This is a genomic window from Afipia massiliensis (genome assembly GCF_014203115.1).
GTDB lineage: Bacteria > Pseudomonadota > Alphaproteobacteria > Rhizobiales > Xanthobacteraceae > Afipia > Afipia massiliensis.
This window is the reverse complement of the sequence record NZ_JACHIJ010000011.1, coordinates 1-82849: the sequence shown is the minus strand read 5'-3', so window position 1 is coordinate 82849 and position 82849 is coordinate 1. Positions and strand designations below refer to the sequence as shown.

90 protein-coding genes and 6 pseudogenes are annotated in these 82849 nt (G+C 55.6%); 36 read left to right on the top strand and 60 right to left on the bottom strand.

Annotation, left to right across the window (positions count from 1 at the left end; genetic code table 11):
• Positions 1 to 180: 180 nt before the first annotated feature.
• Positions 181 to 792, bottom strand: a complete 612-nt coding sequence (locus HNQ36_RS25175) for a 2-hydroxychromene-2-carboxylate isomerase (RefSeq protein ID WP_184090517.1) — start codon at positions 790 to 792, stop codon at positions 181 to 183.
• 217 nt (positions 793 to 1009) lie between these two features.
• Positions 1010 to 2698, bottom strand: coding sequence for a methyl-accepting chemotaxis protein (locus tag HNQ36_RS25170; protein ID WP_184090514.1), 1689 nt, complete (start codon positions 2696 to 2698; stop codon positions 1010 to 1012).
• 526 nt (positions 2699 to 3224) lie between these two features.
• On the opposite strand from HNQ36_RS25170, the gene HNQ36_RS25165 reads away from it, so the two are divergent.
• A complete protein-coding gene (locus tag HNQ36_RS25165) occupies positions 3225 to 3851 on the top strand; it encodes a GNAT family N-acetyltransferase (protein ID WP_246395539.1) in 627 nt (208 codons plus the stop codon).
• 127 nt (positions 3852 to 3978) lie between these two features.
• Here HNQ36_RS25165 and HNQ36_RS25160 read toward each other — a convergent pair whose 3' ends face one another.
• The 9 genes from HNQ36_RS25160 to gcvA form a co-directional block, all read right to left on the bottom strand.
• Entirely contained in the window at positions 3979 to 4791 is an 813-nt protein-coding gene (locus HNQ36_RS25160; RefSeq protein WP_184090511.1) for an amidohydrolase family protein, read from the bottom strand.
• 141 nt (positions 4792 to 4932) lie between these two features.
• Positions 4933 to 5265, bottom strand: a complete 333-nt coding sequence (locus tag HNQ36_RS25155; protein ID WP_184090508.1) for a pyridoxamine 5'-phosphate oxidase family protein — start codon at positions 5263 to 5265, stop codon at positions 4933 to 4935.
• A 767-nt stretch (positions 5266 to 6032) separates the two neighbouring features.
• Positions 6033 to 6347 (bottom strand): antibiotic biosynthesis monooxygenase family protein, encoded by a 315-nt coding sequence (locus HNQ36_RS25150; RefSeq protein WP_184090505.1) that lies wholly within the window; start codon positions 6345 to 6347, stop codon positions 6033 to 6035.
• 110 nt (positions 6348 to 6457) lie between these two features.
• Positions 6458 to 7375 carry a LysR family transcriptional regulator gene (locus HNQ36_RS25145; protein ID WP_184090502.1) on the bottom strand — a complete coding sequence of 306 codons (918 nt, stop codon included), beginning with the start codon at positions 7373 to 7375 and terminating at the stop codon, positions 6458 to 6460.
• 295 nt (positions 7376 to 7670) lie between these two features.
• On the bottom strand, positions 7671 to 8060 hold the full coding sequence (locus tag HNQ36_RS25140; RefSeq protein WP_184090499.1) for a tautomerase family protein: 390 nt from the start codon (positions 8058 to 8060) through the stop codon (positions 7671 to 7673).
• A 1180-nt stretch (positions 8061 to 9240) separates the two neighbouring features.
• Entirely contained in the window at positions 9241 to 9657 is a 417-nt protein-coding gene (locus tag HNQ36_RS25135; RefSeq protein WP_184090496.1) for a nuclear transport factor 2 family protein, read from the bottom strand.
• Between the two features lie 103 nt (positions 9658 to 9760).
• Positions 9761 to 10105 carry an antibiotic biosynthesis monooxygenase family protein gene (locus tag HNQ36_RS25130; protein WP_184090493.1) on the bottom strand — a complete coding sequence of 115 codons (345 nt, stop codon included), beginning with the start codon at positions 10103 to 10105 and terminating at the stop codon, positions 9761 to 9763.
• A 67-nt stretch (positions 10106 to 10172) separates the two neighbouring features.
• Complete coding sequence (locus HNQ36_RS25125; protein WP_184090490.1) at positions 10173 to 10940, bottom strand: isocitrate lyase/PEP mutase family protein; 768 nt, start codon at positions 10938 to 10940, stop codon at positions 10173 to 10175.
• A 130-nt stretch (positions 10941 to 11070) separates the two neighbouring features.
• Positions 11071 to 12108, bottom strand: coding sequence for a transcriptional regulator GcvA (gcvA, locus tag HNQ36_RS25120; protein ID WP_210312209.1), 1038 nt, complete (start codon positions 12106 to 12108; stop codon positions 11071 to 11073).
• Positions 12109 to 12125: 17 nt separating this feature from the next.
• Between gcvA and HNQ36_RS25115 the strand changes: the two genes are divergently transcribed.
• Both HNQ36_RS25115 and HNQ36_RS25110 read left to right on the top strand, forming a co-directional pair.
• Complete coding sequence (locus HNQ36_RS25115) at positions 12126 to 12920, top strand: crotonase/enoyl-CoA hydratase family protein (protein ID WP_184090485.1); 795 nt, start codon at positions 12126 to 12128, stop codon at positions 12918 to 12920.
• A 57-nt stretch (positions 12921 to 12977) separates the two neighbouring features.
• Positions 12978 to 13389 (top strand): annotated as a pseudogene (locus tag HNQ36_RS25110) (DUF1330 domain-containing protein).
• A gap of 240 nt (positions 13390 to 13629) precedes the next feature.
• On the opposite strand, the gene HNQ36_RS25105 reads toward HNQ36_RS25110, so the two are convergent.
• Entirely contained in the window at positions 13630 to 14451 is an 822-nt protein-coding gene (locus tag HNQ36_RS25105) for a dienelactone hydrolase family protein (RefSeq protein WP_184090482.1), read from the bottom strand.
• A gap of 89 nt (positions 14452 to 14540) precedes the next feature.
• Between HNQ36_RS25105 and HNQ36_RS25100 the strand changes: the two genes are divergently transcribed.
• Positions 14541 to 15032: a winged helix-turn-helix transcriptional regulator gene (locus HNQ36_RS25100; RefSeq protein ID WP_184090479.1), complete on the top strand. Its 492-nt coding sequence runs from the start codon at positions 14541 to 14543 to the stop codon at positions 15030 to 15032.
• A 104-nt stretch (positions 15033 to 15136) separates the two neighbouring features.
• Here the strand turns inward: HNQ36_RS25100 and HNQ36_RS26730 are convergent, their stop codons facing one another.
• The 9 genes from HNQ36_RS26730 to HNQ36_RS25055 all read right to left on the bottom strand — a co-directional run bounded on the left by HNQ36_RS26730 (position 15137) and on the right by HNQ36_RS25055 (position 24461).
• The gene (locus HNQ36_RS26730) at positions 15137 to 15490 is read right to left on the bottom strand and encodes a GNAT family N-acetyltransferase (RefSeq protein WP_430641414.1); all 354 of its coding nucleotides are present in this window, start codon (positions 15488 to 15490) and stop codon (positions 15137 to 15139) included.
• 69 nt (positions 15491 to 15559) lie between these two features.
• Positions 15560 to 16351 carry a serine acetyltransferase domain-containing protein gene (locus tag HNQ36_RS25090; RefSeq protein ID WP_184090473.1) on the bottom strand — a complete coding sequence of 264 codons (792 nt, stop codon included), beginning with the start codon at positions 16349 to 16351 and terminating at the stop codon, positions 15560 to 15562.
• A gap of 651 nt (positions 16352 to 17002) precedes the next feature.
• Positions 17003 to 17764, bottom strand: coding sequence for an N-acyl homoserine lactonase family protein (locus HNQ36_RS25085; RefSeq protein WP_184090470.1), 762 nt, complete (start codon positions 17762 to 17764; stop codon positions 17003 to 17005).
• A 6-nt stretch (positions 17765 to 17770) separates the two neighbouring features.
• Entirely contained in the window at positions 17771 to 18544 is a 774-nt protein-coding gene (locus HNQ36_RS25080) for an enoyl-CoA hydratase-related protein (protein WP_184090467.1), read from the bottom strand.
• Between the two features lie 47 nt (positions 18545 to 18591).
• The gene (locus tag HNQ36_RS25075) at positions 18592 to 19746 is read right to left on the bottom strand and encodes a CaiB/BaiF CoA transferase family protein (RefSeq protein WP_210312208.1); all 1155 of its coding nucleotides are present in this window, start codon (positions 19744 to 19746) and stop codon (positions 18592 to 18594) included.
• A 31-nt stretch (positions 19747 to 19777) separates the two neighbouring features.
• Positions 19778 to 21277: a class I adenylate-forming enzyme family protein gene (locus HNQ36_RS25070; RefSeq protein ID WP_184090463.1), complete on the bottom strand. Its 1500-nt coding sequence runs from the start codon at positions 21275 to 21277 to the stop codon at positions 19778 to 19780.
• Positions 21278 to 21299: 22 nt separating this feature from the next.
• Positions 21300 to 22064 carry a glucose 1-dehydrogenase gene (locus tag HNQ36_RS25065; protein WP_184090461.1) on the bottom strand — a complete coding sequence of 255 codons (765 nt, stop codon included), beginning with the start codon at positions 22062 to 22064 and terminating at the stop codon, positions 21300 to 21302.
• A gap of 11 nt (positions 22065 to 22075) precedes the next feature.
• Positions 22076 to 23296: an ABC transporter substrate-binding protein gene (locus tag HNQ36_RS25060; RefSeq protein WP_184090458.1), complete on the bottom strand. Its 1221-nt coding sequence runs from the start codon at positions 23294 to 23296 to the stop codon at positions 22076 to 22078.
• Positions 23297 to 23321: 25 nt separating this feature from the next.
• Entirely contained in the window at positions 23322 to 24461 is a 1140-nt protein-coding gene (locus HNQ36_RS25055) for an acyl-CoA dehydrogenase family protein (RefSeq protein WP_184090455.1), read from the bottom strand.
• A 142-nt stretch (positions 24462 to 24603) separates the two neighbouring features.
• Between HNQ36_RS25055 and HNQ36_RS25050 the strand changes: the two genes are divergently transcribed.
• Genes HNQ36_RS25050 through HNQ36_RS25040 form a run of 3 tightly spaced genes read left to right on the top strand, consistent with a single transcriptional unit; the run spans position 24604 to position 27617 of the window.
• Entirely contained in the window at positions 24604 to 25623 is a 1020-nt protein-coding gene (locus HNQ36_RS25050) for a zinc-dependent alcohol dehydrogenase family protein (protein WP_184090452.1), read from the top strand.
• A complete protein-coding gene (locus HNQ36_RS25045) occupies positions 25620 to 26420 on the top strand; it encodes an enoyl-CoA hydratase/isomerase family protein (RefSeq protein ID WP_184090449.1) in 801 nt (266 codons plus the stop codon). Before HNQ36_RS25050 ends, HNQ36_RS25045 begins: the two co-directional genes overlap by 4 nt.
• 21 nt (positions 26421 to 26441) lie before the next feature.
• Positions 26442 to 27617 carry an epoxide hydrolase family protein gene (locus HNQ36_RS25040; RefSeq protein ID WP_184090446.1) on the top strand — a complete coding sequence of 392 codons (1176 nt, stop codon included), beginning with the start codon at positions 26442 to 26444 and terminating at the stop codon, positions 27615 to 27617.
• Between the two features lie 9 nt (positions 27618 to 27626).
• Here HNQ36_RS25040 and HNQ36_RS25035 read toward each other — a convergent pair whose 3' ends face one another.
• From HNQ36_RS25035 to HNQ36_RS25010, 7 genes and pseudogenes are all read right to left on the bottom strand, one after another.
• Positions 27627 to 28256 carry a TetR/AcrR family transcriptional regulator gene (locus tag HNQ36_RS25035; protein WP_184090443.1) on the bottom strand — a complete coding sequence of 210 codons (630 nt, stop codon included), beginning with the start codon at positions 28254 to 28256 and terminating at the stop codon, positions 27627 to 27629.
• A 320-nt stretch (positions 28257 to 28576) separates the two neighbouring features.
• Positions 28577 to 28873: an HU family DNA-binding protein gene (locus HNQ36_RS25030; RefSeq protein ID WP_184090440.1), complete on the bottom strand. Its 297-nt coding sequence runs from the start codon at positions 28871 to 28873 to the stop codon at positions 28577 to 28579.
• A 175-nt stretch (positions 28874 to 29048) separates the two neighbouring features.
• Positions 29049 to 29307 (bottom strand): annotated as a pseudogene (locus HNQ36_RS26340) (IclR family transcriptional regulator); the annotation flags it as partial.
• 69 nt (positions 29308 to 29376) lie between these two features.
• Positions 29377 to 30591: a YbfB/YjiJ family MFS transporter gene (locus HNQ36_RS25025; protein WP_184090438.1), complete on the bottom strand. Its 1215-nt coding sequence runs from the start codon at positions 30589 to 30591 to the stop codon at positions 29377 to 29379.
• 423 nt (positions 30592 to 31014) lie between these two features.
• Entirely contained in the window at positions 31015 to 31434 is a 420-nt protein-coding gene (locus HNQ36_RS25020; RefSeq protein ID WP_210312207.1) for a MarR family winged helix-turn-helix transcriptional regulator, read from the bottom strand.
• Positions 31435 to 31484: 50 nt separating this feature from the next.
• Positions 31485 to 32066, bottom strand: coding sequence for a RidA family protein (locus HNQ36_RS25015; RefSeq protein ID WP_246395538.1), 582 nt, complete (start codon positions 32064 to 32066; stop codon positions 31485 to 31487).
• A 19-nt stretch (positions 32067 to 32085) separates the two neighbouring features.
• Positions 32086 to 32502 (bottom strand): tautomerase family protein, encoded by a 417-nt coding sequence (locus tag HNQ36_RS25010; protein ID WP_184090432.1) that lies wholly within the window; start codon positions 32500 to 32502, stop codon positions 32086 to 32088.
• A gap of 835 nt (positions 32503 to 33337) precedes the next feature.
• On the opposite strand from HNQ36_RS25010, the gene HNQ36_RS25005 reads away from it, so the two are divergent.
• Entirely contained in the window at positions 33338 to 33535 is a 198-nt protein-coding gene (locus HNQ36_RS25005) for a hypothetical protein (protein WP_184090429.1), read from the top strand.
• A 248-nt stretch (positions 33536 to 33783) separates the two neighbouring features.
• Here the strand turns inward: HNQ36_RS25005 and HNQ36_RS25000 are convergent, their stop codons facing one another.
• The 7 genes and pseudogenes from HNQ36_RS25000 to HNQ36_RS24975 form a co-directional block, all read right to left on the bottom strand.
• A complete protein-coding gene (locus tag HNQ36_RS25000; protein WP_184090425.1) occupies positions 33784 to 34074 on the bottom strand; it encodes a DUF1330 domain-containing protein in 291 nt (96 codons plus the stop codon).
• Complete coding sequence (locus HNQ36_RS24995; protein ID WP_184090422.1) at positions 34071 to 34805, bottom strand: Crp/Fnr family transcriptional regulator; 735 nt, start codon at positions 34803 to 34805, stop codon at positions 34071 to 34073. Before HNQ36_RS24995 ends, HNQ36_RS25000 begins: the two co-directional genes overlap by 4 nt.
• Positions 34789 to 35802: a heterodisulfide reductase-related iron-sulfur binding cluster gene (locus HNQ36_RS24990; protein ID WP_246395537.1), complete on the bottom strand. Its 1014-nt coding sequence runs from the start codon at positions 35800 to 35802 to the stop codon at positions 34789 to 34791. The genes HNQ36_RS24995 and HNQ36_RS24990 overlap by 17 nt, the downstream gene beginning before the upstream one ends.
• Positions 35803 to 35889: 87 nt before the next feature.
• Positions 35890 to 36147, bottom strand: a pseudogene (locus HNQ36_RS26725) (4Fe-4S binding protein); the annotation flags it as partial.
• A gap of 2 nt (positions 36148 to 36149) precedes the next feature.
• On the bottom strand, positions 36150 to 36539 hold the full coding sequence (locus HNQ36_RS24985; RefSeq protein WP_184090416.1) for a RidA family protein: 390 nt from the start codon (positions 36537 to 36539) through the stop codon (positions 36150 to 36152).
• A 484-nt stretch (positions 36540 to 37023) separates the two neighbouring features.
• Positions 37024 to 37317: a DUF1330 domain-containing protein gene (locus HNQ36_RS24980; RefSeq protein WP_184090414.1), complete on the bottom strand. Its 294-nt coding sequence runs from the start codon at positions 37315 to 37317 to the stop codon at positions 37024 to 37026.
• 165 nt (positions 37318 to 37482) lie between these two features.
• A complete protein-coding gene (locus HNQ36_RS24975; protein ID WP_347340010.1) occupies positions 37483 to 37932 on the bottom strand; it encodes a PaaI family thioesterase in 450 nt (149 codons plus the stop codon).
• Between the two features lie 659 nt (positions 37933 to 38591).
• Here HNQ36_RS24975 and HNQ36_RS24970 point away from each other — a divergent pair.
• Entirely contained in the window at positions 38592 to 38888 is a 297-nt protein-coding gene (locus HNQ36_RS24970; RefSeq protein ID WP_184090411.1) for an HU family DNA-binding protein, read from the top strand.
• Positions 38889 to 39027: 139 nt separating this feature from the next.
• Here HNQ36_RS24970 and HNQ36_RS24965 read toward each other — a convergent pair whose 3' ends face one another.
• Positions 39028 to 39504, bottom strand: coding sequence for a DUF3237 domain-containing protein (locus tag HNQ36_RS24965; protein ID WP_184090408.1), 477 nt, complete (start codon positions 39502 to 39504; stop codon positions 39028 to 39030).
• 77 nt (positions 39505 to 39581) lie between these two features.
• Here HNQ36_RS24965 and HNQ36_RS26720 point away from each other — a divergent pair, with 77 nt between their 5' ends.
• Positions 39582 to 39974, top strand: a complete 393-nt coding sequence (locus HNQ36_RS26720; RefSeq protein ID WP_184090405.1) for a MerR family transcriptional regulator — start codon at positions 39582 to 39584, stop codon at positions 39972 to 39974.
• A 269-nt stretch (positions 39975 to 40243) separates the two neighbouring features.
• Here the strand turns inward: HNQ36_RS26720 and HNQ36_RS26715 are convergent, their stop codons facing one another.
• Positions 40244 to 40633: an NUDIX domain-containing protein gene (locus HNQ36_RS26715; RefSeq protein WP_430641413.1), complete on the bottom strand. Its 390-nt coding sequence runs from the start codon at positions 40631 to 40633 to the stop codon at positions 40244 to 40246.
• Positions 40634 to 40893: 260 nt separating this feature from the next.
• Here HNQ36_RS26715 and HNQ36_RS24950 point away from each other — a divergent pair, with 260 nt between their 5' ends.
• Positions 40894 to 41079 carry a transposase gene (locus HNQ36_RS24950; RefSeq protein ID WP_184090534.1) on the top strand — a complete coding sequence of 62 codons (186 nt, stop codon included), beginning with the start codon at positions 40894 to 40896 and terminating at the stop codon, positions 41077 to 41079.
• Positions 41080 to 41129: 50 nt separating this feature from the next.
• Here the strand turns inward: HNQ36_RS24950 and HNQ36_RS24945 are convergent, their stop codons facing one another.
• Entirely contained in the window at positions 41130 to 41489 is a 360-nt protein-coding gene (locus tag HNQ36_RS24945; RefSeq protein ID WP_184090399.1) for a PRC-barrel domain-containing protein, read from the bottom strand.
• A gap of 216 nt (positions 41490 to 41705) precedes the next feature.
• Between HNQ36_RS24945 and HNQ36_RS24940 the strand changes: the two genes are divergently transcribed.
• Complete coding sequence (locus HNQ36_RS24940) at positions 41706 to 42557, top strand: hypothetical protein (protein WP_184090396.1); 852 nt, start codon at positions 41706 to 41708, stop codon at positions 42555 to 42557.
• A 123-nt stretch (positions 42558 to 42680) separates the two neighbouring features.
• Positions 42681 to 42923, top strand: coding sequence for a hypothetical protein (locus tag HNQ36_RS24935; protein WP_184090393.1), 243 nt, complete (start codon positions 42681 to 42683; stop codon positions 42921 to 42923).
• Here the strand turns inward: HNQ36_RS24935 and HNQ36_RS24930 are convergent.
• Positions 42915 to 43118 carry a cold-shock protein gene (locus HNQ36_RS24930; RefSeq protein ID WP_184090390.1) on the bottom strand — a complete coding sequence of 68 codons (204 nt, stop codon included), beginning with the start codon at positions 43116 to 43118 and terminating at the stop codon, positions 42915 to 42917. The two genes, HNQ36_RS24935 and HNQ36_RS24930, sit on opposite strands and share 9 nt — an antisense overlap.
• Positions 43119 to 43387: 269 nt before the next feature.
• Here HNQ36_RS24930 and HNQ36_RS24925 point away from each other — a divergent pair, with 269 nt between their 5' ends.
• Both HNQ36_RS24925 and mdoH read left to right on the top strand, forming a co-directional pair.
• The gene (locus HNQ36_RS24925) at positions 43388 to 44899 is read left to right on the top strand and encodes a glucan biosynthesis protein G (RefSeq protein WP_430641412.1); all 1512 of its coding nucleotides are present in this window, start codon (positions 43388 to 43390) and stop codon (positions 44897 to 44899) included.
• Entirely contained in the window at positions 44887 to 47025 is a 2139-nt protein-coding gene (gene mdoH / locus HNQ36_RS24920) for a glucans biosynthesis glucosyltransferase MdoH (protein WP_184090387.1), read from the top strand. Before HNQ36_RS24925 ends, mdoH begins: the two co-directional genes overlap by 13 nt.
• A 146-nt stretch (positions 47026 to 47171) precedes the next feature.
• Here the strand turns inward: mdoH and HNQ36_RS24915 are convergent, their stop codons facing one another.
• A complete protein-coding gene (locus HNQ36_RS24915) occupies positions 47172 to 47594 on the bottom strand; it encodes a PRC-barrel domain-containing protein (protein ID WP_184090384.1) in 423 nt (140 codons plus the stop codon).
• 435 nt (positions 47595 to 48029) lie between these two features.
• Here HNQ36_RS24915 and katE point away from each other — a divergent pair, with 435 nt between their 5' ends.
• Together katE and HNQ36_RS24905 are read left to right on the top strand one after the other, a co-directional pair.
• Positions 48030 to 50144 carry a catalase gene (gene katE, locus HNQ36_RS24910; protein ID WP_184090381.1) on the top strand — a complete coding sequence of 705 codons (2115 nt, stop codon included), beginning with the start codon at positions 48030 to 48032 and terminating at the stop codon, positions 50142 to 50144.
• A 297-nt stretch (positions 50145 to 50441) separates the two neighbouring features.
• Positions 50442 to 50582 carry a hypothetical protein gene (locus HNQ36_RS24905; protein WP_184090378.1) on the top strand — a complete coding sequence of 47 codons (141 nt, stop codon included), beginning with the start codon at positions 50442 to 50444 and terminating at the stop codon, positions 50580 to 50582.
• Between the two features lie 25 nt (positions 50583 to 50607).
• On the opposite strand, the gene HNQ36_RS24900 is transcribed toward HNQ36_RS24905, so the two are convergent.
• From HNQ36_RS24900 to HNQ36_RS24885, 4 genes are all read right to left on the bottom strand, one after another.
• Entirely contained in the window at positions 50608 to 50940 is a 333-nt protein-coding gene (locus HNQ36_RS24900) for a hypothetical protein (protein WP_184090375.1), read from the bottom strand.
• A 97-nt stretch (positions 50941 to 51037) separates the two neighbouring features.
• A complete protein-coding gene (locus HNQ36_RS24895) occupies positions 51038 to 51241 on the bottom strand; it encodes a DUF6894 family protein (protein WP_184090372.1) in 204 nt (67 codons plus the stop codon).
• Between the two features lie 643 nt (positions 51242 to 51884).
• Complete coding sequence (locus HNQ36_RS26710; protein WP_184090528.1) at positions 51885 to 52076, bottom strand: DUF3551 domain-containing protein; 192 nt, start codon at positions 52074 to 52076, stop codon at positions 51885 to 51887.
• A gap of 98 nt (positions 52077 to 52174) precedes the next feature.
• A complete protein-coding gene (locus HNQ36_RS24885) occupies positions 52175 to 52660 on the bottom strand; it encodes a YciE/YciF ferroxidase family protein (protein ID WP_184090525.1) in 486 nt (161 codons plus the stop codon).
• A gap of 571 nt (positions 52661 to 53231) precedes the next feature.
• Between HNQ36_RS24885 and HNQ36_RS24880 the strand changes: the two genes are divergently transcribed.
• The 7 genes from HNQ36_RS24880 to HNQ36_RS24855 all read left to right on the top strand — a co-directional run bounded on the left by HNQ36_RS24880 (position 53232) and on the right by HNQ36_RS24855 (position 56182).
• Positions 53232 to 53438, top strand: a complete 207-nt coding sequence (locus HNQ36_RS24880; protein WP_184090369.1) for a hypothetical protein — start codon at positions 53232 to 53234, stop codon at positions 53436 to 53438.
• A 233-nt stretch (positions 53439 to 53671) separates the two neighbouring features.
• Entirely contained in the window at positions 53672 to 53905 is a 234-nt protein-coding gene (locus HNQ36_RS24875) for a hypothetical protein (RefSeq protein ID WP_184090366.1), read from the top strand.
• 199 nt (positions 53906 to 54104) lie between these two features.
• The gene (locus HNQ36_RS24870; RefSeq protein ID WP_184090363.1) at positions 54105 to 54530 is read left to right on the top strand and encodes a hypothetical protein; all 426 of its coding nucleotides are present in this window, start codon (positions 54105 to 54107) and stop codon (positions 54528 to 54530) included.
• 255 nt (positions 54531 to 54785) lie between these two features.
• The gene (locus HNQ36_RS26000) at positions 54786 to 54989 is read left to right on the top strand and encodes a hypothetical protein (protein ID WP_210312206.1); all 204 of its coding nucleotides are present in this window, start codon (positions 54786 to 54788) and stop codon (positions 54987 to 54989) included.
• A gap of 118 nt (positions 54990 to 55107) precedes the next feature.
• Entirely contained in the window at positions 55108 to 55479 is a 372-nt protein-coding gene (locus HNQ36_RS24865) for a hypothetical protein (RefSeq protein ID WP_184090360.1), read from the top strand.
• A gap of 61 nt (positions 55480 to 55540) precedes the next feature.
• The gene (locus HNQ36_RS24860) at positions 55541 to 55837 is read left to right on the top strand and encodes a hypothetical protein (RefSeq protein WP_184090358.1); all 297 of its coding nucleotides are present in this window, start codon (positions 55541 to 55543) and stop codon (positions 55835 to 55837) included.
• 27 nt (positions 55838 to 55864) lie between these two features.
• Positions 55865 to 56182: a hypothetical protein gene (locus HNQ36_RS24855; protein WP_184090355.1), complete on the top strand. Its 318-nt coding sequence runs from the start codon at positions 55865 to 55867 to the stop codon at positions 56180 to 56182.
• Between the two features lie 668 nt (positions 56183 to 56850).
• Here HNQ36_RS24855 and speE read toward each other — a convergent pair.
• From speE to HNQ36_RS24830, 4 genes are all read right to left on the bottom strand, one after another.
• A complete protein-coding gene (gene speE / locus HNQ36_RS24850; RefSeq protein WP_184090352.1) occupies positions 56851 to 57702 on the bottom strand; it encodes a polyamine aminopropyltransferase in 852 nt (283 codons plus the stop codon).
• Positions 57699 to 58244: an adenosylmethionine decarboxylase gene (speD, locus tag HNQ36_RS24845; protein ID WP_184090349.1), complete on the bottom strand. Its 546-nt coding sequence runs from the start codon at positions 58242 to 58244 to the stop codon at positions 57699 to 57701. Before speD ends, speE begins: the two co-directional genes overlap by 4 nt.
• Positions 58245 to 58519: 275 nt before the next feature.
• Positions 58520 to 59215, bottom strand: coding sequence for an MgtC/SapB family protein (locus HNQ36_RS24835; RefSeq protein WP_184090343.1), 696 nt, complete (start codon positions 59213 to 59215; stop codon positions 58520 to 58522).
• Between the two features lie 184 nt (positions 59216 to 59399).
• On the bottom strand, positions 59400 to 59537 hold the full coding sequence (locus HNQ36_RS24830) for a hypothetical protein (protein WP_184090340.1): 138 nt from the start codon (positions 59535 to 59537) through the stop codon (positions 59400 to 59402).
• 902 nt (positions 59538 to 60439) lie between these two features.
• On the opposite strand from HNQ36_RS24830, the gene HNQ36_RS24825 reads away from it, so the two are divergent.
• Positions 60440 to 60925, top strand: a complete 486-nt coding sequence (locus HNQ36_RS24825; RefSeq protein WP_184090337.1) for a GreA/GreB family elongation factor — start codon at positions 60440 to 60442, stop codon at positions 60923 to 60925.
• Positions 60926 to 61085: 160 nt separating this feature from the next.
• Positions 61086 to 61622 carry a PTS sugar transporter subunit IIA gene (locus tag HNQ36_RS24820; protein ID WP_184090334.1) on the top strand — a complete coding sequence of 179 codons (537 nt, stop codon included), beginning with the start codon at positions 61086 to 61088 and terminating at the stop codon, positions 61620 to 61622.
• Between the two features lie 13 nt (positions 61623 to 61635).
• Here the strand turns inward: HNQ36_RS24820 and HNQ36_RS24815 are convergent.
• The 4 genes and pseudogenes from HNQ36_RS24815 to HNQ36_RS24800 all read right to left on the bottom strand — a co-directional run.
• Positions 61636 to 62043: pseudogene (locus HNQ36_RS24815) on the bottom strand (cbb3-type cytochrome c oxidase subunit I); the annotation flags it as partial.
• Positions 62044 to 62052: 9 nt separating this feature from the next.
• On the bottom strand, positions 62053 to 62376 hold the full coding sequence (locus HNQ36_RS24810; protein WP_184090332.1) for an XRE family transcriptional regulator: 324 nt from the start codon (positions 62374 to 62376) through the stop codon (positions 62053 to 62055).
• Positions 62377 to 62623: 247 nt separating this feature from the next.
• Positions 62624 to 63368 (bottom strand): annotated as a pseudogene (locus tag HNQ36_RS24805) (PQQ-dependent sugar dehydrogenase); the annotation flags it as partial.
• Between the two features lie 76 nt (positions 63369 to 63444).
• On the bottom strand, positions 63445 to 63897 hold the full coding sequence (locus tag HNQ36_RS24800) for an Hsp20 family protein (protein WP_184090329.1): 453 nt from the start codon (positions 63895 to 63897) through the stop codon (positions 63445 to 63447).
• 119 nt (positions 63898 to 64016) lie between these two features.
• On the opposite strand from HNQ36_RS24800, the gene HNQ36_RS24795 reads away from it, so the two are divergent.
• The gene (locus HNQ36_RS24795; RefSeq protein ID WP_184090326.1) at positions 64017 to 64193 is read left to right on the top strand and encodes a hypothetical protein; all 177 of its coding nucleotides are present in this window, start codon (positions 64017 to 64019) and stop codon (positions 64191 to 64193) included.
• Positions 64180 to 64506 carry a hypothetical protein gene (locus HNQ36_RS24790; protein ID WP_184090323.1) on the top strand — a complete coding sequence of 109 codons (327 nt, stop codon included), beginning with the start codon at positions 64180 to 64182 and terminating at the stop codon, positions 64504 to 64506. The genes HNQ36_RS24795 and HNQ36_RS24790 overlap by 14 nt, the downstream gene beginning before the upstream one ends.
• A gap of 1209 nt (positions 64507 to 65715) precedes the next feature.
• Here the strand turns inward: HNQ36_RS24790 and HNQ36_RS24785 are convergent.
• The 3 genes from HNQ36_RS24785 to HNQ36_RS24775 form a co-directional block, all read right to left on the bottom strand.
• Positions 65716 to 69120 carry a CHAT domain-containing tetratricopeptide repeat protein gene (locus HNQ36_RS24785; RefSeq protein ID WP_184090320.1) on the bottom strand — a complete coding sequence of 1135 codons (3405 nt, stop codon included), beginning with the start codon at positions 69118 to 69120 and terminating at the stop codon, positions 65716 to 65718.
• Positions 69121 to 69694: 574 nt separating this feature from the next.
• On the bottom strand, positions 69695 to 69931 hold the full coding sequence (locus HNQ36_RS24780) for a hypothetical protein (protein ID WP_184090317.1): 237 nt from the start codon (positions 69929 to 69931) through the stop codon (positions 69695 to 69697).
• 267 nt (positions 69932 to 70198) lie between these two features.
• A complete protein-coding gene (locus tag HNQ36_RS24775; RefSeq protein ID WP_184090549.1) occupies positions 70199 to 70378 on the bottom strand; it encodes a hypothetical protein in 180 nt (59 codons plus the stop codon).
• A gap of 1498 nt (positions 70379 to 71876) precedes the next feature.
• Here HNQ36_RS24775 and HNQ36_RS24765 point away from each other — a divergent pair.
• The 3 genes from HNQ36_RS24765 to HNQ36_RS24755 all read left to right on the top strand — a co-directional run bounded on the left by HNQ36_RS24765 (position 71877) and on the right by HNQ36_RS24755 (position 73076).
• Complete coding sequence (locus HNQ36_RS24765) at positions 71877 to 72326, top strand: Hsp20 family protein (protein ID WP_184090312.1); 450 nt, start codon at positions 71877 to 71879, stop codon at positions 72324 to 72326.
• Positions 72327 to 72423: 97 nt separating this feature from the next.
• The gene (locus tag HNQ36_RS24760; RefSeq protein ID WP_184090309.1) at positions 72424 to 72762 is read left to right on the top strand and encodes a hypothetical protein; all 339 of its coding nucleotides are present in this window, start codon (positions 72424 to 72426) and stop codon (positions 72760 to 72762) included.
• A gap of 56 nt (positions 72763 to 72818) precedes the next feature.
• Entirely contained in the window at positions 72819 to 73076 is a 258-nt protein-coding gene (locus HNQ36_RS24755; protein ID WP_246395536.1) for a hypothetical protein, read from the top strand.
• A gap of 858 nt (positions 73077 to 73934) precedes the next feature.
• Here the strand turns inward: HNQ36_RS24755 and HNQ36_RS24750 are convergent.
• Positions 73935 to 74138, bottom strand: a complete 204-nt coding sequence (locus HNQ36_RS24750; protein ID WP_184090306.1) for a cold shock domain-containing protein — start codon at positions 74136 to 74138, stop codon at positions 73935 to 73937.
• A gap of 1014 nt (positions 74139 to 75152) precedes the next feature.
• Here HNQ36_RS24750 and HNQ36_RS26525 point away from each other — a divergent pair.
• Positions 75153 to 75867 (top strand): annotated as a pseudogene (locus HNQ36_RS26525) (nitroreductase).
• Between the two features lie 433 nt (positions 75868 to 76300).
• On the opposite strand, the gene arsH reads toward HNQ36_RS26525, so the two are convergent.
• Positions 76301 to 77017 carry an arsenical resistance protein ArsH gene (gene arsH, locus HNQ36_RS24740; RefSeq protein WP_184090303.1) on the bottom strand — a complete coding sequence of 239 codons (717 nt, stop codon included), beginning with the start codon at positions 77015 to 77017 and terminating at the stop codon, positions 76301 to 76303.
• A 25-nt stretch (positions 77018 to 77042) separates the two neighbouring features.
• Positions 77043 to 78290, bottom strand: coding sequence for an MFS transporter (locus HNQ36_RS24735; RefSeq protein WP_184090300.1), 1248 nt, complete (start codon positions 78288 to 78290; stop codon positions 77043 to 77045).
• Positions 78291 to 78472: 182 nt separating this feature from the next.
• Between HNQ36_RS24735 and HNQ36_RS24730 the strand changes: the two genes are divergently transcribed.
• Entirely contained in the window at positions 78473 to 78817 is a 345-nt protein-coding gene (locus HNQ36_RS24730; RefSeq protein WP_184090298.1) for an ArsR/SmtB family transcription factor, read from the top strand.
• Between the two features lie 442 nt (positions 78818 to 79259).
• Here HNQ36_RS24730 and HNQ36_RS24725 read toward each other — a convergent pair whose 3' ends face one another.
• Positions 79260 to 79607, bottom strand: a complete 348-nt coding sequence (locus HNQ36_RS24725; RefSeq protein WP_184090295.1) for a hypothetical protein — start codon at positions 79605 to 79607, stop codon at positions 79260 to 79262.
• A gap of 385 nt (positions 79608 to 79992) precedes the next feature.
• Positions 79993 to 80436, bottom strand: a complete 444-nt coding sequence (locus HNQ36_RS24720; RefSeq protein WP_184090293.1) for a hypothetical protein — start codon at positions 80434 to 80436, stop codon at positions 79993 to 79995.
• A 286-nt stretch (positions 80437 to 80722) separates the two neighbouring features.
• Between HNQ36_RS24720 and HNQ36_RS24715 the strand changes: the two genes are divergently transcribed.
• The 3 genes from HNQ36_RS24715 (at position 80723) to HNQ36_RS24705 (ending at position 82771) form a co-directional block, all read left to right on the top strand.
• A complete protein-coding gene (locus HNQ36_RS24715) occupies positions 80723 to 81298 on the top strand; it encodes a tyrosine-type recombinase/integrase (RefSeq protein ID WP_184090290.1) in 576 nt (191 codons plus the stop codon).
• 35 nt (positions 81299 to 81333) lie between these two features.
• Positions 81334 to 82329, top strand: a complete 996-nt coding sequence (locus HNQ36_RS26320) for a hypothetical protein (RefSeq protein WP_246395533.1) — start codon at positions 81334 to 81336, stop codon at positions 82327 to 82329.
• 226 nt (positions 82330 to 82555) lie between these two features.
• Positions 82556 to 82771, top strand: coding sequence for a hypothetical protein (locus tag HNQ36_RS24705; protein ID WP_184090288.1), 216 nt, complete (start codon positions 82556 to 82558; stop codon positions 82769 to 82771).
• Positions 82772 to 82849: the final 78 nt, after the last annotated feature.

Genomic DNA, 82849 nt, shown 5'->3' with positions numbered 1-82849 from the left:
CTCTTCGGTAAACCTGCTCTTACGCATCGTCTGTCTCCTGGCTGGAGAACAGAAATCCTAACTCAAAATCGAGGGCGTTTCAGGGGTGCAGGTCAGTTAGCACTCGATCACGGCGCTCGACACGAATCGGCATAGTTGTCTCCCAAGCTGCGACGCACTCCGAATGCCCTACCTTTGACTTCACGAACTCGAGGCAAACTGAAACGCGTCATCGAGACGATCATTACCCCAGAACACTTCTTTTCCGATCAAAAACGTCGGCGCGCCAAAGATGCCGTTTTTGCGCGCCTGCTCGGTTTGTTCGCGTAACATACTCTTTGTGGACTCCGCTTTGGCTTGTTCTAGTATCTCGGAAGCCGATAGCCCGAGATCCGTCAAAACCGGAGCTAAGATTTCAGGTTCGTTGATGTCCTTATCCAGCGCGTAGTTGAGCTCCATAACTCTGCGACTGAATTCTCCGATCCAAGGCTTATCAACACCTAACAGCGCGACGCGTAATGGCAGCACACCAGAGCGGGGAAATGTGCTCGGCTGCAACCATTTAAGTCCATATTTTTTGCATTGACGCGGCACATCTTGAAGCACGTAAGAGCGTTTTTCCAGTTGCTCTACGAAAGGGTTTACCTTGAAGCCGACAGATTGAAAGATCGCCCCGAGCAAAAACGGCTTCCATATCACCTTAACATCTCGACGCGCCGCCTCGCCTTCGATCCGCATGACGCTCAGATAGCTATATACGCTGCCATACTCGAACCAAAATTCGATTGCGTTCTTTGCGGACGGATCATTCATAAGGCACTCTCCACGAGAAATCGGCCGGTTGTCATTTCGCCACGCCTTTGACGCAACTAATGTCATACGACTATCGCTTCGTTGTTGTCCTTGGGCGCCGGCAATGGCGTGAAAGAAGCCATGTGCTGCGTCATGTGCCGATACTGAATCTGGATCAGCTCGCTGCTCAATGACCTCTTCTCGACAATGCAGTGAGGTATATTCCTTCGCTCAATGCTTAGGCAGAGCGCACGGAAATCAAGAATTGATCTACCTCCACGTTTAGCCGCGAGCTAAATTCGGATAGCGACCGAGCGGCAGATAAAACCTCTAATGAAGCAGCCCCGGTCTCGACCGCACCTCGCTTTACATCGATAATGTTTGACGACACTTGTACAGTCCCTTGCGCCGCCTCCTGTACACTTCGAGAGATGTCTTGCGTTGCCGCGCCCTGTTCCTCTACTGCAGACGCGACAAAGGATGAGATTTCCGCGATCTTAGCAATCGTTTGTCCAATTTCCTTAATCGCAACAACAGAACCGCCTGTCGCCTGCTGAATGCCGTCTACATGGCCGCTGATCTCTTCTGTGGCCCTGGCGGTCTGCTCGGCCAATTCCTTGACTTCGGCTGCGACGACTGCGAACCCTTGGCCCGCCTCGCCCGCGCGAGCGGCTTCAATTGTGGCATTTAGAGCGAGTAGCTTAGTCTGGGCTGCGATCGAACTAATCAAGTTGACCACCTCTCCGATTCTGGCCGCTGCGTCTGCCATTTTGCCAACTTGAACATCAGTCAATTGCGCCTGGTCCACTGCTGCATTGGCGATTCGCGCAGACTCTTGAACTTGACGGCTGATCTCGATAACTGACGACGCTATTTCCTCAGCAGCAGATGCTACAGATTGTACATTCACGGAGGCTTCTTCTGAAGCAGACGCCACCGTTGTCGTCAGTTCTTGTGACCGATCAGCCGTGATGGTCAACGTTCCCGCAGACATCTCCAGCTTAATCGCCGATGAAGATACGGTCCGGATAATCTCACCGACGGTGCCCTCGAAATCATCGGCGAGCTTGCACATATCCAATTTGCGTTGATTCGCGGAGCGGGCCTTTAGGCCCTCGCGCTCCTCTCGCAGCCGCTCTCCTTCGACCATTCTATCCCGGAAGATCTTAACCGCGCGCGTCATTTGCCCAATCTCATCAACGTGTTCGACCTCTGGTAATTCAATAGAAAAATTTCCATCCGCGAGACTCTGCATCTTTGCCGCGACGCCCTGGATTCTCGCACTCACAGTTCCCCCAACCAGCGCAATGAGCCCAATTGCAGGAAGTGCGAGCAGCGAAAAAAGGCCAACGACCTTCCAAATCATTGCGGTGAAATCAGATCGAATATCGTCAATGAAGACGCCCGTTCCGATCAAAATGTTCCAGGGCACAAAGCTCTTTGCATATGTGAGTTTAACGGCTGTCTGAGAACCGCCCGCATGTAATGGCCAGTCATACGCATAGCTACCTTCGCCCTGACGATCCTTAACGATCTGCCAAAGGGCTGGCACAATTGGAACGCCTCTTGAATCTCTGATGCCCGATACATCCTTACCCATCAGTCGAGGGTTCGGATGAGCAAAGCCAACGAGATCGTAGGTGTGAGCAAACAGATATTCCTCGCCAGCATACCTGATCGCAAGCATTGCTTCCTTGAAGCTTGATTGAGCTTCTTCACGCGTCAACCGGCCTGCAATGACTTCCTGCTCGAATTTCTCGGCGAGGCTATAACCGACTCCGACTACAGCTCGCAACGTACCCAGTCTATCCTGGTACATTCGTTGATAGCTGAGCCATAAGCTGGTAGCGGCGATGCAACTAACAGCTATCGCCGCAGCAATGACAAGACTCCACAACTTTGCTCGGATCGATAGCTTGTTCAGCAATTCGGCCCCCTTCCTGTAAGACTAGGGCACGCTTACAGCGACACACCCTGCCCCCAGTCAGCATCCAGATTCTTACGCAAACGGCACTTAACTGACTCACGGTAGCTCTCGCGGCAAAGCTCCGGCCAGACGGTCAACGTCCCGGAACCGGCCATCGACCGGCTAACGATTTAGATGCTCATGATGCAGAATGCCACAGCCGGGCAAATTGTGTACGGCACACTTGTCGATCAACTACTCGACTCGCGCTACTTTCATAATCAGATAATTTTGAAGTCATACTTCAGAAACGCGAAATCAAGCTCGCAACCTTGCATGCTCAAGTGCAAAGCCAGCTGCAACGTGACACAACGGTAGGAAGACATCTGAAATAACATCTTGGACGAGCCGCGAAGATTTGCGGAGACTTTCGTCGTTTCGGACTGAGCGAATTTGACCGTGCTGAAGCCAGACATCAAGAACTCGAAATTGTAATACTACCGCATCGTATCGTAATTTCAGATACCATCGGTTCTTTCAGAACGTTATGGCAAGCGAAGAACCCGCTCCTCCGTTTGATTGGTCAGTCGAAGCATATCAGGTGCACGAGTCAACGGTTGCACGCCGTTCAGGGTTGGCTAAAGGAACTACTATGGCGCTTTTAATACGCAAGGCAACGCTCTCCGACGCTGCAGCCATCTTACCGATATTCAATCAAGCTGTTCTCGAGACAACCGCCGTTTGGTCAGATCAACCTTCCGACTTGCTCGGGCGAGAAGAGTGGATCAACATAAGAATCGAAAAAAATCTGCCCGTTATCATTTGCGAATTAGATGGAAAAGTTGCGGGATACGCTGCCTTGTCAGATTTTCGCCCGCTGGACGGATACCGACATACAAAAGAAAATTCAGTATTTGTCGACAACACTCTGCATCGACGCGGAATTGGACGCGCTCTGATGGTGTCGCTACTACAGAGGGCGCAGCAATGCAACGTCCACGCTGTCGTTGCCGCTATCGATGCGGCAAACGGCGCATCGATTTCCCTCCACAGCTCCTTGGGATTCAAGCAAGTAGGAAGGCTTCCCCAAGTAGGAAGAAAGTACGATCGATGGCTGGATCTTATCTATATGCAAATGTCGCTAAAAGCTTCACCTTTCACGCAGGAGTCATGAACGCGGGAGGGTATGCATTAGATCCGCAGAAACCGGTATTGAGGTGACGAGATATTTCTGCCTTCGCTCAAGTCAGAATGCACGCAGTGTGCCCCTTTCGGATCGCTTTCTCCTGAAAACAGCGCCCCTACAGTCCAAACACCCGGCGCGCGTTCCCGGAAAGGAAGGCTTCCTGATCCCGTGGCGAAAGGCCCAGCGCGCCCAAACCGGCCAGACACTTTTCAAAGGAGATCATTGGCCAGTTGGTTCCGAACATTGCCCTTGCTCTTCCCGGCCCCTTCATCCAATCGACAAAGGCCGGTGGTAGGCGATGCAACGCATATGCCGATGTATCGACATAAAAATTCGGAAACTTGACCGCGAGACTCGTCAGTTCATCGAGCCACGGGAAACCAACGTGTCCACCAACAACAACAAGTTCGGGGAAATCTAGAAGCACGTCTTCGAGGTAGGGAATGGGGCGGCCAGTCTCGGATCTTTTCAGTGGCCCCGTGTGGCCAATCTGCGTGCAGAATGGAACGCCGACATCCACACACGCAGCGAAGACCGGATAGTAGTAACGATGATTTGGAGGCAGATTCCAAAGCCATGGCGCAACGCGAACACCCACGAATGTTTTTCCATCGACCCACCGTCGGATTTCACGAACACTCTCCATGGGATTATCAAGCGGCACCGTCGCCAGGCCTCGAAATCTATCTGGAGCCACGTCGATCTGCTCGGCGACTTCCTCGTTGCTGATAAGCGAGCCCTCGGGACCATGCCACGCAGACAACAAGGCGATATCGACGCCGGCTGCATCCATCGCTTGGATGGTTTGCTCAACATTAGTTGAAAGTAGCTCACCAGATCGGCCATTCCAACGCATCAGCGGCTCTAGCCAGGCACTCTGCGCCATGCGCTCTGTGGTAATTTGCGCCCAGACGTCAATCACTGTCATAAAGACATCCTTCGAAATCTATCGCGATTGTCGAGGGTGGAAGTACTTTCATATTTCGGACATCCAGGGCCCAACGCCATTAACTTGAGAATTGAATCCCGTGCCGCGAATGGAGATGGACTGACGATTACCTCGGATTTGCTAAGGCAAGCGCCAACTGCCTTCGTGACCTCGCTCAAGAATAACTGGCTGCAATCCAAACGGCTCCGGCGTACCACCGCGAATCCAAAGCTTCATTCTCTGGACGCTAACTTCAATGAAAATGGCATTTTCTCGCTCTGCCTTACTGGGAAAATAGTTATCGTAGGCGTCTCGCCACAAATGCTCGATTTCAGAGAAGTCTTCAATCAGAACCGCGCCACCAGTAAGAGCGACATAACCCTCTCCAGGCTCGTCCTGAAATGTGACATCCACTTCTTGGACGAGGCGTAGATCGGACGTCTTGCGCGAACGACGATCGGTGAGAAAAAGCACCTACCAGTCGCTGCCGTGCGAAACGGATACAGTACCCATTGGCCGCACCGCCATACCGCCGGCAGACCCGGTTATCAGCCAGCAATGCCTGCCGCGCTTCACGACCCTCGCCGCACCAACCAATAGGCGCGCTATTTCCAAATCACTATGCTTTTGTTCTGCATGCGTCATAGGTTCGATTCGTTAAGAATAGCAACGCGCTGCTCGACGGCCCCGGCGCTTTTACTTGTCGTTCTTCGCGGCAAACTCGGCGTGATAATCGGCAAGCCTCCTCAATGACGATATGAACACCGGCCTAACCTCGCCGGGATGCTCGCTTAGCCAGCTTCACGCGCATGAATTCCCGCGAACAGCCCAAAAAGGTATTCAATGTGAAAGCTAAAACAGTCGATATACGTATCTTGGCGGGGTGGAGTATGCGACGGATGGGAATTATCGACAAACAACTATCGGAAGCTTTCATGCAGCTTGCTCAATTTTCGATACTGTTAAAAGACGAAAACAATGAAAGTCAGAGATTTGGAATTCGAATGCATCCTAGGACCCATTTCTCACTTTCGTCGCGTGATTGACCCAGGAAACAAGCAGAATTGCTCGTGCTGATAATCACATCGCGAATGAACAGCATGCGAACCCATGTTAGCATGCGCGGCGTATTAAAGTCGCCGGACAGGACGCTCCTCCAGTTCGTTCCTTTCAGCCCTTCAATCCCGGTTAGTTGTGAGTTCGCGCGGATCCCGTGGTGATACTATTCAGCAGTACACGCATCATGATTTACCGGCCTTGCGCTCCCACGAGCGGGTATGAGTGACATTGCAGATTTGATACTTGAAACTGCTGTAGAACTTTGCGAAGCCGAGCTTTTTCGCCTCAACGTGTCCAGCGTGAACCTTCCATTCGTGAAGCGCTTTCTCAGATTCGAACTCGACGATCGTCACTCTCTCGCCATCCTCAGCGACAAATCCTTTGTGCGAAATGTGGCCTGGGATGCTCTGAACCAATTCACTCATCTCGTTGGCCTTCGGGCCATATTCATCCAGAATATCGGGAGCGAGGCGGGTGCGAAATACGGTGACGATCATGGAAGCATTTACCTCTGAAACGAAAAACGAATAACTGCTAACATCTGAGCAGCTACTTATCAGTAGTGCGCATCGTGAGTTATAAATCAAATGCATTATTTATATAATCATTATGCTTCAGGCGAGTTTTTACGCAGCTTTTCCTTCAGCCCTATCACAAGCTGATCAACTGCAGAATCGAAGCGGCTTGGCATCGCACTCCGGATCAGCATCACCATCGCAGGCATACTGAAGTCCACCACAGATAGGATTTGCCGTCCCTTGCGATGGGGGCTGTGCTCAAATAGACGACGAGGAACGAGTGACAGGCCCTCGCTCCTCGACAGCAGCGATAGTTGAAGGTCCTCGCCGAAAATTTCGGCAGCGATGCGAATAGGAAGTTGTTGGCGATCGAAGGCGCGTATCAGCGCGGCGCGACAGCCGCATCCGGCTGGATTCAGAAACCAGCTCTCTTCTGTTAAGTCGCGCAACCTCCATGGGCTACCATCCCGTTTTGTAGGGTGCCGCGAGGCGGAAACAACAACAACTTCTTCGGCTCCAAGAGCAATCTTTTGAAGCCCGTTCGGGATCGAGTGGTCGTCGGTTAGTAGGCCAACGGCACAATCAATCACCCCGCTCCTGACTTCCTCTATGAGACCGACACTCCAGTTCGAACTAATCTGGAGACGAACGCGCGGGTAGTGCTGCCGCAGCGTATCAAGAGGGCCTGTCAGAACTATCTCGCCTAGGCCGTGGGCAATCCCAATTTTGATTTCCCCCGCGGGATCGGCAGCGCTTGTCGTACAGGATTCAAGCTCTGCCACGGCAGCGAGCACGCGCCTGCAATGTTCAAGAACATGGTTGCCAAGCGTAGTCAGGACCGCCGGCTTCACTGCACGATTGAACAGGGCCCCTTCTCCGACCCTTGCCTCGAAACTTTGGATGCGGCGTGACATTGCCGGCTGGGTCAGGTTGAGGCGAGCAGCCGCGCGGCTCACAGAACCCATTTCCGCAACTGCAACAAATGCTTCTATATCTTGAAGATTCATGAGGCCTATGCATAAACCAGATGGAGACATGCATAAAGTGCTTTCCCCGACGTCGTTGCGCGCCGATGTTTGTCATATCGCTCGAGCGCTCCTCTTTTCGATCGAGACCGAAGCTGTCGGCGACGCGCTCTGCTGAAGACGTCTTTCTGCATTCGCGTCGAACAGGCATACTCCGCTTCATTCCAGCTGACTAACTACCGCCGTCAGCCGACGACTACTTAGCAATGCTCTCGCAATAAAGCTGACCGTCTCCAACCATCTTTTGAAGAATTTTCATAATTCGGTCGGCTCTTTTTTAAAGCCCTAGCACCGATTTCACGGATCCTGCGCTGCTGAATGACCAATCAATCGGCTTGTTTTCAATTAGGAAGATGATCAAGTTGTTCGGATCCACACCAATTTTACGAAGGTGATTACGGACATTACTGTAGAGCGCCTCTTTTTGATCGTTTGAGCGTCCAGCCAGCAACGCGATCTCAATCACAATCGTCGACTTGGGATCCCTATCACCGAGAAACGTTGGGTGGAATATTGTATCCCCGGCGGAGTATCGCGAGATCAAACAGAAGTGGTCATCAGGATTTACACCACAGGTCTCCACGAGGCTGGCATGTAGAACCTCGTTGATGGCGTGGCAGCTCTCAACGGGGAGAGAGTGCGGCACATGAATTTTATTGAACGGCACCAGAGCTTCCTCATTTTAGCGTTATTCATTGACCCCACTGTAGGTCCTGAGCGTGCCTGATTGTCCATATCGCGCAGGAAAGAGCAACATCCGTCAGTCAGCTAGTTGATTCTCTTTTTGTAGCTTTCTAACTGACTCCATTTCTCAGCCTTTTGAGGCGCCAGCATCCATTGAAACGTCTCTGGATACGAAATCGACGCTGTAGTTAGGAAATTTGAATCACAAGACGATGGAAGGGCGGCTCGCGGGATTGCTCGCAGATCAAGCCGCTACAGCCGGGTCAACGACCCCACGTTGTTCAAAATTGGCCGCGCTTGCATAGCTACCTTTTCTGACCAATTGCGGTTGGCACATCGCGTCATTCGCTGCTCCGCAGAACTCGTTCAAGTTCGGCGCAAAGCGGAAATCAACTTGGCTGCACTTGCAGTACCCGGTCTATGAGTACGCACCCTAGCTGGTGCGGTTCGCAGGATTGAACTCGCCGAGTGGCGAATCAACAAGCTAGTCAAATCGAACAACGAGACATAGGAAAACCGGATCGGGCGACTGATAAGCATTTCGTTCTTTCTTTATCAGTTAGCCGACAGATCCCATTTCTCGCCATTCCTTATCAGAATCGCTTTGCTCCCGCCCCGTTCGCGTTAGTAAGCTGTTCAGTTGCCTGTAATCGCGAGCCAAATGAATAGGCTCGATAACAACTGTAACCAGACACACTCCTCAGCTTTCATGAAATGCCTTGGCGATCTGATCGTGCAACGACTCCACGAGAAAGACAGAACGGCTCGGTCCGCTGTCTGTATGAACGCCTCAACGGGCATCCCTAATCTTCCGCCTGCAAGCGGCGCAACTTCAGGAAGTTGAATGCGACCACATAGTAACTTGCGCCGGCTTTTGGATCTTGAGAAGTATCGACTGCGATACGACTAAAATTCCCAACATTTCTGGCGTCGTTCGCTGCAGATCGGAGACTTAGAGGCTGGCCCAGGCTTCTAATCGATGTCGTTCGAGGAAATTCTTATTTCCACAGTCAAGGCATCGCTCTCAGGGACGATTACCATCAGCGGCAATGTCTACCGACAGCGCAACAGTTGATCTATTGCGCACGGTCGTACGCGCGTACAGGCCAGCCTCACGTTGGCTCGGCGGTGACAATGGAGGCAACCCCGTCTGCGCCGCGCTATCAGATTTCCCCTGTACTGGATTCGACATGAAAACCCTTCGATGTGATCAGCCACGTCCCACCGATTCGATGCCAAGTCAGATAATCTACGAACAACATCGTGTTAACTCTGACGCGCACCTTCGTGAAAGCCTGGGTCGTGGATGCGAAGTCAATCAAAAGGACCTCATCCGCGCGTGCTGCGTTCAGCGATTTCGGCGATTGACGCTTGTCGAGGATATCTCGGTATACTTGGGCAGGCCACGCAACCATCTGCCCCTCGCGATATCCGTGTAACTGGACGGTCGATCGAAAAACCTGATCAAAGCGCGACGTATCGCAATCGTACATCAGGTCGAAATATTTTTGAATAGCTTCAATTAGGCCAACGGCGCAAGCACTGTCGAGAGATGCAAATCCATCGAGCGTCGTGGTCATCAAAACTCCTTGATAGTTGAGAAATAGCTGGGGCGTCTATAGCGTATCATACAGCTGCGAATCCCATCAAAACCCCGATCGTTTCACTGCGCGCCCAGTTCTCTCAGACGTGCGCCGCACGGCTGTCCTCTGGCGCCTGTTCGCGCTCTGTCATCCCGTAGTCGCGCAGGACCACCGCAACGCGCAGCCGGTAATTGAGGAATACATCCTTGCGACTGTTCGACTGCACATTCCTATGAACGTTCCAATTCCGGAATGCGTCCACCGATGCTTCGTCGCGCCAGATCGACAATGCCAGTAGCTTTCCTGGATCTGAGAAGCTCTGAAATCTCTCAATCGAAATGAAGCCGTCTATTTTTTCTAGCTGCGGCCCCAGTCTGGCGCCCATATCGAGATAGGTCTGCATTTTTCCTGGTGCAGGCCAGGATTCGAAAATCACTGCGATCATAGCGTTTGCCCAATTCTGATTACAATGCGCTATATCCGAGTCTCGGCAATGAGGACGGAAAGCCGGATCAATGTCGTGGCGGAAGCCGCCCTTCATCCCGAAGCAGCTGGGCAGCGACATCGAAGCCTTTCCATGCGGCAGCCGCCAGCGACGCGCCAATGCTGACCCGGCGAACGCCGACTGCAGCAAGCTCTGCCACAGTGGGGCTCGGCCCCGTTATCATAACATTCACCGGCTTTGGGCTAACCGCCGCGACGATACTGGCGACCCCCGACAAATCGGTGATACCGGGAGCATACAGACAGTCAGCGCCGGCATCCGAATAAGCGACCAGACGGGCAATCGTCGCTGGAAGATCCGACTTTCCGATAAAATGACCTTCGGATCGTCCGACCAGAAGAACGTTCTCACCGGACTGATCGATCGCGCTCCGCGCCGCGCGGACACGCTTCACCGCTTCGGGGAAATCTAGAAGATCGGTCCCCTTTCGATCTTCGATTGATAGGCCCGCGACGCCAGTATCGATCGCTTTCAGGACGTTCGTGAATACACCGTCAGCACTATCGGCATAGCCCGTCTCGAAATCCGCGTTGACGGGCAGAGATGTCGCCAAAGATAAAGTCCGCAAATGGTCCAGAGCTTCGTTGAGCGTCAGTTGCTGATCCTGACGTCCCAGCGACCAGGCGAAACCTGCACCTGTCGACGCCAGCGCCTTGAAGCCTAGCTTTTCCAACCGGCGCGCGCTGCCAATGTCCCAAGGATTTGGAATAGCAAAACATCCACCCTGATGCAGTTCGCGGAAGGCTGCCCGCCTTTCAGCGTATAGAGTTATCATATCGGTCTCTTAACTTGTTAAGTCAGGCCGCTGGAAAGGATACCAGCCCGGTCGTGATGATCCGAAGTAAAGATGGATGACACAGGAAGTCCGGACAAATGAGTAATATTGTTTCGCACATGAAACAGACTCACGTTGGAAGCAAGCTTGGCGCAGGGGAGGCCGCCGCCTCCTCAAGAATCCAGGAACGAAATGCGACAATCCGGGGATCATCCGAGCGAGTCTCCGCACCGATCAACCAATAGGAGGTTTTGCTACACACTGATTCCCAAACTTCGACGAGAGTGCCCGCCTTTAGCTCCGAGTTGACTAGGGGCTTTCGTCCAATTGCAACGCCGAGACCTTGGCTGGCCGCTTCGAATGCCATCTGAATTGTGTCGAACCGCAAGCCATTGGCTGCATCCGGCACGGGGCGTCCACAACCTGCCGCCCAGGCGGCCCAATCTTCGCTTACCGTCGTAACGTGGATCAGCGGCGACTGCTGGATATCCTTCAGCTTCCGCACCCGTTCGTAAATACCCGGCGCGCACACAGGGACCATTTCCTCGCTAAGCAGCTTGTCGGCGATAAAGCCGTGCCAGTCGCCGCGCCCCATGCGAATGGCCAAATCCACACCGACGTCAGACAATTCAGTGCGCTCATGCGATGTATCGATCGCGACGCGTATATCGGGATGGCGCTCGCGAAACCTATGAAGCCGCGGCAACATCCATTTCGCGGCGAAGGTTGGCGCCATACTGATTGAGATCTGTCCCAATCCTTGATTGCTCGAGATACTCGCACTGCCGCTAGAAAGCAGTTCAAGCGCTTGACGGACAATTGGAATGTACGCGTTACCGGCTTCTGACAGCACAATCCCCTTAGTTGTCCGAAGAAAAAGCGGAGTTCCCAGCCAGTCCTCCAGTGAATGGATGCCGTGGCTCACGGCACTGGGTGTCAATAAAAGCTCTTCAGCTGCGTTTTTGAAACTCAGCAGGCGAGCCGACGCCTCAAATAAGCGAAGCGAATTTAATGGGGGCAACCTATGACGCATCACGTGTTCCTTCCTTAAGGCGCTTTTAGCACTCCCGAACTGCCGCGAGCGGTCAAGTTGAAAAATCTTCATCCGCTGGCGAAGATTATCGGTTTGTTCGATTGCGTCGACATCTGCGACGATCGGCCCATGCAATCTGCAAGGAGATCGCTATGACCGCAGAACAACCTGTCTTGATGAGTGTGAAAGACAACATCGCTACTCTCACCCTCAATCGCCCCGCTAAACTGAACGCGCTCAATTATGATTTGATCGATGCCTTCCAACAGCATCTGGATGCGATCGAGCGGGACGACACTATCCGAATCGTAATTCTGACAGGCGCCGGCAAGGCCTTCAGTGCGGGTGCAGACATCGCGGGATTTTCGTCCAGCGTGGAAGCCGGGATGACCATTGCCATGCGCGAATTCGTCGGACGCGGTCAAGCATTCACCAAACGGATCGAGAATTTTCCAAGGCCGATCATCGCGGCCGTGAATGGTCTGGCCTTCGGCGGCGGGTGCGAGGTGGTCGAGGCCTGTCCGCTGGCGATTTCCAGCGACCATGCCCGCTTCGCCAAGCCTGAAATCAATCTCGGCTTTCCTCCGCCATTCGGCGGAACGCAGCGGCTTCCGCGCCATATCGGACGCAAACGTGCCCTTCAGCTCATTTTGACCGGCGACTCGATTTCCGCGGAGGAAGCGGGGCGCATCGGACTCATCAACGAGGTCGTACCCGCATCGAAGCTTATGACGCGCGCAAACGAACTCGCCGCGAGAATCATCGAAAAGCCGTCGGCTGCTGTCACGGCTAGCCTCGCAAGCGTCACCCGAGGGATCAATCTTTCCATCGACGAAGGTCTCGCCGTTGAAGCTAATCAATTCGCCCAAATGGTCCCTACACATGACATTCGTGAGGGGATCAATGCGTTCCTGGAACGTCGGCCGGCGCAGTTCAACGGGCGATAACGATTTCGCGCCTCGCATACCTCCCTGCCGACAACATACAGATTCACGGATGAAACAATGACGAGACATGTCGATTTGACCAAGGAGCGCTTTATCGCACAGCGCGACAATGACCGCCAAGGCGCGGTGCATTTGCTCAACCTGATCCGCTTGCGCGAGTGCGCCGATTATCCTGATGGCCGCATTGCCACCGGTACCGAGGCCTACCGCACCTATGGAAACCTCAGCGGGCCTATCCTGGCTCGGCTCGGTGTCAGGATGATTTGAAAACATGCTGATCGTCCCGGATGAGGAGCGTTGGGATCTGAGTTTTGTCGCAGAGTACCCGAACCTGGCCGCTTTCAACGAGATCCTCCGCGATCCGGTCTATCGCGAAGCGGCCACGCATCGGAAAGCCGCTGCCGAGGATTCCCGGCTGATTCGCCTGGCCGCGCTGCCGCAGGGCACCAAGTTCGGGCAGTTTCTTTAGAACTAAATGTGATGACCGACGCGAGCCGCGCCACCTCATTCGCCAAAGATTGGTCGCGGCGTGGAACGCCCATGATCTCGATCGCATCCTGTCTTACTACGCAGCCGGCATCGTCCTGTTATCGCCGATCGCTCAAAAACGCCTCGGGATGGTCGCGTGGAGGCCGCAGAGACGTTTGAGTTTGGGCTGGACGGTAAAGCCGTCCGGTCTATCACATGTTACCTGTAGTTTGGTCACGCTCTATGAATTCACAAGTCGCTGCTTGAAGAATGAAAGAATCTCGTCGCGCGCGGTGATAGTCGGCTGCCCCACTTCATCGATCAGATGTGCCGTCACCACACTGTGCGGCGTCGTCACATGAGTTGCAAAGAACGGCGGCAAGTCCGTATTGGCCGCGCTGTCCGGAAGAACACGCGCAACAAACCTATCGCCGAGCGCTCTGGAGAAGGCTGCGAACCGCTGCGCCTTGCAGAACTTGTCGCCCGCGAAGCGATAGGCCATGACAGTGAGATCTTCGCGTTCGAGGCGCTCACGAACAGCAGCAAGTTCGCTAGGAGCCATTGCCATTCCGGCAGGATCGTTCAGAGGCAGCGATGGCTGTGACACGACCGGCGCAAGCATTGCGGGCTCGAGCATCATCGACAGCGCGAAATTTCCCGTAAAGCACATCCCGATCGCTCCGACGCCGGGACCGCCACACTCTTCATGCGCGAATTTCGCCAGCGCTCGAAGCCACACTGTGACCGGGCTCGACTCATTGGCAGCGAACGCACGGAACTCGGCGCTGACGCAAGCTCGCTGCATAACCGCAACGCCCTCCTCCGCACTAACTAGAGCGCCGTCTCGTCCAAACAGCGAGGGCATGTAGACCGTGAACCCCGCGTCGCGCACCCAGCGACTAAAGCGCGCCACATGCGGGCTAATACCTGGCATTTCGGTCATCACGATCACAGCCGGGCCATTTCCCGACACATACACTCTTTTCGTCAAACCAGTCAGCGTGATCTCGCGGCTGGCGAAATCATCAAGCGCATCGTCCTTGTTCACGGGGCGAGTCAGCATTACTCAGGTCCTTGGTTCATGGGTCCAATTATTGGACTTATGTCTCTACCAATCTAGATCTATTTTTGCAACTCAGATAACGTGCTGTCATGACAGAAACGCCGCTGATACGCCGCTCGCCCGTCCCGCCGTCCGATTGCAATCTGTGGAAGGCATTCGAGCTGATTGGCGACCGTTGGATTCTCGTGATTCTGAGATCAGCGCTGTACGGTCTGCGACGGTTCGACGACTTCCAGAATGAACTGGATATTCCACGGAGTATATTGAGCAACCGCCTCGCCCGGTTGGTCGATAGCGGGTTGATGGAACGGCGGGAATATCGGGAGGACAGACAGCGCTCACGGATCGAATATCCGCTGACCAAGATGGGACAGTCGCTTGGACTGTCATTTACTGCGTTGACCGAGTGGAGCGATCACTGGATTGGAAACGGCTCTGGACCTCTGGCTCTCCGATCAAAGACGACCGGACAGAAACTCGCCATTGCCCTGGTTGATGAAAATGGCAAATCTGTGAGGAGGGACGACGTTGAGACCGTCATCACCCTCCCCTCGCGCGCCTCTAGACGACCCCAAAAGTAATCGCTCGCGGCCCCACATGCGCCGATCGTTTGCAATAGGATGGCCACGCAGTTCGGATAAAGCAAGTGCGTTGCCCGCCCGTGACAGTGATGCCGCAGGCTCAGCTAAATCATGACGCTGAAGCGTGTCTTGGCCTGTTTGCACGCACCTGCGCGAACGCAGAACGTGATCGCACGCTCATTCCGCATCGGCGTTTGCCATTCGAGCCGATCAGCACCGAGGTTCTGAGCCATCGCCATGGCGTACTGCAAGAGGCTGGCGCCGATACCCTCGCTTCGGACCTGCGGTTGGACGTACAGACAGTCAAGATGTGCCCATATCTGTCCGCGCCAAGGAGAATAATCGGTAGTAAGCGATGCATATCCAAACAAAGCAGGTTTCGCCGGGAGCCCACGAAGATATGAACCCAGGGGATTTCTGCGCTCGCGATGTGCAACTGCTCTGCTTATTTTTCTCATCAGTGAGCAAAGAGTCGTTTCACAGACCGAGACGCGAGACATCTGATTTCTTGACCCATGCGTTTGGAGTCAAGGCAGAAACTGATCCATAGTCAACGCAGGACGCGCGTCTGATGCGCTACTAATCAGCCGCGCAGGTACGCCAACCGCAGTATACCCCGACGGCACCGACGCAAGAACCAGTGACCCAGCTCCAATCTTAGCAAAATCGCCGATATAAACGTTGCCTAACACTATCGCCCCTGCTGATAGCAGCACGCCACGGCCGATCCGCGGTGCGCCAGCGTGGCATTCTGGCAAGCTGCTGAGCGTGACTTCTTGCAGTATCGATACGTCTTCGTCGATGACCACGCCTTCACCGATGGTGACACCGGTGCCATGGTCGATAAATAGAGCACCTCCGATAGTCACAGACGGATGAATGCTGACATGCAACGCCTGAGTGATGCGGCCGTGGAACTCGCGAGCGAGTTCGGTTTGGCCGCCTTTCCAGAGCCGATGCGAGATCCGGTGAGCCTGCAGCGCGATGTAGCCCTTGAAATGGAGCAGCACGTGAAGAGGGCCTGGACATGCGGGATCACGGTCAAGTGGCGCCCTCAGATCGAGGGTCGCGATCTCGATCAAAGAGGGATCGTCGCGATAGGCCCGTTCGGCAATTCGGCGGGTTACTGTCTTCTCGTCGCGGTTGCTACTGATCGCCGTCGCGATCAATTGTGCCAGCGCGCTGGCAAGATTGCTCTGATTAACGACCGCTTCGTGCATCCACGGGGCCAAGGCCGGTTCAGCGGCAGCGACCACGACCGCCTCACGGCGGATCGTATTCCAGAGCGAAGCGCTTTCAGCCGGTAATGCCAGGCCCATGATGGTCTCCGCGGACTGGGCGAAATTCAGCTATGAGCCGCCGACAGTTTGAACCAGTGGGACAAAGCGGTACGATGCATGTTCGAACAGGAAGTGACGTGACACTGTCTTCCAATGAGCCCATGGTCGTAGCGTCCAGTGGTCGATTGTTACCATTCTAATAGAGTGTGCCATTCTTGTGCAAGAACGCATGACCCGGATTCCTCCAGCACGACAACAGGATCGTCGGTTGGGTAAACGGCAGAATCTTCGGCAGACTGGTCGCCGATCCCGGAAAAAGACGGGTTGGGTTAATTCCGAAATTCTTGAGGCCAAACAGATCACCGAGCGGACGTTTGACACTTTGCCATTTGCGAACGGAACGGCTCAGGATAGTTCAAAACCTTGACGCGCGGCGACGCTTCGAATGCCGAGATGAAAATGCGGCGTTCAGGCTTCTCGATCATTTCTCACGCGCAGCCTTTCTTGTTTCAAGTATTCCTACGCTGTCGCGTGTAGTTGCGGGCTTACGCCCTTAAATAATCATTGCAAATATCGGAAATCGAATAAAAACGTTTCATTTCCGTGTGAATTGAATTCAGCAAATGCAGCGTCTGCTCATCAAGCTTGAGTAACACTGCGCTCCCCCGCTCAACTATCAAACTGCAGCATTCAGCCGTACGCGTCCTTTCCCTTTCGCAAGGAATCCCACTGTGCGCTATCATGGCTGCAAATGATCGTCGCGCCTCCCGCCTCGATCCGCCGGATCTCGTCGAACGATCGCAGAAACTGCTCGGCATTCTTGGTGTTCTTAGGCACGATATCCTTGTCGAGATTGGCGCGAATGCTCAGAGCATCGGACGTCAGCAGAAACTCGCCGCTGCGATCGAGCTTCACCAAAGCGCCAATGGTGCCCGGTGTATGGCCGGGCAACGGAATAAGCGTTATCTTCCCGTCACCAAACAAGTCCGTCTGCTGCTCGATCACCTTCATCGGCATCGAATGATCCCAGTCAGCCGAAAAATAGCCGCTAGCCAATGCATCCGGCGCTTTGGCTGCTTCCAATTCCCGCGCGTGTACAACGATGGTCGATTTCTTGAAGAACTCATTGCAGCCGCAATGATCGGTGTGGAGATGCGAGCAAATGACGACATCGATATCGTCCGGATCAAGACCGACAGCCTTGAGACCGGTCAGGATATTTTCGCCCGGCGCCATAATCGGTGTCATGTATTTTGCGAGTCCGCCCCAGCGTCCCTCGGGATTTTCTGCAATCGTGGGATGGCAACCGGTATCGAACAGCACGTTGCCTTGGACATGCCGCATCAGCATGCATGACACCGGAAGCTCGATCGTCTCGCTACGATCGGCATCGGGGAAATAGACGCTCTTCTTCATGCGAAGACGACCGCCCGATAGCACGTGCATTTTCATTATATCTTACCTCCCGCGGAACATTGGCGGCCGCTTCTCGACAAATGCTTGGCGACCTTCTCTATAATCTTCACTGGCCGATGCGCGATCAATGAAGGCCTCCGCGGCCTTTACGTCCAACGCGCCCGGCCCCATCGATAGGTCGGTCAAAATACGTTTCGCACCCTCTACCGATAACGGCGCGAGCTCGGCAATGTCGACAGCAAAAGCCCTCGCGTCAGCCATCGGATCGCTCGACACCCGATCGACGAGTCCCATGCTTGCTGCATCAACCGCACCGAGAGGCTCCGCCGAATACAGAGCGCGTTTGGCGTTGGTCAAACCGACCAGACCCAGCAAGCGCTGCGTGCTACGTACCCCGTAAACAATTGAAAGTTTTGCCGCAGGGATACCGGTCGATGTGTCATTGTGCGCGTAGCGAAAATCACAGGCCATCGCCAGATGGCAACCGCCGCCAAGGCAGTATCCCTCAAGAACCGCAATCACCGGCTTTGGTGCATTTGCGATGGCATCTGACGACGCATCCACCGCGACCTCGTAAGCCTTGCTTTCCGCAACGTTGGATCGGACCTTTGCAAACTCCGACACGTCAGCACCAACGCTGAAGTTTCCGCCCGCGCCGGTCAGGATGATCGCGCGCACGTTGGAATCCTGTCCCAGTTGCGCAAAAATCTCTGCGATGCCTTGCCACATGGCCAGAGTCATGGCGTTGCGCACCCCCGGCCGGTTGAGTGTCACCACCGCGACTCTCTCCTGTATATCAACGTCGATGTCGGCCAATGTCTTCCTCCTGCGGGCGGAAAAGCTTTCTCTTTTGGCAAACGACGCTAGTTTGCCTGGAACACGACGCTGGAGCTGCACAATTTTTCGATCGCCTCGGAAGCTATTCCCCAGTCCGCCAAAACTTCGCGGCTGTGCTGTCCCAATGATGCAGGCGGCATCGAGGATGCTGAGGGGGTCACGCTAAAGCGCGGATTTGGCGCCGGCTGATTCACACCATTGAGATCAACATAAGTTTTTCGCGCCTTCAAATGCGGGTGGCTGCTTGCTTCGTCAATGGTTAGAACTGGTGCAAAGCAAGTATCTGTGCCTTCCAGTACGGCGCACCATTCATCGCGTGAGCGGGTCAGGAAGCAGGCCTTGAATCGGTCTCGCTGATACTCCCATCGCGAACGATCCGTATGAGGACGCATGTTCGCGTCATCCCCAAGATTCAGCTTCGTGAGAAGAAGCTCATAGAACTTCTCTTCCATGGCGCCGATCGAAACGAACCGCCCATCCGACGTTTCGTAGGCTGCATAATACGGTGCACCTCCGTCAACGATATTGTCGCCGCGCTGTGACGACCAGATGCCGCCGCGTTGAAAGCCGACAACCATCGTCAGCAACGCCGCGGCGCCATCCACCATCGCGGCGTCCACAACCTGCCCTTGCCCGGTCCGCTGCGCATGAAGCAGCGCACTGACGATTCCGAACGCGGCATATACGGCTCCGCCGCCGAAGTCGCCGACGAGATTCAGCGGCGGCACAGGGAGCCCGCCGCGCGATCCAATCGCGTGCAATACGCCCGATAGCGCGATGTAGTTGATGTCGTGGCCCGCCATTTGCGCATAAGGGCCATTCTGGCCCCAGCCGGTCAGCCGTCCAAACACCAGCTTTGGATTCCGCGAAAGGCAGACATCGGGCCCGAGACCCATGCGCTCGACAACGCCCGGCCGGAAACTTTCGATTACAGCGTCAGCCTGGTCGATCATGCGCAACACGGTGTCGCGCCCGGCTTCGCTCTTCAGGTCGACCGCAAGCGAACGCCGCCCTCGCAACAGCAAATCGAACTTCGCGTCAATCGGAACACCCAACCCGGATGCCGTCAGCCGGTCAACACGAACGACGTCAGCACCCATGTCGGCGAGCATCATCGCGCAGTGCGGTCCAGCGCCGATACCGGCGAGTTCAACGATTCTTAGTCCAGCAAGCGGGCCCATGATAATCCTGAGATTGGCGTTTGTTCAGCCGCTAGCGTCCGATCGACCACTCGCGCAGTTCGCGGCGGAGAACCTTTCCGGTGGGACCCTTCGGCAATTCATCGATAAACTCGATCTCGCTCGGAACCTTATAGTCGGCGAGCTTCGTCTTGCAGTGTTCGACCAGATCGGCCACCTCGGTGGCCGTTGTCCTTCTCACCACGTAGGCCTTGACCGTTTCGCCGAACACGTCATCTGGTTTTCCGATCACGGCGCATTCGGCTACACCTTCGTGGGTGTAGAGCGCTTCCTCGACATCGACCGGGTAGACATTGGCGCCACCACGAATGATGAGATCTTTCTTGCGGCCGACGATATAGAGAAAACCATCCTTGTCGGTCATTCCCAGATCGCCGCTTCGCACCCAACCGTCAATCAGGGCTTCGGCCGTCGCAGCCGGGTTCTTATAGTACCCGGACATGGTCAGCGGCCCGGTGAGCATGACCTCCCCGATTGTCCCGACGGAACATTCCTTCAGATCGTCATCGACAATTTTAAAGGCGCAGCCAGGCAAAGCCCGACCGCAGGAGTCCGGTTGCCCCGCCGTTTCCCGCTTGGGATCGAACGTCGTAACCGGTGTACACTCCGTCATTCCCCACAGATCGAAGATGTTGAAACCGAGGCTGGCCTTACCACGCTTCACCAGCGCGTCGGGTAGGCTTGCGCCGCCCGAAAAAGCCGCACGGACGGATGACAGATCGCACTCCTTCCCTGTATCAGCGTAATTTATCAGCATGACGTACATGGTCGGCACGCCCATCATGATCGTCACTCGATGCTTGCGAACCGCATCGGCAACGAGCTGCGGGTGAAAGCGATCCTGCAGGACAACACTTGCGCCGCCGGCGATGGATGCGAGAGCGTTGATAACCAGAGGGTAGATGAACGCCAGCGAGCCCATCACGATCGACCGATCAGACGATGTGATGGCAATATGCTTCGCCACCATCTGCGCCGCGAATATCTCGGCGCCGTGGCTAAGCAGGACGCCTTTCGGAACTCCGGTCGTCCCGGACGTATAGAAGATCAGGGCGGGGTCATCGTCCCTCACGGCAGCGACAAAAGCGTCGGGCGCCGCGCTGGAGACCACCGCGTGCCAGTCATTGGCGCCGCCGCCTCCCCGCACGATGGTCTCGAACCTCACCCTGGCTTCTGCGAAGTGACCGACGAGTTCCACATCCAGAATGGCAAGCTTGGGTTCACAATGGTTAGCGATGTTGCACATCTCCGGCGGGCGCAAGCCGGGATTGGTCGGCACGCAGACCGCACCCGAGCCAAGAACGGCAAGAACGCTGACAAGCCATTCCATACAATTGCCCATCGCCAGAACGACATAATCGCCTGTGCCGATGCCTCTCGAACGCAGCGCTCCCGTCAGCCGCTGAACCTGATCCGCCACCTCATCAAAGCTCACATCCTTGTCATCGACAACAAGAATGGGCTTGCTCGCGAATGAAGAACAGCTGTTCCAGAAAATCTGTGCGATGTTCATCGATATACTTCCTGCAGCACGCTCAACCGTGCATCGTCAAACCGCCGGACACACTGATGACCTGTCCGGTGATGAATGATGCGTCATCGCTGGCCAGAAACGCAACGATCCCTGGAATATCCTCAGGCTGCCCCAGCCGCTTCAGCGGAATGGCGCGCTTCATCGCATCGTGCACTTTCTGACCACCTGGTCCCTGGTTCATAAAGTCCTGCAACATTGCGGTATCCGTCGGGCCAGGACAAACCGCGTTGAGAAGAATATTGCGCCGTGCCAGTTCTCGCGCCAGCGTCTTGGTGAGTGCGATGACGCCGCCCTTGCAAGCGGAATAGACCGCCTGACCTGACGAACCGACACGGCCCGCATCGGACGCGATTGTCACTACTCGTCCTCCATCGCGCTGTGCCATTCCAGCGAGTACGGCGTGGAACATGTTGATCGGCCCGTTCAGGTTAATCGAAACCACCTTCTGACGCAGCACTTCATCAGTATCGAGGAAGTTGGAGAACTTGTCCCACCCGGCATTGTTGATCAGAATATCGATCGGCCCGATGGCTTTCTCCACACCGGCGACAGCACGGCACACCGCGTCGTAGTCGCTGATGTCCACGGCGACGTGGCAGACTTGATCGATCTTTCCAAATTCAGCAGCGAGCGATTCGAGACGTTTGGCGTCGATGTCGAGCATCGCAACGCTGCAGCCCTCTTCGACGAGACGCTTGCATATCTGACGTCCCATCCCGCCCGCTGCGCCGGTCACCAGCGCAACCTTTCCCTTCAAGCCCTTCATATTCAACTCGCTTACTTGGCCGAACTTGTGACGAGCGGACAATTGCCTTCGCTTTCGGGACGATAGGCATCCTTGCCGGCCAGTTTGCTGAGAACCTTATAATTATCAAACGGCCCCTTGGATTCCTGCGGAGTTTTCACCTGTACGAGATACATATCGTGCAGCACGCGCCCGTCTTTCCGGATCGTGATGTCCTTGTTGTAGAAGTCATTTACAGGGAGTTCGCGCATCTTCAGGGAAACGGCCTTCGCTTCGTCGGTTCCTGCTGCCCTTACCGCCTTCAGGTACTGCAGAACGCCGGAATACAGACCGACCTGAAGCATGTTGGGAGGACGCTTACCGCCCGTGCGCGCGAGAAAGCGTTTGGTCCACGCCCGCGTTTCATCGTTGAGGTCCCAATAGAACGAAGTCGTGAGAACAAGGCCCTGTGCGGTCTGAAGACCAAGCGCTTCGACGTCATTGATATAGATGAGCAAACCGCCGAGACGCTGCCCGCTGCGTTGAATCCCGAACTCCGCAGCCTGCTTGATGACCGTAATAGTGTCGCCGCCGGCGGTGGCAAGACCAATGATCTTCGCCTTCGACGCCTGCGCCTGAAGCAAGAAGGAGGAGTAATCGGTCGTTCCAAGCGGCGCACGCACCGCGCCGAGCACTTTTCCGCCACCCTGTTCGACGAACCTGGACGTGTCACGCTCGAGCGCATGACCGAATGCGTAATCGGCGGTTATGAAGAACCAGGTATCGCCACCCTGCTTGAGGGTCTCGATACCAGTGCTCTTGGCGAGCGCATAGGTGTCGTAGCTGAACTGGGTTGTCGTTGGCGAGCAAGACTTGCCTGTAAGATCCGACGTTGCCGCGCTGGCCGCGATCATTACGCGGCTTTTGTCGCGAGTGATTTCGTTGACCGCAAGCGCGACGCCGGACCCCGTAACGTCGACAATGGCATCGACCTGTTCGGTATCGATCCATTTGCGTGCGATACCACCCGCAATGTCGGTCTTGTTCTGGTGATTGGCAACCACGATTTCAATGCGCTTGCCAAGAACTGTTGGACCGAAATCCTCGATCGCCATCTTGGCTGCTTCCACCGCCTTCATTCCGGTGATGTCCTCGTAAACACCGGATTGATCGTTCATGACGCCGATTTTCACGACATCATCCGAGACTTGTGCCTGCGCTGAACCTGAGACAAGCAGCGTTAATCCGACGAGCCAGAATTGCGAGACTTTCATTGTTTCCTCCGTTGAACGCCGATACCTATTTATTCTTCTGCAGTTCACGCACGATAAGCATCTTCTGCACTTCACTCGTGCCATCGTAGATTTTGAAGACCCGCATATCGCGGTAGAATTTTTCCACGGGATAATCATTGAGAAATCCGTACCCGCCATGAATCTGCACGGCTGCCGAGGTCACGCTCTCCACCATCTCGGACGCGAACAGTTTGGCCATCGAAGCTTCCTTGATACAGTGAAGCCCGAGATCCTTGAGAGATGCCGCGTGCAGATACATCTGCCTGGCGACCTCGATTTTTGTTGCCATCTCGGCAAGCTGAAAGCCGACGGCTTGGTGGTCAACGATCTTCTTGCCAAACGTCTTGCGTTCTTGCGCGTATTGCAGTGCTGCGTCGAACGCTGCCTGCGCAACGCCGACGGATTGAGCCGCGACACCCACCCGCCCGCTATCCAGCGCCGATAACGCAATTTTCAATCCTTCACCGGGACGGCCGAGCATGTCGGCCTCCGGGATTTCGAAGTTCTCAAGCACAATCTGGCAGGTGTCGCACGTGCGGTGCCCGAGCTTCGTTTCCCGGCGCGCTACGATGTAACCATCGCGACGCGTCCGGGTCATGAAACACGAAATCCCCGCCTTTCCCGCAGAAGCATCAGTGACGGCAATCACCATTGCAATGTCTGCGGTTTCGCCCGCAGTGATGAAATTCTTCGTGCCGTTGAGGATGTAGTTGCCGCCCTTCCTCTCGGCGCGCGTCAATATGCTGGCGGCATCTGAACCCGCTTGCGGTTCACTCAGCAGGAACGCGCCCACGCACTCGCCGCTGGCGAGCGGACGCAGGAAACGCTCCTTCTGATCGTCATTGCCGAACGCCAACAAGCCCGCTGCGACGGGCGAATTGGTCGCCGCCATCATGTTGGCGACACCCGCATCGCCGTAGGCGATCGCCTCCATGGCGCTCACATACGAAACGAAATCCGCTCCGGCGCCGCCCCATTGTTCCGGAACGCAAACGCCCATCAGGCCGAGGTTGCCCATCTTAACTAGCGTTTCCAAAGGAACGGATTCATCGCGATCCCACTGCGCAGCAAACGGAGTGATCTCGTTGCGCGCAAAGTCGCGCGCCATGTCGCGGATGCCCGCCTGTTGTTCGTTCAAAAGCATTGTTTCCTCGTCGGAGGTCCCATCGAACAACCGGCGGCTTTTCAAGTCAATAGGAAAATGCAATAATGATTCACTATTCTACTTTGTAGCAACGCGACAATGGCGGTGTCGCGGCGCAGAAACCATTGCAGGACAGGCAAAAATGAAGGTTATGGAAATTCGTGACGCTTGGGGACTAGAGAACCTGCGAACCGGTGCTCGGCCAGATCCCATCCCCGGCGAGTTCGACGTAATCGTCGAAATGCAGGCCGCATCGATCAACTACCGCGATGTGGTGATGGTTCGCGGTGGGTACGGGCGGAAGGGTGGACAGCTTCCGATGATTCCCGTTTCCGATGGCGCAGGAAAAGTGGTTGCCACGGGAAAAAGCGTCACCCGGGTGAAGATTGGCGACATGGTTTGCCCGAATTTCGCGCAGAACTGGTTCGCTGGCCCGTTTCACGAGAACGTCTGGGCGGGAATGCTGGGCGGATATCATGAAGGCGTACTGCAACAGTTCATGCTGCTACCTGAACTGGGAGTGGTGAAGGCCGCTCCCCATTTGAGTGCCGCCGCCGCAGCGTCCCTACCATGCGCCGCCCTAACCGCCTGGAGCGCGATCGCAGATGGAGGCGTAAAGCCGGGCGATACTGTGCTCACCCAGGGTACCGGCGGTGTATCGCTGTTCGCGCTGCAGTTTGCAAAATTGTTTGGAGCGCGAGTGATCGTGACATCATCGAGCGATGACAAGCTCAAGCGCGCCTCGGCCATCGGCGCGGATGAAACTATCAACTACAGGACGTTTCCCGACTGGCAAAAACGGGCGCGCGAGATCGCCGGACCGACGGGCATCGACCATGTGGTTGAGCTCGCCGGGGACCTCGACCAGTCGGTAAAGGCCGTCAAAGCAGGTGGAACGCTCAGCGTTATTGGTGTCCTTGCGGGCCCCTCCCCGACGCTTGCGCTTGGTCAGGTCGTAACGCGGGCAATACGTCTGCTGGGTGTCACGGCCGGTTCGCTCCGCTCATTTGAAGACATGATGCGCGCGATTGAGGTTCATCGAATCGAACCAACGTTTTCTATAGCCGGGAAACAGATGGAAGAAGCCCCGCGCGTGATCGCCGCCATTGCCGAGGGCTCGCATTTCGGAAAAATCTGCATGGAATTCGGGAGATTGTCATGACCGGCCTTGACCCCGCGATTGCATGGGAGCGACGAGGCAAAACCGTGTGGATCCGCTTGAACAAGCCGAAATCGCTGAATGCTTTGACTATCCAAATGATCAACACGTTCGAGCAGATCCTAGCCGAATTGGAGCAGGATAGGATGCTCTGCGCCGTGGTCGTAGCAGGAACCGAGCGGGCATTCTCGGCCGGTGCCGATCTAAAGGAACTGCAATTGCGTTCGGATGGGGCCGGATACGAAAGCGGACCCAACTCCTTTGTCGATCGCCTCAACACGTTCCTTTGCCGGCTGGAAGAATTTCCCCTGCCCGTCATCGCTGCGGTTAGCGGTTGGGCGATGGCCGGCGGGCTTGAAATCGTGCTCGCTTGCGATCTGGTAATCGCAGGCGAGAGTGCACGTTTTGGCGACGCGCATGCAAACTACGGATTGCTGCCCGGCGGCGGGAGCTCCGTGCGATTGCCGCGCAAGGTCGGTCCGATGCGCGCCCGAGAAATGATGTTCACGGGCGATTCATACGCCGCTGCAGACATGAAGCTCGCTGGCCTTGTTACCGCTGTCGTCAACGACAGCGCAGTAGAGACGGAGGCCGGAAAGCTCGCCGACCGGCTTGCGCTTCGCAGCCCGGCGGGATTGCGTCGCATGAAGTCGCTTCTCTTGCAAACACCCGAACAGCCCAAGGCCGCTGGCCTCCGCATGGAGCAGTTGGAATGGGCGCTCCACGCTCTGTCCAACGACTTGCGCGAAGGCATCTCCGCCTTTCGCGAAAAGCGCACTCCTCAGTTCACCGGTACCTGATCCTACAGAAGCGAGCCTGTCATGAGCACACCAGCAACCAAAGCATCTTCCGCAATCAGACCGTTCTCAATCGCAGTACCTGACGCCGATCTCGAAGATCTCCGAACCCGCCTGAAGAGGACCCGTTACCCACGCACGTCGGCGGACGCCGGCTGGCGCTATGGTACCGATAAGCCGTTCGTGGAGCGGCTAGTGTCGCATTGGCTTGAAAAATACGATTGGCGAGCCACCGAACAGCGCCTCAATCAGTTTCCCCAATACATGGTCAACATCGACGGCTACGACATCCACTTCATTCATGTTCGCGGCAGCGGGACCAATCCGCTCCCACTGATCCTCACTCACGGCTGGCCCGGCTCGTTCGTTGAATTCGACAACGTCATCGAACAGCTTGCTCATCCGGAGAAATTCGGCGGTAACATCGACGATGCGTTCGACGTCATCGTTCCCAGTATTCCTGGCTACGGCTGGTCGTCACCACCCTCGCGTCCCATCACGACACGCGACATCGCGCCACTTTGGGACAAGCTGATGAGTAAGGTACTCGGATATCCGAACTACGTCGCGCAAGGCGGCGACTGGGGAAGCCTGATTGCATCATGGTTGGGCGTCGACTTTGCCCATCACCTGAAGGCGCTTCATATCAATATCATGGGACTGCGACCTTACACCGGGGATGGCAGCGCGCCTTTCATCACCGATGAGGTCGAATGGCTCGCAAAGGCGCGCGACCGCTTGCGGCGCGAGAGCGGCTATCAGGCCATTCAAGGCACGAAACCGCAAACCCTTGCGTTCGGCCTGGCCGATTCACCAGTTGGACTTGCCGCATGGATCATCGAAAAATTTCATGGATGGAGCGAGAGCCCGAATGACATTCCGCCGTTCACACTTGATCAGCTCATCACAAACGTCATGATCTATTGGGTCACTCAATCCATTCACACATCGACTTGGCTTTATACGGCAGCACGGCTCGAAGGCGGCATGGGACTGGGACGGAATGAGAAAGTCACTGTACCCACAGGGTTTATGGCATGCCCACATGACCTATTTCCACCACCGCCAGACGCATGGGTGAAACGGACTTATAATCTCGCTCACCGCTCTGACCTAGCGTCGGGAGGGCATTTTATCGCCTATGAACGGGGAGACGACCTCGTCGGAGACATGCAGAAGTTCTTTAGAAACTACCGATAGTAGAGACGGTTAATCGAAAAGCGCGCGTTGAATGAACTTGCTGTAAGTCGCAAGAACCTCCGGCGGAGGTTCTTGAACGACTCCGTTCGATTTTGCGTATTGCTGCGCGAGGTAGACACGCGATGCCATGACGATATAGGCGACTGTTTCCAGCTCATCACTTCTGAACGCCCGCAACTCGCCGCGCTTCTGGCTACGCTGGAAGCTGCGCACCAAACCGGAGGTCATCAGATCGAAGTAGACAGCGTGGGCCTTCGGCGCCATTACCTCTGATTCATTCAGCAGGCGATGGTACCACGGGTACTCATCGAGAAATTCGAAGTAGGCGCGAAGGCGTTGTTCTTCTCGCGCCGAGCCAACCACATCGCGATCAACCCTCTCCTGCACGAAGGACATCAATGTATGCCCCATGGCGGGCAGCAATTGATCGAAGAACTCCTGACGCGATTTAAAATGCCGGTAGAATGTTCCCAGCGCGACCTTCGCACGAGCCGTAATGCGTGCAATCGAAGCTCCTTCATAACCATAACGCCCGACCGTTCGCGCGCCTGCCTGAATTAGCTTATTGCGCGTTTCCTCGGAACGTTCCTCTCGCGTACGACGCGCCTGGACCTTTTTAGCCACGGTCTTCCGCTTCATGCTGACAGGCGCTTCCTCTGCAAAAACAAACAAGATTATCAGGCCATGCGTAAAGCGCTATAGTCCGCAATATGACAGCTATTTCAAGGGTTTTTAGCGGTATGATGCTGTAGAGGCACGGTCCAATCTGAATATCTTGCTAAAGCCTACCCATCCCGAGGCCGATTTAACCTGAATCCATAACGCGTCATTATGCGAGGAACCGGCGAAAAACGACTGATGAATTTTCGCCTTCTGCTTATCAATTAGCCAACTGACTCCATTTCTCATCTTTCTTATCAGTCAGCTAACTGACTCCATTTCGTAATTTCCTTATCAGGCTAGACCGCATCCTTCGCCACCTTCAGCGGCGACGCTTTAACCGACTTGCTAGCAGGCTTGGCCGCGAACTCCATTGGCTCCTTTGTGAAAGGATTTATGCCACTGCGGGCTTCCGTAGCAGGCTTGTTCACAACCGACATCTTGACAAATCCGGGGATAACGAACTCGCCAGATTCATTCAGTTCCTTGTAGCCCACTGTTGCCATTTGCTCGATCACGGACTTTACATCACCCTTAGAAATCTGGGTGGCCTCGGCAATAGCATCGATCAACTGGTTCTTTGTCATCTTGGCCATGAATGTTCCTCTGAATTGAGGGTGCCGTCTACTCGGATTGAATCAGGATGTCCAGAACGCGAGCAAACCGATGCATACGCCGCACAAACAAACTGGCCCTCGAAGTGTCAATCTAGCTGATAAGCTTTCTCTTCCTCCATTCGGTTGGCGACTGGATGTATTCTCGACCTAAAATTTATTTCTCGCCTTGGATTGTCGAAATGGTGCTTCCTAGCGCAATAGTTAGTTCAGATGCGACACCCGCACGATCCTGCCGATGACCGGCAACCGATCATCCGTGACGCGGGACGTCATCCTGGGTACCGAAATCGCCGCGTCATCGATCGCGCAGCCGAGTTGCCGGGTTGTCTGCAGAGACTTAAATAATTCGCCTGGCCGAACGAGGGACTTCTTGTGAGCCGCGGCATACCCTGACGATGAATGATCGCGTTCACACCTGCGGGTTCCCAACCGCGCGACCTGCCGGTGTCGCTCTATCTCGGAATTCTTGCCCGGACATCCTTTCATGTTGCGCCACGATCCCGCTGCAATGCGTCGAGCATCGCGGCGATGAACAGAAGCAGCACAGAAGCCCATAGTCCGCCCGAGAGATTCTGCATCACATCGTTGACCAAGCCGATAGCGACCGGCCCGAGCATCTGGCCGATCCCGAAGACGACGGTGAGAGTTCCGATGCTAGATGCCCATTCAGCTTGCGGAAGGTTGCGCCGCACGAAGGCAGTCGTCGCAGCCACCACCGCGAAAAATGCGCTGCCGAATAACGCTGCCGATGCGAGCAACATAGGCATCGTATTTGACATAAGCGGCAGCATGACGCCGAAGGCGGCGATGCCGGTCAGGACAGCACAGGCGTGCCCGTGCAGGAGCCGCTTGAGGATCGCGGTCCACAGCCACGGTGAGGCCATCGTCGCAAGTCCGATGACCGCCCAAAATAGAGCCTGGAAACTGACTCCGCCGCCGCTGCCCTGCACCCAAGCGATCATGAAGGTCATGTAGGCGATATAACCCGCCCCGAAGAACAGGTAGCCGCAAAGCAGCCAGCGCATGTTTCCGTAGCGCGGACTCGTTTGCGCAGATGGTGGAGCCGTCGCGCTTTCGGCCCGCGCCAGATGGAGGCCGAAAGCGAGAGGCAAGGAGAGAATGGCGAGCGCTGCCCATGCCATGCCCCACGATCCCGACCCGAAGCGTTCCAGGGTGAAGGGAACGGCGACGCCCGATAGCAGGATGCCAAGGCCGGGTCCGGCATAGAACAGGCCGAGCAGGAAGGCGGCACGCTCCGGGTTGCGCTGCGCAACACCAGCAGCAAGCACGCCGCCCGACACGAAGGCAAAGCCGCCGCCAAGTCCAGCCAGCACTCTGGCGGCATTAAGCGGAACGGTGTGCCGGAACAAGGCGCAGAGCACAAGCGACGCGACGCAAACCCACGCGCCGGCGACCATGACGCGATATCCGCCCACAGCCGCGATTGCCCGTGCGGCGACCAAGGCTCCAAGCAGATAGCCGGCGGCATTGGTTGTGTTCATCCAACCCGCATCCGCATAGGACCAGTGAAGATCGGCGCGCATGTCGGGAAGGACCAACGCATAGGCGAAACGTGCGATGCCGAGGCCGATTGCAGGCGCAAGCGCCAGCGCAGCAACGACCGCGACATCACGGTGGGAATACTCCGGCTCAGGATTGGTCGATCTGTCGACGCGGCCCCATGGGGGCTTTGGCAACAGGTTCCAGAAGGGGCGAAGGGCGCAAGCAAATATGCAGCGCATCGCTCCATTTCGACTCTGTTGCACACATCGACGATGATGGTCGATTAGATCGGGCATGATAATCGGCTGCGCCACTGTCTTTGACAACACCTAGTCCTCCCTAGTGTGTGGGCAGCCCTCCGCTCCGGATACGGCATCTCACCCAACCACCACCGCATCCCGCCAGGTATTCGCGACGCCGTTACGGAGTTCGGTTTTCCGCCGCTGCCTCCGATCGAACAGCGGATGCTGACGAGAGCCGAGCTATCTTCCGCTGCGTCGGACCTGCGCGACATCCTTCATCAGGTGGTCCAAAAAACGTGACGGCGAGAACATCGCCGAACCGCAGAAGCGCTCCAGATCGATGGGCGAAGATTGCTTTGCCGGAGATTGATTGCCTTATTGAGCCTCTGCTGCGTGCTTGACCTTCGTCATGGCTACAAAGACCGACTTCAATTCTTCTCCAAGCACCGAACGCATTTTTGTCTGCGCTTTTACCCACAACGGGGTCGCTTTCGCGAGCGTTGTCCGGCCCAAGGCGGTAAGGACAATCGTTCTGCTCCGCGCATCTTCGGCCTCTTCAAAGGCCACAAGATTCATTCGCTCCAGGACTCGCAGGTTGCGGCCGAGCGTGCTCCTGTCCACACCCACGATAACGGCAAGCTCCGTAATCGAAGCCTGCTCCGCGGAGGATAGCCGCCGCAGAACCCTGAACATCGTAATCTTTAGGCCGGACGGCTCCAGATATGAATCGTAGATTTCCGTGATGTCAAAGGCGGCCTGCCGCAAGCCTGTGCAGATGCATGTATCCATATCCATGATGCGGGTATACACCCGCATTATGGATTCGTCAATTTATCGCCCAACCGTCAGGCGCGTATCAGGACTTCCGCTTCAATCTCGACCGGAGCGTTGAACGGGAGTCCAGCCAGGCCAACAGCGGAGCGCGCATGCGTGCCACGGTCCGGTCCCCACACGTCGAGAATGAGATCAGAGAAACCATTGACGACCGCCGGCTGCTTGGCGAATCCGTCGATGGCATTCACCATGCCAAAAACACGAAGCCAACGATCTACCCGATCCAGCGTGCCGAGTTCGCGCTTCAGATCGGCCAAAATGGAAAGACCCACCCGCCGCGCATAATCGTACGCCTCTTTTTCCGACACCTCTTTCCCGACCTTGCCATAGGGACCGCCCTCCGCAGTGCCAATGACGCCCGCAGGATCCGATGCCACATGCCCCGAGATGTAGGCGCGGTCACCCTGCACAATGACCCATCTGATTGGAATTCTTGCAACATCGGCAGGAACGAACGTCGGTTTCGGAAGCACGATATTCCGTTCCTGCAGCTTGGCGTCGATGACACCGCCGCCTTGCGCTGCAGCCTCTCCAACCTTCACGATAATCGCAGGGGCTGCGACGGCAATCGCTGAAAACATACGTCTCGACATAAATCTCATTACAATCTCCTCAAGCTGCTCGCTGCGCCACGCCCCGGCCGAAGGAGACGTTTGTACGGTTAACTTCTTGAATCATCAGGAAAACATCATCCGAATTCATTCCGGTCGCCGCGACAATCTTTTTGCTGATCGCAGCAATCAAAGACTTCTTAATCTCGTCGCTCCGCCCCTCGATAAAAATGATCTCGATCATGACAAGATCGCGAGAGTAATTCATGTCGAGGTATGCCGCCGTGTGGACGAAATCCTCCTCGTCATACTGATTGACGAGTTGAAACTTGTCGGCATCAGGCACGCTCATTGTCTCAACCAGCGCAGACTGGACCGCACTCAAAATCTTGCGCCTGAGTTCGGCGGGTCTTCCGCGACGAATGTTCAGTTTTACCAAAGGCATTAAACCATCCCCTCCTGCGACATAGCGAGTCACTCAAACGTCGGTACATACCCACATCTCAATTGAGGTATATACCCTTAAATGAAAGTTTGCAACTGCGCCCACGCCGGCGCTACGGCAGACCGCCTCCTGCAAGGGTGCTTGCGACCAGCCGCGCAGCTCCAATCAGGACTGCTTTCCTGAGTCAGGCGCAATTTTGTTCAACTGGGAAGAGTAATACGCGCCGGGGCGGCGGCCAGTTTTTCCTCCGGTGCAACGAGGCTGGTGACGAGATGCGGCACGCCGAGCGTTAATCCGGTTGTCCGCCTAACGCAAAAAGCAGGCATTCGCACATGAAGTAACTGATAAGCTTTCCGACGATTCTTTATCAGTTAGCGACCGACTCCATTTTCGCTATTTTCTTGTCAGTTAGCTGACTGACCCCATCTCAGCTTTCTTCTTGTCAGTTCGCGAATGTCGGCTTTGCGCCAGACGCGGACATACATAGTTATGAAATGACCGACTTGGCTTGCTTATCGTCTCCCGCCGCAACGCTTCAGAACACGGATGAAATAGCATAGCGCGGGCTGCCAGCGGCCGGTGAGCATTCGCCTTTTGCGACCATCCGAATCTACTACAGCCGCGCGTAAGCCTCCTGCGGCATCCGCCCCGTGGCTCCCGCGAACGGCGAGGTAATCGTCACGTTGTCAGACGCACGGGCCTACACCCTGCCCAAAGCCAAGCAACAAGACCCCGCACGTTCTGGCCGGCGTCGCCGAAAACATGCTTGCGGCGGATGGTCAGGTGCCGGACCTTGTGGCGCAAGCGGCCGTCGCTCATATTGTGCACGGCCCGCCGAGATCCTCGGGCGTGAAAAGCCGGATCGACCATGGATAAAGCAAAAACCACGACCGTTAAGGAATCCAGCGCGTTTCGAGAGAACGCCGAGAATTGCCTGCAACTCGCGGAGGCTGCGAACGATGAGATCAAAGCGAAACGATACCGCCGAATGGCGGAGGCGTGGCGTGCCCTCGCCGACGAACAGGACTGGCTCGATGGCGAAGCGCCTCTCGAGCGGCCAACCTGACGACTGGACGCCCGTGCCGGATCAAAAGCTGGGCTCCACATTGGCATGACGGACAGCCAGAACAAAAAAGCCGCGCCACCAGAACGCGGCGCGGATCAATTAATCCGGTGATCGGAACTAGGCATCTACGATGGTAGGAAATGACGAGTTGGACCGGCGCATGCTGGTAGAGCCAAGTCAATTCGCAGCCTGAAAGACTTTCTGTGTGACAGAATCGACGAGTTGACGGACTGGATCGACTGTTTGCGTTATCCTAAACCCCGCAACATAAGCACCACTCCGTCTGCACCGGCCTTACGATCCACCGCGATCGCCTGGTACTCGGGTGAACCCAGGAAATTTTGCGCAGCGTCTGCGTCGGGAAACTCCATCATCACGACCTTGTCGCGCGGCCATTCACCTTCCAGTACCAACGGATTTTCTTCAGCGACCAGGACCTTGCCGACGAAGTTCTTGAATACGCCCGAGAAGCGCGACTGGTAGCGATCGTAGAGGTCGCGTTGCTTGAATTTCAGTTGGGCAATAACGTAGACACTCATGAAGTTCCTCGTTCGGTGTTGCGCTCGGCGGCGATGAATCCGTCGAGCCGTCTGACATTCTCAATTACGATGCGGCCACGACCTTTCGATATTAGCCCATGCCGCTCAAATTCCGACAGCGCGATCGCGACCCAACTCCGGCTCACGCCGACCATTTTGGCAAGTTCCTGCTGCGTGACACCGCAAATTTCGAGTCGCTCCACGCCGGCCACCTTCTCCGGTCGCGCTAGCGATTTCAGAGCCGAGCCGAGCCGCACGGAGGCCGAATCCAACGCCATCGGTCCGCTTCGCTCGATGCTTTCGATAGACAGGATCGCCAGCAATCGCGTTACGTTCCAGTGGAAGGCCGGAATCGACGACAAGCAGAAGAGTAAATCTTGCCGTGTCATTACCGAAATAGCCGCTGGGTCCAAGGCGGCCGCAGAGAGAACACGCGGCTGTGCAGCCACCACTGACGCCAATCCCAAAATTGTGCCAGGCAGACAGATGCCAAAAACGAACTCCTCGCCGTTCTCGAGCGTCTGGAATAACCGTACACGCCCCTCGTTGATCAGAAGCAACGTGTCGCTCGGCTCGCCTTGATCGAACAGGATCTCACGCGGGTCGAAAGAAAGTCCCTTCATGCGATCGAGGATCACCTGCCGCTGCGCCGCATCGAGACCGTCGATGGCGATGCTCCATTTCGGCGAAATCCTCTGCGCCGAGATTGCGGTTTCAGCCGGCAACGCCATGGACGTGTCTCGCTCCTGCTGTCCCCGGCGCACCGGGCGCCTCGAAGCAGTCGAGATGTCCCTTGAATTCGAGCGCGGCGAAGAGTGTGGGGCCATGTCGTTTCAGCCAGTCCTGGTCGATGTCGAGCCCGTTGGCCAGAAGGTAAGGCCGGGCGTCGTCGACGATCATCTGCCAATCCCCGAGCAAACTGAACTGCTTTAATCGGTCCGGATGAGGAATTCCGCCAAGCGCTTCCACCAGGAGATCGGTGAAATTCAGCACACGAAAGTGGCCTTGCGTCTCAGCACCCACAAAGACCCCATGGCAACCGTGATAGAGCGTGACAAGGATGTCCGCTTTCGTTGCATGTGCGCGTTCGATCAGCTCGGCATGCTCGCGTGCGGCGAGCTCCGGCGCCTTGCTGCAGCCCGAGCCTCCGCAGGTATAGCCGGACTCGAACACCGTCTCAACAATCTCAAGGCCGGGAATGGCGCGCAGCAGCGTGTCGACGTCGTGACAGATGTCGGCGCGCCCGACATGGGCATGCACGATGACGCGCCTGGGGAATGGCGATACGAACTTTGCCCGCAATTCATCGATTCGGCTCGCTAGGTATTTCGTCAGGTGATCGAAGTCGTATGAACGTGGACGATGGCCTTCTAGCGTCTCACCGAGATGCAGCTGGCAGGTCGGACACCAGTTCAGTACTTTTTCTGGGCGAAAGCCCTCGAAACGGTCGATTGTGTTCGCCGTCACGCGCGCGCCGGTATCGATCTTGCCTTCCCACTTGGTCGCGATGACGCCGCAGCAGGACGAAGGGCCACCGACCACCTCGTAATCAACATCGAGCGCGTCAAGTACGGCCATGGAGTTGAACAGCAGATGCGGTGTACGCAGCGCGTTGCATCCAAGATAAAACACGACTGGCACGCTACGGGTTGCCGGTGGCGTGAACAGGCGTCGAAACTCTTCGGGAACGATCTGCATTGCCAGCATGATCTTGATGGCGCGCGACATCTGGCGGAACAATTCCGGCGTCTTCGACCCCTGTGACGACGCCTTTGCCCCTGCCAACGCCAGCATTTTTCGCGGGTTGATGCCTTCCGGGCACTCCGGAATGCACAGCCCGCAACCGTTGCAACTCGAAGCCCAAGCTTCGGAAGCCGCGCCAAGTGCATCCCCCCGCGCGAGAAAGTCGATGATGCCGCCAGCGACGAAGCTTGCAGGCTGGCCCGCCGCCGCGCCAAATGGAACGACAGGACAGACCTCAACGCATTTGCCGCATTTGGTACAGGCGGCAGCGATCGCTTGCGCCTCGCTGTCGAGGAATTTGTGCAGTGATGTGGTCGGTGAAAGATCCATCCTCAATCCAGGCAAACGATTGCTTCGATTTCAACGAGCATGCGCGGATCGACCAGTTTCGAGACCTCCACCAGCGTCGCGGCCGGCCGGCCCTTGAAGTAGGCCAGGCGAATATCAGAGGTATCGACGTTGAAGCGGTGAATGTCGGTGGTGAAGATCGTGAACTTCACTACCTTTTCGAAGCTTGCTCCGGCCGCGGTCAGAATGTCGGCGAGATTTGCAAAGATTTGTGTGACCTGCGCACGCATATCGCCGGCGCCGACGACGTCGCCGTTGGCATTACGCGCCGTGATCCCCGCGGTCTGCAACGTGCGTCCGGTCCAAACCACCCCCAGCGAGAAGGGAACTGTGGTTTCGAAATGCTTGCCGAGTTGCAGCGCTTGCCGTGCCATGCCGTCTCCATAGGGTCCTGATAGGAAGACATGATTAGCATGCATCGGCGCGGGCCACTGTTAACAAGTTGACATTGACGAATGGGAGGAAGGTCCGACTGACCTGCAGTGAATGCATCAGGCGCGCGAGACGGAAAAGTCGAGGCCGCCGAATTGCGTCATCCACGCGTGAGTGGCCGGTCGTGCTTGCAAAAGAATGAATTTTTGTATCTGTCCTCGTCTCGCTAACGTCGCAAGCGTCGGCGACCCGCACTGATCACTCTCGTGTCGGTCACGCAAGGCTGAAGGGCGGGTAGACGAAGCACAATCTTTCGTCTGAGTAACTCACGCCCTGCGGCTCACCTCCCAAGGCACTCTTCACCCGTAAGCGACCAAGATCTCGCAGCATAGGTTCGGTTCGCGCAGACATCTGCACGCCGTCAGCATCCGCGGCAAATGATTTGATCCCGAGAAAGCTGAAACAATTTCACGCAGACGCAGGGAGTTAGTCAGCGATACCATCGATGATGATCATGTCCGCATCGGCAATCAGTTGACGAATGGCCAACGCCTTCCGGTACTCCAGGCTCCGATAGCAGGCCACCGCCGTGGACCGATCCCGAAATTCGACCACGACGTTGCGCTCGCGCGACTCCCCTTCCATGGCTTCGAACGATCCGCCGCGCACGATGAAGCGACCTCCATATTTCATGAAAGCTGTATTCGCCGCCGCCAGGTAAGCCGGGTAACGCTGCTCGTCACGGATCGAGACGCGGCCGATCCAGTAGGCCTTGGGCATAGGCATTCTCCATTGATGATTGGCCGCCGACGCCTTGAGAGAAGCAGGTGCGCTGGCAGCGATTGCGCCAGCTGCTCTATCGCAGCACCATATGGTGGGGTGTAAAACAGTCTCAACATTGTCGCCTCGATGATTCTCCTCAGGAAAGGCCCGGATGGGAAGCCTTCAGCTAAGACTTTCACTCGGGTCAGGCGCGCGCATCATACTCTGTTGCAAAGCGGCACAAAGCGCGCGTTGCCCGTCTCGTTCGGCGAAGATATCCACCCGGGTCACGCAGACTGATCGCCCCGCCCGCAACACCATACCCTCAGCCGAGAGGCGGTCGCCGGCGGCCGGTCGGAGAAAGTTGATCTTAAATTCGAGTGTCAGAACTTCGCTACCCACCGGCAACAATGTCAGCGCCGCATAACCGCCGGCCGTGTCTGCGATGGCGCCGATAATTCCCCCATGGAAAAAGCCCTGCTGCTGCCCTACCTCCTCGGAAAATGGTACTGCGATCGTGCAGCGCCCCGGCGTAAGGCCTGTCAGTTCAGCGCCAATCATCCGCAACAGCCCCTGGCGAGCGAAACTGGCGATCACTTCCGACTCTTTGTCCTTTGCCAGTATCGACGTCACGACCGATCCCTACTAAGGCCGCGAACAAAGGACGCAGCCGATTGCGTCGAGGAATACGAATTCCCGCTGCCAGGCCCCCGACCACATATTCGGACGACTATCCTCATGTCGCTTTTGTCCCTCGCCACTGATGGATGGGCGCCTTGGAGCGACGCTGACATACGTTAACAAATACCGCATGCCTACGATAAGTTGATTCTATTGAACCGACACTTTACGATTTCGAATTGGAGTCAAATGGTCTCTAGATGCCGGCCGCGCATCGATGAAACTCGGACCCGTCGATCCCTTGGAGCCTCACCTCTTGGCGGTGAGCAAGCTGAAAATCGTCCAGCCTCATCTCGTAGCACTCCGCATCTCGCAAGGCTGAACCCCACGGCTGTGCACTCTTCATATAGATTTGCGCAACTGGAACCAGCCAACGTGTATCGTCAAGCGTGCCAGCGCGAATATTCATTATGTCAGACCGTCCTGCGCGCTCGCGTAGATGCGTGCCGCGCAGTCACCGCAAAACCACGTCGTTAGACGAAACAGAGGGCTGCATGTATGGGTCGTGCTCAGCGCCGATGCATTTGTTTAGGCAATCGGCTTTTACGAACTCAAGTTCTGGACAGGCCGAACCAATGCAGTAGACGGCATGATCAATCGTAGGAGCAATCATGGCCAAGATGACCAAGAACCAATTGATCGATACTATTGCTGAAGCTACTCAGATCTCTAGAGGCGACGTGAAGTCCGTGATCGAAGAGATGGCGACGGTGGGTTACAGGGAGTTGAACGAATCGGGAGAGTTCGTTGTCCCCGGTTTCGTGAAAATGTCCGTTGTGAACAAGCCAGCCACCGAGGCTCGCTCAGGCATCAATCCTTTTACGAAAGAGCCGATGGAATTCGCTGCCAAGCCCGCCAGCAAGTCAGTGAAGGCCTCACGGCTGAAGATAGCGAAAGACGCAGTTTAAGATCGGTGACGATTCTCGGTAATCGCCGAAGATGCTCACCCTTTAGAGACGCCGACATCCATCAACACGTCTCTGGATTCGAAATCGACGTTCCTAACTTGGAAGTTTGAATCACAGAAGCTCGGCCAAACACAATCTTCTAATTTACTTCGAAGACATCGTAAGCGACGCCTCCACCTTCGATAAGGCGGCCATTCCCGATACCAACAACCTTATTTAGCCATAGATACTTTTGATGGCCAGTCTCGAAGACAGGATTTGTACGGAAATAGTACTGCGACGGATCGATGAGATGGCGTGTTACTGGATTGGCGAGGGCAGGCAGGACCGCATCATCGAACCAGATTCTGCCGCCATAGCTCATGTGAATGATCGCATTATCGTCGCACAGCAGTACTATACGAGCGTCGACCACGCGAATTCCGTTCCGCGTTAGCATCCAGTCGCCGGTGCCAGGATTGATACGCCCTTTGAGGCGTTCTCCGTAAAAGCGTCCTTCGGATACAGCATTAAGCACGCGTCGTCCTAACTGGCCTTCGCCAGCGTCCAGTGATGGCGCGAGTGCTGCCTCTAGCGTAAACAAGTGCTGAAAAGCTGGCGGCTTGATATTGATCATTGGACCCTAGACCGTCTGGAGTTCTGATCGCCGTAGCTTACGTCTTCAAGCAGCTTGAACTTCAAGGAGAAAATAGCATGAGGATTGGAGAATTTGCGATTTTCGCAGGAACGAGTACCTCCACCGTCCGCTACTACGAGCAGATAGGACTGTTGCCTGCGCCGAGGCGTATCCGGAATAATCAGCGGCGCTATAGTGAGGCGGATGTAGCGCGGCTTGGGTTCATCCTGCGTTGCCGTGCGCTAGGATTCTCATTGAAACAAATTCGCCAATTCGCAAAAATTGCTCAGACGAACGGTGGTGCGATGGATCAATGCCGGAAAATCGTTCATGCTCGGCTGATGTCGGTCAGAGCGAGGATCGAAGAAATGAAGACGATGGAAAGGCGGCTCGCGGGATTGCTCGCAGATCAAGCCGCTACAGCCGGGTCAACGACCCCACGTTGTTCAAAATTGGCCGCACTTGCATAGCTACCTTTTCTGACAATTGCGGTTGGCTCATCGCGTCATTCGCTGCTCCGCAGAATTCAGTCAAGTTCGGCGCAAAGCGGAAATGAGCTGGGCTGCACTTGCAGTACCCGGTCTATGAGTACGCACCCTAGCTGGCTGGGTTCGCAGGAAAACTTGCCGAATGGCGAATCCAACACGCTAGGCCGTGTATTCATAAAATCGAGATTAATCAGCACGTTTTGAACGATGTCCGCTATCCGACGCTCTGCGGACTTAAACCGGACATCTGCTCAGGTCCGGAAAAGGCGACGCATTACGGCTGAAAGATCGGGCGGAAAAATCGTCTCAGTGGCTTGATCGACTTCATCACAAGACCACCATCTAAGCACCTGCATAGCCGCGCGCTCGTCATCAGTAACGGCATGGAGTTGAGGGTCGGCTTGGTCTAGCCGTCCCACAAAATACACGTCTGTGTTATTCACGAGAACATTCTTATGCGAGAACCGATCTACCGAGGTATGAACAGGTCCAGTCAAGGTAACGCTCACAGCCAGCTCCTCTTTTATCTCGCGTCGTGCAGCATCGAGATCAGTTTCACCCGCTTTGACACCCCCTCCCGGAGTTGCCCAAAAGACAAACGTCCCTCCGTCTCTCGCAACGGCAAACCGGATCAAAAGCACACGCCCAGCAGGATCGAGAAGTATTGCTCGTGATGACCGACGTTGAACGGGAACTGCCATACGCCCTGTTTATCTCCCAGCTTACTCAAGCGGCAACGTCCGAAATGGGTCCATTCGCGTCTCTACAGCAGCATGTCCGCTATCCGGCCCATCTCGGACCTGCAAATCGGCGTTGCGAACACTGAGATAGGCGTGATTCAAGCTCCCGAACGGGAGCCTCGAATGATGAGATATGAACTCACGGACTTTGAGGGGCTGCCATCAGGCCGTTCCTTCCGAACAAGCAGCGTGGCGTCCCGAGGGTCAATGACCGACGTGTCCTTAACGGCATCTTCGGGATACTGCGGTCAGGCGCACCATGGCGCGACCTGCCGGAGGGTTTGGGCCTTACACAACCTGCGACAACCGGTTCGTTCATTGGCGAATGGCTGGCATCTGGGACTTGATCATGGAGGCCCTCGCCGAAGCCCATGTCGGCAGCAACAACGAGCCGAATTCAGCCTGGCCAAGCTATGCCATAATAGTCATTCACTGAACGCGTCCTCGAAGCATCATTCCAATCCCACGCGTCGTCGTCTCCGTACTTTGGTGCGTCCTTGAGCTTTTCAACTGTCACGCCGGTACGATAACCGCTTAGGTTCGTATCGTATTTTAGAGACTGCCAAGGCAACGGATAGTGGTCGTCGCCAATTCCGAGGAATCCTCCGAAGCTGAGGACTGCGTAAGACACGTTTCCGCTTTTCTTGTCGATCATCACCCGCTCAATCGAACCGATCTTCTCATCATTGGCACCATAGACGGCGGTGCCCTCGACCTTGTCACTGCCAATCAATGCCGCTGTTTCGCGTTCTGCCATTAGAATCTCCCTGCGATTTCTTGAAAAAGCTGCCTCGTAAAGCGCAGCAGCTTTAGATTTCCGTTAGAACGCGGCGACCATCGGATAGTTCCAAGGCGGGCACCTATCCGCGGTGGAGCCCTCTTCGCAGTGCTTTGCTTCAAGAATTCCGGAACTCTCAACGCTCTCTGTCATTGATGAGCACCTCGATTGGAGGGAACTGCTGGGAGCGCCAACATGGAAAAGACTATCGACCTAAGAACATCTGTTACCGAGCTTCCAACATCCGGGGTCAGTTGGGCGGCCGTTCTGGCTGGTGCGTTGGCCGCACTGGCGCTCACCCTCGTGCTTCTATGGTTTGGGACCGGGATGGGATTTTCCGTCGTCTCCCCTTGGAGCGACTCCGGGGTTTCAGCGACCACCTTCAAGATTGGGACCGGACTCTATCTTGTCGTCGTTGCGATGATCTCGTCTGCCATCGGCGGACACATCGCCGGTCGCCTCCGAACGCCGTGGTACGGCATTCACAGCAACGAGACCTATTTTAGAGATACCGCCCAAGGCTTTCTGGCGTGGGCTCTGGCGTCCATCGTGGGCGCCCTGTTGCTGGCCTCCGCAGCAACCACCATCATCGGCAGCACGGCCGGCGGTCTTTCGCAGGGAGCCAGCACCGCAGCAGCGCAGTCCTCCGGCCCGATGAGCGGTTATGTGGATCAGCTTCTTCGCCCCGATCCGACATCAGCAACCGTTCCGGCCGGCGACGCGAATGACATCCGCGCCGAGTTGACCCGGCTGCTAACGTCAAGTTTCAGCACGGAGCGCGACTTGAAGCCCGCTGATCGCACCTATGTGGCTCAGGTGGTTGCCCGCCGCACCGCGCTCAGCCAGGCCGACGCTGAACAGCGCGTCAACGACATCGTGACGCAGGCGAAGTCCGATCTCGACAAGGCCCGCAAGGCAGCAGCGCAACTGGCGTTCTGGATGGCCGCTTCCCTGCTGGTCGGCGCCTTCGCGGCAAGCATCGCGGCGGCTGAAGCAGGAGCATTTCGCGACCGGAACTGGGGCACTGCCCCTTTCATGCAGGAGTAAAGCTCATGCCAATTCTGTTGTGGCTACTTGGAATTCCACTGCCGCTCATTCTGCTGATCATCTTGCTTCGTTAGTCTTGAATGGCCTTGCCAAATCACTGGCAAGGCCGTTCTTCGCGCGCGCATGATGGTCGACGTCCTGATCGCACTCAAGCTAGAGGATGCTTCGAGCCATTTCGTCGTTTGCCGCTGGCTGATGCTCGGCTTTGCCTTTGCGGAGCTTGGTCAAAGCGCAGAAAAGCGGAAGTTCCGCCGCCATACCAGAACAACACCGTACGTGGTTCGAACGGCTGGGTTTCCGAAGGGAGCCAGGGGCCGCCTCAATGCGGCGTTGTCTATGTCGGCGGTAGCTAAGCCATCAACTTAAGCGCAAATTCTCGGCGGATTCCTTGCCGCGGCTCGCGACGACGTCATAGCTGACTTTTGCACCCTCGCTTAGGTTGGAAAGCCCGGCTTTTTCTACAGCCGAGATGTGCACGAACACGTCCTTTCCGCCTGTATCAGGCTGAATGAAACCGTACCCCTTGGTTACGTTGAACCACTTCACAGTGCCCATAGCCATTTAGAATCTCCGAGTTGGAAAAGCCGCCATAGCAAATCTGAAAAATGAACAAGAGACAACGGTGCCCGCCAGCTCGAAACAGGCAAGTTTACCGAAACCGTGGCTATCGCCAAAACAGCATCATCGCCCTCAGCGCTGGACGGTGGCAGAAGCGATGCTGTCGGCAGCCCGAAGTCGTAATCGACCCGGAGCCCACAATCGTTCCCAGTATGGAACCAAGCAACCAAAAGATCGTTTGAGACTATTCGCAAATAGCGTTGGAAGCTCCCTTGAACCGACGACATTTCCTCGAAGCGGCCATGGCGGCGCCTTTCCTTTCCCCGATGCTGAGCCGGTTAGAGGCTGCGCCAGCAGCGGCGGTGTTTGAGCCGAGTATGGTACGCCAGGCGGCGCGTAACGCAGCGAACAAACCGTTTAAAGCTCCCGACAGCAAGTTACCGCCTACGCTGAAAGATCTGAATTACGATCAATACCGCTCCATTCGCTTCAATCCCGAGCGCGCGTTATGGCGCGGAGAAAAACTGCCCTTCGAAGTCCAATTCTTTCATAGGGGTTCGATCTATACGAGTCGCGTTGATATCTACGAAATCGTCAATGGGCTGGCGACTAGGATCCTCTACCAGCCCGGACACTTTTCTTTCGGAACCAACACGCCCGCAATTCCAGCAGAGACGGACATCGGCTTCGCTGGTTTTCGACTCCACGCTCCAATGAACAAGCCTGATTACTACGACGAAGTTTGTGTCTTTCTCGGCGCGAGCTATTTCCGGGCTGTTGCAAAAGGACAAACTTACGGCCTTTCAGCGCGGGGACTCTCGATCAATACCGGCCAAACAACGGGCGAAGAGTTTCCCCAATTCACGTCGTTCTGGATCGAGAAACCTGTGGCGAATGCCAGATCGATCGTTGTGCATGCATTGCTCGATAGCGAAAGCGCCGCGGCGGCCTATCGATTCACTATTAAGCCTGGAGAAGATACAGTTTTCGATGTGGAAATGGCGATCTATCCCCGAGTTGAGCTACAGCATCCAGGCCTTTCTCCGATGACGAGCATGTACTTCTTCGGCCCGAACGATCGTGGTGGCGTCGATGACTTTCGCCCAGCTGTACATGACTCGGACGGACTTGCGATTTCAAATGGGCGTGGCGAGATGCTTTGGCGCCCCCTCACCAACCCGCGTGATTTGCAGATCAGCGTATTCTCAGATCTCAACCCTCGCGGGTTCGGGTTGATGCAGCGCGCGAAGAGCTTTCTTGACTACCAGGATTTGGAGTCGAAGTTTGAGCGTAGGCCAAGTCTTTGGATGGAGCCGATAGGCGATTGGGGCGAAGGAGCGATTCATCTCATCGAGATCCCCACCAACGAAGAGATTCACGACAACATCGCGGCCTTCTGGCATCCAAAATTGCCGCTCCAAGCCAAGGGTGAGCATACCTACACTTATCGCCTGCACTGGGGTCCGGATGTTCCTACGCCCTCTCCCCTCGCGAAGGTCACTCGAACCGCCGTGGGTACGAGAAGGACGGACTCGAAAATTTTCGTGCTTGATCTGGCTGGCGCGAAACTAAAATCCATTGATCCGAAAATCGTAAGGGGTGTCGTTACTGCCGAGAAAAGGGAAATCAAAAATATCGTAACACAACCGAATCCCGAGACCGGTGGCTGGCGACTGAGCTTTGAGCTTCCAGTGAAGGATAAGTCTCCGGTCGAAATCCGCGCATTGTTGATGCAGGGTGACGAACCCGTGTCAGAGGTCTGGGTCTATCGATGGACACCCTGAGCGAAATAAATCAGACGCTTAAGTCCGGCGCGATAAGAGATCAAGGCGCATTCCTTCCAGACGAATCCCCACTTGAGATGCTCCCTCAGTCGCTGAAGGCGGCGCCCTTGTCTGCTCAGCCATCACCAGTCGCGAACATCGCAGCACGGCGCGCATTCATTCTTTTTGGAACAGCCGCCCTGACCCTGGCGGGTGGGTACGAAATGTATGAAGTACTGCGAGTGGGCGGTATTACAGCGCTCGAAGCTGCAGTATTCGCGCTTTTTGTTGTGCTTTTCGCCTGGGTCGCATTCTCGTTTATGTCGGCGATCGCGGGATTTATGAGGCTCATGGTTCGCGGCCGCGATGCGCTAAATATTGACGATAAGAGACCACTGCCGTCCATCGGGAGCAGCAATGCGATGTTGTTACCGACATACAACGAAGATCCTCATCGGATCGCGGCTCGACTTCGCGCCATGTGCGAGTCCGTCGATCAGACTGGGCACACCTCTAAGTTCAATTGGTTCATTCTAAGCGACTCTACAAGTCCTTCCATCTGGATCGAAGAGGAAAAGGCCTTTCTCGAACTCCGGCGCAATTTTGAAGCGGTAAGGGTATTCTATCGCCACCGCCCGCAAAACACTGCCCGGAAATCCGGAAATATCGAAGACTGGGTCAAACGATTTGGCGCAAAGTACGACCACATGATCGTTTTGGATGCCGATAGCCTTATGACCGGAGATACCATTGTGCGCTTAGTCGCGGCAATGGAAGACCATCCCAATGTCGGGCTTATTCAAACGCTTCCGATCATGGTGAATGCCACGACTTTGTTCGCACGTTTGCAGCAATTCGCGGGACGGCTATACGGCCCATTGATTGCTTCTGGTATCGCGTGGTGGCACGGCTCTGAAAGCAATTACTGGGGGCACAATGCCATCATCAGAGTTCGCGCGTTCGCAAGTAGCGCGGGCCTTCCTGATCTACGCGGAAGGAAACCGTTCGGCGGCTACATTTTGAGTCATGACTTTGTTGAAGCGGCTCTGATGCGGCGCGCGGGCTGGGGTATATTCATGGCTCCAACTTTGGGCGGAAGCTTTGAAGAATGTCCGCCATCTCTTATCGATTTTGCCGCCCGTGACCGTCGATGGTGTCAGGGCAATCTGCAACATGTCGCGTTACTGTCCACGCGAGGTCTTCATTGGATTTCCCGCCTGCATTTCCTGGCTGGCATTGGCTCCTACATTACTGCGCCGCTCTGGTTGATATTTCTGCTACTGGGCATCCTGATCTCGCTGCAGGCCCAGTTCGTTCGACCCGAGTATTTTCCAAAAGAGTTTTCCCTCTTCCCGCAGTGGCCGGCTCAGGATCCGATCAGGGCAGCTTGGGTCTTTGTTGGTACGATGGGACTGCTCCTAATACCCAAACTCCTGGCCTTCATTCTCCTTCTTACCCAACGTGAAAATCGGCGGCGCTTTGGGGGAAGCATTTTTGTTTTTGTCGGCATCATTTTTGAGACGATGTTATCGGGATTAATGGCGCCGGTAATGATGATCTTTCAATCATCGGCCGTTAGTGAAATTCTACTAGGAAGAGACGCGGGCTGGCAGGTCCAAAGACGTGACGATGGCGGAGTTGGGCCTAATGAAATAGTTCGCAAATTTGCGATGCCAACGCTCGTCGGCGTAGGAATGGCTGCAAGCGCCTACTCCGTCTCGCTACCGTTGCTTGTCTGGATGACACCAGTGATCTTAGGACTGTTGCTCGCAGTTCCAATTGCGTTTTTGACATCGCAGCGTCGAACTAAAGGCGTGCCATCGAGGCTATTCAGCACTCCAGAACAAAACACCCCACCCCAGGTGTTGATCCGCGTTAATCAACTGACTGCAGCCCCGTCGAAAATCAGCGAGGATCCAATTCGCGAACTGCGCAACAACAGGCATCTTTTGGAAGAGCACGTAAGGAATCTCCCCGCGGTGATGCGTGATCGTGGAAAGATCGACCCTCACCTCGCGATTGCCCGCGCCAAAATTGAAGATGCGCGATGTTTTGATGAAGCGTTGGAGTTCTTGGACTCTCGCGAGACGTATTCGGTGATGAATAACCCTGTCATTCTGACAATGGTTGTGAATATGGGAAAGTGAGCTCTCAATTATCTGCAGGCCATCGGCCTATGCGGACCTGTTCTTTTTGCCTCTAACAAGTTCTCGCGGCTCAGGCTGCAATTAATACTGGTCAACTTGTCGTACAAAAAAACCCCGCCGGAGCGGGGTTCTCATTTGACGCCGAGTTAGTATTTAAACTGCGGCATCGCCTTTAGCTGATCCTTCGTTGTATTCAATACCGCACGGTCGGGATACCACTCCTTAGTGTTTGACGACGTCGTTCCCGTCGTTGTCTTGCCCGCTTCATTGGAAAACTTCAGTTGGTTCATGGGCACTGCCACCAAATGTTCGCCCATGCCAAGAAAGCCTCCTACACTGACGACGGCGCCTTCGACGCGGCCCGATGAATCGATAATCAGCTCGCTGATGTCGCCGACCTTTTCATTAGCTTGGTTATAGACGTTGACGCCGATGACTTTCGAAGCTCGCCACTTGCCCGCTGCCGCGATGGGGGCAGCAGCCGCGGAAGGGGTATTGGCAGGAACCTGCGCCATTGCGAAGGGTGACGAAAGCGAAAAAGCGATAAGTACCGCAGGAAAGATGCGCATAGGAATTCTCCATAGGGTGATTTCCTATCAACTTGGATCGTCAACGATGGTTCCACACTGCAACTGGATCTAACACAACCGATCCTATGGTCCGCGCCAAATCCCTCGAGCATTACGAAATCCCAAGATCGGCTGTCTCAAGTGCTGGGCGAATGAGCTCGGATATATGGATGCGGTGAAGCTGCTCGATGCCACGCGGAATGAAGAAAGAACATCGACGGCGCGCTTTCGCCGCTTGCCGAGACTGAGCTCAGTCTTCACACGGAAACGGTGCTAACCGCGTAAGGGCCGACTTCGCCCGCATGTGCGTCCGCCAACCATGCTGCGGCGCAAAAGAGCATCCCTCAATAATTGACGGCATGATCGGCTCCCTTCCAGGGAACGACGTCGCCCCCACGGGATTGGCTCGCAGTATTAACCCTAGGGACAGTAATTATGGCAAAGGCTCCCAAGAGTTCGAACGGGACGACAGCAACGATTCACGAGCAAAAGCTCACCCGCGGAGCCGGAGGCGAACTTCACCAGTTGGCTCAAAAGGGCCAAGATCTACTCACGACCGCGCAAGGCGGGCCGGTTTCCGATGATCAAAACTCTTTGAGGATCGGACCTCGCGGTCCCAGCCTGCTTGAGGACTTCCATTTTAGAGAGAAAATCTTTCACTTTGACCACGAGCGCATTCCGGAGCGCGTCGTTCACGCGCGAGGTTATGGTGCACATGGTTTCTATGAAAACTACGGATCGCTCGCGAAGTATACACGGGCCGACCTCTTCCAACGTAAGGGCGAACGCACCCCAGCCTTTGTGCGCTTTTCGACTGTCGCCGGAAGCAAGGGATCGGCTGATCTTGCTCGAGACGTTCGCGGTTTTGCTGTCAAGCTCTATACCAAAGAAGGTAACTGGGACCTTGTCGGCAACAACATTCCAGTCTTCTTCATCCAGGATGCCATCAAGTTTCCCGATATCATTCATGCTGTGAAGGAAGAGCCAGATTGTGCATTCCCTCAAGCGCAGTCGGCCCACGACAGTTTCTGGGATTTCATAAGCCTCACTCCCGAGAGTATGCACATGATCATGTGGGTCATGTCGGATCGCGCAATCCCGCGGTCCTTCCGCTTTATGGAAGGCTTCGGCGTCCACACCTTTCGGTTAGTTAATGCGAAGGGAGAGTCTACGTTCGTCAAATTCCATTGGAAGCCGAAGCTCGGCCTTCAATCCGTGATGTGGAATGAAGCAGTCAAAATAAACGGTGCAGACCCCGACTTTCACAGGCGCGATCTGTGGACCGCTATTCAGTCCGGAAACTTTCCCGAATGGGAGCTGCAGATCCAACTTTTCGACCAAGAGTTTGCGGATAACTTTGAGTTCGACGTTCTGGACCCAACTAAACTTATCCCAGAAGAGATTCTTGCGCCGGTCCCCGTCGGCCGACTGGTCCTCGATCGCATGCCCGACAATTTCTTCGCCGAAACCGAGCAAGTTGCATTCATGACCCAGAATGTGCCGCCAGGGATCGATTTCTCAAATGATCCGCTCCTGCAGGGCCGCAATTTCTCGTACCTCGACACCCAATTGAAGCGACTTGGAAGTCCAAACTTTACTCACCTTCCGATCAATGCGCCGAAATGTCCCTTCCATCATTTTCAACAGGACGGGCATATGGCTATGCGCAACCCGGTGGGCCGCGCCAACTATCAGCCGAACTCTTTCCAAGAGGGTCCTCGAGAATCGCCAGATCGCGGATTCACTCCCTTTGCCGACGTTGAAACCGGCGCAAAACGTCGGCTTCGTGCCGAGAGTTTTGCCGATCACTACAGTCAAGCTCGGCAGTTTTTCATTAGCCAGACACCGCCCGAACAGCATCACATCGCCTCTGCGCTGACGTTCGAACTGAGCAAGGTCAAGACGCCCGTAATCAGAGAGCGGATGGTGTCGCATCTTTTGAATATTGAAGAAGGCCTGGCTGACGAGGTTGCAACCGGGTTGGGCTTAAAGAAGATACCAAAGCCAGCGGACGCCGCTGTACCGACGCGTACGGATTTGGACCCCTCACCCGCCCTGAGCATACTCACCAAGGGCCCTGATCGTTTCGAGGGCCGCAAGCTTGGTATCCTTATTACTAATGGGACTGATGCAGCCCTTCTAAAGGCACTTCAAGGTGCCTTGACGAAGCAGGGCGCAACGTTCGAATTAATTGCGCCGAACGTTGGTGGGATAAGGGCAAGTGACGGCAATCTTGTCGCGGCGGATCAAATGATCGATGGGGCTCCATCCGTGCTCTACGACGCCATTGCTTTGCTGCCAGCGCACAGTGCAATGGAAAGCCTGTTGGCAGAACCCACGGTTCGCGACTTTGTCGCCGATGCCTTCGCGCACTGCAAATTCATCGGTTACGTTGCTGCTGCAGAACCTCTATTTGCTAAGGCAGGAATTGCAGCACTTGACGACGGATGTATTGCGCTCGCAAGGAACAAAGACATCTCTGGCTTCATTCTTCATCTAAGCAAGCTGCGACTTTGGTCGCGCGAGCCCATCGTGAGCATGCGCGATTAGCGCCCCACCATGTCGAATCAGTGCATTCTACCTGAGCTATGTTCCCTTGGGAGCCATTGCGCCGAGTGCGCAATGATTTTCGCTGGCATGCCCGACGCCTTTCCAATCGGCTGGAGATATTTCCAGTCGATAAGAAGGTCGGGAACGTTAAGAACAAGGGCGCTGAGCTGATATTTCCGCTAAACGGGTAATCGTCTCTCAAGCCGAGCTATTTTATACAGACTTCGCCCACGTTCTGTGCTCCGCTTTGGCCGGTGGGTCAATAAGATCAAATCAACCCGCGATTTGGAGGACGCCATGAATACGTTGCTTGTCTGTGCGGGACTGTTCGCTCTTTCGTTTCTCGCCATCTGGGTGTTCTGGTTTGTTGAAAAACTGCGGGGGGACAGTGCGCCGAAGGTCGCTAGGTTGGTGGAGCCGATCGTTCCTCGTCGCTGAGTAAAAAGGAGCCATTGAGGCGGCTTTATTTCCTCAGGTCACGCTCGGCATCGCGGATCTTGGCCCTGATGTCACGACCGGTGCGGACCTGAAGGCCAAGCTCTCTCGCTTTTCGCAGAACGCTGGACGAGCGCTTTTCACGACCACTTGAATCCGGATCATCGACGCGCCTGACGCGGCAAGCGCTTTCAGCTTGTCGATCTGTTCGGGGGTCCAGCTTCTCGACGTGATGCGCTCTATCGCGGCCATTTAGGTTCCGGCAGGTGGTTTCACGGCCTTCAATGGGCGACTTAAGCGGATCGGCGTCACACTTGGCAAATTCGTACTTGATCCGCTTGTTCTTAAGAACCGACTTCATCTCGGCGCCGCAGTGCCGGCAACGCCTAACACGCGTGAAACACAGCAGACGGACACGTTAGTTCCGCGCGCTATTTTCTTTCGCCTTTAACAAAACTTTACCAGAGAGGATTCGCAAATTCGTCGGTTACTTCGAGGCGCCAAGGTCGTCCGAGTGCCAACTTGCCGTCCAGATCCTTGATCGTTTCGCCAGCAACTTTGGTCGCCTCTTCCCAAGCCGCGTCACGATCCGGCAGCTCTTCGCCTTCGTGATCCCAATGCGCATCCGAGCCGTGGAAAATATTGAAGTAGTATCTTGGCATGACGACCCTTCCTCGGCTGCTCTAAGGAGAAGCAGATGGTCGTGTTAAGTTTCATCGTGGCGTCGCCGGAACGGACTGGCACTTGAGTCCGCGTTGCGTGGAGTGCGTCCGTGTCTTGGGAAACCCGGCTTATCCGGCCTATAGCACCCGTGAAGAATGCGCGGGCACTACGTCCTAGCCCTCCCCAAATCGCAGCAAGACGCGCCCCACGTCGTGGCCGGCGTTTAGGCGATCATGTGGCGGCGGATTGCCAGGTGCCGGACCTTGTGGCGCAAGCGGCCGTCGCTCATATTGTGCACGGCCCGCCGAGATCCTCGGGCGTGAAAAGCCGGATCGACCATGGATAAAGCAAAAACCACGACCGTTAAGTAATCCAGCGCGTTTCGAGAGAACGCCGAGAATTGCCTGCAACTCGCGGAGGCTGCGAACGATGAGATCAAAGCGAAACGATACCGCCGAATGGCGGAGGCGTGGCGTGCCCTCGCCGACGAACAGGACTGGCTCGATGGCGAAGCGCCTCTCGAGCGGCCAACCTGACGACTGGACGCCCGTGCCGGATCAAAAGCTGGGCTCCACATTGGCATGACGGACAGCCAGAACAAAAAAGCCGCGCCACCAGAACGCGGCGCGGATCAATTTGCGACTAGCGCGGCGCGTTGTTTCTCACGCATGTACCCACAGTTCCCGACAGAGCTGCCTGACACTGTTTGAGGCTGGTATACTTGCAATCACCCGGCCCCCGGTGAAGTCTGGAGGCAGTAAGTGTATCCGCCCGCCTGTCCCGTAGTTGCTTTCTCCCGCTTGCCGGTACTTTGCGCCATTGCGCTCGTTGCAGAAATCGCCAGCGTGCACGCGCTTACTAAAACAAATCTCATCATCTCGCTCTCCTGCTGTTTCCTGCTGGGCTGCAATACGAATCGCGACCCTACGAGATTACATTTCGGATTCGGCATCGATGTTGACAACCGACTTGGCTATGGCCGTTAACGCCTTGTCAGTGGCAGTTTCTTCTTTCAACGTCGCAGTGAGCAATGATGCGGCATCGGACATTCCCAACTCTTCCGCCCAAGTTCGCAACGTGCCGTATCGCGAAATTTCATAATGCTCCACCGCCTGCGCGGCCGCCAGTAAACCAGCATCAAGCGCCGGCATTCCCTTAAAGTCTTTCATGATCTCGGCGCCCTCTTCCGTTATGCCGTTGATGGCCGCGCAAGTTTTTCCGCGCGGGGGTTTGCCTATGATTTTGAACACACTCTGCAGCCGCTTAACTTGCCCCTTTGTTTCCCTTTCGTGCTTGACGAAAGCGGCCTTCAGTTCCTTCGACTGAGCTGCTTTAGCCATCTTCGGCAAGGTTTTCAGAATCTTATTCTCGGCGAAATAGATGTCCTTGAGTGTTTCATGGAATAGATCAGCAAGCATTTTGGGTTTCTTGGCCACGGATCCCTCCCTCGGTTACCTGCGACAAGAAACGATAATCGAATTGGTTCCATCGCGGCTGGCCTCCAATGCAGGTACACTTCGCGAGCCGAGCGGGTGCCCCCGATGCCACGCCCCACCAGCACCTCGTTGACGTTCACTGCGCATTTCAACCGGCCGGTGATGTACCGAGGCGTCCCGGCCAGAAACGACCGCAGCGTCAAGTCGATGTCACGCACGGCCCGTCGACGTTGCAGCGTGGATGCAAGCCCGCGGCTTCTGCCGGAGCAACAGAGACGAACCAACAAGCGCGATAAACGCGAGCACGCCAAGGAAGCGCACCCGCTACGATGCAGCCAGTCATGGATAGTCCTTTCGGCGATGGAACGAACATTAGGGCTGGAGCTTGAGATTCGCCGTCCTCGATTTCGTGACGGCAGGTCCGGTCAGCCCTATGCCGTAAGCCGGCTGGCCGGGCTGATCGCGAAGTAAGACTGATTGGTTAGGTTAAGGAGCGAGATCCGTTGCTGTGCGTCTGCCGCCGGTTGCAAAACTGCTAGAGAGCCAAATTCTGATGGCCGCAAAAAACAAGCATTCTCCCCGTCTTCGCGACCGGCGCGATTGGGCCACGATGCTGGGGCGGCTGGAGCTGGAGCTGGAGCTGGAGCTGGAGCTGGAGCTGGCGGAGGTGCGGGCGGTGCTGGAGGGGGCGCGGGCGGCGGAGGTGGCGACCGGTAAGGAGACTTCTGCGCCAACCTTGCCGGCGGCTTCGTACTCCTGATCCAACTGCTGCTTCGCGTCTGCCGGCTCCATCCTCATCGCCGGCCTGTGGCAGTGGGTGGACGCGCGGCTCGAATCTGGTGCGAGGCTTCAGGCACTCGGTCGAATCAGACACGGTGCAGAAACGGCTCACTCGCGCTGGCGTTCCGACGATTGTCGCTAACCTCCGAATATTGTGTGGAACAGAAACTGAGGAACGGCGTTCCAAGTTCGTGACTACGGATGGAGGAAACAATGAAGAAGTTTCTCATTACAACGTTGATTGTCGGATTTTCTGCAAGTGCATTTGCTCAGACGGCGGTAGTGAGCGAGTACTACGTAGTACGAGATGCGGCGACGAAAAAATGCACGATTGTCGATAAGAAACCTACCACCACAACGACAACGATCGTTGACAATGGCATCTTCAAGACCCGCACCGAAGCTGAAGCTGGAATGAAGACGATAAAAGTGTGTACCGAGAACTGAACCTACAGGCCGACATATAATCGAGAGCTTCAGAACTCGCCCGGAGCCGCTGTGCTGTTGGGTGATTTTGTTTCGAAGATTCATTACGGTGCGCTTTGCGGTGCGGCTATAGCCCATCGCAAAGCGCACCTTATCTGCGGCACAAGCCGCCCTTTCTCTTTTCCACGCGAAACTCGGTCGCGTTCTCTCGAGGAAAATGATGCTTTACGTCCGATACTTTGTCTTGGTTGGCGCCGCACTATTGGGCGTATTGTTTGTCGTTGATGGCTATCTGCCTGGGCCAGAAGCGATGCGTAACCGAAGGGAAATCGACAAATCAACCATCAGAATTTTCTCCACGGCGAACTCTCCGGAGAAGGTCGTTATCGACACCACGCTTCCAACCATTATTGCGCAGGTTCGCGAAACCACAGACGTCAAGCCCGCGGCACCACCCCCCATTGCGAAGTCCTCGAGAGACGCTCTGGCACAAATTATTCCATCACCGAGACCTGTGATGAAGGCAATCCCTCATAAAAACCAGACCCGCCGCATAACCGTTACCCGGCGCCCAGTCACTGGCAAAATGCGAGAAGCCTCTTTGTCAGAGCAGCCGTCATACTTCTTTGGGGACTGGTTTCGCTGAATGGAGGCAGTGAGAGCACCTTACATCGGCTGGGCGGTTTCGTCGGATAGCATGCATATCCTTGCAAAGGGGGGAACATTGGCTGGCTCACACAATTGAAAGGGTAAGATTCTTGGAGGATGCCATGCCCATTGATTATCCGAAGCAGTATTTCCAACCGATCTTCTTCAGCCAGCGGCGCTTTTTTATTTGTCAGGTATGGTACAGACGGATAGTTTTTGAGGACTAAGCTGCGCTTGGGTTGAGTACTGGGTGATGCCCAAGAAACTTTCTCTCGAACTGAAATGGAAGCGTCTTGCCGAAGAGGCTAAGGCGGAAGCGGCCAAACTACCTTATGGCCCCGAGCGAGATGCATTGCTCAAGAAGGCTCGCCAACTCGAAACCGCCATGCACGTGAATGGGTGGATATCGTCTCCTGGGCTACGGCCTCCCGTCGATCTGACGAGGTTCAAAGAGTAGCCACCTCCCCATTGCGAAGGATGAACGGCGCGCCTGTCGCAGGAGCATCCAATTGCGGTGAGATAGAACCGGAAGCTTAACTTCCCTTTTGAAAGCTATTAAGGTAAAAACCTAATTTATGGCGAAATCAGTAACGGCGAAACCTGGTAAGCGCGGCCGACCCGCGACTGGCAAAGATCCTTTAATGGGATTCCGCGCTTCGTCTGTCATTCGGGCGCGCATCGTTAGATGGGCTGAAACTCAGCCGGACAAGCCCACACTATCGGAAGCCATCCGCCGACTTGTTGAAATTGGTCTTAGGGTAAAGGCCCCCACCAAGGGTGATAACGAAAGCAAAAAAAATAGAGCGAAGGAATTGGCTGGCACCGCCATTGACAAGATGAGCGACACGACCGCGAGCCCGGATGACAAGGTTTCCCGTAAGGGGCAGCTGATAAAAGGGCCAGAAGAGTTTCGCGAAGCGCGAGTAGATCGCACGAAGCGAAAATAAACATCAGCTCTCGATCAACTGGCGAGCAATGGAATGACCAGCTTTGCAAGAAAGGCAGCAAGTGAGTATTGTTCGCGCAGTTTATGTCCTTGAGATTTTGGAAAAGCCAACTCTAGCCTTTGAAGCGACTTCTTATCACGAGGCGAGATCACTCACCAAAGAGGAGTGGCTCCGAGAAGAATTGGCTCGACTACGATCTAATGGTTCGCCTATCTGGGATGGAGAAACCAAACTGACGGTCCGACGAGTTGAGGAAGGCGAGAAACAGTTGTTCGCGGAAGCTTCTGAAAATGGGCGGCCGACTGATGTGGACGAGTTATTTTTTGTGTACCTGATCGAGCTCGATGGTGATGAATGATGACGCGCCGGATAAGGTTCAAGCCGCATGAATGATCTTCGCGAAGAGCGTGTGTTTTGGCGCGAGCACTTTTTTGGGGAAACGTTTGATTTTAGATCTAGAATTCTGTTCTGGAGATTTGATGGCTGCGTCTTCGTTGACTGCACATTTATGATTGACCATGCGACCGAGCAGCTCGCATTCACGGAGTGTACGTTAAAAGATTGCAGCATTGATCATATCGATGCGGATGAAGTGCGCGGCTTGATCGCAAGAGATAATTTTTTCGATCGTCCACTGAACGAGCGAAAGGCTGATTTTGACCGGCGATTAGCTGCGGCATTGAGTGCCCGCAAGGAGATTTAACAGTCAGTCTTTCGGCGAGGTCCTATCTACCTGCGGTGTGCGGCACATGCTTCCGACCGCGACCTATTAGCGGTGCGTCGTCGCGGCTCGAGCGGGTAACGATCACAAGGGACCGTCCGCTTCTGCGGATAGTTGCAGACCGAACAATCGCTTTTTTCGGTACGCGCGTAGCGCTCTTATCGTCAGGGCTGAACGCGCCCGAGACCGAGATGACTGTCCGGCCTGGCCCTCCGTTATCTGAAGGTCCGAACCAATCGGGGTCACTGTGCCATAATGAGCAGGGCTCATTAATCCGGCGCGGGTCATCCAGCCATCCAGCGCGAATGATGAGCCACAGCTCATCACGACAAGCTCATTGCGGGCTAATCGATCGCCTGGGTAGCTTTTTTCTTAGACTGGCGATCGCGAAGCTGCCTTGGCACCGCCGGATGCGTTTTTGAAGCCGTTTCCGCGGAAATCAATCAAGAAGCGCATCTAGCCGACCGAGAGCCGCTTTAAAACGTAATCCAGGCTTATATTTGCGAGCACCGGAAAGGTTATGCTGACGCCACATCCACCGATTCGTTGGGGAGCCGAAAGGGATCTCCAGACCCCCGAGGTGGGATTGCAAACTTACCGTCGTTGCTATCACTCCCCGAGAGACACCCTGAGCATCAGAAAGATAAGGCTTACTGCCCGGGAGTGACCATGGCCCTACCTCCCCGCAACAATTCGAACGCCGCCCGGTGCGTTCCCGGCTCATAATACTTCGTCGTAATTGCCACATTTTCGAACCGCGCACGAATCGTCTCGATGCATGGCGATAGCGAGTATCCCGCCATCGATGCCCCCCTCAGCGCAATCATCCCCATTGGATAGCTGGGTACTGGAGCAATGTAATCCTGCAGCTGTCCGAACACCGACATGAACGGCCGCGTGTCAGCATCCTTCGATTCAGTCCAAAACGGAGGTGAACCGCTCTGGATCACGATCATTCCAGAGCTACGAAGCCGCAGAAAACATCTCTGATAGAATTCCTGGGTGAACAATTTCGCCGCAGCCCCAACAGGATCAGTCGAGTCAATCAAGATGAGATCGAAGCGCCGCTTGTCCTCGGCCAGATATCTGTAGGCATCGTCAATCAGGATATCCGCGCGATCGTCCAGGAATGCACCGCCGGATACCTCGGGGAAGAAACGCCGCGACAGTTCAACGACCTCGCTATCGATCTCAACCATTGTGACTGAATCAACCGGATGCTTGAGCGTTTCACGCAGGCAGCCGCCATCCCCGCCTCCCACGATGAGAACGTCTTTGACGTCGCCGTGAGCGAACATCGGAACATGCACAAGCATCTCATGATATATGTGATTGTCCCGCTCGGTGATCTGGATTGCGTTGTCGAGCGCCAGCACCCTTCCAAACACCGGCGTTTCGAAAATCTGGATTTTCTGAAATTGTGTCTGCCTTTCAAGCAGAAAATCTGTAACGGCGATGCGCTGGGAGAATCCCGGATAAAGCTGTTCCTGAAACCACTTCATTGCTGAATCCCCCGCCGGTGCTCACTGATCGAAATGAACTCGGGCCGCAGCGCGTCCCTCAACACTTGAGCCGCCTGATATGGATGGGCACCGCCACACATGAATATGTCGGCGGCGGCGAATGAATGCTCGGGCCAGGTATGAATCGAAATATGGCTCTCCGCCAGCAAGGCCAGACCGGATAACCCTCCGCCACACGTGAAACGATGGAAATGAAGATTGAGAAGGGTGGCGCCGGCGGCATCCACCGCCGAACGAAATGCCTGCTCCATGGCTTCCACATCGTCCAGCGACCGGGCGTTCCATAGATCGAGCAAAAGATGCGTGCCGGCGAAGCGAAATCCGTCGCGCACAACCGGCGCGCCCGCATCGAACGCAGGCACCACACTCTTCGCCCGAATGGTCTCCCGGTCATCCAGCCCAATGCGTTCGGTAAAGTTCAACGTATCCTGCACATCTCTCTCCTGTAACAATCCCGGATTTTTCGCTCCGTGCGCTGCAAGCGGGTTCGTGAAACCCGCAACCGAATGCGCGCGCTTCATCCAGCCCTCGCGCAAGCTGCATGCTCACGCCTTTGATTTCGGTGATTTGCGCCGCATGGCAAGTGAACGGCGAATCGAAGCGCGACGAGGCTTCCGCATTTGCAGCTTCGTGGGCGGTGCTCCCGAAATCGCAGTCCCTGCCATATAGGACGGAGGATCGCTGGCGGGGAACGACGACATCGCGCCCTCCATGAATGAATCCTCGGTGGTGACAATCAGATCATTCTTCATAGACGAACCTCCACAGTTGATGACGTTGGAACATAAGCGCGCCTTTACTCGTTGACGGGCACAATCCGGAACTCCAGGATCTCCTTCACTCCTCTCAAATGCCGCGACAGCTTCTCGGTATTGCGAAGATTCTTGCCCTTGATGATCATGCGGTACTCGAACGTCTGACCATCGTTCATGAGATGCTGCGAAAGATTCGCGATCTTGAAGCCGTGGGCTCCAATCAATTCACGCACTGATGTCTCCGTAATCACGTTTTCACGTTTGAACTTAATCTTGTGGTCCACATAGAACTCGCGCGGCAGGTACTTTTCGAGCGCGCGAAATCCAGACAGCACGATCAGCGTGACAGTGGCTCCGGCAATCGCGGGAACGTAGAATCCAATGCCGACAAGGATGCCTATTGCTGCGATGACCCAGATCGACGCCGCCGTCGTCAGGCCGCGCACCGTGGGGCTTTCCTTGAAAATGACGCCTGCTCCGAGAAATCCGATCCCCGTCATGATGCCCTGCGCCATGCGTGTCGGGTCGGTGCTAATTGCATTGGCAGGAACTTTCGTGACCCATCCGGTCTGGAACACGGTAACAAGCATCAGAAGCGCGGACGCGACGCAGACGAGCGTGTGGGTCCGGAAGCCGGCAGGTCGCCCATGAAAGCTTCGCTCGAACCCAATGGCTGCGCCGATTGCGGACGCGACCAGAATTCTCGTCAAAATGATCACCGTTTCGTCGAACATCATGCCTCTTGTCTTATCGCAACAGCGCCGTTCAACGGCACAAGCGCCGTCAACTGGATCGCCAGATGCGATGCCAGTTGACGGCGTCTTCGTTGTCATCAAAATTGCAGACAGCGACAGCTGTCAGTCTAGACGTCGCGGGTCGCCGGATCGGCAACCCTGCTTCTGATCCGAAAGCGGATCGCGATCAGTTGAAGGCTCCCGACGCCGCCAGATACAACAGCATGACGCCACAGGTACCGAGCGCCGACAGAACCATAAGCATCGTGTCGAAGTTCTTCCGACGCAGGGTCGCTGCATGCGCCGACGTGTGAATGCTACGCATAGTGGTGGTCCTTTGCATGAAATAGCCATGCCAAACGCTCCGGAATCCCAGAGGCTGGGTTGTCATGGACGCGGATGCAGAAGCACTGACGTGCCGATCCGCTCAACGAACGCTGTATTGGGAATGGAACTCTCGACCCCGGGCGGCTTAAAGCCTGCCCGGGTTACCTGCCAATTTGCAGGCAGCCCGCGCGATAAATACGCTTTTGATGATGGGCCAGAATGCTCATAGCGTTAAGTTGGTGGGATTCAGAATTAAATCAAGCCAGCCCGTTAACACCGCGCCGTTTTGCCGCTGCACATTGCTTTCAGGACTGATCCCGACGGCCCCATTCGCAAATTCATCTGTGCCATAACACGCAGCACCGAGATTTACCGTTCGTGGTAGGTATCTAGGTGGCATCATCGGCGATCGAGATTGACTTTTATTCATGAGACCATAGATTTTGAGAATGGTCCGCGATTTAAATTGTTGGCAATCACATTTGCGCGCTGGTCAGATCCTGTCAGGACGCTGACCCGGCAGCGCGCGGTCGCGCTGTCCGGGATAGACTAAGAATCCAACTCCAAACTCTTGAACCAATCACGCGTGTGGCGTCAGCCACAAGCGCATTGGCGTGCGAGAATCAGGCGGCATCATCATTCAATCGATGTTGACGCCTCAGGCATTCTCGCCTGCTGGAGCCGGCAAGCGGCGAAGGGAGGAAAACACCATGGGCGTCATGATCTGCGCAGCACTTCTGCTCACAGCCTGGGTTGCATTTGTTTTCAGCAGGTACAACCCGGACCGAAGAATCTCGTCAGGCAGCGCACGTCCACCCCGCACGAGGCGAGCGCCGCATCGCTGGTACCGATAACCATCGTCGCAAGCTTCACAGCTCGGTCCAACGCCAGGAGAGTTAGATGAACATCGTCCACTGGGCCCCACCTCCCCTGCAGATCTGGGCACCCGACTTGCAGCGTCTTCAGCGGCTTGCCGATTCAGCGGAAAACGCCGGTCATCCCGCCGCGTATTTCCTGCTTTCTGAACTGAACCGCGCCAATCCCTACGATGGCGAAGAGCCACCTGCGTTCGCCGTCTCCGTCAATAGCTGGGTGACATTCTCCATCGACGATTCGAGCACCGTTCTGCGGCGGCTTCTGGTTCTGCCAGAAGATTGCGTCGATGCCGATAACCATTTGTCGGTATTGTCGCCAATCGGCGCGGCCCTCGTCGGACTGCCTCAGGGGTCGCGCATGCCGTATGTCGATTTTGACGGTGAAATAAAAGTCGTGACCGTCAAAGCTGTTCGCGCCAATAGAAATTCAAGACAACGAGAAATCGCGGCCGCAGTGTGCACCGCGCTTCTCTTGATCATTTGGATCGCGCTGGTGAGAATTTACAAATAACCTGCGAGTTAGATTCTCGTGTGGGTGGCATTTGTGTTTCGCAAATGCATCCAGATCGGAAGATTGCATCTGGCAAAGCGCGCGCGCCGTCCAAGGATGGGAGATAATCATGTCATCACAGCCTCTGACGAGCGCTGGGGACGTCCGTAGGGAGATCGCTATGATTGAAAATCTGCTGTCAGAACATGACATCGCGCTGCACGTCATTGCCAAAGGCAAGCGACCGGCCCTAACGAAAATTTCTACTGGCTTGGCGCAACGTGCCGGCATCACGGAAAAGACAATTCTTGCCGGCCTTCTCGCTCGCGAAAAGGTGGGATCAACCGCCTTTGGCAACGGTATCGCCGTTCCCCATGCCCTGCTTGACCTCTCACATCCGGTCGCTTCATTGACGCGGTTGTCTGCGCCGATCGACTTTGACGCGCCGGACGACAGTCAGGTCGACCTGCTTTTCGCGCTGCTCTGGCCTCGGCGCGACATCCAGCAATTCCTGCCAACTCTGGCAAGCGTCTCCAGAATGTTTCGCAACAAGTTCCTGCGCGAGGCATTGCGCGAGGCGCGTTCACCTGCGGAGGCATTTGCAATCATGTGTTTCGAGCCTATGCAATTTACGGATTCGGCTGTCGCGCATATTTCATGCGCCGTAAGTCATTCGTCGATACGGTCGATTTCACGTCGATGCGATTCAGAACCATAATGCACCGGTGCGGTCACTGGACGTGGGGCAGAACTTCGAACTGATGGAACGGCGGCGGCGGTGACAGCGTCCATTCCAACGTAGTTGCACCGGCGCTCCACGGATTGTCCTTGCTGACGAAAGACTGGATCACGCCGTAGATGAAGATCAGCACGCCGAACGCGGAGATGTAGAAGCCAATCGACGACACCAGATTTCATCCGGCGAACGCATCCGGATAATCGATGTAGCGGCGCGGCGTCCCCGACAGACCGAGGAAGTGCTGCGGGAAGAAGACCAGGTTCACGCCGATGAAGGTGACCCCGAAGTGCAGCTGGGCGATGCCTTCGCTGTACATTTAGCCGAACATCTTCGGGAACCAGTAGTACCAGCCCGCGAAGATCGCGAACACGGCGCCGAGCGACAATATTCTACCAATGTGGCCGTAAGGTCATGGCGCATCATCCGAGCCGACGATACCGCCCTCGCCTTCCAACCGAGCAATCTGCCTCACATCCTGACGAGTGAATTTTAGCCTGACGCCAGCTCCCATTCCGTCTGTTTCTTCGATAACGATCACCCCGAAATGGTCCAGACCACGGCTCACGGCCTCTATATCGTGCTCAGAATGGAGCCATGCGCTGCCGCTTGCCTCCGTCAGAAGCAACGCATCAACAGAAAGTCCGGAGGCCTCAGCGAAATCTACCTGACTGATGCCGGTTAAGGCACGGGCCGCAGCGATCAAACGTCCACTCATGCGAATTTTAGTGCTCATGCATAGATCCCAGGACCACGCGTTCGATAGTTAAGCAGTGTCTCATCAAAATTGCACGCATGATGGCGTCGGCGTCTTGCGAAAATTTCGTCATAAGCCGTGCGTAAGTATATATTATTGATCAACAGTCGGTCTGTCATCGACGTTTTGCGCTGCAGTGCGGTCTGCCAATGCAGCCGCGCGTGTCTCGCTGTCGGCAACCCGAGGGCCGCGCAGGGCCAAGCGCTTGCCTCGCAGCATCAGCGAGTTAGAAAGGGTTGGCCTTCGCCGGTGGTGATGCTGCCCCCGCGCGGGGTGAATTTGGCGTAACTCTCCAGACCGTGTTCGACAAATCGTCGGCGACGATCAAAGCGCCGCGCGGATCGACCGTCACTCCAACGGGGCGGCCACGCGTCTTGCCGTCCTTGTTCAGGAAGTCGGATACGAAGTCGATCGGGTCGCCGGCAGGCCGTCCGTCGCGGAACGGCACGAACACTACTTTGTAACCGACCGGCACGCTGCGGTTCCAGCTGCCGTGCTCGCCGACAAACGCGCCCTCTGCGAAGCGACCTCCCATCGTCGATGGTGGAAAATGCCAAGCCAAGTGCCGCTACATGGGATCCCAAGCTGTAGTCGGGGCGAATGGCTGTAGCGACCTTTTGCATATCCTGCGGCTGCGCTCGCGGATCGACGGTTTGCCCCCAATAGCTGTAGGGCCAGCCGTAAAAGCCGCCCTCGCGCACTGACGTCAGGTAATCTGGGACAAGATTAGGGCCAATTTCGTCCCGCTCATTCACGGCTGCCCAAAGCAGGCCTGTCCCGGGTTGGATGGCAAGAGCACTGGGGTTACGAAGGCCAGTAGCGTACCGCCTATGTGCTCCGGTTTTTGGGTCGATCCGCCACACCATTGCCCGGTCAACTTCGGCGTCCATCCCGCGTTCGGTGATGTTGCTATTCGATCCAATGCCGACATATAGGAAGCGACCGTCAGAGCTGGCGGCCATTGCTTTAGTCTCCATTCATTTGTGCGAAGCCGCACCCCGCCGGCTAAAGCTAGCGGGGAGCGCGTTTGGACTAAAGGCGCCGGAATTATGCGGCGGCCTTCGAGTCGAGTTGCTGGGCGTTTGAAACGCCGTTGACGGCGATCTGCCGAGGCTTCATCGCTTCCGGGATCTCCCGGACCAATTCGACGCGCAAAAGCCCATTGTCAAAGGACGCATTCCTTACCTGCACATAGTCCGCGAGGTTGAATTGTCGACGGAAATGACGCTCAGAAATACCTTGGTAGAGATACTCGCGCTTTTCGTCCGTCTTGCGCCCTTCAATTGTAAGCACATTCTGCTCGGCCGTAACATTGATCTCGTCGGGGCGGAATCCCGCCAACGCCAGGGAGATCTGGTATTGATCATCGCCCAGTCTCTCAATGTTATACGGCGGATAGTGAGCCTCAGCCTGCTGCTGCGCAGCATCAACGAGGTCAAACAGACGGTCGAAGCCGATAGATGACCGCCAGAACGGGGTGAAGTCGTAAGAAGTTCTCATAGCCAAATCCTCCACTGAGCAAGTTGGATACAAGCGAGCACCGAACAGCTCCGGTGCCCGTCTCCTCCGGACCCCCGAAGGGCACCCGGGCCGATAAACGGCGAAGAAAAAACTAGAAAATGTTCGATAGGTTTCAAGACCCTCTGGAAATATTTTTTAAAACTTATGCGCTGCAAAACCGTCCCGCCGCGTGGACAAAAATCAATCTGATCGCCTTGAAAGGCCAGTCAGTCGCTCTAAATTTTCCCGCGCCATCACAGAAAGGAGCAAAAGGAGGCGACCATGACCACGCGTGAAATCGATATTCATGCAAATTTACTATTCGCCGCGACTTTCAGTCATCCGTCGGAAGTCCTCCAGAACCCCGTCCTCTCCCCGGCAGAGAAGCGCTGCGTTCTCGCGGAATGGGCATCGGATGCATTCGCCGTCAGGAATAACCCTTGGCTCCGCCAATTACCCGGCTCGCCCGACACGATCCCGTTGAAAGACATCCTTGGTGCCCTGCGCCGACTTGATGACGAAGAAGACGTACCGCCGCCTCCGATCCCTGGTGGGGCGGCTTTGCGGCCACCGCGGGTCGAACCGATGGCTGAAGCCGTTGGATTCTGATCTGAGGTCGAACTATCCCATTCGAGCGGAACGTAAACAGATTCTCCGTTCCGCTCGGTTTATTTCCACAGATTGCAGCTAACCGGGGCGCATTAAGACGACGATACCGGGCTTTGAACGAAAGATGTCGCCAACTGAGGCGGGCTTATCCTTCGGCTTCCTCTTTTCGATGTAGGCATTCACGGTCTCTGCAAAGTAATGCTGAGTCCCACTACGGCGTTGCGCTGGTTGAGAACGTCTTGCTGGATGAGCCCGAGGCCGCTTTCCGGCCTTGGCCGGGTTGCTTCAGAGATTCGCCGATGGCTCGTTCTGCCAAGGGAATGCCGTTATTCCAGATGAGGCATAGGCCGAATATGGGGCCAGATTCGGAATTAGGTCAGCAACTTTACTTCCCCTCAGTGGGCCGCACCGCATTCAGCAGGATCGCAACCTCAGATAATTTGAGCGGGTCAGGCCGGTCTCAGTCGATGCACTGGTAGTACGCGGGCCCTTGCCGCCTGGAGGCAGCATCAACTTCACTGCCCGCCCGCACTTCGGACAAACGCGCTCGTTCATAGGCATCGCGGTCACCCTGCCACGGACGGGCCTACGTTAGTTCCAGCGCTGAATGAGAATCGAGTCCAATCTGCGGCGGCAGGCGCTACCTCGGGTGCGGTGCTTCCACGCGCGACAAAGCAATAGCCCCGTCCTACGAGGGTCGTAATGCATCGCGCGCCGTCCTTTCCATCGCCGAGCGCCTTGCGGAGGCTCGTCATGCTTAGCACGATCAAAATGTCTAGCGCTCTCGCGCCTTCCGGCTCGCGTTTTCCGGCGTCACTTTACTTCAAGGGTCATCTCCGCGCCACCAAGAGAATGAGAAATCGCCCCCTCGGGCTCGCACCCCAGCGCTGATTGCAAGGCGGAGGTACCACTGGCAGCGTCATTTTCTCATGATGCATAAAGGGCGTCCCGGCCCCAGCGTATGTATCGGCTCAATCCAAAACTGTCCTTCAAACATGCAACATCGCCTGTAAACCAAAAAATATTCTCCAATGAAGACGAAAAAAACCACCGCGACTGATAAGCTTTCTCATATTTCCATCAGTGAGCGAACTGACTCCATTTTGTCTCTTTGCTTATCAATTAGCGACTGACTTCATTTTGTAGTTTCACTATGAGCCAGCTGACGGATTGCTAAACGTGCGATGAGTGACGGCATAAACATCAGAATTACCTCGTCCCGCCATCCCCGACAATGCTGTAGGGCGCCCAGAATAATGGGTGCGCATAAGTAAACTCAGTTTTGCCGTCGGATCCCAGGTATCCAGGACCGTCCGCCAGTGCCATCATCGCCTGCTGTAATGCCTCGCCGCGTGTCAGCTTAACGTCATCCGCCTGCCGTTTGAACAAATCAGTCACGAGTTCACGCGCCGATTGCGAATGCACCGACCAATTTGTCACGAGCAACGCGCGCGTTCCTGCATAAAAGAATGCGCGTCCGAGACCCGATGCAGCCTCCGCCCCCGCACCTGCTCCCGCACCGGTATTGCAAGCCGACAACACAACCCAATCTGCATCCAGCTTCAAAGTGAGGATTTCTTCCATTGAGAGCAAGCCATCTCCCTCCGCACCGGAAACGTCAGGCGCGGAAAGTGCGAGAGCGGGCTGCGTCAAGCCGTTCAACTCACCGGGCACCAACCCATGCGTGGCGAAGGCCAGTATCTTGAAACCGGACAGATCCATAGTCTTCACTGTCTTCTCGTTTGCGTCCTTTCCGAGATTGAGAACCTTCGCGGGGTCAGCCTGCAACGCCAACGCAATTGACCTCAATTCTTCCGCTGTGTCCGGCAGCCGCGGCAACATGGCCAATTCCGCACTATCGACACCTTCGAGCTTCGGGCTATTGCGCCGTTTCAAAGGTAATCCTCGGGTCGTAACCGCGCCAGCACCTACGTCGGCCAGTTGGACTTTGCGATCCGCCTGCGCCGCCTCAACTTCCTGCAGCTTGCTGAAATAAGGATCGCCAAAGGCAATCAGTTCGCTCCGGCTTGGTTTGCCAGGCGGCAACTGACGCAGCGTGCGTAAAGCTGCGGCCGATGGCACCATCGTCACGGCATGGGTTCGCGCAAGCCATGGCACGTTGCGATAGCTCGCGAATAGCGGGTCGTCGTCGGCTTTGATTTCGGCAGATGCGACTGGAAGCAGTGACAAGGGTAGTAATCCGAGCGCGCCGTTTGTCACGACAATCAAGCTTTTGGACTGTTTCCATCCGGATTCGACCGGCTTCAAAAGCGACGCGTATAACTCGTATCCTAACTTGAGATCGAATGCTGGAATATCCGAAATCATAGCCGCTTGCGGTTCGAGCGCTTCCCGAAGCTTTCGGACTTTTGATTCCAACTCGCCGGAAGTCATTGGGATGACGGCAAAAGCTACAGGACCATTCTTTGGAACGGCCCACACAAAACCCGCGTCACGCCCAAAGTAAAAAGATAGCATCGCCTCGCCAGAAGCGAGCGTAGCTTTGATCTGATCGACGCTTGGCGGCTTGGGGTCTACAAGATCGGCATACGACGGAAACCGCTTATTGATGTCGAGCAATGCGTTATCGCGGTCTGTCCGTAACTTTGCGATCGATGCATTGACACCCTTCACACTTTTCTCGTCACGATCTCCGGACGGCAAAGAGAGAATATTGGTAAGCAGACCAAGCTGTGCGTTGACCTGCTTACTAAGGTCCTGCTCCTTGCGCACGAGTCCAGCAAGAGCCGGATCCTTGATCGAAGCGCGGGCACTCGATGCAGAAAGAGCCTTTTGAACAGACTGGCTCCGGATAGAATCTGCCAAATTAAAGGTTTCTACCGCGACATCGGAGCTCGCAGCAGATGCACTCGCAAGTAGCTGAATGTAAGCTTCGACGATGCCTCTCAGCCGCTCGCTGCGGCCGACCACAACCGTTGAATCGTCATCGTCGGAGTTCTCCCGAGAGGCGGCAAGCAGCACCGGAATAGCCACTTTGAATTCTCGGACCGCATCCGCAGCCCGGCCTGCCTTCATATAGCCGACCGCGAGCACACCGCGTGCCGATGCTGTGTCAAAATGCTTTTCGCCTATCCGGGCAATTTCACGCTTTAACAATGCTTGCGCAGCAGCAAGACCAACCTCGATTTGCCCAGAAGCGAACAGCGCATCGATGCGCGAGCCGTTTAACTCCAGGACTTCGCGGCGGCGGGGCTCCCATTTTTCAATGGCTTTATCGAGCTGCGCGTAAACCGCGGCCGCTTCCGGCAGCTTCCGCTGCAGGGTGAGGACAGCGCCGAGCTGTGACAGTATCTGTCCACTGAACTGGGTGTCGTCGCCAATCTTTAAAGTCCGCTGAATATCAAGTGCCGTTACCGTAAGTTTCTCAGCTTCGGAATACCTGCCTTCATCGACGAGAATGCTAGCGAGACCTAATACAAATCGCGTGGTCAGCGGATTGAACTTTCCCTGATCTCTGAGGCGACCCAGCAACGCTTTACGTGCATCTACTTCCGCTTCAGCTAAGCGGCCCTGCTTCGCCTTCATCCGGGCAACATTCAGCAGATCGGTATCTGCGGCCAACCTGAATTGACTCTCTGGAGGCACGTGCTGCTGATTTTTGAAATCAGGAATCGATGCAAGCTTCCACTCTCTCGCTTTTGCGTAAGCTGCTTCGGCTTCACGAAACTGACCGCGAGTTTCGAAGATTGTGGCGCGGAGAGATTCAACCTCTCCTTCCCAGTTTCGGCCTTTCTGAGAATAGCTTGTGCGCCAACCCGGGTGGCCGCTGGTCCGCGCCTCCTGGATCAAGGCGAGGCTGCTCCTCAAGTATCCCTCAGCCTGCAAAATATCTCCGAGCTGAACCAGAATTTGCCCGGAAGAACGCAGCGCTAGGAATCGATAACCTTTCTGTCCCGGTCGATCGGCATCCTTGACCATAAATTGGCTAATCTGCAGCGCTCCTTTAATATCACCGAGTGCCATCTTTTGCTGCCCGATGAAAATTCGAATGCGCTGGCTAAAATAGGCGTCGCCTGAACTCCGAGCAGCAGCCAGCGCCTTCTCTCCATCGCCCAGAGCCTCATAATTTCGACCCAGCAGGGCCCGAGCGGTCCCACGGTCAAGATAGAAATCTGCGAGATCCGATTGCGACGCATTCTTTTCCGGTTCGTCGTCAGCGTCCTCTCGAAGCTTCGCTAAGGTCGCGGGATCTGGCTTTTCACTTTCAAGGATCGCTGTGATATCCGCGATTGTCCGAGGCGGCGCTACGAAGCCGGCGGGGAGCGCATTGCCGGGGGCAACATTATCGCTAGGAGGCTTTCCGTCTTTGTGGAGCGCGATTGGCACATTCGCACGGCCATTTGCAGTATTTAGCGCGGCGAGCACGCAAGCCTTCACCTTAGGGCTAGCTTGCGCTCGACACGCTTCGCGACGTTGCTCCGCGTCCGCAGCTTTTCCCTGGCCAGCCATACACGCTTGAACAATGGGACGCCCAACCGTGTTACGACAGCTTTCCCTCGCCTGCTCCAGAGAGAGTGCGAAAGCTGCATTCATACCCGCGAACGTTATCGCTGCGCCGCACATAGCAGTGTACAGAACCACCGACCGCTTCATAAAAGCCTCCAAGTAAGTCCGTATAAATAAACGCTTTTTCAGCTCTAAAATGCTATTCTAGGAGGGGATGAAACTGTCCCTTTGACTATTCAAATTTTTGGCATTGTGGGAGACAGCCCGATAGCAGGTCAAGCGCCGCCGAGCTTATGACCCGTCATCTATTTTGATCGACCACACTAGTCTCGTTCGCCTGCGGTTAAGATGCTCGCGTGCTTTTACGCGAAGGCCATGGTTACTGCACGCCCTTAAGGTCAGCGGCCTATTCGGGAGACACTTTTCGCTGTCAAATCGACAATTGATAAGCTTTGTGACCTTTCCTTATCAGTTAGCCAACTGACTCCATTTCTGTAGTTTCCTTAGCAGTTGATTGACTGACTGTAATTTCATCATCAATCACAGCTAGCGGAGAGAACCGCGACCTCTTTCGCGGCGCGGGACTTGGGGTTCGCCGTCTTCCGATTCGTGACGGCTAAGCCGGCTGGTTTTCATCCGCACTGTCCCGCCAGCCGGGCTGATTATCTGCAGACGCGGAAGGGTGGTAGGCTGGTCAGGCCGTCATGTTGCATATCGGCGGCTAGGCCCGGCCGGTCATGAAGCCCCCATCTGCCCCTGACCGGCCGGGCTGATTTATTCCCCGCAGGCGGCGCGGATTGATGATGTTCTCGTTGGCGATCTGCTCGAGCAATTGCGTCTGAACGCGCTGCTCTTTCGCGCCATCCTTCAGCACAGTTTCGATGCGCTCCAACCAGAAACAACAATCCACGTTTTCAGTATCTTCGGCACATCTTGTTGGGCTCGGATGATGCTTCACGCGTCAAATCCCCCTGTGACCTGAGGGGACAAGCGCCGGTCTCAACGGTCGCGATTGGAACTCGGACGATTCTTAAATCTTTAATAAATTGCGGAGCATCATCGCATCCAGTCAGAACACCGGGTGCGTTATGTCCACGACCCAGCTCAGGGGCGTTTGCAACGGCTTCATTAGCGCCTCCTATTTCGGGATCGCGCTGCTCGCTGGGACGTTCCTGTTCATCGCATTGCGTTGACGAACGATGGAATTCAACCGACGTCTTATCGTTTACGGATACGTGGCGGCTGCGACCATTTTGGTCGCCACTGCCATCAAAGTACTTGGCTGATCCAGCAAATTTTCTGCTGGATGATAGATCTGGATTTCCCAAATGCTCATTACAGCCCCGAAATACCTTGAACTCGAAGTCCCCTGCCCGAACTGCGGCACAAAAACCGCGAGGTCCATCGAGTGGCTCAGAACCAATTCCGAGTTTGTCTGCCGCCAGTGCGGAACGACCGTCGATGATTGCGGCCGGATTGCCGCGGAGCGCGATCGATTTGCTCGCTGATGAAGTCATGCCGCCGTGTCTGATTCAGAGGTGCCGCGCAGGAAAAAGGGCGGGACGAAGATCGGACCGCGAGACGGCCCGTTCGTCGCCCGCTTGAACTCCGGCGCCCGGCACTTACTTGGTCCGCCTCAATCAAAAGCCACGAGCGCCCACTATTCGCCTTCGCTGGCATATGGGCAGCCCTGGCATGGCACGCACGGCACCAAAGCAAATCCTGCGCGAAACGATTGGAACAATTTGCGTATTGCGCGACGTCGTTAATGCCGTGGGAAGCGGCGACGATGCCTTGTTCGCGGCTTTGGAGTCCATTAGCGCTCCTCTCTATCACTGAGGTCAGCGGAACAATCACCTATTACAATACGGCTTGTGTGGCTTTGCCGAGCGCACTCCGACGATCGGTAAAGATCAATGGTGCGTAACGTGGAAGCTATACGCAGACGACGGCAGCTTTCGACCGCATTCGGAATGCCCCATGGCGGCGACTCTTCGGACGAAGCAACGAATTCGGGGAATGACTGCGATAGCCGAACGTCCCGATGGCACACGCGTAAATTTCTTGCCGTTCCCCACACCGTTGTTCGGGCCGACCCGCTTGCTCGTCGGAGCGGTCAACATCCTAATCGATGTAACGGAATCCCGTCAGATCACAGATCTTGAGGTTCCAGGCTGCGCGGTGCCGTCGCTTGGCAAACTCACTTGGCGAGCAAGGCCCTTGCTTTGGAAAAAGCTGCAAGCCCGCTCAGGTACGAGTAAATCTCGAAATTTCTTCGCCAGAATTGAGCAGCGGTGGAAGGAGCGGCACACAACTTCCCTCTACGCCGATGACAAGATCAGGGATGATTTCGAGGTCCCCTTAAGCAGACCGAACCGTCCGCCTTCGATGTTGCTTTGGAAGAAGCTCGGAAGTTCGACGCCGAGGCGTGGGCGAAGCTGGGAGCGGGTCTGAAGCCTTGACCGCTCTCACCCGTCGCCGCCGCAAAACCGAACAACATGAGGCATGGGACCCCGGCGGCCTTGGGTTTTCGTCTCCCGGGCTGCGTCTCCGATCGAAATAGTGGCCTGAGTTTAGAGAGGAGCGCCCACGAAGGGCACCGCAGTGGTATGCTGAGGTTCAGGCCGGCCCGAGGACCGATTTCTTCTTCAGATTATGAATGCCAGCCGCGCAGTTTAGGCAGATCGCAGACCGCGGGGATTTTCGTCGAGCGGCCTTCCTCCCCTTTAACCAATCCCATTCTCTCCAAATTTTTTTGAGCGAGGCTTGAAACCCGCAGCCGTTTTTCTAATTTTTATCCTGCCGACAACGGTCCGGACGCCCCTTGGGGGTCCGGTGGAGACGGGCACCGACGGTGTTCGGCGGCCCGCTTGTAACCATCTTGCTCAGTGGAGGATTTGGCTATGAGAACTGCATTTGATGTTACCCCGCTATGGCGGTCTTCGGTCGGATTCGACCGTCTCTTCGACCTCTTGGATGCTGCACAGCAGCAGACGGAGGCTCATTATCCACACTACAACATCGAAAAGCTGGGCGAGGATCGATACCAAATATCGGTCGCGCTGGCGGGATTCCGGCCGGATGAGATCAACGTCACGGCCGAGCAAAATGTGCTGACGGTTGAAGGGTGCAAGACGGACGAGAAGCGCGAGTATCTCTATCAGGGGATTTCCGAGCGCCACTTCCGCCGGCAGTTCAACCTCGCCGATTACGTACAGGTACGGAACGCGTCCTTTGATAATGGCCTGCTGCGTATCGAACTGGTTAGGGAAATCCCGGAAGCGATGAAGCCTCGTCGAATCGCGATTGATGGACAAAGCAACGTCCAGCGTATCGATCATAAGGCTGCCTAAAACCGCCATTCGCGGTCCGCATAGCTTCCGTCGACACGGATGTCGGCGGAAGCGTGCATCATTCAACAACAGGAAGGAGTAAATAGGAGAAACGACCATGAGTTCAGTTGAGCGCAACTTGAACATGGATATTCATGTTAACTCGCTTTTGGCCGCAATGTTTAGCCACCCCTCCGAGGTGTTGGTGAACAGGATCCTCTCGCCTATGGAAAAACGATGCGTCCTTGCTGCATGGGCGTCAGATGCGTTCGCAGTCAGGGACAATCCTTGGCTTCGCGAACTTCCAGGTTCTGCCAATCCGGTGCCTGTGAAGGACATCCTTGCCGCCTTGCGGCAGCTTGACGACGAGGACGACAACGGGCCTCCACCCCTGCATGGAGGCGCCGCGCTCCGTATGCCGATGCTCGAGGAGCCAGCGGCGGCTGTTGGCTTTTAAGTGGAAGCGGAGCCTCGCGTTCGCGAAGCTCCGTTTACTGCAACGAGAAAGGACGAATGGAGGATATCGTGTCGACGATGGCTATTGACGAAAAGCTCGCCCGAATCCGCGCGCGTACCAGCAATATTAGGCGATATCGGCGTTTGCTGAAGACGGAGCTCACCGATTTGGAACGCAACTTCATCTTGAAGCGGCTGTCCGAAGAGGAGGCGGCCTTGGCGGAACTATCTGACGAGACCTTTCCTTTCCACGTTGGACCAAGAGCCCACAATGGGTGGGCAAAACTCGATCTGAGGGAAGGGAGCCATGGCTAGTAGCGCGGACGATTTCCTTATTCCGGGCCATCAAAAGATCATTGGCCATTATCAGCTTTTGCTCAAATCGCCCAATCTAGCCCCGTCAGAAAGAAAGTTAATTGAATCACGGCTGAGAGAAGAAGAAGCTCACGTCGAAACGCTTAGCCGTCTAACCGTACCTGGCCCTCCGTAAGCTGGAATAGGGTGCCCTCGCCCGCACACTGAGCGGTTGCGTTTTGCGTCCATGCATTTTGCAACTGATGACGTGGTTCCGATGCACTCTTCGTCTCTGCTTTTCCAACCATGCGTTCACTCCGTTCTTCAGACGAGCGTGATGCGCCGGGGAACGTCATTCCGATTCGTGGCGAGGGAGAGTCCGGTAGGTAAAGTTAGCTGACCTAGCAGATCGCGGCATGCTGCGATAAGCTCAGACAACGAGGCTGTCAGCCGCCGCGCGGAGAGATCAATGGACGGAAACATTTTCAATAGCAGCGGAAAGCCCGTCGCGACGGTAAAGGGCTCTTCAGTTTACGATCTGAGGGGAAATAAACTTTACAATCTGAGAGGCACAAATATCTATAGACTCTCGGGCGAGTTGGTTGGACATTTGGCGAGTACAAGCGGCACTAACACGCGCCTCGATAGTGCGACAGACAAGCTGTTTCCTGATCGCTAATCGCGTTCCGGGCCTAGGCGGTAGCTCCCCCCGACGATCGGTAACCACATCTAGAACTATTTACCCGCGTCCTCGCCTGCGCTTGAATGCGCGGCATGAGTATCCTGTCGTTCTTCCGCCGGACCAAATCCCGCTATATCGATGACAAGGCCGTGGACGGTTTTGAACGCGTCCTTAGGCGGCTGTGAGTCTCGCCGTGATTATCCGATGCGCAAATTCTCTGCGGACTCTTTGCCGCGGTTTGGAACGACGTCGTAGCTGACCTTTGCACCCTCGCTGAGGTTGGAAAGTCCTGCCCTCTCGACCGCCGAGATGTGTACGAACACATCCTTGCTGCCGTCGTCTGGCTGAATAAAGCCGTATCCCTTAGCGCCGTTGAACCACTTAACAATGCCCGTAGCCACGTTTGAAAATCTCCATTTGGTAAAGCTTCGAGAGCAAATCCGAAAAATCAACGACACACAAGATACCGCCTGCGTGAACCCGCGTGGCGAGAAAATAGCCAAGGCCGACGCAATGAAAGGCTTTCAGCGGCTGGAAAGCCTCCAGCGTGCCAATCGCTGCCAGATACCCGGACCCGGGTGTCTTCTCGTTGCAGTCAAATCATCAATCGCTTTTGCCGCCGCCTCGTTGAACACTGCCATAGATCTACCACCTGCTTTTGCACACGCTTCCAGGCGATCAGCTATGTAAGTCCGCGCGGCTGGAGTGTCCTCTTTGAGCCGTTTACACGCGCGCTCAAGGGCAGCAGTCATATACGCAATTGTGTTGGTTTCAAATTCGATCAAATGAAGTCGGAGCGATCAGGGAATACGGCCTGTGTAGTCAAAGTCATTCACGAGGCGACCACATTCATCAACGATGGTCCCGCAGCCACGGCAACAAATTCATTGTTCTCTCGCAACCATCCTAATGTCTTCTTGGTTTTCGTTCCGCAGTTCCCGCAAGAGACATTGATTTAAAACGAATGGGACGCCGACGACATAGACATCGATCTCGCATTTAGACTTTTTCTTAGAAAGAAGCCGACGTGCTCGATTCGCATCCCCCATTTGGGGACTTAACGCTGCCACCGCGCATAGATCCGTTCCCCGCCGACCCGCTGCAAGCAATAGATACTTCAATGCCAGATCTAGCACTGTTTATCTGCGCTAGTAGTGACGGGTGAATGTGGCATGGGACCTAAGCCGCGCGAAGCTCTCTTTTGGCTGACTTGATTGATCGGAGCCTTCTAGTCGAATCCGGCTGGCGCCGGGCTCGACTGATAAGGTTTCGCGTCTTTCCTTATCAGTTAGCCAACTGACTCCATTTTCACCATTTCCTTAGCTGTTTCACTGTCACTCTCTATTTTGCGCGAAGGCCGAGAACCCGCGATTATTTAAGCCGGTTCGAAATTCTTCCGGGAGAACATCAGACAAATGCGATTTGATGACGTTATCCTTGGTCGCCGAAGCATCCGCGGCTACAAACCCGATCCAGTACCCAAGGCGCTGATTGAAGAAATCATCGGTTTAGCTATGCGCGCCCCGTCGTCCATGAATAGCCAGCCCTGGAATTTCTACATCATCACTGGCGAACCGCTGGATCGAATCCGGGCCGGCAATACTGAGAGGATGGGGACAGGCGTGCCACAGTCGCGCGAGTTCCGCACGGGTCAGGCATTTACGGGTCAGCACCGAGAAAGACAGGTTGGCGTCGCCAGCAATTGTTCTCCGCAATGGGGATTGAGCGCGATGACAAGATAGGCGCCAAGACTGGGTGCTGCGCGGCTTCCGATAATTCGACGCGCCTGTATGCGTGATCGTAACCTATGACCGCGAGTGACGATACCCACTTCGATTGGGCGCCGTCGCGACGACTCTAGTCAATGCCGCCTGGTCTCGCGGGCTGGGTGCCGTGATTAACAGTCAGGGCATCGTGCAATCACCCGTGGTACGCGAGCACGCCGGAATAGATGACAATCAGGTCATCATGAAAAGTATTACGCTGGGCTGGCCGGATGAAAACTTCTCGGCAAATGCGGTTGTGTCCGATCGAAAGTCCGTCGACGAAGCTAAGGACCACATGTCGTTTTTTGGACGGCTGTGCGGAGCCTTGACGCTATCGCTGCGGGCGCGCCTGGAGCCGACGTGACATGTTCAACGTCGGCTAATGGTCCTCAGTCAGCCTGGGTGAACAGCAAGAGCAGACCGTTACAGTCCCTGTCCATCGCCTCCTAACCGCCGTAGATTGGCCCGTAGACGGGCTGTTTGACAATTTCGGCGCCTCTCCGCGAGCTCGGCGACTATCGCCTTGACATCGGAGGCGCCATGAAGGCGTCGGCGCAATCTTCGGCCAGAGTGCCGTTCGGGCCTCCTGCCCAGTCATGAACACGATCGTGGCTCCATCGCGGAATAGCATGGAGAAGCTGGCCGGATCGTCGACCGCGTCGTCGAAACAGAACCCTTGGACATCGCGATGGTGTGCGGTCGTCATGGCTACGCTCTTCACGAGGAAGCAGGCGCGGAATTCTTCACCTTGACCATCAGGGGGCCCTCCTAATGAAGCAGCCAGCAGAGCTTCGTTGCTAGACAAGCGCCGCCCGGGCCAGCTCATCGGCTGTGGAGAGAGCTGCCCGAGCCTTGCGTTCGCTGTAGCGGTCGACAAGGTAGTCGGCACGATCTCGGATTAGTAGTGTGAATTTCATGAGCTCTTCCACCACGTCGACAAGCCTGTCGTAGTAGGCCGACGGCCGCATCCGCCCGGCTTCATCGAATTCCTTATATGCCATTGGGACCGACGACTGGTTGGGAATCGTAATCATCCTCATCCAACGCCCCAGCAGGCGCATGGTGTTGACGGCATTGAAAGATTGGGACCCACCGCTGACCTGCATCACAGCTAGAGTACGCCCTTGCGTCGGTCTAACTGCGCCAACCTCAAGCGGAATCCAGTCAATCTGCGCCTTCATCACCCCTGTTATCGCGCCATGCCTCTCCGGGCTGCACCACACCTGGCCTTCCGACCATTGCGACAGCTCTCGAAGTTCCTGGACCTTCGGATGGTCGGGGGACGTGGAGTCAGGCAGGGGCAAGCCAGTGGGGTTGTAAATGCGGGTCTCGGCGCCGAGCGTGTCCAGCAGCTTCGCTGCCTCCCCGATCATGAAACGGCTGTACGAGCGATCGCGAAGGGAGCCGTAGAGCAGAAGTATCTTCGGCTTGCTGGTGAGCTTTCCCGCGGGCGCTAGCAGCTCTGGGTCCGGGATAGACATTGATCGCAGGTCGAGTGATGGAAGTTCGTGCACCTTGGGACTCCATAGGACCAAAAAGCTAAATTAACGACTTCGGCCGCAGCGCCGGGGATCGAACCAACAGCAGCGCAGCCGTCAGCGCCGCCAGAATCGCCGCGCTTGCGAAGCCCCACAGCGCGGGACCATAGCTCCCCGTAACGGATAAACTGATGATCGGCGGCAGTGGGCCGAGCGCGGCGCCAACAACGGAGGCGACCGACGCAACGCCCCGGATGGCGCCCATGTTTGTCCGGCCGAAGGCTTCGGCGTAGCCGGCGGCCTGGACGGTGTTCAGCCCACCTAGGGCGATGCCTAGAGCCGCGGCATACGCGGCCCCCGTGACGATCGAGCCGGGCACGCTCGACAGGACGGCCGCCGCAGCGAGCACGGCGAGGAGGGCCGGAAGCAGACAACGCACCCCAAACCGGTCGATCAACAGGCCTGCTGTCAGGATCGCGAGCGCCTGCATCCACGCCATGGGCGCAAGCAAGGTCACGGCGGTGTTTCGGGTGAACCCTCCACTCGTCAGGATCGAAACCTGATGAAGCAGAAGGGCGGTCCCGATCATGTTACTCAAAAAGCCTGCCAGGGTCAGGATCCAAAAGCTGCTTGTGCGTAGCGCCATATGGAGGGTTACGACCGGTTCTTTGGGAGCACTTGCGTTCACCGCAGGAACGCTCTGATCAAAGTCAGGACGCAGCCCGAATCTTTCGGGTTTGTCTCGAACCGTCAGCACTAGCAGCGGTGTGACCACTAGAGCAGTGATGCCGGCCGCGATCAGATAAACCTCCCGCCAACTCATCACCTCGAGAAGACCGTTGGTCACGACGGGGTAGACCACGCCTCCAAGCGCGCCGCCGCCAACGACCGCGGCCGCGGCGACACCTCGCCTGCGTACGAACCAAAGGTTTATGATTTGCGAGCTCAGAAGCGCCAGCCCGCCGACAGCCGACCCTCGAAGCGCCGCAAAGCCGATGGTCAAAAGTACGGTGTTGTTCACTAGAGTTATGCCGACACATGCGAAGGCAACGCCGAGGCCGATCGCGAGAGCGGCAGGCTGCACGCCGCGTCTGTCAATCCAGCGACCGATGAAGGGCGCTGGGAGAATACCGATCAAAGTGCCGAGAGAATATGCCAGGGCGGCCTCGCCCCTTGAAATGCCGACGTCTTCAACGATGGGGTCAAAAAACGCCGCAACACCTACCGTTTGACCGACGGTGGCGGCGAATGCTCCCGTGGCCGCTGCGACTAATATGATCCAGCCGTAGGCAAACGGCACCTTGACCATCAAGCGATCAGGCGGCGTCGAACTCGTTAGCATCACGTCTTGCTCCCCAACATCCCCTGGCGCGGCCACTTCGCACGCGTGCATTGTTATGCACATGTTACATGCCCTATATGTGCATGGCAATGCACATTATGAGGGCGACGACCGTTGACATGTGCACTAGGGCGCCTAGGTTCCGCGACATGACGCAGCTCCAAGTGCGACGCACAGAAGCAGCCAACGCCTGTATCGAGGTGCTCGACACGGCATTTTTTAACGCGCTTTGTGAACCGGTTCGGGTGCAGTTGGTTCGGGCTCTGGTCCTCCAGGGCGAAGCCGATATCCAGACGATTGCAGCAGGCTTCAAACAGGACCGGTCGGTCATCTCGCGCCACCTCCAAGTCCTCGAGAAAGCCGGAATCGTGTTTTCGACGAAGACCGGCCGCCACCAGATCTTCCAGTTGAACGGCCCGGAAATCGTTGAGCGTATGGAGGCGATGCTGCGCCTGATGCGCACCCTCGTACCGATTTGCTGCCCGGGCCGGTGAGCTAGACGCCGTCGCGCGAGCCGCCCGGCGCGGCGCCTGATCCGCCCATGGTTCGAGCTTTTCACTGACTTCACTCGTAAAGCTTGCACCCTTAGCGAGCCTACGGCCCAACGCGGCAACAAAGCCCTCATAGCGCTCCCTGCCCTTCGCCTGCGCTGCGGACTGTCCAGCGTCAGGCACGGCGGGGTGATGGTCAGCCAGAGCCGGACGAGCAGGGTCACCATTTCGATGGATAGCTCCGCCAACTGAGAATAATCCCCAGAGAGCATTGCTGCAGCATCGACAAGAAAAGCAGCCGGGTTATCATCATCCCTGAACAGCGATGTGCCCCAACCCTCTTCTTTTCTGAATTCTTGTTGCAGCTCTGGCCGCTCGATAACATCGCGCAGAGCTGCAAGATGCTCACGCATTTGTTGCGTGAGCATTTACACGTCCCTCTCCTCTAGTTTGAGAGTCGAGACAAATCTTCGCGCAATTTGGATCGGATTATCTCGATCCCTTTCACCGCGTCATCTAACTCTTGCTCTGTTTTTCTCACGATGATTGTCGCTGCTTCACGCAATTTCGCCTCAAAGCCGGCATCGGCAGGATCTGGCAAAATATCAACTATCTCGTAGAGCCAATGACACTCCGAAATATTCTCCAAGGCACCGACGATATATTCCAATTCGCCCTCCTCCTCGATGTCGTACAAGCCCCACAGTGATAGTTTCTTAGAACAGGCCTCGACTAGTTCATTGCGCGTGGCGAACGCGGTTTTTTCCTTCTTAAGTTTGTCAAAGATCGTCATGTTATAAAGCCTCTTCAGCCCAAGGGGGGCCACATCCCGAAGCAACAACGGTTGCGACCTTCTACTTTACAAGATGCATTTTGTTGACCTCTTGCGCGCGATAGCCATCAATCTTTGCAGACGGTTCAGAACTGATAAGGAAAGGCGACTTTGCTTATCAGCGATCTCGCAGGGGATTTAATCGTTGGATGTGCGCATCCTAATTGGCTCATGGAGAGACACTAAACCGTCGAGGGGTCCACGCTGAACCCCTAGTCAGGCGTGGACAACTATTCTCTTAATGCAGCTTATTGGGCGCGGCTTGCTTATCACGTTTTCGACTTTTGATTTCGGTCTCTGGCCATGCTTGTCGCAGGAGTGACAAACATGGCCGCTCTACCTATCGTTACCCTGCGCCCCCAAGACGTTGACCGCTTGCTGTAAGCTTCCACCTTCTTAGACCATCGGGATCTCGTCCATCTACAACGACATACCCGGCGGCGTAACTCTTGAATGCTACCGCGGTTTTATTGAAGGCGTGCTCCATTAAATTGAACAGACCAGGATGGTGCAGGCCTGGAATATCGATCACGTTTGTATCCTCCATTTCAAGTTCCAGGCACTCCTCGGAAATTCCGAATCCAACTAGATAGAGGACGCCGGCTGTTGGCAGCCATCGCATCGTTGTCATCGAAACATCTTTAGTAGCGATCTCGCGGCCAACCAATTCCAAGATTGAATGTAGACGTACGGCGAGCGGATACCGCTCCCACTCATGATCTGTTTCGCTGTATTCGGCATCGAGCCAGCGTGCAATTTCTTCCAAAAACGGATGAATCAGTAACTTCATTTTTCTCTCCATAAAGCATGTTTTGGGCCGCCGCTTGAAAGCGAACCGCCTTCTCGGGATAGACAGAAATTCCTGCTTGTGGGACCGGCCGTGTTGGATTGACCTAGGTTTTTCTATTTTGACCGGTTGTTCGATCAGCTTTCTGCCAGGGAGTATTTACAAGATTGAATTTCGACCAATTCGTCTGACGGTCAGCAACGTTCAGAAACGCGTTATGAAGTGTCCAAGATTTCTCTTGAACAAAGATTCTTTCAAACTAGAATCTTGCTACTAGAGTTCGAGAGCAATGCCGGGCAAACAGGCCAAGATACTTTCGTCTGATCACATCGAAGATTTGATTTTCTTCGCAGAGCGCACCCGGCAACCGGATCGAAATCGCCTCATCGTCTTGCTATCAATCAAAGCCGGCCTTCGTGCCGCTGAGATCGCAAAGCTCACATGGGACATGGTTCTCGATGCAAGTGGTGGCGTGAGCCCCCTGCTTGAGCTGCAAGATCACGCTGCAAAGAAAGGCCACGGGCGACGCATCCCACTTCATCCTGATCTTCAGAATGCGCTCACTATCGTGCTTGAGGGCTCAGATGGTTCTGGCACCGTTGTTCGATCTGAGCGCGGCGGACAGATGACACCTCTAAGTATCGTAGTTTGGTTTTATAGAGCTTATGAAGCTTTGGGCTTGAAGGGTTGCTCGTCCCATTCCGGTCGCAGAACATTCATCACTAGAGCTGCGCGTCAAGCTCACAACGCCGGTGGTTCATTAAGAGACGTACAGTTACTCGCTGGCCACCGGTCAATCCAAACAACAGAACGATATATCGATGGCGACAGCGATGCGCAGCGGAGGCTGATATCGCTCATCTGATAGCATCAGTTTCTCCGTACCTACATGGCACTGCCATGTCTTTCGAAGGAGCGACCAAACTAATCCATCAAGTTTGTACGTTGGCTGGCTCGACCAGCTTGCTCGATGATATTCGCGCGCAGACGCGAGAGTCAGGAATTTCTACCGCGATAACACGACACGATTCCGCAGCAATCTTTGATTGGCTAATGACGTCGTTTAGCTATCAAGGGATTTCCGATCGGGTCGCCCGTAGTTACCTGGCCAAGCACGGTAATATTCGGTGGGCTGATATCGAAGCCTCACTGCGGCAAGCGCAGCCCTGCTCCAAGCTCACAAACTACTGGAGCTATGGCGAGTGCCGTTACGACAAAGGCAGCTCAACCTGCAGCCAGCCAGAGCATATTGCCGATTGTGCAGTCCCACAGCACAAGCTTCGCAACGGTCGCTTGAACCAGACAGCTTATAGCTTTTTTCTGTTTGTCCGTGACATCGCCGAAGGCGACCTTGTTGGATGGATCGATGAAAGGCTGCGCGAACCTAGGAACGCCCACGGTCGAACTGAGGCCGAAAGCGCGATGGAGCGCCAAGAACGCCTTCTCGGGCCCCTTCGCAACGTTTACGGCGTCTCGGACAAGATCCTCACAATGAGCCTTTCTGGCCTGCTGATAGGCGCCCCCAATAGCCATCAGAATTGGCGCGAGACCGGCTTCGGCATGATCGCGATAGATTCGCTCGTCCATAACTTTCTGCACCGTACGGGCATTCTGCATGGCTGCGGCAAGCCTCATAACTACGGACCCGCGTGTTACGCCACTGGCGGCTGCGCGAGCATCGTCCGGGACGCTTCAGCACAGATAGACGCGGCCAGCTTTAATTCGGGATTTCCGGCGAACTTTCCGCGATTTGTGCAGCATGCGATCTGGCGGTTCTGCGCCGCCGATGGCCTCGACATCTGCAACGGCAATCGCATTGACGACCGAAAATCGTGTGAAAATCGCTACTGTCAACTAGGTCGAAAATGCCAAAAATGGCCTCTAAAACCTCAATAATAACAGATATTTATAAGTATATATTACGCTTGTTGCACTAGGCATTTTCAGCTAATCTTTATATGCTAAGGTCGATTTGCGACTTAGCCATTTTATATACTTGGAGATACTCCACTATGCTGTTTAAACCACCGCCAGATCGGCTTAGGCCGACACTACCTCAACTTGAATCAGTCGCAAAGAAAGGGAGCCAATCGGCTCCCTTCTGCATTTCTGGGAGCCGCCAATGACCAAGAAAGCCAAAAATCCGATGAAGGACGGCAGTCCAATGTTTGTCTTTGGACACGACGAGACTGGCAAACCACGCGGTGCGAGGTTCACCGACACGCTCGATAGTACGGCCACGGTGTGCTTCAACATGGGCCTCAAGGTCGTCGTCTCAATACCGACCGAGATGACAGAGCTTGTCGGCAAGCTGCCGCTGGTGTCCGTCGTCAGATAATTTGAGACAGATGGCGGGCTGATTTAGTGGAGGCTCTGGCCCATCTTGTTTGTCATTTTAGGCTGCAGCTTTGCGATG

What these genes read in the sequence shown, in the direction of transcription:
- katE (WP_184090381.1), top strand. Translation starts at nt 48,030, where the DNA reads ATGGCAAAGGCTCCCAAGAGTTCGAACGGGACGACAGCAACGATTCAC.
- HNQ36_RS24865 (WP_184090360.1), top strand. Translation starts at nt 55,108, where the DNA reads ATGGCGAAATCAGTAACGGCGAAACCTGGTAAGCGCGGCCGACCCGCG.
- HNQ36_RS26730 (WP_430641414.1), bottom strand. Translation starts at nt 15,490, where the DNA reads ATGAGAAAAATAAGCAGAGCAGTTGCACATCGCGAGCGCAGAAATCCC.
- HNQ36_RS24775 (WP_184090549.1), bottom strand. Translation starts at nt 70,378, where the DNA reads ATGGACCTCGCGGTTTTTGTGCCGCAGTTCGGGCAGGGGACTTCGAGT.
- HNQ36_RS24870 (WP_184090363.1), top strand. Translation starts at nt 54,105, where the DNA reads ATGCTTTACGTCCGATACTTTGTCTTGGTTGGCGCCGCACTATTGGGC.
- HNQ36_RS25175 (WP_184090517.1), bottom strand. Translation starts at nt 792, where the DNA reads ATGAATGATCCGTCCGCAAAGAACGCAATCGAATTTTGGTTCGAGTAT.
- HNQ36_RS25065 (WP_184090461.1), bottom strand. Translation starts at nt 22,064, where the DNA reads ATGAAGGGCTTGAAGGGAAAGGTTGCGCTGGTGACCGGCGCAGCGGGC.
- HNQ36_RS25105 (WP_184090482.1), bottom strand. Translation starts at nt 14,451, where the DNA reads ATGCTGACTCGCCCCGTGAACAAGGACGATGCGCTTGATGATTTCGCC.
- HNQ36_RS24965 (WP_184090408.1), bottom strand. Translation starts at nt 39,504, where the DNA reads ATGATCAATATCAAGCCGCCAGCTTTTCAGCACTTGTTTACGCTAGAG.
- HNQ36_RS24785 (WP_184090320.1), bottom strand. Translation starts at nt 69,120, where the DNA reads ATGAAGCGGTCGGTGGTTCTGTACACTGCTATGTGCGGCGCAGCGATA.
- HNQ36_RS25035 (WP_184090443.1), bottom strand. Translation starts at nt 28,256, where the DNA reads ATGAAGCGGAAGACCGTGGCTAAAAAGGTCCAGGCGCGTCGTACGCGA.
- HNQ36_RS25060 (WP_184090458.1), bottom strand. Translation starts at nt 23,296, where the DNA reads ATGAAAGTCTCGCAATTCTGGCTCGTCGGATTAACGCTGCTTGTCTCA.
- HNQ36_RS24970 (WP_184090411.1), top strand. Translation starts at nt 38,592, where the DNA reads ATGGCCAAGATGACCAAGAACCAATTGATCGATACTATTGCTGAAGCT.
- HNQ36_RS24905 (WP_184090378.1), top strand. Translation starts at nt 50,442, where the DNA reads ATGAATACGTTGCTTGTCTGTGCGGGACTGTTCGCTCTTTCGTTTCTC.
- HNQ36_RS24980 (WP_184090414.1), bottom strand. Translation starts at nt 37,317, where the DNA reads ATGCCCAAGGCCTACTGGATCGGCCGCGTCTCGATCCGTGACGAGCAG.
- HNQ36_RS24790 (WP_184090323.1), top strand. Translation starts at nt 64,180, where the DNA reads ATGACCACGCGTGAAATCGATATTCATGCAAATTTACTATTCGCCGCG.
- HNQ36_RS24900 (WP_184090375.1), bottom strand. Translation starts at nt 50,940, where the DNA reads ATGAAGTCGGTTCTTAAGAACAAGCGGATCAAGTACGAATTTGCCAAG.
- HNQ36_RS26000 (WP_210312206.1), top strand. Translation starts at nt 54,786, where the DNA reads ATGCCCAAGAAACTTTCTCTCGAACTGAAATGGAAGCGTCTTGCCGAA.
- HNQ36_RS24935 (WP_184090393.1), top strand. Translation starts at nt 42,681, where the DNA reads ATGATGGTCGACGTCCTGATCGCACTCAAGCTAGAGGATGCTTCGAGC.
- HNQ36_RS25125 (WP_184090490.1), bottom strand. Translation starts at nt 10,940, where the DNA reads ATGATAACTCTATACGCTGAAAGGCGGGCAGCCTTCCGCGAACTGCAT.
- HNQ36_RS24795 (WP_184090326.1), top strand. Translation starts at nt 64,017, where the DNA reads ATGTTCGATAGGTTTCAAGACCCTCTGGAAATATTTTTTAAAACTTAT.
- HNQ36_RS24705 (WP_184090288.1), top strand. Translation starts at nt 82,556, where the DNA reads ATGACCAAGAAAGCCAAAAATCCGATGAAGGACGGCAGTCCAATGTTT.
- HNQ36_RS25165 (WP_246395539.1), top strand. Translation starts at nt 3,225, where the DNA reads ATGGCAAGCGAAGAACCCGCTCCTCCGTTTGATTGGTCAGTCGAAGCA.
- HNQ36_RS24755 (WP_246395536.1), top strand. Translation starts at nt 72,819, where the DNA reads ATGGAGGATATCGTGTCGACGATGGCTATTGACGAAAAGCTCGCCCGA.
- HNQ36_RS26320 (WP_246395533.1), top strand. Translation starts at nt 81,334, where the DNA reads ATGTCTTTCGAAGGAGCGACCAAACTAATCCATCAAGTTTGTACGTTG.
- HNQ36_RS24990 (WP_246395537.1), bottom strand. Translation starts at nt 35,802, where the DNA reads ATGTCGCGCGCCATCAAGATCATGCTGGCAATGCAGATCGTTCCCGAA.
- HNQ36_RS24895 (WP_184090372.1), bottom strand. Translation starts at nt 51,241, where the DNA reads ATGCCAAGATACTACTTCAATATTTTCCACGGCTCGGATGCGCATTGG.
- HNQ36_RS24825 (WP_184090337.1), top strand. Translation starts at nt 60,440, where the DNA reads ATGAACATCGTCCACTGGGCCCCACCTCCCCTGCAGATCTGGGCACCC.
- HNQ36_RS24835 (WP_184090343.1), bottom strand. Translation starts at nt 59,215, where the DNA reads ATGATGTTCGACGAAACGGTGATCATTTTGACGAGAATTCTGGTCGCG.
- HNQ36_RS25150 (WP_184090505.1), bottom strand. Translation starts at nt 6,347, where the DNA reads ATGATCGTCACCGTATTTCGCACCCGCCTCGCTCCCGATATTCTGGAT.
- HNQ36_RS24855 (WP_184090355.1), top strand. Translation starts at nt 55,865, where the DNA reads ATGAATGATCTTCGCGAAGAGCGTGTGTTTTGGCGCGAGCACTTTTTT.
- HNQ36_RS25145 (WP_184090502.1), bottom strand. Translation starts at nt 7,375, where the DNA reads ATGAATCTTCAAGATATAGAAGCATTTGTTGCAGTTGCGGAAATGGGT.
- HNQ36_RS26720 (WP_184090405.1), top strand. Translation starts at nt 39,582, where the DNA reads ATGAGGATTGGAGAATTTGCGATTTTCGCAGGAACGAGTACCTCCACC.
- HNQ36_RS24730 (WP_184090298.1), top strand. Translation starts at nt 78,473, where the DNA reads ATGACGCAGCTCCAAGTGCGACGCACAGAAGCAGCCAACGCCTGTATC.
- HNQ36_RS24735 (WP_184090300.1), bottom strand. Translation starts at nt 78,290, where the DNA reads ATGGTCAAGGTGCCGTTTGCCTACGGCTGGATCATATTAGTCGCAGCG.
- speD (WP_184090349.1), bottom strand. Translation starts at nt 58,244, where the DNA reads ATGAAGCGCGCGCATTCGGTTGCGGGTTTCACGAACCCGCTTGCAGCG.
- HNQ36_RS25020 (WP_210312207.1), bottom strand. Translation starts at nt 31,434, where the DNA reads ATGGATATGGATACATGCATCTGCACAGGCTTGCGGCAGGCCGCCTTT.
- HNQ36_RS24995 (WP_184090422.1), bottom strand. Translation starts at nt 34,805, where the DNA reads ATGGCGTTGCCGGCTGAAACCGCAATCTCGGCGCAGAGGATTTCGCCG.
- HNQ36_RS25030 (WP_184090440.1), bottom strand. Translation starts at nt 28,873, where the DNA reads ATGGCCAAGATGACAAAGAACCAGTTGATCGATGCTATTGCCGAGGCC.
- HNQ36_RS25005 (WP_184090429.1), top strand. Translation starts at nt 33,338, where the DNA reads ATGGATAAAGCAAAAACCACGACCGTTAAGGAATCCAGCGCGTTTCGA.
- HNQ36_RS24830 (WP_184090340.1), bottom strand. Translation starts at nt 59,537, where the DNA reads ATGCGTAGCATTCACACGTCGGCGCATGCAGCGACCCTGCGTCGGAAG.
- HNQ36_RS24945 (WP_184090399.1), bottom strand. Translation starts at nt 41,489, where the DNA reads ATGGCAGAACGCGAAACAGCGGCATTGATTGGCAGTGACAAGGTCGAG.
- HNQ36_RS24810 (WP_184090332.1), bottom strand. Translation starts at nt 62,376, where the DNA reads ATGAGCACTAAAATTCGCATGAGTGGACGTTTGATCGCTGCGGCCCGT.
- speE (WP_184090352.1), bottom strand. Translation starts at nt 57,702, where the DNA reads ATGAAGTGGTTTCAGGAACAGCTTTATCCGGGATTCTCCCAGCGCATC.
- HNQ36_RS25090 (WP_184090473.1), bottom strand. Translation starts at nt 16,351, where the DNA reads ATGGGCCTGGCATTACCGGCTGAAAGCGCTTCGCTCTGGAATACGATC.
- HNQ36_RS25075 (WP_210312208.1), bottom strand. Translation starts at nt 19,746, where the DNA reads ATGGGCCCGCTTGCTGGACTAAGAATCGTTGAACTCGCCGGTATCGGC.
- HNQ36_RS25070 (WP_184090463.1), bottom strand. Translation starts at nt 21,277, where the DNA reads ATGAACATCGCACAGATTTTCTGGAACAGCTGTTCTTCATTCGCGAGC.
- HNQ36_RS25115 (WP_184090485.1), top strand. Translation starts at nt 12,126, where the DNA reads ATGACCGCAGAACAACCTGTCTTGATGAGTGTGAAAGACAACATCGCT.
- HNQ36_RS24875 (WP_184090366.1), top strand. Translation starts at nt 53,672, where the DNA reads ATGAAGAAGTTTCTCATTACAACGTTGATTGTCGGATTTTCTGCAAGT.
- HNQ36_RS24715 (WP_184090290.1), top strand. Translation starts at nt 80,723, where the DNA reads ATGCCGGGCAAACAGGCCAAGATACTTTCGTCTGATCACATCGAAGAT.
- HNQ36_RS25040 (WP_184090446.1), top strand. Translation starts at nt 26,442, where the DNA reads ATGAGCACACCAGCAACCAAAGCATCTTCCGCAATCAGACCGTTCTCA.
- HNQ36_RS25100 (WP_184090479.1), top strand. Translation starts at nt 14,541, where the DNA reads ATGACAGAAACGCCGCTGATACGCCGCTCGCCCGTCCCGCCGTCCGAT.
- HNQ36_RS25055 (WP_184090455.1), bottom strand. Translation starts at nt 24,461, where the DNA reads ATGCTTTTGAACGAACAACAGGCGGGCATCCGCGACATGGCGCGCGAC.
- HNQ36_RS25050 (WP_184090452.1), top strand. Translation starts at nt 24,604, where the DNA reads ATGAAGGTTATGGAAATTCGTGACGCTTGGGGACTAGAGAACCTGCGA.
- HNQ36_RS24820 (WP_184090334.1), top strand. Translation starts at nt 61,086, where the DNA reads ATGATTGAAAATCTGCTGTCAGAACATGACATCGCGCTGCACGTCATT.
- HNQ36_RS25130 (WP_184090493.1), bottom strand. Translation starts at nt 10,105, where the DNA reads ATGATCGCAGTGATTTTCGAATCCTGGCCTGCACCAGGAAAAATGCAG.
- HNQ36_RS24940 (WP_184090396.1), top strand. Translation starts at nt 41,706, where the DNA reads ATGGAAAAGACTATCGACCTAAGAACATCTGTTACCGAGCTTCCAACA.
- HNQ36_RS24880 (WP_184090369.1), top strand. Translation starts at nt 53,232, where the DNA reads ATGGCCGCAAAAAACAAGCATTCTCCCCGTCTTCGCGACCGGCGCGAT.
- HNQ36_RS24885 (WP_184090525.1), bottom strand. Translation starts at nt 52,660, where the DNA reads ATGCTTGCTGATCTATTCCATGAAACACTCAAGGACATCTATTTCGCC.
- HNQ36_RS24720 (WP_184090293.1), bottom strand. Translation starts at nt 80,436, where the DNA reads ATGAAGTTACTGATTCATCCGTTTTTGGAAGAAATTGCACGCTGGCTC.
- HNQ36_RS24760 (WP_184090309.1), top strand. Translation starts at nt 72,424, where the DNA reads ATGAGTTCAGTTGAGCGCAACTTGAACATGGATATTCATGTTAACTCG.
- HNQ36_RS24915 (WP_184090384.1), bottom strand. Translation starts at nt 47,594, where the DNA reads ATGCGCATCTTTCCTGCGGTACTTATCGCTTTTTCGCTTTCGTCACCC.
- mdoH (WP_184090387.1), top strand. Translation starts at nt 44,887, where the DNA reads ATGGACACCCTGAGCGAAATAAATCAGACGCTTAAGTCCGGCGCGATA.
- HNQ36_RS25045 (WP_184090449.1), top strand. Translation starts at nt 25,620, where the DNA reads ATGACCGGCCTTGACCCCGCGATTGCATGGGAGCGACGAGGCAAAACC.
- HNQ36_RS25000 (WP_184090425.1), bottom strand. Translation starts at nt 34,074, where the DNA reads ATGAGTGTCTACGTTATTGCCCAACTGAAATTCAAGCAACGCGACCTC.
- HNQ36_RS25135 (WP_184090496.1), bottom strand. Translation starts at nt 9,657, where the DNA reads ATGACCACGACGCTCGATGGATTTGCATCTCTCGACAGTGCTTGCGCC.
- HNQ36_RS24765 (WP_184090312.1), top strand. Translation starts at nt 71,877, where the DNA reads ATGAGAACTGCATTTGATGTTACCCCGCTATGGCGGTCTTCGGTCGGA.
- HNQ36_RS25160 (WP_184090511.1), bottom strand. Translation starts at nt 4,791, where the DNA reads ATGACAGTGATTGACGTCTGGGCGCAAATTACCACAGAGCGCATGGCG.
- HNQ36_RS25015 (WP_246395538.1), bottom strand. Translation starts at nt 32,066, where the DNA reads ATGTCGAGACGTATGTTTTCAGCGATTGCCGTCGCAGCCCCTGCGATT.
- HNQ36_RS25085 (WP_184090470.1), bottom strand. Translation starts at nt 17,764, where the DNA reads ATGAAAATGCACGTGCTATCGGGCGGTCGTCTTCGCATGAAGAAGAGC.
- HNQ36_RS24725 (WP_184090295.1), bottom strand. Translation starts at nt 79,607, where the DNA reads ATGACGATCTTTGACAAACTTAAGAAGGAAAAAACCGCGTTCGCCACG.
- HNQ36_RS24985 (WP_184090416.1), bottom strand. Translation starts at nt 36,539, where the DNA reads ATGGCACGGCAAGCGCTGCAACTCGGCAAGCATTTCGAAACCACAGTT.
- HNQ36_RS24930 (WP_184090390.1), bottom strand. Translation starts at nt 43,118, where the DNA reads ATGGCTATGGGCACTGTGAAGTGGTTCAACGTAACCAAGGGGTACGGT.
- HNQ36_RS24800 (WP_184090329.1), bottom strand. Translation starts at nt 63,897, where the DNA reads ATGAGAACTTCTTACGACTTCACCCCGTTCTGGCGGTCATCTATCGGC.